The organism is Lentzea cavernae (genome assembly GCF_014653695.1).
Classification (GTDB): Bacteria; Actinomycetota; Actinomycetes; order Mycobacteriales; family Pseudonocardiaceae; genus Lentzea; species Lentzea cavernae.
This window is the reverse complement of record NZ_BNAR01000006.1, coordinates 343,713-455,657: the sequence shown is the minus strand read 5'-3', so window position 1 is coordinate 455,657 and position 111,945 is coordinate 343,713. Positions and strand designations below refer to the sequence as shown.

Below are 111,945 nucleotides of genomic sequence, written 5' to 3'. Positions count from 1 at the left end.
TCGTTCCGCGTGACCGTGTCTCCCAACGAGTTGAACGAGAACGACATGCTGATGGAAGAACTGCCACCGGAGGCCGCGCTCGACGGGCCTCCGCCGGACATGGACCACCTGCTCCAGCGCACGCTGGGCACGGTCCGTGAAGAGAGACATCAGGCCGTGCGCCGCCGAGGCCGCATCACGGCCCTGTCGTCGACCCTCGTCGTCGCCGGAGTGCTCGCTGGGGGCGTCTGGCTGGGCCAGGGAATGGGGGTCGGTGGCACGGAGAACGCCGACGCGCTCCTGCAGGGGACCTCGCCGGCGGGTGCGCGCATGGCCGTGCAGGTCACCGAGACCGAGGGCGGCCTGAAGCTGGTCGCGACGGTCGACGGGATGCAGGACGGGGAAGCCTGCTGGCTCGTCGTGCACACGAAGGACGGACGGACGTTCACCGCCGGCTCGTGGAGGGCGCACGGAGGTGAGGTGACCTTGGCCGGGTCCGCGATGGTGCGGGCGGGGGACGTGGCCGGGGTGAGTGTCGTGAACCACGATCGCCAGCCGCTGGTGACCGCGCAGTAGAGCTGTGAGCAGGACCGATCTGGGGCTCGCCGGGGAGCGCCGCCGCCGTGGCGGCGTTCGCCGGTGCCAATTGAGACAGAACGCTTTGGTTTGCCCGAGCGGACCGGCAGGCTGTGGTGGTGGCCCGGAACAAACCGGTGACCTTCGCGGTCGCGGTGGTCGCGCTCCTCGTCATCGCGGGCTCCGCGGTCCTGCTGCGCGGCACGTCCAACGGTGCGCCGTCCGCTGACCAGTACGTCAGCGAGCTCGACCAGGTGATCACGGACCCGGAGACGCCGAACGTCATCATCCGGTGCGGCGCGAACGAGGACCGACACCTGAACGCGGACAACCCCGTCGTCTCGCCGGGCATCCCGTTCGGCGCCCACCACACGCACGAGTACGTCGGCAACAAGTCGGCCGACGCCAGGTCGACCGACGACTCCCTCGCGGCCGCGCCCACCACGTGCGAGAAGGACGACCGCTCGACCTACTACTGGCCCGTGCTGCGCCTGACCGACGGCACGGGCCACGACGCCCACGCGGACGGCGGCGGCCTGCACGGCAACACCGGCGAGGTGCTCAGGCCGAAGAACGTGGAGATCCGGTACGACGCCAGCCCCGTCAGCGCCGTGCTGCCGATGCCGAGGTTCCTGCGGCTGATCACCGGCGACCCGGCGGCGTTCACCAACGGCCACGGCCCGAACACGCGGGCCCGGTGGGGCTGCTCGGACCAGCCGCGCCGCTACACGACGAAGTACCCGCTGTGCGGGAGCGCGACCACCTTGCGCAGTTACGACTTCGGCAGCTGCTGGGACGGCAACAACACCGACAGCGCCTCGCACCGCTCGCACGTGGTGTTCCCGCTGACCGGTGGCACGTGCCCGGCCAAGACCTTCCCCATCCCGCGGTTGACCGTCACCGTGGAGTACGACGTTCCTCCAGGTCATCCGTTCGCGATCGACAGCTTCAAGGAGGAGCTGCGCGATCCGGCGACCGACCACGCCATGTTCATCAACGTGCTGCCGGAGGCGTTGATGGCGGAGGTGGTCGGGCACCTCAACCGGTCCCGCTAACATCCGGCGACCTTTTCAACGCAAAACCCGTTGAACCGAAGCTCTCCGCCACTCGTGTGTCGGCTGAGGTCTTGAACAGGACGCCCGCAGGTGGTGTTCGCGGGCGGGGAGGAGTAGGTGGATGGCGGCTTTGTTCTCCCGCAAACGGGAGACCGCGGCCGACGAGGCACTGATCCGATCGCTCTACGAGGAGCACGGTCGGGCGCTGCTGGCGTACGCGACGCGGTTGACCGGCGATCGGGCCGCTGCCGAGGACGTGGTCCAGGAGACCCTGGTCCGAGCCTGGCGCCATCCCGACGCCCTCGTGAACGGCAAGGGATCGGTGCGCGGCTGGTTGTTGACCGTGGCGCGGAACATCGTCACGGACCGGGTGCGTGCGAAGGCGGCACGCCCACAGGAGGTGGCCGAGTCCCCGGCCACGCCGCCCATCGAGCGCGACCACGCGGACCAGGTGGTTGACTCGGTGGTGGTGCTCGAAGCGCTCGACAGGCTGTCCTCGGATCACCGCGACGTGCTGATGGAGATCTACTTCCGCGGCCGGAGCGTGACGGAGGCGGCGGAAGCTCTGGGAGTGCCACCGGGAACGGTGAAATCGAGATCGTATTACGCGTTGCGAGCCTTGAGGGAGACCTTCGGAGGTCAGAAGGTCGCACTGAAGGGGGTGGCTGGATGACCACGCGGCACGACCCGCAACTGCTCGGTGCTTACGTTCTGGGAGCACTGGACGAGCAGGAGGTGCGTGAGATGGACGAGCACCTGGCGTCCTGCCCTGACTGCGCGCGTGAACTCGACGAGCTCCGCGACATGGAGGCCTTCCTCGGCGAGGTGCCGCCGGAGGCCATGCTGGACGGGCCGCCCGAGGGCGGCGATCTGTTGTTGCAGCGCACCTTGCGCCAGGTGCGTTCCGAACGAGGCGGCGTCGCACGACGTCGTCAGTTCGCGATCGGTGCGGCGGCGGCCGTGGTGGCCGCGGTCGTTCTGGGCGCCGGTGTCTTCGTCGGTAAGGCCACGTCACCCGATGTGACGGCCTCTCCCACCCCGACGGTGGCCCCGGACCCGGCGGGCACCAGGCTCGCCACGTTCACGGACCCGGTGACGAAGGCGTCGATGACGGTCAAGGTCGTCCCCGCCGCCGGATGGGTCCGCACGAACATGGCGATCAACGGCATCCCCGAAGGCGAGAAGTGCCGGATCTTCGTCGTGGCGAAGGACGGCAGCCGCCAGGAGGCAGGCTCCTGGGTGGTGTCCAAGAAGGGCGCCGCCGAGGGCACGAACCTGGACGGTTCCGCGCTGGTCGACCCCAAGGACGTGAAGTCCGTGGTGGTCGAGAACTTCGCGGGCGACAAGTTCGTCGAGGTGCCGGTCCAGGCGTGACCGAAGGGACGAGGGGCCGCTTCCGCAGTCGGGAGGCGGCCCCTCTTCTCACGGCTTGAGCACCACTTTCCCTGCCGTGGCACGGGATTCCAGCGCTTCGTGCGCCTTCGGGGCGTCCGCCAGCGCGAACGGCGGGTGGACCAGCGGCGCGAACCGTCCGCTCGCCAGCCCGGCCATCGACTCCTCCTCGAGGGTGCGCAGCCCCCGCCGCATCAGCCCCGGTCCCAGCGCCACCGTGGCGGTGAGGCTGTTGGCGAACAACGCCTCCGTGCTGATCGGGGTCGTGGTCCCGGACGCCCACCCGTAGATGATCTGCCGCCCGCCCGGCCCGAGCGTCTTCAACGCGAGGGCGCCCGCCTCGCCGCCGACGCCGTCCAGCACCACGGTCATGTTCTTGAGCCCGTCGGACCAGCCGGGGCGCGTGTAGTCGATGGCGGCGTCCGCGCCGTTGTCCATGACGAGGTCGAGCTTCCCGGCGCTCGCGAGCCCGACGACCTGCGCGCCGACGTTGCGCGCCTCCTGCACGAACAACGCGCCCATGCCCCCGGCGGCCGACGTCACCAGCACCACGTCGTCCTTCGTGAGCTTCGCTGAGTCGAGCACCCCGACCACCGTGCGGCCGGTGCCGATCATCGCGACGGCCGCCTCGAACGACACGTCGTCGGGCAGCGCGTGCAGGGCGGCGACACCGGCCACCGCGAGTTCGGCGTAGCCGCCGTTGGCCTGCCCCAGGTGCGCGACGACCCGTCGGCCCAGCCAGTCGCCGGGCACGTCCTCGCCGAGCGCCGTGACGACGCCCGCGACCTCACGCCCCGGCGTCATCGGAAAGGCGACGGGCCCGAAGCCGCCCTTGCGGATGGTGGTGTCGACGAGGTGGACGCCGGCCGCCGCCACGGTGACGCGGACCTGCCCCGCGGCGGGCTCCGGGTCGGGAACCTCCTCGAAGCGCAGGTTCTCCGCCGGGCCGAACTCGTGCTGCCGAATCGCGAACATGCCGCCCACGCTAGGAACTCCACCTAACTGGAGGTCAAGAGGTCGCTAGGCTCGGGCGGTGTCCACCTACGTGTTCTTGAACAGACCGGACGAGGACCCGGCCTGGACGTTCAGCTGGAACGCCTCCACGGCGATGGTCGACTGGGTGGTCGAGGTGCTCGCGCGCCTCGTCCCGAGTCCGGCGCTCGCCACGCGGCTCACCGAGCACCGCGACCACGGCCCGGACCACCTCGCGTTCAACGTGTTCGGCGACGACGAGGTGCGCGAGATGGTCAGGGTGATCGGGCAACGGCTGGAGATCGAGGCCAGGAAGAGCTTCGAGGGCCAGGACGACGTGCGGGGCCACGTGGAGGAACTCGTCGAACTGGTGCTGAGCTGGGCCGGCGGCCGCGGCTTCTGGGGAGGCTGGCGCGACCCGTTCCCCCTGTGGGTGCCGCGGGACTTCTCCGAGCTGTGGCGCAACGCGGAGCGGCGAGCGATCTGCTTCCACTCGGAGCGGGGGCCGTCCGAGCCCACGGAGGTCTTCCTGATCTTCGAGGGCGTCCGGGAGATGGAGGTCCCGCCGGTGCTGAGCCGCGTCGCGGTCGGCCTGGTCGACGGTGGCTACTCGCTGACCACACCGGACTCCCCGGACGGGTACGTGCTCGCCGAGACGTTCGAGTACCACGAGAACGACGTCGCGGACTGGGACGCGTACGACGCCTTGCACTACGAGAAGTACGTGATGAAGATGTTGACCCACCCGCTCGACTGATCGGTGGTGGGTGAGAACACAGGCCCTAGCTCGATCGGGTAGTGATCATCATCAAGCGTCCCGGAGCGGGTAATGATCATGATGTGACGCTGGGACCGGAATCGGTGACGTGGCGGCTCGGCTGGTACACCCGGTTCGAGCTGGTGGTGCTCGGGCGCGCGGTGCTGATGCAGGTCGCGCACCCGGTCATCGCCGCCGCCGTGCGCGACAGCTACCAGGCCGACCCGTTCGCGCGGCTGACGAGGACGATCACCTCGTCGCAGCTGCGGTTGTTCGGCGGTGAGCTGGCCGAGCGCGAGGCGGAACGGCTGCTGCGGGCCCACGCCAGGATTCCCGGCGCGGACGAGGAGCTGTTCCGCTGGGTGCACGCCACGAGCTTCGACTCGCTGCTCACCGCGTACCGGTTGCTGCGGCCCAGGATGCCCGCGATCCACGAGGAGCGGCTGTACCGGGAGTGGCGGCACACGGGGGAGGTGCTCGGCATCAGGACGATGCCGGGTGATCTCACCGAGTTGCGCGAGTACCTCGACGAGGTGGTCGCCACGCAGCTCAAACCCACCGACGGCGTGGACGACCTGCTGGAGGCGTTCGAGCTGCGGACGGGCAAGGCGCCGGGCTCCGAGCACCTGCCGAGCGCCCTGTGGCCGCTGGTGCGGCCCGTGGCGGCGCGGGTGCTGCCGGACTTCGCCGTCGGCACGCTGCCGGAGGCGTTGCGGGACAAGCTCGGTCTGGAGTGGACGGACCGCGACGAACGCAGGCTGCGCCGGTGGATCCGCGTGATCCGGCTCGTGTCCGCGTTCGTCCCGGCCAGCCTGCTGCACTACCCGATGCCGTACCGGGCGATGCTCAGTGCGCGATCATCACGTGCTTGACGCGCGTGTAGTCCTCCAGGCCGTGCATCGACAGGTCCTTGCCGTAACCCGAAGCGCCGAAACCGCCGTGGGGCATCTCGGCGGCGACGAGGCCGTGCGTGTTGACCCAGACGATGCCGAAGTCGAGCCGTGCCGTCAGTGACGCGACCCGGCCGGCGTCCCGGGTCCAGATCGAGGACGCGAGGCCCTGCGGAACGCCGTTGGCCAACGCGATCGCCTCGTCGTCGTCGGCGAACGACTGCACGGTGATCAGCGGGGCGAACGCCTCCTCCTGCACCAGCTCGTCGTCCTGACCCGGTCCGGAGACGACGGTCGGTTCCAGGAAGAAGCCCTCGGAACCGTGCCGCTTTCCTCCACAGTGGACGGTGGCGGACGACCGGGACAGCAGGCCGAGCACGCGGTCGAGCTGGGCCTGGCTGTTCAACGGCCCGAAGTCGGTGCCGGGCACCTGGGCTGACGCCGCCTTGACCAGTGCGGCGACGAACTCGTCGTGCACGGCCCGATGCACCAGCACGCGAGAAGCCGCTGTGCAGTCCTGGCCCGCGTTGTAGAAGGCGGCGCCGACGACGCCTTCCGCCGCCGCGGTCACGTCCACGTCGTCGAACACGAGAACCGGTGCGTTGCCACCGAGTTCGAGGTGCGTGCGCTTCACGGTCGCGGCGGCGGCGCGGGCCACCTCGACGCCGGCGCGGGTGGAGCCGGTCAGCGACACCATGGCGGGCACGGGGTGCTCGACCAGCAGCCGGCCGGTGTCGCGGTCGCCCAGCACGACGTTGAACACGCCCGCCGGCAGCACCTCGGAGGCGAGCCGGGCCAGCAGCACCGCGGACGACGGCGTGGTGTCGGCGGGCTTGAGCACCACGGTGTTGCCGGCCGCGAGTGCGGGCGCGATCTTCCACACCGCCATCATCAGCGGGTAGTTCCACGGCGTGATCTGTGCGATCACGCCGACGGCCTCGCGGCGCTGGTACGAGGTGTGGCCGGCGATGTACTCCCCCGCCGCGGCCGTGCCCAGGGCGCGGGCGGCACCGGCGAAGAACCGGATCTGGTCCACGCACTGGGGAATCTCCTCGTCCAGCAGCACCGACCGGATCTTGCCGGTCTCGCGGACCTCCGCGTCGGCGACGGCCCCGGCATCGGCCTCGAGCAGGTCGGCGAGCTTCAGCAACGCGAGCTGGCGTTCGCCGGGAGTGGTGCGAGACCAGGCCGGGAAGGCGCGTGCGGCGGCCTGGACGGCGGCGTCGACCTCGGCGGCACGCGAGACGGCCGCGCGGCCGAACTCCTCGCCGGTGGCGGGATCGACGAGCGGGGAGGTCTCCCCGGCACCGGTGAAGGTGCCGTTGACGAAGTTCGCGACGATCACGGGTGCTCCAGGTGCGTGGGGGCGAACATGCGCAGCACAGCGGGAAGGACCACCACGTGCGGGCCGTCCCCGGCGAACGCCTTGGCGAGGTCCTCGCGCAACGACTCGGGTGTGCTGCGGGTGGCGGGCACCCCGAACGCCCCGGCGAGCGCCACGAAGTCGGGGCGGGCGAGCTCGGTGCCGGTGGCCTGCCCGAACGCGTCGGTCATGTACTCGCGCAGGATCCCGTAACCGCCGTCGTCGACGATCAGCCACACGACCCGCGACCCGTGCTGGGCGGCCGTCGCGAGCTCCGAGATCCCGTACATCGCGCCGCCGTCACCGGACACGGCGAGCACCGGCCCGTCGACCGCCGCCGCGACGCCGAGCGCCGCGGGGAAGCCGTAGCCGAGCCCGCCGGAGCCCTGCGCCGAGAACTGCGCGCCACCGCGCGGATCCCACGCCGACCAGGACCAGTAGGCGAGGATCGTCATGTCCCAACACGTCGGCGTGCCGTCCGGAACGGCCGCGCGCACCGCGTCGAGCACCTGCCACTCCAGGCCGAGGTCCTGCGCGGTCAGCCGTTCCCGGACGCTCGCCAGCAGCCCGAGCACCCGTTCCTCGGCGGCACCGTCCACGGCTCGGGCCGTCACACCGGAAGCCAGGGCGCGCACCGCGTGCCGGGCGTCGGCGTGGATGCCGAGCGCGGGGTAGTTCGACTCCAGCTTGCCGAGGTCCGCCTCGATCTGGACCACCGCGCCGCGCGGCCGGAAGGCCCGGTAGTTGCTGGACAGCTCACCGAGCCCCGACCCCACGACGAGCAGCACGTCCGCGCCCGCCAGGAACTCCGTGGTGTGCCAGTCCTCCAGCCACGACTGCGCGGACAGCGGGTGCTCCCACGGGAAGTTGCCCTTGCCCCCGAACGTCGTGACGACCGGCGCCCGCAGCTTCTCGGCCAGCTCCAGCAGTTCACCGGAGGCCCTGAGCGCACCGCCGCCCGCGAGGATCACCGGCCGTTGCGCGCCGTCCAGCAACCGCACGGCCTCCGCGACCAGCTCGGCTCGCGGGTGCAGCTCGCGCGGCGACCAGGACACCGACGTCACCGGCGGCACGGAGGCGGGCGCGAGCAGCACGTCCTGCGGGATCTCCAGCCACACCGGGCCGAACGGCGCCGTCAGCGCGATCTCCCACGCCTCGGCCAGGGCGGACGGGATCTGCGAGACGTGCCGGACGACCCGCGCGTGCTTCACGACGTCGCGGAAGGAGGCCAGCTGGTCGGTCAGCTCGTGCAGGTACCCGCCGCGCCCGCCGCCCAGCCCTGCGGACGGGATCTGCGACGAGATGCCCAGCACCGGCGCCGATCCCGCCGCGGACTCCTGCAGCCCGGCCAGGGTCTGCAGCGCGCCGGGCCCGGTCGACACCAGCAGCGGCGTCACCGAGCCGGTGATCCGCGCGTGGCCGTCGGCGGCGAACGCGGCGTTGACCTCGGTCCGCGACCCGACGTACCGCAGCTCGGAGCGCCGCAGCGCGTCGAAGAGCGCGAGGGCGTGCTGTCCGGGGATGCCGAAGACGGTGTGCGCGCCCAAGGCCTCCAGGGTCTCGACGACAACGTCGCCGCCATTGCGCGTCACGCGCCCTCCTTCAACGCCGGCAGGCTCACCAGGTCCTGCACCGCAACAGCGTCCGGCACCGGATCTCCCACGTCGAGCGGCTCCTTGGTCGTGATCTTGGAACGGCCGGCGCGCGGACCTCCCCGTGGCTCGCGCCGACGTGGCTCGATTAATTCCTTTGCGGCATGCGCGCGCTCTCGGTCATCATTGTTCCATGATCCGAGCAGACGAATGGGCCGGAGCGCCCTCGAAGCGTTGACCTGCTAGTTCAATTTCTTCTATTTCTGCGAGCATTTTGTTTTCAATGCTCGTCCTTGGCGTGTTCGTCTAGTGGTCAGGACGCTGGACTCTCAATCCGGAAACACGGGTTCGATCCCCGTACGCGCTGCGTGGCCCGGTCTCAGTGGGGTGGACCGGGCCCTCCCGCACAGGGGTCCATGTCAGACGGACCCAAAGAATCTTCGAAAACTTCGCCCGAATGGTCTAGGCGCCAGTTACGCTCTGCGAATGGCTGCGGTCCCCGCCTTCGCCCGATACGAGGTCGACGTTCGTCGGCCGAACGCCGCGCGCATCCATGACTTCTACCTCGGTGGCGCGCACAACTACGCCGCCGACCGCGCGTTCGCCAAGCAGGCGGTCCGGATCGACCCCGAACTGCCGCTCGTGACCCGCGCCCAGCGGACGTTCCTGCGCCAGGCCGTCCGCCACTGCTGGGCGGCGGGTGTGCGCCAGTTCCTCGACCTCGGCTCGGGCATCCCGACGTGCGGTGCCACGCACCAGACGCTGCCCGACGCGCGTGTGGTCTACGTGGACTCCGACGCGGTGACGGTCGCGTTCTCGCGTGGACTGTTGCGCGGCGAACCGCGGGCGTGCGCGATCGAGGCCGACCTGCGCCGCCCCGACCAGGTGCTGCGGCATCCGGGCGTGCTGTCCCACCTCGACCTGCGCGAGCCGTACGCCGTGCTGATGGTCGACGTGCTGAGGTACGTCGACGACGCCACCGGTCCCGGCCGGGTCGTGCGCCGCTACCGGCACGCGCTGCCCGCGGGCGGGTTCCTCGTGGTGTCGCACCCGACGCCGGTCGAGCAGCTCATGGAGGGCCTGTCGATCGATACGCCGGTCGTCGTGCCGGGCGCGTACGCGGGGATCGGCCGCAAGGGCAGTGTCTGAGGGCCGCCCGACCTGAAGGCCACCCGGATGACCGAACCCGACGATCCTGTTGCCGTGCAACGGGAGGCGCTCGGCGTGCCGGCGGGCGGTTTGGCGGGTGTGAAGGTGGGGTAAACCGCCGAGCACAAGAACGGAGCCTGGAGGGGCGACATGACCCACCGCATCAAGGTCGCCGGTCTGCAGCCGGTGCAGGTGCTGGCCGGACTGGCCGGTATCGCGTTCATCGTGTTCGGCGTCGTGGGCTTCACCCGCACCGGGGTCGGCGATTGGGCCGCCAGTTCGTTCGTGCTCGGGTTCTCGGTGAACCCGTTGCACAACACGGTGCTCGTGGCCGTCGGCGTTCTCGGCCTGCTGATGGCTCTCGGTTCGGGCCTCGCCCGGTTGTACGGCTGGCTGCTGTTCGCCGGCTTCGCCGCGCTCTTCGTGTGGGATCTGATGATCACGGGGATCCTCGCGCAGAACCCGGCCGAGCAGTACGGCAACCCGCTGGCCGTCAACTCGAACGACAACTGGTTGCACCTCGGCATCTCGCTGTTCGGCCTGCTGCTCGCGGTCATGCCCGCGCGCCGCAAGCTGATCGAGGACCACGACGGCGACCTCGTCGAGGACCGCGTCGACGACCACGGCGACGAGCACGTGCTGCCGCAGCCGCGTTCGGAGGCGTACCGCGACGAGCGGGACGCTTCGCAGCGGACCGAGCAGACCGACCCGCACGTGAGCACGAGGCAGAACGCGATCACCGAACCCCTGCCCACGCCGGGTCACCGGGAGCCGATCACCCAGGAGCAGGCGGTGGTCGACCCGAAGACCGAGCGGGTGAGCAAGGACAGGATCAAGCACTGACCGCCTGACGGCACCTCTGGACAGTTCCCCTGTCCTGGAACCGGACGTTCCCCTGTCCGGCACAGATGCGTCGTGATGGGCCTCCGGGCCCGCCACGGCGCATCTGTTCGTTCCCGGGCCCCCACACCGGGCTGACAGCGCGTCTGTTTCCATGGCGCGATGCCTTCCGAGTTGCTGACCCACGAAGTGCTGATCACGTGGGGGACCGCGCTGGCCGCGTTCCTGGCCGTCGCGCTGCACGGCATCTGGCGGGTCACCCGCAACGTCATCACCATCGCGCACGAGGGCGGGCACGCGCTGCTCGCCGTGCTGACCGGGCGGCGGCTGAGCGGGATCAAGCTGCACTCGGACACGTCCGGTCTGACGGTGTCCCGCGGGAAGCCCCGCGGGCCGGGGATGGTGCTGACGGCGCTGGCCGGGTACGTCGCGCCCTCGCTGCTCGGGTTCGGGGCGGCCGTGCTGATCACCAACGAGCAGATCCAGTTGATGCTGTGGATCAGCATCGGGTTCCTGGCGGCGATGCTGATCATGATCCGGAACGTGTTCGGCGTCCTGTCGATCATCGTCACCGGTGGGGTGTTCCTCTTCGTGTCCTTCTACGCCTCCGCTGAGGTGCGGGATGCGGCTGCCTACGTGTTCGCCTGGTTCCTGTTGCTGGGCGGGGTCCGGCCGGTGTGGGAGTTGCAGGTCAAGCGGTGGCGCAGGCAGGCGCCCCGGTCCGACGCCGATCAGCTGGCCTGGTTGACCGGCGTGCCGGCGCTCGGATGGGTCCTGGTCTTCGGACTGGTCAGTGCGGCCGCCCTGGTCGGCGGCGGGGCCTTGTTGCTCGGGCGGTGGTGACGGGAGGACGGCTCACCCGCGGCGTCGCGCCTGTCTGCGCGGGCGCGGTGGTATCCGGTTCGGCCCGGGTGAAATACTCGGCTGAACAAGCCAGTGGTCGAGAGGTGGGTTCAGTGCTGCGTGGGGATGTCGGGCTTGAACTGGGCCAGCGGGTCGCGCGGGCGTTGCGCGTCGCCCTGGACGTGGACATCACCGCCGAGGAAGCGCTGATCCGACCGTCCAACCGCGACGGTGCCGACTATCAGTGCAACGTCGCGATGAGTCTGGCCAAGAAGGTCGGGAAGAACCCGCGTGAGGTAGCCGCGTTGATCGTGGAGCACCTCGACGCGGCGGACGCGGTCGAGGCGGCGGAGATCGCCGGGCCCGGGTTCATCAACCTGAAGCTGCGCCGGGAGTGGTTGCAGGAGCAGGCCGCGCTGCTGCTCGCCGACGAGCGGCTCGGTGTGCCGACGACGGAGTCGCCCCGGCGGATCGCGATCGACTACAGCAGCCCCAACGTGGCCAAGGAGATGCACGTCGGGCACCTGCGGTCGACGATCATCGGGGACGCGTTCTGCCGGTTGCTGGCGTTCGCCGGGCACGAGGTGATCCCGCACAACCACCTCGGGGACTGGGGGACGCCGTTCGGGATGCTCATCGAGCACCTGACGGACGAGGGACGCGGGGCCGAGCACGAGATCAGCGACCTCAACGCGTTCTACCAGCAGGCCCGGCAGAAGTTCGACAGCGATCCGTCGTTCGCGGACCGGGCGCGGCGGCGGGTGGTGCTGCTGCAGGGCGGCGACGAGGCCACGCTCAAGCTGTGGCACGAGCTGGTGGGGGAGTCGCAGCGGCACTTCAACCAGGTCTACGAGATGCTCGAGATCGGGTTGTCGGCCGGGGACAACTACGGCGAGAGCTTCTACAACCCCTACCTCGCCGACACGATCACCGAGCTGCAGTCGAAGGGTCTCATCGAGACCAGTGACGGCGCGCTGTGCGTGTTCCCGCCCGGCTTCACGAACCGCGAGGGCGACCGGCTGCCGTTGATCGTGCGCAAGAGCGACGGCGGGTACGGGTACGCGACCACCGACTTCGCGACCGTGCGGTACTGGGTGCGGGAGCGGAAGGTCGACGAGCTCATCTACGTCGTCGGGACGCCGCAGTCGCAGCACTTCCAGATGATCTTCGCCACGTCGAAGCAGGCCGGGTGGCTGGACGACGCGCACACCGCCGTGCACACCGGGTTCGGCACGATCCTCGGGTCCGACGGCAAGACGATCCGGACGCGGGCCGGCGGGACGATCAAGTTGATCGACCTGCTCACCGAGGCGGTCGAGAACTCGTACAAGGTGATGCCGGAGTCGTCCGAAGTGGAGGGTGAGGCCAAGGAGGCGCTCGCCCGCACCATCGGGCTGGGCGCGGTCAAGTACGCGGACCTCTCCAACGACCGGGAGAAGGACTACGTCTTCACCTGGGAGAAGATGCTCGCGACCACCGGGGACACCTCGGTGTACATCCAGTACGCGAACGCCCGGATCCTGTCGATCGTGCGCAAGGTCGGGCGTGAGGCCCCGCTGAGCGCTCCGCTGGTGCTGCAGGAGCCCGCTGAGCGGGAGCTGGCGCTGAAGCTGCTGCAGCTGCCCACGGCCGTCCAGGCGGCCATCGACGAGCTCGCGCCGCACAAGCTCACGACCTACCTCTTCGAGACGGCCACGGCGTTCTCGACGTTCTACAACAACTGCCCGGTCGCCACGGCGGAGTCGCAGGAGTTGCAGGACTCGCGGCTGCACCTGCTCACGCTCACCTCACGCGTGCTGACGCTGGGGCTGTCCTTGCTGGGAATTGGCGCACCCGAAAGGTTGTAACTGGTTTATCCCTGGTCAGACCGAGGTACGCAGTGATCGCAACTCATTCCCCCCAGCCCCAGGGAGTCGCGATGACCTGCACCACCCGCCTGCCGAAGCCGGTCACCGACGTGTGGGACTGGCAGATGGACGGTCTGTGCCGAGGCGAGAACAGCGCGATCTTCTTCCACCCCGACAACGAACGCGGCTACGCGCGGGCGGCCAGGGAGGACAAGGCGAAGGCGATCTGCGGGCACTGCCCGGTGCTCGCGCAATGCCGCGCCCACGCGCTCGAGGCTCAGGAGCCGTACGGCGTGTGGGGCGGCATGGGGGAGGACGAACGGCGCCAGATCGTGAACGCGGCCCGGCGCCGTGTCCGTGCCTACTCCTCGAGCACGTCCCTGAGCTGACGCAACGTCTTCGCGAGCAACCGCGAGACGTGCATCTGGGAGATGCCGACCTTCTGCGCGATCTGCGTCTGGGTCATGTTGCCGAAGAAGCGCATGATCACGATCTTGCGTTCGCGCTCCGGCAGCTTCTCCAGCAACGGGTGCAGTGCCTCGCGTTGCTCGATCATGGCGATCTCGGGGTCTTCCTCGCCGATCGTGCTGCCGAGCGAGATCGAGGAGTCCTCCGACATCAGCATGTCGTCCAGGGACGCGCTCTGGTAGGCGTTGCCCGCCGCGAGTCCCTCGTGGATCTCCTCGCGGGACATGCCCAGGTGCTCGGCGAGCTCGGACGGCGTGGGCGCGCGGCCCAGCGACTGCGACAGGCGCGAGGTGCCCGCGTTGATCGCCAGGTGCAGCTCCTTGAGCCGCCTCGGCATCCGCACCGACCAGCTGGAGTCGCGGAAGTACTTCCGGACCTCACCCATGATCGTCGGCACCGCGAACGACAGGAAGTCGCTGCCGCGTTCCGGGTCGAACCGGTCGACCGCGTTGATCAGACCGACCGTCGCGACCTGCACCAAGTCCTCGTGCGGTTCGCCGCGGTGGCCGAACCGGCGTGCGATGTGCTGGGCCACCGGGAGGTGTTCGGTGACCAGCCTGTCCCGCAACGTGTCGCGCTTGCGGCCCGCGGGAGTGCCCGCGAGCTCGGCGAACAGCGGAGCCAGGTGGTCGTAGTCACCGGAGCGGGAGGACTTGGCCTCTGCCTCCGGCTTGGACTCCTCGGTCTTGATGGCCTCTTCCGCCCCGGTCACGCATCCACCGCCCCTGCCGTCGACTTCACGAGGCCGATGTGCACCACGAACCCTTCGGTCTCCTCGACCCTGGTCTGCACCGAGTCGACGAGCGCGGTCAGCACCCGCCAGCCGAAGCTGGCCTCGTCGGGTCCGGACGCGGACTTCGCGGAGATCTTCGCCGACACGTGCACGGCACCGCGGTCGTCCACCGCGAAGTGAGCGCTGAGCACGGCGTCCTGCGCTGCCAGCGTGATCAACGTCGAGCACGTCTCGTCCACGGCGAGCTTCAGGTCCTCGATCGAGTCGAGGTCGAAGTCCTGCCGCATCGCGATGTCCGCCGCGACCGCGCGCACGATGGACAGCTGCGTGGGGTCCGCCGCCATCCGAAGCTCGACGCCTGACAATTGAGTCACAGCCACCTCGTAGTCCGTTCTTCTGAAGGTCGGCAACTTCGTTGCCCTACCCGAATCGATCTCATTTCACACGTTCATTCGCACGTGTATTAACTCCGCGCCTCGGGAAATCACCTGGCAGAGCCAACCAACGGGAAGGAGCGCTGTGCTGGTGCACGAGGACGACCTGGCCCTCCGCTTCCCGGCAGATCCGCACGAGGTCGGGCCTGTGCGGCACCGGCTCCGGGACTGGCTGCGAGCCGGCGGATTCGACGAGGACGAGGCCGACGACCTCGTGCTCGCGGTCAGCGAAGCGATCAACAACTCCGTCGAGCACGCCTACCCCGGATCCGCGCGGGGCACCGTCGAGGTGAACGCCCGCGTCGAGCCGGACGGCACGACGCAGGTCGTCGTCATCGACCACGGCCAGTGGCGCGTGCCGCCACCGGCGCTGACGATGCGCGGACGAGGACTCCTGCTCATGCGGGAGAGCGTGGACGAAGTCGAGATCGTCCGCAGCACGAGCGGGACGACCGTAAGCCTCCGTCGAGCGCGCACGCCCGTACGACCCGTGACCCGAGGCACGTCCGAATGCGACGTTCAGGTCCACGAGACCTCCTCCGGCGTCGTAGCGGTCGTGCGTGGGAACGTGCCCGCCGAGGCGGGACCGTCGTTGCGTCGCACGCTGACCACAGCCGCCCGTGGAGGCACGGTCCCGTTGACCGTCGACCTCAGCGAGGTCGGCGCGGAGAAGAGCGGTGTGGAGCGAGCCCTTCAGGACGTCGCCGAAGCGCTCGGAGCGGCCGGCAACCGCCTCGTCGTGCGGACGCTCTAGCTCAGGGCGGAGTCGACCGACTGGTGGAGGTTGAAGACCTCACCAAGGCCGGTGGCTTCCAACGGGCGCGTAACGGCCCGTGCGGTCGCCACGACCTTGAGGGTGGCGTCCTGCTGCTGCGCCAGCTTCGCGGCCTCCACGAGCACCGCGAGCCCGGCGGAGCCGAGGAACGTCACGCCGGTCATGTCCACCACGAAGGTGCCGCCGTCGCCGAGGCCGTTGACGAGAGCGTCGCGCAACGTCGGAGCGGACACCATGTCGACCTCTCCGGACACGCCGAGGACGGTGACTCCGGGCGCCGGCTGCCGCACCTTCAGCTCGATCTGCTCCGCACGTGGGTCCTGCACAGTCACCGATGTACTCCCTTTCACATACAGGGAGCCGCCACGCAGCGGCCCCCGATGCGGCTGCTGGCTCAACCGCTGCGGACTCAACCGTACGGGAGAGCCCGCACAACAGGACAGGTCCTGCTGTCCGTACCCGGACAATGGTCGGTTCAAACCGGGATCTCAACTCCGCAGGGCGTCCCAGAGCCTGCGGGCGACCTCCTGTGCGGCGGACGGCGGAGCGGCGGCCTCGCCGGCACCGTCCTCGAGCGTCCCGCCCACGGTCAGCACCAGCGCCGCGGCCACGTCGCGCAGCTTCACGTTGGCGTGCTGGCTCGTGCGGACCAGCAGTTCGAAGGCCTCGCCGGGCTCGCACGACCGCGCGCCCACCACCAGCCCCTTCGCCTGCTCGATGTACCGGCGGTGCTGGACCATCCGCACCATCTGGTCGGCGCGCAGGACCTCGCCCGCGCAGAACTCGACCACCGCGGCCGCCGTCGCGACGAGCGGTTCTACCTCCTCGATCGCCTTGAGGTCCTCGGCCCGCGGCTCGTGCGACAGGTAGACGGTCAGCACGATCGGCCCGCCGTCACCCCAGCTGCCCGGCACCGCCACGACGTCGGTGCCGGCGAACTTCCCGGACACCTGCCGCTCGTCGCGGGAGGCCTCGACGAGCGGTCCCGAACCGCTCGACATCTGCTCGGTGTCCAGGTCGGCGGCGACGCCGAAGGCCCGCAGCGACGTGCCCTCGGGCCACACGCTGAGCCCCACGCCCTCGCAGCCGTCGATCTGCGAGCACAGGTGCTCCAACAATCGCGAAAGGAGCTCCCCGCCGAATTTCACCTGGTCCACGCGTGGAGGTTAGCCCCGGCCGATCCCCGGCGGGCGTTGTGCGGTCATCGGCGTACGACGAACGGTTGCACAGGCAAGGACCTGGAGATCCGTTCCGCTTCGGGCCCGAACAGCTCGGCGCGCCATTTGATCCAGTTAACGCTAAGGATCCAAACAGGACACGTGTTCTGAACCACAGTCCGCCAGAATTCGTTCTCAGGGATAACGCCGGAGCCCCGGTGCGCGACATCCCTGATGTCACGGAGGGACCGAAATGAGAACCGCCATGGAGACCCAGCCGCAGCAGGACGCGGAGTCCGGTTCAGCGCTGCCGACCACGCCGTGCAGCGTGGTGTGGAGCCGGGGCCACGCCTACGTGCTCGAGGGTTTCCGCGCCCGCTGGGTCGGTCGCGACGACCGGGGCCGCCCGCACGCCATCACCGGTGCCGAGATGCAGCGCCGCGGCTGGACGTTCACCCACTCGGTCTGAGCCGAACCCGGCAAACCGAACGAAGCACGCAGAACGACCGCCACACCCGCAACCAGTCGCACCGCGAGCCGTGACGCCATCCGGCAGCCCTTGCGCAGTCACTCGTTTAGAGTGCGGGTGTGCGTGATCCGGCTGATCGCCTGCTGACGATTCCGAACCTGCTCAGCGTGTTGCGGCTGGCCGGTGTTCCGCTCTTCCTGTACCTGCTCCTCGGACCCCGCGCGGACGGCTGGGCGCTGCTCGTCCTCGTCTTCGCGGGGCTGTCCGACTGGCTCGACGGCAAGCTCGCCCGCTGGCTCAACCAGATGAGCAACCTCGGCGCGCTGCTCGATCCCGCCGCCGACCGCCTCTACGTGTTCTGCACGCTGCTGGCGTTCGTGATCAGGGACATCGTCCCGCTGTGGATCGCCCTCGTGCTCGTGGGACGGGAGGTCGTCGTCGGCGTCTGCCTGCTGGTGCTGAGGCAGCGGGGCTGGGGCACCTTCGAGGTGACCTACCTGGGCAAGGCCGCGACGTTCAACCTGCTCTACGCCTTCCCCCTGCTGCTCCTCGCGCAGGGCGACTCGGCGTGGGCCCAGGTCGCGCTGCCGTTCGCCTACGCGTTCACTGCCTGGGGCGGGGCGCTCTACCTGTGGTCGGCGCTGCTGTACGTCTACCAGTTCTTCCTGGCCCTGCGGGTCACACCTCGCACGGTCGCGTGAAAAGATCACCCCATACAGGTTCAGCACGAGGAGCGCAGTCAGTTGATTCCCGAGGAGCTTCGCTACACCGAGGAGCACGAGTGGATCGCCAGCACAGGCGAGAACACCGTGCGCGTCGGCATCACCGACTACGCCCAGGAACAGCTCGGTGACGTCGTCTTCGTCCAGCTGCCCGAGGTCGGTCACACCGTGGCGGCGGGTGACACGTTCGGCGAGGTCGAGTCCACCAAGAGCGTCTCCGACCTCTACTCGCCGCTCGACGGCGAGGTCGTCGCCATCAACGACGCGTTGGTCCAGACGCCGGACTCGGTGAACACCGATCCGTACGGTGAGGGCTGGATGGTCGAGATCAGGCTGAACGACCCGGAAGCGCTGGAAGGCCTGCTGGACGCGGACGCGTACAAGGCGTTGGTGGAGAAGGAGTGACGTCGATCTTTCGCCGGATCTTCGGCCGGAAGGGGAGCCGCGCTGAAGGCGGTGACCCCAACGCGATAGGTTTTACCGGAAGTGACGGATCCAGCAGCAGGAGGAGAGCTCAGGTGAGCACGAACGACGGCCCAGGCGTTCCGCCGGAGCAGTCCCCGGAGCGGACCTCCGTCTTCCGGGCGGACTTCCTCCAGGAGATGGAAGGCGGCGCCGAGGCGCCCGCACAGGAGCCGGCCGTTGCCGGTGTTGACGCCCTTCCCGCCGGTTCCGCGCTGCTCGTGGTCAAGCGCGGTCCGAACGCCGGATCCCGGTTCCTGCTGGACCGAGACACGACGAGCGCCGGGCGCCACCCCGACAGCGACATCTTCCTGGACGACGTGACGGTCTCGCGCCGGCACGCCGAGTTCCGCAGGGAGAGCGGCGAGTTCGTCGTCATCGACGTCGGCAGCCTCAACGGCACCTACGTCAACCGCGAGCCGGTCGACCAGGCCGTGCTCGCGAACGGTGACGAGGTCCAGATCGGCAAGTTCCGCCTCGTCTTCCTGACGGGTCCTGGCTCCGCGGGAGCCTGACGCGTGACGGCCGGGCGGCCGGGGCGCGGGGGCTCGAGCATCGGGGCTGTGCTCGCGCAGCTCCGTTCCGAGTTCCCCGACGTCACCATCTCCAAGATCCGCTTCCTGGAAGCGGAGGGGCTGGTCCGCCCGGCACGCACCGCCTCCGGCTACCGCCAGTTCAGCGTGGCGGACGTCGAGAGGTTGCGGTTCGTGCTGTCCGCACAACGCGACAGGTACCTGCCGCTCAAGGTGATCCGCGAGCAGCTCGGCGCCGCCCCCGACGGCTCGGAGGCGTCCACCGCGGTCTCCCGGATCGACCTGCTGACCCAGGCCGGGATCAGCGCAGACCAGCTGTCCCAGCTGGAGCGCGACGGTCTGCTCCGCCCCGGCCCCGGTGGCCGGTTCACCACCGACGACATCACCGCGCTCCGCACGATCCGGACGATGACCGGGCTCGGCGTCGAGCGCGAGCACCTGCGCGCGGTCCGCGCTGCGGCGGACCACGAGGTGGTTCTGCTGAAATCTTTCTCAGATCCTGAGACGGTGCGGGAATTGGCCGACCTCTTCACCTCGTTGCACACGTTGTTGGTGAGAGCGGGACTGCGCCAATCATCTTGATCACGTTCTGCCCGCAACGATTGAGCACACGGCCCGCTTGGCGGGTAGCGTCGAACGCATACGCCGGGGGATGCTCGGGAGACGAACCGGGTACTCCCCAACGAGTAAGAGGGAGGCGAGACCCGATGAGCGAGATGCGCGTCGTGGGCGTCCGGGTGGAGCTGCCCCAGAACCAGCCGATCCTCCTGCTGCGGGAAACCGAGGGTGAGCGGTACCTGCCGATCTGGATCGGCTCCGTGGAGGCCACGGCCATCGCGCTCGAGCAGCAGGGCGTCCGTCCTGCCCGCCCCCTCACACATGATCTGCTCAAGGACGTCATCGGAGCACTCGGCCGCAACCTCGAGCAGGTGCGGATCACCGATCTGCAGGAGGGCACGTTCTTCGCCGAGCTCGTGTTCGACGGCGACGTGCGGGTGTCCGCACGGCCTTCGGACTCGGTGGCGCTGGCGTTGCGCGTGGGCGTCCCGATCCACGCCGAGGAGTCGGTGCTGGCCGAAGCGGGCCTCATCATCCCGGACGAGCAGGAGGACGAGGTGGAGAAGTTCCGCGAGTTCCTCGACTCCGTCTCCCCGGAGGACTTCCGCGGGGCGGACACCTGAGTCTTCAGGGAGTCGCGCTCTGTCTCGTATGGGATTTCGGCAGTTCGTTTGGACGTCGCTCGATCGGACTACTTTGCGTCGTTTTGATCGCTAAACGATCACTAAACGTCACCTGAACCTCCCGGTTCGGGTGACGGTGTGAGTCTCCACCTGAGGTTGAGGGTCGACACTCCCCGCGCGTCGCGTTGACCTGCCCTCGGACCGGTCCTACCGTCGAACTCGAGTGGACGTCGTTGCTCCGCGGAAGCGGACGCGACGGCTTGACGGTCATGAGTTTCGTGGCCGTTCCGAGGGGAGGCAGGCGTGGTCGAGGAAGCGCCCTTGAGGGCCGAATCCGGGCTGCAGGGTGAACTGTTCCCGGACTCCTCGCTGCCGGACGAGCTCGTCGGGTACCGAGGGCCCGCGGCGTGCCAGATCGCGGGTATCACGTACCGGCAGCTCGACTACTGGGCGCGGACCGGGCTGGTCGCGCCGACGATAAGGATGGCCCACGGCTCCGGCAGCCAGAGGCTGTACTCCTTCAAGGACATCCTGGTGCTCAAGGTCGTGAAGCGGCTGCTGGACACCGGTGTCTCGTTGCAGAACATCAGGGTCGCGGTCGACCACCTGCGCCGCCGCGGCGTGCAGGACCTGGCGCGGATCACGCTCTTCTCGGACGGCACCACCGTCTACGAGTGCACGTCGCCGGAAGAGGTCGTCGACCTGCTGCAGGGCGGTCAGGGCGTGTTCGGCATCGCGGTGAGCGGTGCGATGCGGGAGATCTCCGGCACGATCCACGAGTTCCCGGCCGAACGCGCGGACGGCGTCGAGATCGCCCCGATGACCGAGGACGAGCTGACCCGCCGGCGTCGCGAGCGCGCCACCGGCTGACCGGACCCGGCCGATCGCCACCGTGATCATGGCCGACCGGCCGTCGCGGATGGCCGGTCGGCAGCAGCGCGGAGGGCGCCTCGGTCCCTAGCGTTCTCCGCATGACGCACACCCCTTCCGCCGTCCCCTCCGTGCAGGTCGTGAAGGTGCTGGCCGCCGCGGTGAAGCGCGCGGCCCGGCTGGAGTTCGGCTTCCTCGGCACCGAGAACCTGCTGATCTCGCTGATCGACACGACCGGACCCGGCCGCAAGCTCGGCGTGAGGTCGCTGGCGGCGCAGGCGATGGCGCGCGGCCCCGAGCACTGGGCCGATGACGACGGCGGCGTCGCCGCCGAACCCGACCCGGCTGTCACGGCGCTGATCAACACCGCCGCCGACCGCGCCCTCGTGGACACCGCTCCGCCCGTCAGCGGCGCTCTGCAGGAGTGCCTGCGCGCCGCTGTCGCCCAGGCGGGCGACGGCGTGCTGACCACCACCCACCTCGCGCTCGCGTTGCTGGCGCAGCGGACCGGGCGCGCCGCCGACCTGTTCGTCCTGCGCGGGGTGGACGTCGAGGCGACGGCCGCCGCCGTGCGGGCCGACGCCGGGCGCACCCACGCGGAGGTCGAGGAAGCGCCCGCCGTGCGGTTGCTGCGCAAGGCGGGCGCGCTGGAGGGGGACTCCGGCGGCGGGTACGTGCGCTGGCTGGTCCGCTGGGTCGCCCGCGGGCAGGGCCTGGGCGGTCCGGTGCTGACCGTCGTGCGCAACGAGGCCGAGCGCCTCGCCAGGGCCGCGAAGCGGGACATCACGTCGCGCGACCTCGTGGAGGCGGTGCTGACGGTCGACCACCAGCTGGAGGTGGCGGGCCGCAGGCTCAAGCGCGAGTTCGAGTCGGACGCCGCGGCGGCGTTGCGCGAGGCCGGTGTGGACCCGGCCGCGCTGCCCGGTGGCGGTCCGGTCGAGCGCGCGGTGGAACGGGCGAAGCTCGTCGCGGCCAAGCGGGGAGACCAGGTCGTGGGCACCCGCCACCTGCTCGTGGCGCTGCGGGACGACCCCGCCGACCCGGTGTCGGCGGCTCTGGGCGGTCTTGGTGCTGAGATGTAGGTCGCGTCCCTGGGGACTACCGGGGCTGCCTGCGGGTATTCTTCTCGGGTAGTCGCTGAACTCAGGCGGGAGAGACCGGGACCACGAGCCCGGCGCCGAAGGAGCAAGTCCCTCCCCGGGAACCTCTCAGGCATCCAGGACCGCCGAGCGAGACGCCTCTGGAAAGTGGATCTTCCGAGATCCCGCCGACGGTGAAAGCCCAGCCTTCCTGGTGGGTGAACCTCTCAGGCGCCCTTCGGGGTACGGACAGAGCGGGGAGGGCACAGGACACGTGTGCCCTCAAGCCATCCGGAGGCGTTTGATGACGCAGGACCGCATTCCGCTCGCCGCTCTCGAGCACGGCACCCCGTTCGCCGACCGCCACGTCGGCCCGCGTCCCGCCGAACTCGCGCGCATCCTCGACGTCATCGGCGTCGGATCGCTCGAGGAGCTGGCGCAGCACGCGGTGCCTTCGTCCATCCACGAGCGCGACCTCGTGCTGGACCTGCCCGCCCCGGCCACCGAGACCGAGGCGCTCGCGGAGCTGCGCGAGCTCGCGTCGCAGAACCGCCCGATGACGCAGATGATCGGCCTGGGCTACTACGACACCGTGACGCCGGGCGTGATCCTGCGCAACGTGCTCGAGTCGCCCGCCTGGTACACCGCCTACACGCCGTACCAGCCGGAGATCTCGCAGGGCCGTCTCGAGGCGCTGCTGAACTTCCAGACCATGGTGGGCGACCTGACGGGCCTGCCGACGGCGAACGCGTCCATGCTGGACGAGTCGACCGCCGCCGCCGAGGCGATGACGCTGGTGCGCCGCGCGGGCAAGTCCAAGTCGAACAAGTTCGTCGTCGACGCCGACACGCTTCCGCAGACGCTCGCCGTCATCGAGACGCGCGCCGAGCCGCTGGGCATCGAGATCGTCGTCGCCGATCTGTCGCAGGGCATCGAGGGCCTGGGCCTGGGCGGCGACTTCTACGGCGTCCTGCTGTCCTACCCCGGCGCGTCCGGTGTGGTGCGTGACCAGGCCGGCCTGATCGAGGAGATCCACGCCGCCGGCGCTCAGGCCGTCGTCGTCGCCGACCTGCTGGCGCTGACGCTGCTGCGCGCGCCCGGTGAGATCGGCGCGGACGTCGTCGTCGGCACCACCCAGCGCTTCGGCGTGCCGATCGGCTTCGGCGGCCCGCACGCCGGGTACATGGCCGTCCGGTCCGGTCTGGAGCGCCAGCTGCCCGGCCGCCTCGTCGGTGTCTCCGTCGACGCCGACGGCTCGCTGGCCTACCGCCTCGCGCTGCAGACGCGCGAGCAGCACATCCGCCGCGAGAAGGCCACGTCGAACATCTGCACCGCGCAGGTGCTGCTGGCCGTGATCGCGTCCATGTACGCCGTCTACCACGGTCCCGAGGGCCTGCGTTCGATCGCGACCCGCGTGCACCGCCTCGCGACCGTGCTCGCCACGGGCCTGTGCGAGGCCGGTCTGGACGTCGTGCACGGCGAGTTCTTCGACACCGTCCAGGTCCGCGTCGAGGGTGGCGCGGCCGGGGTCGTCGAGAAGGCCCGCGAGGCCGGCATCAACCTGCGCCTCGTCGACGCCGACCACGTCGCAATCGCTTGCGACGAGAAGACCACGCGGGCGCACATCGTCGCGGTGTGGGAGGCCTTCGGCGTCACGGGGTCCGACGTGGACGCCATCGACGCCGACACCGCCGACGGCATCCCGGGCGACCTGCGCCGCACCTCGGACTACCTGACCCACCCGGTCTTCCACGCGCACCGCTCCGAGACCGCGCTGCTGCGCTACCTGCGCGCGTTGTCCGACAAGGACGTCGCCCTGGACCGCAGCATGATCCCGCTCGGCTCCTGCACGATGAAGCTGAACGCCACCGCGGAGATGGAGTCCATCACGTGGCCGGAGTTCTCGACGCTGCACCCGTTCGCGCCCGTCGAGGACGCCCGCGGTCTGCTGAAGATCGTGTCCGACCTGGAGGCGTGGCTCGCCGAGGTCACCGGCTACGACGCCGTCTCGCTGCAGCCCAACGCCGGTTCGCAGGGTGAGTTCGCCGGCCTGCTGGCGATCCGCGCGTACCACCGCGCGAACGGCAACGCCGACCGCGACGTCTGCCTGATCCCGTCGTCCGCCCACGGCACCAACGCCGCGTCCGCCGTCATGGCCGGCATGCGCGTCGTCGTCGTGAAGTGCGACGACAAGGGCAACATCGACATGGGCCACCTGCGCACCACGGTCGCGGAGCACGCGGACGACCTGGCCGCGATCATGATCACCTACCCGTCGACCCACGGCGTGTACGAGGACACCGTCCGCGAGGTCTGCGGCCTGGTCCACGACGCGGGCGGCCAGGTGTACGTCGACGGCGCGAACCTCAACGCGTTGATCGGCCTCGCCCGCTACGGCAAGTTCGGTTCGGACGTCTCGCACCTGAACCTGCACAAGACGTTCTGCATCCCGCACGGCGGCGGTGGCCCCGGCGTCGGCCCGATCGGCGTGAAGTCCCACCTCGCCCCGTTCCTGCCGAACCACCCGCTGCAGCCGACCGCCGGTCCGGCCACGGGTGTCGGCCCGATCTCGGGCGCCCCGTGGGGTTCCGCGTCGATCCTGCCGATCTCGTGGGCGTACGTGCGCATGATGGGCGGCGACGGCCTGCGCCGCGCGACCCTGACCGCCGTGGCCGCCGCGAACTACGTGGCCCGCCGCCTCGACGAGCACTACCCGGTCCTCTACACCGGCGAGGGCGGGTTCGTGGCCCACGAGTGCATCCTCGACCTGCGCCCGATCACCAAGGCCACCGGCGTGACGGTGGACGACGTGGCCAAGCGCCTCGCCGACTACGGCCTGCACGCCCCGACCATGTCGTTCCCGGTCGCCGGCACGCTGATGGTCGAGCCGACCGAGTCCGAGGACCTGGCCGAGATCGACAGGTTCATCGACGCCATGATCGCGATCAAGCGCGAGATCGACCGCGTCGGCGCCGGCGAGTGGCCCGTCGAGGACAACCCGCTGCGCAACGCCCCGCACACCGCGGCCTGCGTGACCACCGGCGAGTGGAACCACCCGTACACCCGCGAGGAGGCCGTCTTCCCCGCCGGGCAGAGCAGCACCCCGAAGATCTGGCCGCCGGTCCGCCGCATCGACGGCGCCAAGGGCGACCGCAACCTGGTCTGCTCCTGCCCGCCCCTCGAGGCGTACAGCAGCTGATCCGGCACGACGAAGGGGCGCACTCGGGGGTGCGCCCCTTTTTCACGCCCCGACGGGGCAGGCGTCGTCGCCGCAGTTCTCGTCGGCGCCGATGCCCGGCTTGGTCAGGTCGTGCTCGAACGCGAAGTGGAAGCAGTCGGGGTGCATCCGCTCGAAGAGCTCGAAGTCTTCCTTCTCGAGCTCCACCGTCTCGCCGCACCGCTGGCACGTCTGTTCATCTGACACGGTCCGATGGTCTCACCCGCGCCGTGCGAAGAGGATGGCGCCATCGGTGCCGAGCAGCCACTGCGCCTCGACGGTGAACCCGGCCGCCCGCAGCCAGTCCGCGACCCGTTCCGGCGGTCGCAAGTGAACGTGCACCCGCATCGGGTGCCCGCCGTAGCCCTGCGTCTTCAGGTTCGTGCGGTCACCGACGTGGAAACCGAGCTGCAGCAACCCGTCCGGCTGCAACGCGTCGTGGAAGTGCCCGAACACCACGGGCACCAGGTCGTCCGGCACGTGGATCAGCGACCACCAGGCGATGATCCCGCCGAGCGGACCGGGGAGCGGTTCGGTCATCGACCCCACCTCGAACCGCAGGCCGGGGTGCTCGCTCCGGGCCAGCGCGACCATCGCGGGGGAGAGGTCGATGCCGGACGCGTCCACGCCCATCCCGTGCAGCAGCGCCGTGATCTGACCGGGCCCGCAGCCGACGTCGGCGACCGGCCCGCTCACCTGCTCCGCGAACACCCGCAACGCCGCCCGCAGGTGGGGTAGGCCGTCCAGGAGGTCGCGCGTGTGGTCGGCGTAGCTGACCGCCACCGTGTCGTAGGAGTCGCGGGTGTCGGAGAGCCAGTCGGTCACGCGGGAAAGCTACTCCTCGAACGGCTCCGCGCGGTGCCGTCCGAACAACGCGAGCGACGAGATCCACACGTCCGGATCACCGTCCCAGTCCAGCGCCTTGATCTGGTCGGCCGACCGCCGCCCGCCGATGGCGCGCATCAGCTCGAACGACGTCGTCCGCAACGTCCCGGCGGGCTCGCCGTGGCCGAGCACGCGGTCGCCGTGCTCCAGCGCGATCCGCAACGCCGGCACGTCGTTCTCCCGCATCCGCTGGTCGAGCTGCTGCAACGGCCGCACCAGCGCCGCCCGCACCTCGACGCCGTCCCGGTCACCAGCAACCCCCAGCGCCGCGCGGAGGTCGTGCTCGTGCGCGATCACCTCGGACACCAGCACCGGCCCCATCGGCGTGTCGAACAACGGCCTGGCGAGCTCCAGGTTCGCGTCCCACTCGGCGAAGGCGTCGGACAGCGTGTTGCCGCGCCGGTCGCGGACCTGCCGCTCGCCCCACTCACCGGACTCGACGCCGTCGAACCGGCGGTCCACGAAGTCGCGCAGACCGCCGGCGAGGTGCGCCACCACGTCCTTGACCGACCAGCCGGGCGTCGCCGCCACGGGCGTGACGGGGTCACGGCCCTCGACCAGCGAGGTGATCCGGTGCTTGGCCGCGTCGTAGACGGGGGCGTTGGTCATCGTCAGACCTCGCACTCCAGGGTGTAGGTACCGCTGCCATCCTCCGCCCAGACGACCGTCACCGCACCTCGCGCGTTCAGGTACCTCCCGGTGCCGTCGACGACCTCCGTGGAGCCCTCCACAGAGGACCGGTAGGCGCCGACGTGCCGCAGCACCAGCGTGCCCTCGTCGGTCACGATCTCCTCCAGCGCGGTCGTCCACGCCACGTCGTCGCCGTAGTACATGAGGTACCGGCAGCTCCCGGCGCCGCTGACGTCGCCCGCGTACGAGAACTGGACGTGCGCCTCGGTGAGCTTGCGGCCCTCGACCTCCTTGTAGGGGCGGCCGTCCCAGGTCTTCTCGTCCCAGCTCTTCACTTCGATGGTTCCGGTTGCCTTCATGACCGTCACTGTGCTGGTAATTCCTGACAGATCGTGTCAGGTTCATCCCCATGAAATCCGGAAGGCTCATCCAGGTCCTCCTGCTCCTGCAGTCGAGGGGCCGGATGACGGCGGACGAGCTGGCCGAGGAGCTGGAGGTCTCGCCGCGCACGATCTACCGCGACGTCGAGGCCCTGTCGGCGTCCGGCATCCCGATCTACTCCGACCGCGGCCCGGCCGGCGGCTACCAGCTGGTGGACGGGTACCGCACCCGGCTGACCGGCCTGACGACCGGCGAGGCGCAGTCGTTGTTCCTCGCCGGCCTCCCGGGACCCGCGCAGGCGCTGGGGCTGGGGGAGTTCGCGGCCGCCGCCCAGCTCAAGCTCCTCGCCGCGCTGCCGACCGAGCTGCGCTCGCGCGCCGAGCAGATCCGCCAGCGCTTCCACCTCGACACCCCGTCGTGGTTCCGCGGCGACGAACCCGCCGAGCACCTCGCCACGATCGCCGACGCCGTCTGGGAGCAGCGCAGGGTCCGCATGACCTACCAGCGGTGGGGCGGCGACACGGTCGAGCGCGAGGTCGACCCGTACGGCCTCGTGCTCAAGGCGGGCACCTGGTACTTCGTCGGCAGCGGGCGCACCTACCGCGTCTCCCGCGTGCTGTCGTCGCAGGCCCTGCCCGAGACGTTCGACCGTCCCGGCGACTTCGACCTCGCACGCTTCTGGGCCGAGTGGTCGGAGCAGTTCGAGGCGCGCATGTACGGCGAACGCGTCGAGGTGCGCATGACGCGGTCCGGACTGGACAAGACCCAGTACCTGCTCAGCGGCTACCAGGCACGCGCGATCCGTGAGCTGGCACCGCGGCCGGGGCAGGAGTTCGGCTTTCCCACCGAGTCGAACCGGCACGCCGTCGCTGACCTGCTCAAATTCGGTGCGGACGTGGAAGTCCTGGCGCCGAACGAAGTGCGAACCGAAATCATCGACGCGGTGAAGGCGATGCAGGACGTCTACAACGGTGCGAAGCTACCCGCATGGTTCCGCTGATCTCGTTGAACAACGGAGTACGGATCCCCCAACTCGGCTTCGGCGTCTACCAGGTGCCGGAGGACCAGGTGGCCGGTGCGGTCACGACGGCGATCGAGGCCGGCTACCGCAGCATCGACACGGCCGCGGCCTACGGCAACGAGTCCGGTGTCGGCGACGCGATCGCCGGCGTCCCGGACCTCTTCATCACGACGAAGCTGTGGAACGCCGACCAGGGCTACGACTCGACGCTGCGCGCGTTCGACGAGAGCCTGCGCCGCCTGCGCCTCGACGTGCTCGACCTCTACCTCATCCACTGGCCCACGCCGAAGCGCGACCTCTTCGCCGAGAGCTGGCGCGCGCTGGAGCAGCTGTACTCGGACGGCCGGGTGCGCGCGATCGGCGTCTCGAACTTCCACACCCCGCACCTGCAGCGCCTGTTCGACGAGTTCCCGACCACCCCGGCGGTGAACCAGATCGAGCTGCACCCGTTGCTGCAGCAGGAGGAGATGCGCAAGGTGCACGTGACGCACCGCATCGCCACCGAGGCGTGGTCACCGCTGGGGCAGGGCGCGCTGCTGCGCGAACCCGACATCGCCGCCCTCGCCGAGAAGTACGGCAAGACACCGGCCCAGATCGTGCTGCGCTGGCACGTGCAGCTCGGCATCGTCGTGATCCCGAAGTCCGTCACGCCGTACCGGATCAAGGAGAACATCGACATCTTCGACTTCGAGCTGGCCAACGACGACATGCTGGTGATCACCGAGCTCGACAACGGCACCCGCACCGGCCCCGACCCGGACCGCTTCAACGCGGCCTGACGAGGACCGCCTCGGTCAGGCCTTCGTGGACAGCACCTGACCGAGCGCGGCCTCCACGCCGTTCTCGTTCTCCACCACCGACACCGAACCGCCGGTCGTCTGCGCGATGTCCGTCAGCGCGTCCCTGTCGACGTCACCGCCGATCGCGATGAAGCTGACCGGCAGGTCCGTCCCGTGCAACTGCGCCTTGAGCGCCGCCAGGTCGATGCCGCCGTCGGACTTGCCGTCGGTGATCACCACGACCCGGTTGACCCGCCCGGCCACGAACCCGTCGTGCGCGGTCTCGTAACAGGTCGCGAGCGCGCTGTAGAGCTGCGAACCCTCCGCGGTCTTGAGCGCGTCGATCGACCTGCGCAACGCCTCGCGCTTCTCGCTGACCGGCGCGGTCGCGACCAGTTGCTTGACCGGCTTGGAACCGTCGAGGTCGCGCGCGAACTCCCACAGCCCGAACGAGCCCGACACCGACCTGTCCACCTGGCCGCGCAGCGCGGCCTTCACCTTGTCCAGCCGGGGTTTCATCGACGTGGAGACGTCCGCGAGCACCGTGACCACCTGGCCGCCGCGGTCGGCGGACTGCCAGGCCGAGGAGATCTGCTGGGTCGTCGTGGCGTCGGCGGCGACGAGGTTCTCCGTGACGGGGGCCCACGAGACACCCGGCGACGGCGACGGACGGTCCTGAGTGGACTCCACCCGCAACCCGCCCTTGGCGAGGATCGCCTGCTGCGAGGGTTCGGTCATGAAGTCGCGGAACGCCTGCGCCGCACGCACTTCCGCCTCGCCCACCTCGGTGCCGCCCAGGGCGACGTACGGGAAGTCCGCCACCGGGGCCGGTCCGGCCGGCAGCACGCCGACCAACGGCTTCGACGGGGCTTCCTTGCCCGTGTTGTGCTTGAACAGGTCCACTTCGGACACCGGCGTGACCGAGAAGCCCGCCGCGTTGACCGTCGCGCTGTCACCCAGGCGCCGCAACGCGTCCCGCGTCGTGGGCGGCACCTCCGGCGGCACGGCGGCCGCGAGCTTGGACAGAGCCGACTTCGACGCGTCCGACCCGAGCGACTCCGCCGTGACGGGGCCCGTGCCGCCGGCCAGCGCCGACTGGATCGCGAGTGCGGACGCCGTGTTCGCCGCGGGGTCGGGCATCGCGACGCTGAACCGGCCCCAGGACGTGCCGTACTTCTCCCAGTCCGTCACCTCGGGCATGTCCGTCCAGCGGAAGTCCTTCAGCACCGGCGCGGCGGCCTCGGGGGCGGCGAGCAGCACCGGGGACGTGCCGACGGACTTCGGCGCCGAGCCGACCAGCTTCGCGTTGAGCGCGGTGAGCCTGTTCGCCCAGAGCGTCGAGTCGGGCAGCCACGCGTGGGGCCGCTTGCCGAGCTTCGTCTCGTCCCAGGTCGTCGTCAGGCCTTCGAGCACCGCGGAGGAGTCCGCGGAAGTCACTTCGATCGCGATGCAGTGGTCGTACACAACGGGCCGTGTCGCGCTGTACGCGCGTGCGACGTCCCTCACGGCCTCGGCGACGCTGGGCGTCACGGACACGCGCAGCACCGAGTCGCCCTCACTGCAGTTCTGGGCCAACGCCTGAGAACGCTTGTCGAGGATGTCGCCGGCCCACGACAGGGCGAGCCAGCTGAGGCCAAGCAGCACCACGAGCACGACGATGAGCACGGGCCACTTGGCGATTCCGCGCTTCACCTTCGCCCGCAGAGTGCGGTGTCGAGACATCGATCCCTCACAACTACTCAGCGGCCCCCGACGACCGCCAATCACGCTAACAGGTGAACTCAGTCAGCAGAGTGAAGTCACTGCAAGTATCGACTGGCATACGAAGATGAGCCGTTCTCGCAACGGTCGCGCCCGTTCGGCGAACTCCGCCTGCCGCCGGACGTACTCCGCGCGCCCCTCCGGCGTCTCGATCCGCACCGGTCCGTAACCGAGGCCTGCCAGGTCGTACGGCGAGGCCTGCATGTCGAGTTCGCGCACGTCAGCGGCCAGTTCGAAGCAGTCGGCGACCAACTCCGAAGGCGTCGCGGGCTCCATTTTGTACGCCCACTTGAACAGGTCCATGTTCGCGTGCAGGCACCCCGGCTGCTCGTTCGACAACTGGTCGTCACGAGTGGGCTGCAGAGCGTTGCGCGGCCGAGCGGGTGACGTGAAGAAGCGGAACGCGTCGAAGTGCCCGCACTGGATCCGGCTCTCCTCGACCACCTGGTCGGTGCCGTCGCTGCCCAGCCGCAACGGCCACGCGTTGTGCCGGACCTCCTCGGGCTGCTGCCGGTAGACCATCGCCCACTCGTGCAGCCCGAAGCAGCCGAGCCGGGCCGGGCGGCCCAGCGTCGCCGCGAGCAGCGCCCGCACGAACTCCAGCGTCTTGGCCCGCTGATCGAGGAAGCTGCCGACGTCGAGCGTGACGCCCTCGTCGACCTGCTTGTAGTGCGGGAACGCCAGGTACTCCGCCGCGTCCTCGAGGACGATGCCGGGACCCGGATGCCACCGTTCGAGCCGCACGGGCCGATGGCTGTAGTAGGTGAAGAGGAAGTCCATGACCGGGTGCTTCTCCTTGCGAAGCTTCCGTTCCTGGTGCGGACCCGTGAACCGGCGCACGCGCGTGACGTGCGAATCGCGCAATTGGTGCCATTCGGCTCGGGTCAGGACCTCCACGGGCGATTACCGTACGCGCATGGTGAAGAGCAACGCCTCCACGGTCGCCCAGTACCTCGCCGAACTGCCCGACGAGCAGCGCGCCGAGGTCGAGACCGTGCGCGACGTCATCCTGGCCAACCTCCCCGACGGGTACGTCGAGGCCCTGGACTGGGGCCTGATCACCTACGGGGTGCCGCTGGAGGTGAGCGGCCCGACCTACAACAAGAAGCCGCTGCTCTACGTCGCCCTCGGCGCCCAGAAGCGCTACTACTCCGTCTACCTGACCACGGTCATGGAGGAGTTCGAGGAGTCCTTCCGCGCCAGGTGGGCGGAGACCGGCAAGAAGCTCGACATGGGCAAGACCTGCGTGCGCTTCAAGCGGTCCTCCGACCTGGCCCTCGACGTCATCGGCGACGAGGTGGCGCGCCTGTCGGTGCCCGAGTTCCTCGATTGGCACGCCGAGAACAGGGCTAAAGCGGCGGCACGAGCCCGGTGAACGTCCGCGCGCCGTTGCAGTGCGGGCACTCGCGCCCGTTGTCGACGGTCCGCGGCGCACCACCGATGATCGCCAGCGTGGGCGCGGCGATGTAGCTCGCCCCTCCGCACAGGTGGCAGACCGTGCGCGGCTCGGGCGTGACGGCGAAGAGGTCGTCCGGGTCTTCCTCGTCCTCGAAGTCGTCGTCCTCGGCGAACTCGTCCTCGTCGTCCTCACTCATGCCGCCCAACTTAGTGGGTCGGCTCCCCGGCACGGCTGAGCGACTCGAGAGTCGCTTCCTCGCCGCAGTGCGCGCACACGACGCGCGGCTCCAGCACGTGACCGCACGAGTGCTGGTACACGAGCGGGAGGGGGCCCTGCGTCACGTAGTCGTCGCCCCACTCCTTGAGCATCAAGAACACGTTGTGCAGCGCTCGCCCCGTGTCGGTCAGCTGGTACTCGTGCCGCGGCGGGTGCTCGGAGTACTGGTGCTTCTCCAGCAGGCCGGTGGCGACCAGCTTCTTCAGCCGCACCGTCAGCACGTCACGCGACGCGCCCGTGTTCGCCACGATCTGGTCGAACCGCGTGTTGCCGAAGAAGACCTCGCGCAACGCCAGCAGTGACCAGCGCTCGCCGACGACGTCCAGGGCGTTCGCCACGGAGCAGGTTCGGGGTGCCATGTGACCATCCTATCAGTGAGTTGGCAAATCCAACCCACCTCGCTAACGTGAGTTGGGAAAGCCAACTCAGGAGGTAGTGATGGACTTCAACGGTGCAGCGGTGCTGGTGACCGGAGCCAACCGCGGGCTCGGCAGGGCGTTCGCGCAGGAGTTCGTGAAGCGCGGCGCGAAGGTCTACGGCGGCGCGCGGAACCCCGCGACGATCGTCGACGAGGGCGTCGTGCCCGTTCAGCTGGACGTGACCGACGACGCGCAGGTCGAGGCCGCCGCGAAGGAGCTCGGCGACGTCTCGATCGTCGTCAACAACGCCGGCGTGCTCGTCGCGGGCCCGGACGTCGACAGCCTCAAGGCGGAGTTCGAGGTCAACTTCTTCGGCATTGTCCGCACGACCGACGCGTTCGCACCGGTGCTCAAGGCCAACGGCGGCGGCGTGATCGTCAACGTGCTGAGCATCCTGTCGTTCATCGGCCGCCCGGCCTGGCGCGGCTACGCGGCCACCAAGGCGGCGGCGTGGTCGCTGACGAAGTCGACGCGGGAAGCGCTGCGCGACCAGGGGACGAAGGTCGTCGCGGTGCACTCCGGCTTCATCGACACCGACATGGCGGCGGGGCAGGACGGCCCGAAGATCACGACCGAGGACCTGGTCGCCCAGGTGCTGCGGGCGATCGAGAACGGCGACGAGGAAGTCCTCGCCGACGACCGCACCCGCGCGGTGAAGGCGTCGCTGGCCTCTTGAGGTCTAGCGGCGCAGCTCCCACACCACGTCCACCCCGACGCGGTTGCCGATCGCGGGTTCGCGCGGCGGTGTGCGGCGATCGACCTCGGTGAACCCGAGCCGCCGTGGCACACCGCTGCTCGCGACGTTGGCCTCGTCGTGCCAGATCTGGACCCCGCGCACGCCCTTCAGCGCGAACGCGAACTCGACCAGCTCCGCCGTCGCCGCCGTGACGTGACCCCGTCCGGTGTGCGCGGGATGCAGCCAGTAGCCGATCTCCACGATGTCGTCGCCGCGCTTCCGGTTCGCCGTCACCAGGCCGACGATCGCGTCGTCGACGGTGATGAGGTGCGGGAACAGCGTTCCGCGCTCCCAGCCGTTCGCGGCGTCCGCGAGGAACTCGGCGAGTTCCGGCGCGCCGTAGTCGCCTGCGGCCCACGGCATCCACGGTCGCAGGTGCGCGAGCGATTCCTGAACGGCCTGGAGCAACTCCGCCGCGTCCGCGTCAGTCACCCTCCGGAGCTTCATACCTCACTTTGTAGCGCAGGTGCGTGACCGACCTCGACTCGATTACCGAGACCGGCCCCTCCAACTCGTACCCCCTGCCGGGCGCGAAGAACGGCGTGCCTCCGCCGAGGATCACCGGCACGAGGTCGAGGAAGATCTCGTCCACCAGCCCCGCGTCGATCGCCTGCCGCGCGATCTCGCCGGAGTTCAGGCCGACGCCCTTCTCGCCCGCGTGCTCCTGAGCCACCGCAACGGCTTCCTCGATGCCGCCGTTGATGAACGTGAAGTGCTCGTTGTCCTCCAACGGCCGATGGGTGAGCACGACGGTGTGCACGCCCATCGGGTGCTGGCCGCCCCAGCCGTTCGTGAAGTCGTAGAGCCTGCGCCCCACCACCAACGCGCCGGTCGCCTGGATCAGCCCGCTGTAGTGGGCGGCGCTGGCCGGCGTGAGGTGGACGGTCATCGCCCCCGTCGGCACCGTGAACGCCACGTCGCCCGCCTCGTACCAGGCGAACAGCTTGTCGAAGCCGGAGAAGTCCGGGCCCGAGACGTACCCGTCGATCGAGGTGCTGGCGCCCGTGTAGACCTTGCCCATGTCGTGTGCCTCCCTGTGGTTGGTCCTCCACAGGGACGTCGAACGCGGCGGCCCCCGGATCGACACGGGTCCGGGAGACGCATACCGGCTCAGCCGATGGGGTCGGGCAGCCGCGTGACCTCGTAGTCGCAGTCGAGGACGTCACCGGTGGCCGGGTCGCGCAGCTCCACGCGCCACCGCGACGCGAACTGGTCCACGCCGTGGTGCATCGGGATCGTGCCGGACAGCAGCACCGTGCCGGGCGCGAGCAGGCCGAGCTCCTCGAGCCGGTCCACCCAGTACCGCGGGGTCAGCAGCTCGGCCAGGGTGCCGCGCTGGATCTCCACGCCGCCGGCCCACGCGGTGAGCTCGATCGAGTCGATCCGGTCCGCCACGTCCGCGAGGCGCCACGCCTTGCGGCCCAGCACGTCCGGCCCGGCGTTCTTGCTCCAGGCCACTCCGTGCACTTCCAGCGCGCGGTCCGTGTGGTCGCATGCGACCGTCAGCAGGACATCTGAATCAGTGACCACCAACGCCCACTCCGCCTCGCCCGACGTCTTGCCGTGCTGCGCGGGCACCGTCGACGTCTGCTGCGCGAGGTACGGCGAAACGGGGTAGAGGCTCGGCGTCACGGACGGCGCCGGCACACCCAGCTCGGCGAGTTCGCGCACGTGAGCGGCCACGTCCTCCTGGCTGCGACCCGCGTAGCCGCCGTTGAGCAAGGTCGTCACGGCGACCTCGGCGACGGAGCCGTCAGGCAGGTCGAAGGACAGCGTAGTGGCCTGTGTACGAACGGTAGACATGCGGTACTCCTTGCGCATACGAGTTGTATACAGGCAGTATTACGCCATGCCGCCTGATTCAGCAACGACAGCAACACCACAGCCGGGGACACCTCAGCCGGGGACACCACAGCCGGGGACACCACAGCCGGGGACACCACAGCCGGGGACACCACAGCCGGGGACACCGGACGTGCCCCGCAGCGCCCTCGTGCGCGCCTTCGTGGCCTCGCTCTCCGGTACCGCCCTGGAGTGGTACGACTTCGCGATCTACAACGTCGCCGCGGCCGTCGTGCTGGGCCCGTTGTTCTTCCCGAGCTCCGAACCGCTGACCGCGACGCTGCTCGCGTTCTCGACCTACGCCGTCGGCTACCTGTCACGGCCGCTGGGCGGGTTCCTGTTCGGCCGGCTCGGCGACAAGATCGGCCGCAAGCGCGTGCTCGTCACGACGTTGCTGATCACCGGTGTCGCGACGCTGCTCATCGGCCTGCTGCCGACGCACGCCGCGATCGGCCCGGCGGCCGGTGTGCTGCTCGTGCTGCTGCGGTTCGCGCAGGGCGTCGGCCTCGGCGGCGAGTGGGGCGGCGCCGTGCTGCTGTCGAGCGAGTACGGCGACCCGCGGCAACGCGGCTTCTGGGCGTCGGCCGCCCAGATCGGCCCGCCCGCCGGCAACCTGATGGCGAACGGCGTGCTCGCGGTCCTCGGCGTGGCGCTGTCGGACGCCGCGTTCATGTCGTGGGGCTGGCGCGTGGCGTTCCTGCTGTCCGCGGTGCTCGTCATCTTCGGGCTGTGGATCCGCGTGAAGCTGGAGGAGACCCCGGTCTTCAAGGCGATCCAGGCCCGCGGCGACCGCCCGTCCGCGCCGATCAGCGAGGTGTTCCGCACGCAGACCCGGCCGCTGGTCGCCGCCGTGCTGTGCCGCGTCGGCCCGGACGTGCTCTACGCGCTGCACACCGTGTTCGTGCTGACCTACCTCACGACCCAGCTGGGCCTGCCGCGCAACGTCGGCCTCGTCGCCGTGCTGATCGCCTCGGGCTTCCAGCTGTTCCTGATGCCGCTCGCCGGCTGGCTGTCCGACAAGGTCAACCGCCGCGGCCTCTACGCGGTGGCCGCGGTGCTCGGCGCGGTGTGGCCGTTCGTGCTGTTCCCGCTCATCGACACGAAGTCGTGGCCGCTGATCGTCGTCGGCGTCGTGGTGGGCCTGGGCTTCCACGCGTTCATGTACGGGCCGCAGGCCGCGTTCATCGCCGAGCAGTTCACCGAACGCCTGCGCTACACCGGGAGCTCGCTCGCCTACACGCTGGCCGGAGTGATCGGCGGCGCGATCGCCCCGTTGCTCTTCACCGCGCTGCTGGCCGGGTTCGGCACGTGGGTGGTCGTCGGCCTCTACGTCACCGTGGCGTGCGTGGTGACGCTCGTCGGCCTCTGGCTCGGCCGCGACCCGCAGCCGGAAGAAGAACTTCAGCCGTTGAGCAGCACCTTCAACGTGGTGTCCAGGTGAGCGGTGATCGCCGCGGTGGCCGCGCCGACGTCTCCGGACTCGAGCGCGGCCACGATCGCGTCGTGCTCGTCGATCACGGCCTGCTGCCTGCCGTGCGCCCGGTACAGCGCGACCACGCCCGCGCGCACCTGCCGTGCGCGCAACCCCTCGTACGTCTTCGTCAGCAGCTCGTTGCCCGTCGCCGCGACCAGCAACGCGTGGAACTGGCGGTCGACGTCGATGAACTGCCGCGCGTCCTCGACGAGGAACCGCTGCTGCTCGATGAGCTCCTGCATCTTCCGCAACGGCACGAGGCCCTCGGCCATCGTGCGCTCGGCGGCGTACCGCTCGACGACACCGCGCAGCTCCATCAGCTCGCTGATCTGCCGCGAGGACAAGGGCGCGACGTACGCGCCCTTCTTCGGCACGAGCTGCACGAGGTCTTCGGCCGCGAGCAGCAGCAGGGCCTCGCGGATCGGCGTGCGGGAGACGCCGATCTGGTTGGCGACGTCCTGCTCGCTGATGAACCGGCCCTGCATCTCGGGGTCGGCGAGAATGGTGTCCTTGAGGAACTCGTAAGCCTTTTCTCTGCCGGACAACGAGTCTGCAGCCTGCATACAACATGTATACCAGAGGAGGATCATGCGCTTCGCGCTTTGCCAGATCAGCTCCACCGCTGATCCGCAGGAGAACCTTGCCACCGTGCGCGCCCACGTGGCCAGTGCGGCAGAACGAGGTGCACGCGTCGTGCAGTTCCCGGAAGCCACTCAGTGCCGCTTCGGCGTGCCACTGGGCCCGGTCGCCGAACCCCTCGACGGCCCGTGGGCGACCGCGGTCCGCGAGATCGCCGACGAGCACGGCGTCGTCGTGGTCGCCGGCATGTTCACACCGGGGCAGGGGAGCAGGGTCGCCAACACCACGCTCGTCACGGGCGCGGGCCTGCACCTCGGCTACGACAAGATCCACCTGTTCGACGCGTTCGGCTTCCGCGAGTCCGACGGCGTCACCCCCGGCGGCAAGCCCGTGACCTTCGACGTCGACGGCACCACGATCGGCCTCGCCACCTGCTACGACGTCCGGTTCCCCGAACTCTTCCGCGCCCTCGCGACGACCGCGCCCGTCGTCCTGCTCGGCGCCTCCTGGGGAGCGGGCCCCGGCAAGGCCGACCAGTGGGACCTCCTGGTCCGCGCCCGAGCCCTGGACGCGACCTCGTGGGTCCTCGCCTGCGGCCAGGCCGACCCCGACCAGGACCACGGCTCCGCCCCCACGGGAATCGGCCGCAGCGCCGTGGTCGACCCGTTCGGCACCGTGCGCGACCGGCTCGAAGGCGCCCCCGGCACGATCCTGTCCGATGTGGACGCCAGCCTCGTCGACGAGGTGCGCGCGAAGCTGCCGGTGCTCGCGAACCGGAGGTTGTGATGCGCGAGGAGCACGAGTTCTTCCCGGTGGCCGCGCTCGACTGGCACCCGGCCGATCCGGGCGTCACCGAACGGGTCCTGAGCCGCGACCCGGACACCACGACCCTGACGAGGATCGCCCGCTGGGAACCGGGCCTGACCACGACGGGCGTGATCCGCCACGACTACCACGAGGAGGTCTACCTGCTGGAAGGCGACCTCACCGACCTCACCCTGGGCCGGACGTTCCGGGCCGGCGACTTCGCGAGCCGCCGCCCCGGAATGCCCCACGGTCCCTACCGGACGGACCACGGCTGCCTCATGCTCGAGATCCGCACCGCAAGTGACGATCCAGCGCCATGAATCCAGCGCCGTGATCCCAGCGCGCTAGACCCAGCGCACGTGGGTGCCGTCGCGCACGGTGCCCACGTACTCCTCCAGCAGGTCCTCCAACGCCACGACACCGATCACGGCACCGTCCGCGCCCACTGCCCGCGCGAGGTGCGACTGCGCCCGGCGCAACGCCGCCAGGGCCTCGTCCAGGTGGGCGTCCACGGGCACCTCGGGCAGCCCGCGCACACGATCGCGCGGCACCGAGGTGGCCACGCCCTCCAGGTCCAGCACGTCCTTGACATGCAGGTACCCGACCAGGCCGGCATCGGAGAGCACGGGGAAGCGGGAGAACCCGGTCGCGGCGACGGCGGCCTCGATGTCGCCGACGGTCGGGAACGCGGGCACCGTCGTGAGCTTCTCCAGCGGCACCAGGACGTCGGCCACCGTGCGCTCGGCCGACGACAACGTCTGCGCGAGCCGCCGGTGCTCCGAGTCCTCCAGCAGGCCTTCCGACCGCGACTGGCCGATCAGCAACGCCAGCTCGTCCGGCGTGTAGGCCGACTCCAGCTCGTCGACCGGCTCGACGTCGAACCGGCGCAGCACCCACCGGCCCACGGCGGTGAAGCCCGCCAGCACCGGCGCGATCATCCGCGAGAACCCGTAGTGCACCGGAACCAGCCACACGGCGGCCCGCTCGGGACCGGCGATCGCGAGGTTCTTCGGCACCATCTCGCCGAGGATCGTGTGCAGCGCGACAACGATGACCAACGCCACCGCGAACGCCACACCGTGCACCACGGCCACCGGCAGCCCCACGGCGCCGAGGGGCCCCTCCAGCGCGGAGGCCAGAGCGGGTTCGGCGATCGCACCCAGGCCCAGCGAGCACAGCGTGATGCCCAGTTGCGCGCCCGCGATCAGCAACGGCAGTTGCTGCGACGCCTTGATCGCGGTGCGGGCCCGTGAGGAACCCTTGTCCGCCAACGCCTCCAGCCGGTCCCGGCGCGCGGTGATCACCGCGAACTCGGCGCCGACGAAGAAGGCGTTGCCCGCCAGCAGCAGGACTATGACGAGGAAGTTCACGAGGACGACACCACCCGCAGCTCGGCCACGCGGTGCTTGTCCATCCTCATGACGGTCACCCTCCACCCGTCGACGCGGATCTCGTCGCCGACGTCCGGAATTCGCCCGAGCCGCGCCAGCACCAGGCCGGCCAGCGTCTCGTAGTCGCCCTCGGGCATCTGGAACCCGGTCGCGTCGGCCACCTCGTCGTCGCGCAGCAGCCCGGACACGATCCAGCTGTCCTTGCCCAGCGAGCGCACCGGCGCCGCCTCACCGCGGTCGTGCTCGTCGCGCACGTCGCCGACGATCTCCTCGACCACGTCCTCGAGCGTCACCATCCCGGCCGTGCCGCCGTACTCGTCCACGACGAGCGCGGTCTGCAGCCCGGACGCGCGCAGCCGGTCCAGCAGCGCGTCGCCCTCCAGGGTTTCCGGCACCGAGTACACGGGCCGCTCCACCGCCGACAGCGGCGTGGACGCGCGCAGAGCGGCAGGCACGGCGAACGCCTGCTTCACGTGCACGATGCCGCTGACCTCGTCCAACGACCCGTTGTGCACCGGGAATCGCGAGAAACCCGTCTCGCGCGCCTTCATCACGAGGTCCGCCACGGTCGCGTCCGCTCTGAGGGCCTCCACGCGCACACGCGGCGTCATCAGCTCGCCCGCCGTCCTGTCGCCGAAGCGCAGCGAGCGGTCCAGCAGCGCGGCGGTGCCCTCGTCCAGCGTGCCGTGCTCCGCCGAGGTGCGCACCAGCGCGCCCAGCTCCTCGGGCGACCGCGCGGACGCCAGCTCCTCGACCGGTTCGACGCCGAAGCGCCGGACCAGCCAGTTCGCCGAGTTGTTCATCGCGGTGATCAGCCAGCGGAAGACCGTCGAGAACCCCGCCTGGATGCCGACCACGCCCCGCGCGGTCTCCAGGGGCTTCGCGATCGCGAGGTTCTTGGGCACGAGCTCGCCGAACACCATGGACAACGCCGTGGCGATCGCCAGCGCGAGGGCCAGCGACAACCAGTCCGCCACGGGTTCGGACACGCCGACCGCGGTGAGACCGGGCTCGATCAGGTTCGCGATCGCGGGTTCCGCGATGTAACCGGTGATCAGCGTGGTCAGGGTGATGGCGAGCTGTGCGCCGGAGAGCTGGAACGAGAGAGTGCGATGCGCACGGTCGATGGTCCGCGCCTTCGCGTCACCGACTTCGGCGACGTGGCGTTCGACGGTGCTTCGTTCCAGCGCGGTCAGCGAGAACTCCGCCGCCACCGCTATGAAGGTGCCCGCGGTCAGCGCCACGACGGCGAGCAGACCGAGCAGGCTCAGAAGTGTTCCGGTCACCTGCGTGCCCCAGAGCAGCACGAACGGTCGACCGGGTTGGTATGCCAGTCAGGGCCAGACCCCATGGGGACGGCTCAACTCCTCATGACTAAGTACGTGAATAGCCAGACGAGTCTAATTGTGGGCAGTACTGGCCCGGAGCACCACCTCACCCGCCACCCGGACGGTGCGGGCCTCGTCACCTCCGGCGTCCAGCACGAGACCTGCGGCGATCTCGCCCATCTCCTCCAGCGGCAGCCGCACGGTCGACAGGGCGGGCACCGTGTCGCGCAACGTCGGGATGTCGTCGAACCCGGCGATCGACATGTCCTCGGGCACCCGCACACCGCGTTCGCGCAGAGCGGCCATCGCGCCCATCGCCATCACGTCGGTCACGGCGAACACGCAGGTCGCACGCGATTTCGAGCCCAGCAGCTCCATCGCGGCCGCATACCCGCCGTCGCGAGTGAAGGCGCCGTTCACGACCACGGGCGGCGCGATCCCGGCGTCGGCGAGCCCCGCCTTGAACCCGGCGAGCCGGTCGCGGGCCACCACGAGATCGGAGGGACCACCCAATACGGCGAACTTCTTGTGACCGAGCTCCGTCAGCGCACGGGCGAGCGCGCGCCCTCCGGCCCGGTTGCCGGGCACGACCGTGTCGGTGCCGAGCTTCGCCTGCGACACGCACGCGACACGCCCGCCCTGCTCGGTGAACGCGTCGATCTCCGCCGCGAGCCGTGACTGCGAGGCACGGTCCGTGGTGCGCGAACCGGCGAGCACCACCGCACGCGCCCGATGCGCGCGCAGGGTGGAGAGCAGCTCCGCCTCACGCTCGGGACGGCGCCCGGTCGTGCCGAGGACGACGACGAGCCCGGCCTCCTCGGCCACCCGCGTCACCCCCGCCGCGATGCACGAGAAGTACGGGTCGGTGATGTCGTGGACCACCAGGCCGACCAGCGAGCTCGAGTTGCGGGCCAGCGCCTGGGCCGAGGCGTTCGGCACGTAACCGAGCTCCTCGGCGGTGCGCAGGACGCGCTCGCTCAGGTCCTCGCTCACCTGCCGGGTGCTGCCGTTGAGCACGCGGGAAGCGGTCGCCAACGACACACCCGCCTGCTTCGCCACCTCGGCGAGCGTCACCTGTCGGGCGGACACGACCACCTCCGTCAACACGCATGTGAGCGCTGAGACTAGCTCGCGGGGAGGTTGACGTCCGCGAAGCACCGCGATTAGCGTGGCGGGAAAGCGCTTTCCAGCGCTGCTACCAGGGAGGTGTGATGGCGGTTCGGACCATCGGAGTGGCGGTCAACGGCGTCACCGGGCGGATGGGATATCGCCAGCACCTGGTCCGGTCCCTGCTGCCGTTGCGCGACGAGGGCGTGCGGTTGCAGGACGGGACCTTGCTGAAGGTGGAGCCGGTCCTCGTGGGCCGCAACGCGGACAAGCTCAAGGAGATCGCCGAGCGGCACGACCTCGCGCGGTGGACGACGGACCTCGACGGGGCGCTCGCCGACCCGTCCGTGGAGGTCTACTTCGACTCGCAGGTCACGTCGCGGCACGTCGAGTCGATCACCAAGGCGCTCGAGGCCGGCAAGCACGTCTACACCGAGAAGCCGGTGTCGGACACGGTCGAGGAGGCGTTGCAGCTCGCCCGCCTGGCCGACGCCAGGGGCGTGAAGCACGGTGTCGTCGCGGACAAGCTGTACCTGCCGGGCATCCGCAAGCTCAAGCGGCTGGTCGACGGCGGCTTCTTCGGCCGGATCCTCAGCGTGCGCGGCGAGTTCGGCTACTGGGTCTTCGAGGGCGACTGGCAGAGCGCGCAGCGCCCGAGCTGGAACTACCGGGCGGAGGACGGCGGCGGCATCGTCGCGGACATGTTCTGCCACTGGAGCTACCTGCTGCACGACCTGTTCGGCCGGGTCGAGGCGGTGACCGCGAAGGCCGTCACGCACATCCCGACCCGCTGGGACGAGCAGGACAACGCCTACACCGCGACCGCGGACGACGCCGCGTACGGGATCTTCGAGATCGAGAACGGCGTCATCGCCCAGATCAACTCGTCGTGGTGCGTGCGCGTGCGCCGCGACGAGCTCGTGGAGTTCCAAGTGGACGGCACCGAGGGGAGTGCGGTCGCGGGGCTGCGCGAGTGCTTCGTGCAGCCCCGCGCCGTCACGCCGAAGCCCGTCTGGAACCCGGACCTCCCGGTCACGCACCCGTTCCGCGACCAGTGGCAGCAGGTGCCGGACAACGAGGACTTCGACAACGGCTTCAAGGTGCAGTGGGCCGAGTTCCTGCGCCACGTCTACGACGGCGCGCCGTTCCCGCACGACTTCCGCGCGGGCGCACGGGGTGTGGCGCTGGCCGCCGCCGGTCTCCAGTCCTCTTCGGAGGGACGCCGCGTGGAGATCGCCGATGTCTAGCGGTGGTGAACGGATCGTGTTCGCCGCGGCACACGTCGTGGCGCAGGACGAGAGCACAGTGGACTGGGACGCGACTCTCGCGTTCCGGCACCACCTGTGGTCGCACGGCCTCGGTGTCGCGGAGGCCATGGACACCGCGCAACGCGGCATGGGCCTGGACTGGCCGACGGCCGCCGAGCTCGTCCGCCGCAGCGCCGCCGAGAAGGCGGGGCGGATCTGCGCGGGCGTCGCGACCGATCAGCTGACCGGGGAGGCGGACCTCGGCGCCGTGCTGGACGCCTACCTGGAGCAGCTCGACGTCGTCCAAGAGGCCGGCGCGCAGCCCGTGCTGATGTGCTCGCGCCAGCTGGCCTCGGCGGCGCGTGGCCCCGAGGACTACGAGAAGGTCTACGGCACGTTGCTCGACCGCGTCAGCGAACCGGTGGTGCTGCACTGGCTCGGCACCGCGTTCGACCCGAAGCTCGAGGGGTACTGGGGCGCCGCCGACGTCGCGCGGGCCACCCGGAACTTCCTGGAGATCATCCGCTCGCGGCCGGACAAGGTCGACGGCGTGAAGGTCTCGCTGCTCGACGCGGACCACGAGATCGGGCTGCGCCGCGCGTTGCCGGAGGGTGTTCGCTGCTACACCGGCGACGACTTCAACTACCCGGACCTGATCGCGGGCGACTCGCAGGGCCACAGCCACGCGCTGCTCGGCATCTTCGACCCGATCGCGCCGGTGGCCGCCCGTGCGCTGGCGAAGCTCGCGGAAGGCGACACCGACGAGTTCCACCGGATCCTGGCGCCGACGGTTCCGTTGTCCCGCCATCTGTTCAGCGCTCCGACCTACTACTACAAGACGGGTGTCGTGTTCCTGGCGTGGCTCGCCGGGCACCAGGAACGGTTCCAGCTCCTCGGTGGCCTGGAATCCGCGCGCGGCGTCGAACACCTGGCGGAGGCGAAACGCCTCGCGGAGATCGCCGGCGTGATCGAGCCGGAGTTCGCGGAACGGCGGTGGCGGCAATGGCTCGCCTCTCGCTGAACCAGGCCACGATCAAACGCGCGACGGTCGCCGAGGCCGTCGAAGGCTGTGCGCGGCACGGCGTCGAGTCCATCGGGCTGTGGCGCGAACCGGTCGCGGACCACGGCCTGGAACGCACCGCCAAGATCGTCCGGGACGCCGGGCTGCGGGTGTCGTCGTTGTGCCGCGGAGGGTTCCTCACCGCCGTCGACAACCGCGGCGCCCTGGACGACAACCGCCGCGCGATCGACGAGGCGGCGGCGTTGCGCACCGACACGCTGGTGATGGTCGTCGGGGGAGTGCAGGCCGACAAGGACCTCGTCGGCGCACGCCGGCGCGTCGCCGACGCCATCGCGGAACTGTCGGAGTACGCGGCGCAGGCGGGCGTGGTGCTGGCGCTCGAGCCGATGCACCCGGTGTTCTGCGCGGACCGCGGTGTCCTGTCGACGTTGTCCCAGGCGCTCGACCTCGCCGAACGGCACGAGTCGGTCGGTGTCGTCGTCGACGCGCTGCACGTGTGGTGGGACCCCGACCTGGACGCGCAGATCGTGCGCGCGGGGCCGCACATCGCGTCGTACCAGGTGTGCGACTGGCTCACGCCCGTGCCCGCCGACGTGTTGCTGGGCCGCGGTTATCCCGGCGACGGCGACATCGACCTGGACCGGCTGACCAGGCACGTCGCGGCGACCGGGTACGCGGGCGACGTCGAGGTCGAGATCTTCAACGCGGCCATCTGGGCGGCGGACTTCGACGAGGTGATCGAACAGGTGGCGCGCAGGTACCACGACATCGTGGAACCGGCGCTGTAGGTGCTGCGGGGACAACGCGGGAAGCCGGTCGTCGACGGCGGCGACGACCGACCCCGGCGTCGGTGCCTGTATATCCGAAACCCGTGCGGGATGGTCCGGAATTCAGAGAAATCTCAGGAACTCAGCCGCCGTTGAAGAACCGGTAGACCTTCGCGCGGTGCCTCGGACGCGTCGTCGTGATCTTGATGACGGCGTCGAACATCGACCGTCCGAGCTCCGCGCGGGCCGCGACGGCCGGGTGCGTGGTGCTGAAGTCCTCCGCGTTGACGGCCGCGTCCCCGGCGAACTCGCCGGACGCGAACATCGAGTAGATCAGGATCGCCCGGTCGTCCGCGCTGAACATGATCCCGGCCTCGTTGCGGCCGTCCTCGAACCACCCGGCCTTCGTGGCGACGCGCAGCCGCTCGTTCGTCGTGAGGTTGAGCCGCACGCCGTCGGTGAAGCTCGCCGTCGCGCGCAGGATGTTCAGCAGGTACGCCGTGGACGCGGCGGACAGCAGCTGCCCGTCGACCAGCTTCTGCAGCAACGTGTGCGTCTCGCGCGCCGTCGTGGTGCCGAGGAAGAACCGGTTCGGATTCGCGACCGGGACGACCTGGGTGTGCACGAAACCCTTGGAGCGCAGGATCTCGTTGAGCTCCAGCGCCGGCACGACCAGGCCGCACAGGCGGACCGCGGTGTTGTCCGAGACGGTCAGCAGGTTCGCCAGCGCGTGGCCGACGGTGACCTCGCTCGGGTACGCGCCGTCGAGCGCGAAGATGCCGTCGGTGTCCTGGATGACGATCGCGGACGACACCGTGACCGTCTGGTCGAGCCTGATCAGCCCGCGGTCCACCTTGTCCAGCACGGCGACGGCGACCGCCACCTTGTTGACGCTGTAGGCCTCGACGACCACGTCCGCGTTCTCGTCCACGGCGGACTTCGTGGCCCCGTCGAGGTCGGCGACCGTGATCAGCGACGACCAGCTGCCTCTGGCCTTGCGGACCTGCCGCCGGTAGACCTGTGCCACGCGCTTGCGCGACCGGTCGGCCGTCGCCGGGGAGCGTTCGATCTCCACCTCCGCGTCTTCCTGTGCTTGTGCTGCACCGTTGGAGCCGAGCACGGCCGTCGCGGCCGCGACGGTTCCCAGCCCGAACACGGACCTGCGGTTCAATGTCATGCGCGGTATCCAAACAGGCGGCACTGACGTTTCCCTGACTCGGGTCGACATCGCGATGCACCCGTCCGTGCGCGAATTCCTCCGGCACCGCGCCGACCGGCGCCACTAGGGTTCCGATCATGGAAAACGTCTTCGTGGTGACCGGCGCTTCCCGCGGTATCGGGGCGGCGACGGCCTCCCTGGCAGCTCAGGCGGGGTACCGGGTGGTCAGGGCCTCGCGCTCGGCGGAAGAATCTGTCGGTGATCGCGGCTGGGACGCCCGATGCGACGTTTCTTCCTGGGATTCCGTGCAAGATCTCATGTCCCGAGTGGAATCGCGTTGGGGACGAATCGATGTCGTGTTCGCGAACGCGGGCGTTTCGGTGGACACGTCGTTCGTCTCATCGGCGGGCGCCGAACCTTCCGAATGGACGGACATGGTCGTCACCAACGTGTGCGGCCCGGCCTTCACCGCCCGCGCCGCCATGCCCGCACTGATGCGCTCCGGCGGCCACCTGGTGCTGACGGGCTCCGCCGCCGGCCGCGGCGTGCGACCGGGCAACCTGTACTCGGCGACGAAGTGGGCGATCACCGGCCTGGCACAGGCGATCCGCGCGGAGGCGGTGGACACCGGTGTCAGGGTGACGGTGGTCCAACCGGGCCTGGTCGACACCGACGCCATCCCGCCGTCGCGTGTGGACGACCCGAAGCTGCGGCCGGACGACGTGGGCAGGGCGGTGCTCTACGCCGTGTCCCAACCGTCCACTGTGGACGTCAACGAGATCCTGCTGCGCCCCACTGGCCAGGCCGCGCACCGCTGACGGCGGTCATGTCCCGCCCAGGAACTCCACCAGCAGCCGGTTGACCTCGTCCGGCCGCTCCAGGTACCCGACGTGCCCCGCGTCCGAGACCTCCGCGTACCGGGCGCCGGGGATCGCGTCCGCGACCTCGCGCGACAACCGCGGCGGCAGCACGAGGTCGTCGGCGAACCCGATGACCAGCGACCGCACCGCGATGGCGCGGTAGGCCGCCAGGCGGGTGTCGTACTCGCCCAGCGCGAGCTGGATGCGTTCGCCCGCGCTGAGCGCGTTGCCGGCGAACTCGTACATCTGCAGCCAGTCGCGGGCGACCACCGGGTCGGCCAGCGTCGTCTGCGACAGGTTCCTGAGCACCGACGCGACCGAGTAGAACGCCAGCGGGATCTCGACGCCCTTGTCGTGCAGGTCGCACAGCGCCTGCGTCCACGCCTGCTGCACCGGCTCGGGGCGGCCGGAGGTCGCCATCATCACCGCCGAGCGCACCAGGGAGGGCTGGGTCAGCGCCAGCTCCTGGACGATGCGCCCGCCCAGCGACGTGCCGATCACGTGCGCGGGGCCGCCCAGGTGCCTGATCAGCGCGGCGGTGTCGGCGACCATGTCGTCGATGGTGAAACCGCCCGCGCACTCCGACGACGGCCTGATGCCGCGGTTGTCGAAGTACGCCACCCGGTAACCGGCCTTGACCAGCGCGGGCACCTGGTAGGTGCGCCAGACCCGGCCGGGACTGCCGGTGCCCATCACGAGCACGACGAGGTCGCCGGAACCCTCGGTCTGGACGTTCAGGTCGATGCCGTTGAGCTGGACGAGCGCCATTCCCAAGATCCTAGTGACGCTAGAACCGGCACAGAGGCCGAATGAGCGCAGCGTGTGCGGGATAACGCGCGCACAGGTCCTCGGCGTGCCCGAACTCCACGACGTCGTCGGTGTACGGAGGCACCACCACCGTGCCGACCAACGACCAGTCGCCGGCCGGAGTGCTGCCCTGCCACACACCCGCGGGCACCACGACCTGCGGGTTCGACGCGCTGAGGACCGGCGAGGTCACCGCGCCGTCCGGGTGCAGCAGCAGCATCCGCAACGGCGACCCGGCGTGGAAGTGGTAGATCTCCAGGTGCTCCAGCACGTGCATGCCGGAGAAGTCGGGGCTGCGCAACAGGTACGCGATCGCGGACGCCTCGTCGGAGCGGTGCGTCTGCGCGAAGTACCCGCCCTCGACGGGGAGCTCCTGCATGCCCAGCGACGAAATCAACTGCTCAGGGGTCACGTCATCTCCGGTAGCGGTGAACCGTGCACGACGACGGTGCCCTTGCCGAGCCGCTTCGCCGTGTACATCGCGGCGTCCGCGGCCCCCAGCACGTCGTCGGCGGTGATCGAGGGGTCGTACGAGAACCTTTGCGCCACACCGATGCTGGCGTGCACCCGGTGCACCCGGCCGAGCACCTCGTGCGGATGTCCGAGCGCGGTCAGCAGCCGTGCCCCGATCTCGTCCGCGTCGCCGCCGTCGACCAGCACGCCGAACTCGTCGCCGCCCAGCCGCGCCACGGTGTCCTCCGGCCGGACGTTGTTCTCCAGCCGTGCGGCGACGTTGCGCAGAACGGCGTCACCTTCGGCGTGACCGTTGTTGTCGTTGACGGCCTTGAAACCGTCCACGTCGATGAACAGCAGGATCAACGGCGTCGAGCGGTCGCGAACCGCGAGAGCGCGCTCCAGCCGTTCGCGGAACAGCGAGCGGTTCGCGACGCCGGTCAACGGGTCGTGCGTCGCCTCGTGCCGTAGCTGTTCGCGAGAGATGCGGAGCTGGTCCAGCAGCCGCACGTTGTCCATCATCGTGAGCAGCTGACGCACGATCACGAGGCACACGACCAGGATCCCGACGTAGATCTCGACCGGGTTCAGCCGGCCGCCCGTCGCGGTGTTCCAGCTGATGAACAGACCGGTGACCGCGAGCGGCAGGTACGGCACCGACAGGTGCAGGAGATCGGCCGTGCGCATGCGTCCGGGCGTGGGGTCGAGGTTGTGCATCGGGGCGAGCGCGCTCAGCAGGAAGAACGCCGGGCACAGCATGAAACCGATGTCCGTGGTCGCCGGGATCGCCGTGTTGCCCTGGGCGATGTGGAACGCGAACACCCAGCCCGACGACGACTGCGCGATGCCCGCCAGCGCGATGAAGAGCATCGGCCACTGACGCACGGCCTGATGCGTCCACGACATCACCACGATCGTCACGAGCAGCACGAGGTACGCGGCGGGATGGGCGATGACGGTGGCGAACCCCGGCCCCTCGGTGGCCCACGCGCGGGTCAGCGACTCGAGCGCCGACACCCACGTCAGCACGAACAGCGACCCGATCACGATCAGCCCGTCGAGGACGACCACGGTGCGGCTGCGGTAGTTCGGCAGCAGGTCGCCGGCACGGCGCTTCTGCGCCTTCACCACGACCGCGGCCAGGCACAGCACCGGCACCATCGTGAACCCGAGCGGCGCGATCGTGGACGTCGGCAGCTGCACGCCCATGATCTGCTGGCCCCAGATCCACGCCGACAACCCGACGGTCAGGCTGATCATCGCCGCTGTCATCCACCTGTCACGCCTGCGCGCGTAGGCGACCAACGCCGCGATGGCGAAGACGAGCTGCACGACCTTGTCGATTGCGATACCGATATCGCGGGGCGTGGCCAGAGCGGTGAGGATGGCGATCGCCATGAAGGTGCCGACGCACCCGGCGACGACCCAGAACCTCTTCACCGTTACTCCTGTGATCGAAACCCGACCACCGTAGTGACGGCGGCGCGGACTTGTCGAACCGTGTCGGTGCGAGTCGCCCATGGGCGCACCGGATATGGTTCGAACTGTTGTTCGTTCAGCGATCCGGGGAGCTGTTGTGCGGGTGTTCGGGGTCGACCCCGGTCTGACCAGGTGCGGCTTCGGCGTGGTCGACGGCGGGCCTGGCCGGGTCGTGCGCATGGTCGCCGTCGACGTCCTGCGCACGCCCGTGGACACTCCTCTGTCCGTGCGCCTGCACGAGCTGTACGACGGCCTCTGCGTGTGGCTGGACCGTTACGAACCACAGGTCGTGGCGATCGAACGCGTCTTCGCGCAGCACAACGTCCGCACCGCGATGGGGGTCGCGCAGGCGTCGGGCGTCGTCGCCCTGGCCGCCGCGCAGCGGAACCTGCCCGTCGAGTTCCACACGCCGTCCGAGGTCAAGGCCGCCGTCACCGGGTCGGGCCGCGCGGACAAGGCGCAGGTGACCGCCATGGTGACCAAGCTGCTCGGCCTGAAGGTCGCGCCGAAACCGGCCGACGCGGCGGACGCGCTGGCGATCGCGATCTGCCACCACTGGCGCGCGCCGATGCGGTCGCGCCTGGAGGAGGCGCAGGCCCGCGCGGCCGAGCTGGCCCGCGTGCACAAGGCGAAGCTGGCCGAGGCGGCGCGACGGAGCGGGTCATGACGGCTTCAGTGCGCGCCGAAACTGTCGGTGCCGGCTGGAAGAATGAAATCAAGGGGTCCCCTTCGCGAGGGGACGCCTGCGCGAGCGTGAAGTCCGGAGGAACCAGGTGATCTCGTCACTGCGCGGCCAGGTGCAGCACGTCGGCCTCGACCACGCCGTCGTCGAGGTGGGCGGTGTCGGGTTCGCCGTCCAGGCCACCCCGACCACCCTCGCGAGCCTGCGCCGCGGCGAGGAGACGACGCTCGCCACCACCCTGATCGTCCGCGAGGACAGCCTCACCCTGTTCGGCTTCGCCGACGCCGAGGCCCGCGAGCTGTTCGGCCTGCTGCAGACCGTGAGCGGCATCGGCCCGCGCATCGCGCTGGCCACCCTCGCCGTCCTCGAACCGGACAAGCTCCGCCACGCCCTCGCCGAGGGCAACATCACCGTGCTCACCCAGGTCCCGGGCATCGGCAAGAAGGGCGCGGAACGCCTCATCATCGAGCTGCGCGACAAGGTCGGTCAGCTCCCCACGCCCACGACGCCCGCGCACAGCCAGACGCGTGACCACGTCGTGGAGGCGCTCCTCGGCCTCGGCTTCCCGGCCAAGTCCGCCGAGGCCTCCGTCGACAAGGTCCTCTCCGACAACCCCGACCAGTCCACCTCCGCCGTCCTGCGCCGGGCGCTCGCGACCCTGGGGCGCAAGTGACCGAGGACGAGCTCAGCCCGTACGGCGTGCCCGCCGAGCGCGACGTCGAGACCAGCCTGCGCCCGGCCGACCTGCACGAGTTCGTCGGCCAGCAGCGCGTCCGCGAACAGCTCGAACTGGTCCTGCACGGCGCCATGCGCCGAGGAGCCGCCCCGGACCACGTGCTGCTCAGCGGCCCTCCCGGCCTGGGCAAGACCTCGCTCGCCATGATCATCGCCAAGGAGCTCGGCGCGGCCATCCGCATCACCAGCGGCCCGGCGCTCGAACGCGCGGGCGACCTGGCGTCGATGCTGTCCAACCTCGTCGAGGGCGACGTCCTGTTCATCGACGAGATCCACCGCATGGCCCGGCCGGCGGAGGAGATGCTCTACCTCGCGATGGAGGACTTCCGGGTCGACGTGATGGTCGGCAAGGGCCCCGGTGCCACCAGCATCCCGCTCGACATCGCACCGTTCACGCTGGTCGGGGCCACGACGAGGTCCGGCTCCCTGACCGGCCCGCTGCGCGACCGCTTCGGCTTCACCGGCCACATGGAGTTCTACAGCGCCGATGAGCTCGACCTCATCGTCAAGCGCAGCGCCAAGATCCTCGGCGTCGACGTCGCCGAGGACGCCGCGATCGAGATCGCCGGCCGCAGCCGCGGCACGCCCCGCATCGCGAACCGCCTGCTGCGCCGCGTCCGCGACTTCGCGGAGGTCAGGGCCGACGGCAGGGTGACGGAGGACATCGCGAAGCAGGCCCTGGTCGTCTACGACGTCGACCACCTCGGCCTCGACCGGCTCGACCGCGCGGTGCTGACGGCCCTGGTCAAGAGCTTCGGCGGCGGCCCGGTCGGCGTCTCCACCCTCGCGGTCGCGGTCGGTGAGGAACCGACCACGGTGGAAGAGGTGTGCGAGCCGTATTTGGTGCGGGCTGGCATGCTGGCCAGGACGCCCCGCGGCCGAGTGGCGACGCCCGCCGCGTGGCACCACCTGGGACTGGAACCGCCCGCCGGTGATCAACTGTGGTGACCTGGCACAATCGGTGAAAGCACCTGGACATTTCGGGCGTGCGTCGAGGCATGTCCACTTGATCGGAGAATGATGGACCTAGGCAGTTTGCTTTTCCCGTTGCTCCTGGTTCTGCTCGCGGTGCCGCTGTTCCTCAGCGCGCGCAAGCAGAAGCGCGCGATGGCCGAGCAGCAGTCGTTGCAGAACTCGCTCGCGCCCGGCGACAAGGTGATGACGACGTCCGGCCTGTACGGCACCGTCGCCGACGCCAGCCACGACACCACCATCGACATCGAGATCTCCGAAGGTGTCGTCACCCGCTGGCTGCGCGCCGCGATCCGCGAGAAGGTCGCGGACACCGACGAGGCCGTCGTCGCGGAGGACAAGGTGGACGAGGTCGACGAGGAGCCGACGACCGTCGCACAGGTCGCGGAGCCCCTGGACCACAACGCCAAGAAGTAACGAAGAAGCCCGTGACACCTGGAGTTGGCAACTGTGAACACCGCCAACTCCAGGTAGTGACGCGCAGCTCACCTGGCGCGCGTTACGCTGCGCGCTCGTAAACCATCGCTACTAGGAGACGGACGGATCGTGGCACCTCCGGCCGGGCAAATTCGCCCTGCGAAGTATTTGGCGAGTTTTGTCCTCATCGTGGTCGCGCTCTACGCCCTGGTCTTCTTGACCGGGAACGGTTCGGCCAAACCCAAGCTCGGAATCGACCTGCAGGGTGGCACGCTCGTCACGCTGACCGCGCGTCAGGAAGACGGAGCCCAACCCAGCGAGGAAGCGCTCAACCGCGCCCGCGACCTCATCGAGGTCCGCGTGAACGGTCTCGGCGTTTCCGGTGCCGAGGTCGTCCGGGACGGCAACAACCTGGTGATCACGGTCCCGGGTGCGGACAGCGAAGGCGCGAAGGGCCTCGGCCAGACCGCTCGCCTCGCGTTCCGCAAGGTGATCGGCCAGCCGGTCCCCGCCGGCGCCGTGCCGAACCCGACGCAGTCGAGCACGCCGCCGTCCGGCGACGCGAGCACGCCGCCGTCGACGCCGCCGAGCCAGAGCGTCGGCAGCCCGCCGCCCTCGAGCGGTGCCCCGCAGGGCCGCCCCGCGCCGAACCTGGCCGCGCAGCCCTCCAGCACGCCGCCGTCGAGCAGCACCGCGCCGTCCAGCACCGCGCCCAGCACGCCGCCCGCCCCCTCCAACGTCGACCCGAAGGTCGCGAAGGAGATCCAGGAGGCGAAGGCGCTGCGCCAGTCCACGGACCCGCAGGTCCTGCAGCAGGCCGCGCTCATGCTCGACTGCGCGAAGGCCGACCCGTTGCGCGGCAACGACGACCTCGACAAGCCGCTCGTCACCTGTGACGAGAAGGGCGAGTTCAAGTACACGCTGGCCCCGGTCAACCCTCCCAAGGAGGACACCGAGACCAAGGCGGACGACTACACGAACTACTCCCGCCTGACCGGTGAGGACATCAGCAACGCCGCCGCGAACGCCAACCCGAACGGCACCGGCTACGTCGTCAACCTGGACTTCAAGTCCGACGGCGGCACCAAGTGGGGCTCGTTCACCGCGGCCAACGTCCAGCAGGCCGTCGCGGTCGTGCTCGACGGCGAGGTCATGTCCGCGCCGACCATCCAGGCGGCCATCTCGGGTGGTTCCACCGAGATCAGCGGCAAGTTCACGCTGAAGGAAGCCACGAACCTCGCGAACACGCTGAAGTACGGCGCGCTGCCGCTGTCCTTCGACTCGTCCGAGGCGCAGACGATCTCCCCGACGCTCGGCCTGCAGTCGCTCAAGGCGGGTCTGATCGCCGGCGGCATCGGCCTGGCCCTGGTCTTCGTCTACTGCATGTTCTACTACCGCCTGCTCGGCATCCTGACGATCCTGTCGCTGGTGCTGTCCGCCGTGATCATCTACGCGTTCCTGGTGCTGCTGGGCCGCGTCATCGGCTTCACGCTCGACCTGGCCGGCATCGCGGGATTCATCGTCGCCATCGGTATCACCGCGGACTCGTTCATCGTCTTCTTCGAACGACTGAAAGACGAGGTGCGTGAAGGCCGTTCGTTCCGTTCGGCCGTGCCACGCGCATGGGTCCGTTCGCGCCGCACGATCCTCTCCGCCGACGCGGTCAGCTTCATCGCCGCCGCCGTGCTGTACGTGATCGCGGTCGGCCAGGTGAAGGGCTTCGCGTTCACCCTGGGCATGTCGACGGTCCTCGACCTCGTGGTCGTGTTCCTCGTGACGCACCCGCTGGTCGCGCTGGCGTCGAAGTCCAAGTTCCTGTCCAACTCGAACCTGTCCGGCCTGGGCGGTGCCGCCCGCGAGGGCGCCGCGCACCGCGCCACCACGACCGGTAAGACGACCGCCGTGAAGGAGGCCTGACATGAGCAGCGTGTTCTCGCGCCTCTACGTGGGCAACGGCGCCTTCGACATCGTCGGCAAGCGCACCCGCTGGTACATCGTGTCCGGCATCATCCTGCTGGTCTGCATCGGCTCGATGGTGTTCAAGGGCTTCAACCTGGGCATCGACTTCGAGGGCGGCACCAAGATCTCGCTGCCCTCGGTCTCGTCCAGCAGCCAGACCATCACGACGACCGCCGTCGAGGACACCTACGCGAAGGCACTGCCCGGCAAGAAGCCGAACGCCGTGCAGGCAGTCGGTTCCGGCGCCAGCGCGACGATCCAGCTCAAGTCGCCGGCGCTGAACGTCGCCGAGGTCGCCACCCTCAAGACGGCTCTCGCGCAGGACCTCCAGCCGCAGGGCGGTCAGACGTCGATCTCCGACAGCGCCGTCTCCGCGTCCTGGGGTGGTGAGATCAGCGGCAAGGCCCTGTGGGCCCTGTTCTGGTTCTTCATCGCGGTGACGATCTTCCTGGTGTTCTACTTCGAGTGGCAGATGGCCGTCGGCGCGCTCGTCGCCGTGTTCCACGACGTCATCATCACCGCGGGCGTGTACTCGCTCATCGGCTTCGAGGTGACGCCGGCGACGGTGATCGGTCTGCTCACGATCCTCGGCTTCTCGCTGTATGACACGGTCGTCGTGTTCGACAAGGTCAAGGAGAACACCCGAGGGCTGCTGGGCCTGACCCGCCGCACCTACGCCGAGGCGTCGAACCTGGCGCTCAACCAGACCCTGATGCGCTCGATCAACACCTCGCTGATCGCGCTCCTCCCGGTCGTCGGCCTGCTGGTCGTCGGCGTCGGCATCCTGGGCGTCGGCACCCTGCAGGACCTGGCGCTCGTGCAGCTCGTCGGCATGTTCATCGGCGCGCTGTCCTCGATCTTCATCGCCACCCCGGTGCTGGTGGACCTGAAGATGCGCGACCCGAAGTACATCGCGCAGGCCAAGCGCGTGGCCGCCCGCCGCTCCAAGGCCATCGGCCCGCAGGTCGCCGAGGGCATCGAGTCGGTCGACGACGACGCCCTCAACGCCGACCTGCGCAAGGAGGAGGCGTACGCCGCCGCCGCGTCGGTGCCCCACCGCACCGCCAAGGCAGGCGACGCCCGCCGCCGCCCGACCGGGAAGCGCCAGCGTTGAAACTGGATCGTGCACTGGGACTGATGCGTGAAGTCCGGGACTTCCCCCAGCCGGGGGTCGTGTTCCAGGACTTCACGCCGGTCCTCACCGACCCCGACGCCCTGCGCGCCGTGGTCGACGCCCTCCAGGACAAGATCGACGACAGCACCCAGGTGATCGCCGCCATCGAGTCGCGCGGCTTCCTCCTGGGCGCTGCCCTGGGCTACGGCTGGCGCTACGGCGTCGTGCCGCTGCGCAAGCCGGGCAAGCTCCCGGTCGTCGCCGACTCCCAGTCCTACGCGCTCGAGTACGGCACCGCGTCGCTGGAACTGCCCGCCGACGCCATCCAGCCGGGCCAGCGCGTGGTCGTGGTCGACGACGTGCTCGCCACCGGAGGCACCGCGGAGGCCGCCTGCGCGCTCGTGGAGCGTGCGGGAGGCATCGTGACGGGTGTGTCGGTGGTGCTGGAGATCTCGGTGCTGGAAGGCCGCTCACGGCTCGCGGGCCGTGACGTCCAGGCGCTGATGACCGTCTAGGAGGTTCGTGCTCGGGGCCGGCGACTCGTGTCGCCGGCCCTTTCGCATGTCAGCCCGTGACCGGCATGGCGATGAACCGGTAGACGACCACGACGGTGATGGCCCACAGGAAGTAGAAGATCGGCAGCCCCAGCAGGATCAGCCGCCACGCCTTCATGTCGCCGTGCCCGACCCGTGTCAGCGCGGCGGACGCGCCGAGCCACGGCACCACACCCAGTGCCAGTGTGCGCAGTGCCTCGTCGGGGCCGTTGGTGACCAGGTTGAGCAGGACGATCGCCGCGTACCAGATGCCCGCGAACGCCACGCAGTGCCACAGCGGCCTGTGCGAGTGCATTTCACGCCACCGGCGGCGGGGCCACGAAGGCGGCGCCGACGCTGACGAAGACCAGCGTCACCAGCGATGCGGGGGCCGTCACGACCGCGATCTCCCAGATCTTCGGGGCCTTTGCGCGGCGCAATACGAGCCAGCTCAGCGTCGTTGCGACCGCCCAGCCCACTGATGAGCCGACGATCGACCTCGTGTCGACGTGGCCCGGGTCGTCGAGGGCCAGGTACGCCATCGTGCCCAGCCACACGAACGTCATCGCGCCGCACCAGAGCAGAGTCCTCACGGGGGCGAGTCTGTCAGGTGGGCTCGGCTGCGCGTGCACGGCTTCGCCGAACCGGCACATGCCCTCCTTCGTCGGGCGTGTGCCGGAACGAATTTCTGCGCTCCCTTTTCGTGGACGGTTGCGGCGTGTGGACCGTGTGCGTGCATCGCGTTTATTTGCGTGCGTGGTTGCTAGTGGTTGCGTTGCATCTAGAGAGATGTGCACTAACGGCGCCTATAGCGTTTGTCCAGTCTGTTCACCCGAACGTGTGCCGCCTGACGTAGGTTTTCGTTGTGATATTGCGGTAGTGTCGAACGCATGAGCGAACGAGACTTCCGCCTTCTGGCCACCGACGAGCTGCTTGCCGCAGTCGTCGGAGACGTGGTGGAAATTCGCGTTCTCGAGAATGTGATGATGCAGAAGATCGCGGAACTTTCCCGTCGCGGAGCGGCATCCGAGTTGGGTTATCGGAATGTGGCTCAGTTGCTGCGCCATGCCGTGCGGTGGGACCTGAAGACCGCGAGGCAGTGGGTCGACCGAGCCGAGTCGCTGGCTCAGCAGCTCACGCCCACCGGTTCGGTGCTGGAACCCGAGCTGCCGATCACCGCCGCCGTGGTGGCGGAGGGCGCGCTCTCGGGCGAGCACATCTCGGCGGTGGCCGAGGTGATGAAGGACCTGCCGCCCGCGGCGGAGCAGCCGGTGGTCGAGTTCGCCCAGGCCCACGAGCCCAGTGCGGTGCGGGCGTTCGGCAAGGAGCTGGCGTACCGGCTCCACCAGCAGGACGCGGAGCCGAACGAGGCCGAGCCCAAGCCCTCGGCCAACCGGTTGCGCATGGAGTGGAAGGGCGACTGGCTGGAGGTGTCGGCCAAGCTGGACAAGATCGCCGGAGCGAAGTTCGAGGCGATGATCGACCCGCTGGCCAAGCCCCGCCCGACCACGCCGGAAGAAGGCCCCGACCCGCGCTCGCGTGCCGAGCGGGAAGGCGACGCGTTCGCCGACCTGGTCGACCTGATGCTGCGCGCCGACCGCCTGCCCGAGCACGGCGGTGAGCCGGTCACCCTCACCCTGACGATGCCGTACGAGGGCCTGGTCGCGCAGACGGGCTTCGGCACGCTCGACAACCACGTCCGCGTCCCGGCCACCCTGGTCCGCCGCCTCGCCTGCAACGCGGGCGTGATCCCGGTGGTGCTGGGCGGCCGGTCTGAGGCGATGGACATAGGCCGCAAGGCCAGAACCTTCCCCGCCGCCATCCGCCGCCTGCTGGTGGCCAGAGACCAGGGCTGCACCTTCCCGGGCTGCGACCGCCCGCCGAAGCACTGCGACGCCCACCACCTCAGATTCTGGTCGGAGGGCGGCGGGACGTCCGTGACCAACGCGGCCCTGCTGTGCCGCCACCACCACACCCTCATCCACCGAAGCGACTGGGAGGTGAAGCTCCACAATGGAGTCCCGACCTTCGTCCCACCCGCCTGGCTCGACCCCGCCCGCACCCCGAGAACCAACACGGCGCACCGCGCCGGCCGCCACGTCGCCGCCTAGCGGCGTGCCCGTTTTCATCCGAACGAGCTGGTTCGTGGAGGAGGGTCAATGCCTACCGTCGGACGAATGACTGCGATCACCTCCACCGCCTACAGCCGCGACCTGGGCGACGAGCTGCGCCGCCTCCGCGAGAAGTTCACCGGCCTCACCGGCCACGCCTTCGCGGAACAACTCGGCTGGGACCCGAGCAAGGTCTCCAACATCGAGAAGGGCAAGGCGCGTGCGAGCGAGATCGACCTCGTGCAGTACCTGCTGACCTGCGGCCGCGACACCACCCACTTCGAAGCCTTCCGCGACCGCTACCGCTACGCCTTCGACCCGTACGTGGTCACGGTGCCCGACAACCTGCGCACCCTGGCGTTGGCCGAGGCCCAGGCGAAGCGCATCACCAGCTTCGACGTGCACACCATGCCGGGCCTCATCCAGATTCCGGAGTACGCGCGAGCGCTGTTCGTCGAGGGCGGCCGCGTGGCCCCGGCGGACATCGACAAGGGTGTTCAACTGCGCACGGAACGCCAGGCGATCATGCGGCGCCAGAATCCTCCGGAATGTCTGTTCTACGTGCACGAGCTCGCCTTGCGGTTGAGGGTCGGCGACGACCAGGTCATGGAGGAGCAATACCTGCGCCTGCTCTTCCACACGCACATGCTCCGAATCGTGCCGATGTCGGCGGGCACGGCGCCGGTGAGGCAATCGGCGCGCATGTTGTTCAGTTTCGAGAAGCACACTCCGCTGGCGTACGGCGAAACCGGTCTGGGCCAGGTGTTCGCGCACGACGGCGGTGCCATCCGGGACAGTCGTGAGTTCTTCAAGTGGTTGGATGCCATCGCCTTGGATGAGGGACAATCGCGGAGCTTGCTGGCGAACTACGTCAGCGGACTCCGAAAGGACCTCGATGAGCCACCAGCGGAACTGGCGTAAGAGCTCCTACAGCAATGACACGATCGAGAGCGCCTGCGTCGAGGTGTCGCTCGCCGGAGACGCTCTCGTGCGTGACTCGAAAGCCACTCGGGGTGAGGTCCTGGCGTTCTCGTTCGACTCCTGGCGGGCGTTCGTGAAGGACGTCGCCTGATCGGCTCAACGTAAGTTTGCGCGGCGTTCACCGTGTGAGCTGTGCCGCTCAGCGCGCCATCGGAAGTTTCGTCAGCGTAAACGCGTTATCCTCGGTACTCGCGAGACCCGAGGAGCGTGGGGTTGAGTCAAGACACCGAACCCGCTGCGACGGCTGTTCAACCGTCGGCTACCCGGCGCGTGCGCGCCCGCCTTGCGCGGCGCATCACCGCCCAACGTGCGGCCCCGGTGAAGCAGGTCCTCGAACCTCTCGCCGCCGTGCACCGTGACCTCCATCCCAAGGCCGATCTGGCGCTTCTGCAGCACGCGTATGACGTTGCCGAGGAGAAGCACCGCCCGCAGCGCCGCAAGTCAGGCGATCCGTACATCACCCACCCGCTCGCCGTGGCGACCATCCTCGCCGAGCTGGGCATGGACACCACGACGCTGGTGGCAGCGCTGCTGCACGACACAGTGGAAGACACCGACTACTCGCTCAACCAGCTCAAGGAAGACTTCGGTGAGGAAGTCGCCCGGCTGGTCGACGGGGTGACAAAGCTCGACAAGGTCAAGCTGGGGGCGGCTGCCGAGGCGGAGACCATCCGCAAGATGGTCATCGCGATGGCGAAGGACCCGCGGGTCCTGGTCATCAAGCTCGCCGACCGGCTGCACAACATGCGCACCATGCGGTTCCTGCCGCCCGAGAAGCAGGCCCGCAAGGCCCGCGAGACCCTCGAGGTGCTGGCACCGCTCGCCCACCGGCTGGGCATGGCGACCGTCAAGTGGGAGCTGGAGGATCTGGCGTTCGCCATCCTGCAGCCGAAGAAGTACGACGAGATCGTCCGCCTGGTCGCCAAGCGCGCGCCGAGTCGCGACACGTACCTGAGGTCCGTCGTCAGCGAGCTGAACTCCCAGCTCGAGAGCGCGCGGATCGTCGCGAAGGTCGAGGGCCGGCCGAAGCACTACTACTCGATCAACCAGAAGATGATCGTCCGCGGCCGGGACTTCGACGACATCCACGACCTCGTGGGCGTCCGGATCCTGGTGGACGAGGTGCGGGACTGCTACGCCGCCATGGGTGTCGTCCACGCCGCCTGGCAGCCGATGCCGGGCCGGTTCAAGGACTACATCGCGCAACCGCGGTTCGGCGTGTACCAGTCGCTGCACACGACCGTGATCGGTCCCGACGGAAAGCCCCTCGAGGTGCAGATCCGCACCTCGGAGATGCACCAGAGGGCCGAGTACGGCATCGCGGCGCACTGGCGCTACAAGGAGACCAAGGGCACGCACAACGGCAAGTCCGTCGAGATCGACGAGATGGCGTGGATGCGCCAGCTCCTCGACTGGCAGCGGGAAGCCGCAGACCCCGGTGAGTTCCTGGAGGGCCTGCGCTGGGACCTCGCCTCGCGCGAGATCTTCGTTTTCACCCCCAAGGGTGACGTGGAGACGTTGCCGACGGGTTCCACGCCGGTCGACTTCGCCTACTCCGTGCACACCGAGGTGGGTCACCGCTGCATCGGTGCCCGCGTGAACGGCCGCCTGGTCGCCCTGGAGCGCAAGCTCGAGAACGGCGAGGTCGTCGAGATCTTCACCTCCAAGGCGGAGGGTGCGGGCCCGTCCCGCGACTGGCTGAGCTTCGTGGCGTCCCCGCGCGCCAAGGCGAAGATCAAGCAGTGGTTCGCCAAGGAGCGCAAGGAAGAGGCGATCGAGCAGGGCAAGGACGCGATCACCAAGGAGGTCCGGCGCGTCGGGCTTCCGATCCAGCGCCTGGTCTCTGTCGACTCGATGCAGGCCCTCGCGAAGGAACTGCACTACCCGGACATGAGCGCGCTGTACGCGGCGGTCGGCGAGGGTCACACCTCGGCCCGTCACGTCGTGCAACGGCTCGTGGCGCAGCTCGGCGGTGTCGACCACGCCGAGGAAGAACTGGCCGACCGCGCCACCCCGTCCACGGTCACCCGGCGCCGCCCCACCGGCGACGCGGGCGTGATCGTCAAGGACGCGGGCGACGTGTGGGTGAAGCTCGCCCGCTGCTGCACGCCGGTGCCGGGCGACGACATCCTCGGCTTCGTCACGCGTGGTGGTGGTGTGTCGGTGCACCGCACCGACTGCACGAACGCGGAGGAGCTGCTGAAGTCGCCGGAGCGCCTCCTCGACGTCGAGTGGGCGCCGTCGGCCTCCAGCGTGTTCCTGGTTGCCATCCAGGTGGAGGCGCTCGACCGGCACCGGCTGCTCTCGGACGTCACGAAGGTGCTGGCGGACGAGCGCGTGAACATCCTGTCGGCGTCGGTGACGACGTCGCGCGACAGGGTGGCCGTCAGCCGGTTCTCGTTCGAGATGGGCGACCCGAAGCACCTCGGCCACGTTCTGAAGGCCGTGCGCGGCATTGAGGGCGTCTACGACGTGTACCGGGTGACGTCGGCGTCGTAGCGAGTCACGGCAACTGGGGCAAGAGACGAGAAGAGCCCCCGTCCTGAGAAGGGCGGGGGCTCTGTCGTGTCCGGGCAGCTCTTAGTTGGCGACCAGCGCCGACTTGATGTCGACCGCGGTCTTCGGCTTGCCGTCGCCCTGGCCGGGCTGCTGCGAGACCGTGCCGGTCTTCGCGACCTCGTCGATCTTCTTCAGCGACTCCTCGTCGACCGTGCCGAAGATCGAGTACTTGGCCTGCAGGTTCGCGCCGTCGCCGTAGACGATGAAGAACTGCGAGCCGTTGGTGTCCGGGCCCGAGTTCGCCATGGCGAGCACGCCGCGGCCGTAGGTGAGCTCCGGGTAGACCTCGTCCTTGAACGAGTAGCCGGGGCCGCCCATGCCGTTGCCGCCGGGGTCGCCGCACTGCAGGACCTGGATGCCGGTCACCACGAGGCGGTGGCACGTCGTGTTGTCGAAGTACTTCTGCTTCGCGAGGTTCACGAAGTTGTTCACCGTGCACGGCGCGAGCGCGCGGTCCAGGTTGAACTTCAGGTCACCGATCGAGGTGCCGAGCGTGACGCCGACCGTGCCGGTGGCGGGCTGCTCGCCGTTCGCGGGCGGCGTGTTCTCCTTGGCCGCCGGCTCCTGGCCCTTCGTGTATTCACAGTTCACCTTGTCCGGCAGCGCCTGGGGGCGCTTCGGGATCTGGTGCAGCGCGGTGGGGATGTTCTCCGCCTTGTCCACCGACTCCTGGGTAGGAGTCTCCGACGCGGCGGCGTCACCGTTGCCGAAGACGTTGCTGGTCGCGAGGAACCACACACCACCTCCAACGAGCGCAACAACGACGACCGTCGAGACGACGGCGATGATGCGACGCTTCTTGGCCCGCTCCTGGCGGTACACCATCTGACGCTCAAGCTTGCGCTTGGCGTTCGCGCGTCGCTGCTCGTTGGTGGGCACGTGCTCCCTCCCCAGGGACTCATGCGAATAGGGCGGTCGGCTCGGCAGTCTAGGGCCTGGGCATATGAGCTTTGTGTGGTGGTTAGGCTGTCCTTGAACAGGGAGGTCATTTTCGTGCTCGTGATCGGGTTCCCCACCGGGGCGCTCCAGGCGAACTGCTTCGTCCTGGCGGCCGGTGAGGGCGAGCCCTGCGTGATCATCGACCCCGGTCAGGACGCGGTCGAGCCGATCGAGCAGGTCTTGCGCAAGCACCGTCTCACGCCTGTCGCCGTGCTGCTCACGCACGGGCACTTCGACCACACCTTCTCCGTCACCCCCGTCTGCGACGGCAACGACGTCCCCGCGTACATCCACCCCGATGACGTGGCGATGCTGTCCGACCCGCTCAAGGGCATCAGCGCCGAGTCGGCCGCGTTCTTCGGCGGCAACCTCGAGATGCGCGAGCCCTCGGAGGTCCGCGAGCTGACCGACGGCCTCGAGCTGGACCTCGCCGGGCTGCGGATCGCCGTCGACCACACGCCGGGCCATACCGGCGGGTCGGTGATGTTCCGCTCCGGCGCGCAGGAAGGGGGTCGCCTGGTCCTCTCGGGTGACACGCTCTTCGCCGGTTCCATCGGACGCACCGACCTGCCGGGTGGCGACCACTCCGCGATGCTGTCGTCCCTGCAGGGCAAGGTCATGACCTTGCCCGACGACACGGTGGTGCTGCCCGGCCACGGCCCGACGACGACCATAGGCCGCGAGCGTGCGACGAACCCCTACCTGCTCCAGTTGCAGGACGCTCCGGCCGCCCCTCACCGAGGACTTTGAGAGACGTGTTTTCCGCACCCAAGGGCGTTCCCGACTACATCCCGCCGACGTCTGCCGCTTTCGTGCACGTCCGGTCGACTCTGACGCGGGCCGCCGAGCTCGCGGGCTACGGCTACGTCGAGCTGCCGGTCTTCGAGGACACGGCGCTGTTCTCGCGCGGTGTCGGTGAGTCGACCGACGTCGTGACGAAGGAGATGTACACCTTCCAGGACCGCGGCGAGCGGTCCATCACGCTGCGCCCCGAGGGCACCGCGGGCGTGATGCGGGCGGTGATCGAGCACAGCCTCGACCGCGGCTCGCTGCCGGCGAAGCTCTACTACGCGGGCCAGTTCTTCCGCGCCGAGGCGCCGCAGGCCGGCCGGTACCGGCAGTTCCACCAGGTCGGCATCGAGGCGATCGGCATCGACGACCCGGCCCTGGACGCCGAGGTCATCGCCGTCGGCGACGCCGGGTTCCGCGCGATCGGCCTCACCGGCTACCGCCTGGAGCTCACCTCGCTGGGCGACGCGAACTGCCGTCCCGCCTACCGGGAGAAGCTGCAGGCGTTCCTCGCGACGCTGCCGCTCGACGAGGCGACCCGTCAGCGCGCCGAGCTGAACCCGCTGCGCGTGCTCGACGACAAGCGTCCCGAGGTGCGCGAGCTGGTCGCCGAGGCGCCGCTGATGGTCGACAACCTGTGCGACGCCTGCCGTGAGCACTACGAGCTCGTCAAGGGCTACCTGACCGAGCTGGGCGTGAAGTTCGTCGAGAACCCGCGCATGGTCCGCGGCCTCGACTACTACACGAAGACGACGTTCGAGTTCGTGCACGACGGTCTCGGCGCCCAGTCGGGCATCGGCGGCGGCGGTCGTTACGACGGCCTGATGGCGCAACTGGGCGGCCAGGAGCTGTCCGGCGTCGGCTTCGGTCTCGGCGTCGACCGCGCGCTGCTCGCGGCGCAGGCCGAGGGCGTGCTGCCGGAGTTCTCCCGCGTCGACGTGATCGGCGTGCCGCTGGGCGAGGCCGCACGGGCGCGCCTGGTGGCGATCGCCGGTGAGCTGCGCGCCGCGGGCGTGCGCACCGACCTGGTGTACGGCGGCCGCTCGATGAAGGCGGGCTTCAAGGCCGCCGACAAGTCGGGCGCGAAGCTGGCGCTGGTGCTGGGCGAACGCGACCTCGAAGCCGGCAACATCGGCGTGAAGACCCTCGCGACCGGCGACCAGGTCACGGTGGCGCTGGCGGACGTGGTGTCGGCGGTGCGCGACTCGCTGAAGACCGCGGCGTTCGTGGACGCGGTACCTGGTGGGGTCGAGGGCCTGGCGTCGGACGTGGCCGAGGCGGTGCGAGAGACGCCGTGAGCGACGACAAGCTCGTTCTCGACCTGCTCGACAAGGCGACGGTCCGCAAGCGTGCGCGCATGGTGGCGATCGGCGGCATCATGGTCGCCCTCGCCTTCGGCGCGATCGTGGGCCTGATCGGCGGCCGCTGGCCCGGTGTCATCGCCGGGGCGATCGTGGCGGTGCCGGTCATCCTGCTGGCGCTGTCCGAGGCGCGTCGCACGGTGTGGCTCGAGGGCACGACGGTCCACGTGCGGGCGTTCGGCACCCGCAAGGTCGACCTGGCCACCGCCGACGGCCTCGACCTGCTGGTCACCGACCTGCGCGGCGCCCGGACCGTGGGCCTGTTCGTGCGGGGGAACAAGAAGGCGATCAACGTCGCCCTGTCGATGTACGCGGGAACGGGCGGTCGCGAGCTGGGCGTCTACCAGCTGCGCCGCCTGGCCGACGCCGTCGCCGCACGCGGCGACACGCCCGGCCTGGTGTTCTCGGAGCTGCTCGTCGCCCAGCTGCGGGCCGAGGCCCGGGGGCTGGCGGCGGCGGAACGGCCGCTGTACCGGCTGGGCTCGCTGGCCCCGGCCGGGCGGATGGCGCAGAAGCTCCATCCGGACGCCGTGTCGAAGTTCGTGACCTCGCTGGACTGAGGTTCAGGTTCCCCAGAGGCCCGAGGGTGGCGCGGGGGACAGGGTGGCGGTCGCGTCGGTGGTGACCGGCGCGCCACCGATGAACTTCGTCAGCCCCGTCCCGTGCTCCACGCGGCCCTGGAACGGGTCGCTCGCCGTCGCGCGGGTCAGCTGCTGCATCGGCAGGCCGGTGTGCGAGGCCATGATCACGAAGTTGCCGAAGCGGCGGCCGCGGAACACGCCCGGTTCGGCCATCACGCAGACGTGTTCGAACACCGCGCGCACGGTGGCGCACTGGGAGCGGGCGAACTGCAGGCCGTTGCCGTCGCCGATGTTGGCCGCGTAGATGCCGTCGTCCGCGAGGGCCGCCGACGCCTGTCGCACGAACTCCACGGACGTCAGGTGCGCGGGTGTGCGGGCGCCGGCGAAGCAGTCGGACACGATGAGGTCGAACGAGCCGGGACGGGCTTTGACGAGCACGGCGCGGGCGTCGCCGGTGGTGATCCTCACCCTGGACGGCGGCGGCAGCTCGCGGCGGATGAACGCGATCAGGCCCGCGTCGATCTCGGCCACCTGCTGAGACGCGCGAGGGAGTAGATCGGCCACGTAGCGCGCTAGCGTGAGAGCGCCACCACCGAGGTGGAGCACACGCGAAGGCGCGGTGAGATCGACGATGTGACCCAGCCGGCGGACGTACTCGAACTCCAGGTAGGTCGGGTCGTCCAGGTCCACATGCGACTGTGGGGTTCCGTTGACCCGCAACGTCCAGGAGTTCCGTCCACCGAGGTCGGGGACCAGTTCGGCGACACCGGAGTCGATCGACTCGGTGATCGCCTCGGTGTCGGGCCGTTGTCTTCCCACTGCTCTATTGTCTCATCGCGTGTGTCAGCTCTGAGGAGGAACCCAAGTGCAGGTCATCGCCAACGTACTGCTCGCCCTCGTGGCGTTGATCCACATCTACATCGTGGTGCTGGAGATGTTCCTCTGGACGACCCCGCGCGGGCAGAAGGCGTTCGGCCTCACGCCCGAGTACGCGCAGTCGACCAAGGCGCTCGCCGCGAACCAGGGCCTGTACAACGGCTTCCTCGCCGCCGGTCTGATCTACGCGATCGTCCGGCAGGACTTCGGTGCGTCGGTGCTCTTCACGGTGTTCGTGATCGTCGCCGGCATCTACGGCACGTTCACGGCGAGCCGGAAGATCTTCTTCGTGCAGGTGGTGCCGGGCGTGCTGGCGCTGCTCTTCGTGCTCCTGGCCCGCTAGCCGGTCCGCTCGGCCGCTCCCACGGCCCCTTGTCGGGGTCGTAGCCGGTGAAGAGGTCGCCCTCGATGCGCGCGGGCCGTGGTTTCACGGGCTTCGCGGCGCGCTTCACGGTCTTCGGCTCGGGTTCCGGCTCCGGCTCGGGGTCGGGTTCCGGTGCGGCGATCGGGGCGACCTCCTGGCGCACCGCGACCAGCGCGGCCAGGGCGGTCGTCACCGGGATCGCCGCCACCAGGCCGATGCTGCCGACGAGGGTCCGCACGATCTCCTGCGCGATCTGCTGCGAGGTGAGGATCTCGCCCATCGACCGCCCGGCCAGCGAGATCGCCAGCAGCAACGGCAGTGCCGCGCCCGCGTAGGCCATCACGAGCGTGTTCACGACGGACGACATGTGGTCGCGCCCGATCCGTGAACCGGCCGCGAACAGCTCGCGCCACGTCAGCTTGTCGTTGGCCCGCCGCAGCTCCCACACCGCACTGGTCTGAGTGACCGTCACGTCGTCGAGCACGCCCAGCGCGCCGATCAGCGCGCCCGCGAGCAGCAGCCCGCGCGTGTCGATGTTCGTGCCGAGCAGCGTGACGAGGTTCGTCGTGTCCTCGTCGAGGCCGGTCAGCTTCGCCGCCGCCGAGAACAGCGCGCCCAGCACGCCGATCAGCGCGAGGCTGACCAGTGTTCCGAGCACCGCGGTCGATGTTCGTGCCGATATGCCGTGCGTCAGGTACAGCACCACGAACATGATCAGTCCGGCGCCGACCACCGCGACCATCAGCGGGCTCTTGCCCGCGAGGATCGACGGCATGATGAACAACACCAGCACCACGAAGCTCAGCAGCAACGCGCCGAGCGCCGCGAGCCCCTGCCACCGCCCGAGCAGCAGAACGGCGGCCGCGAACAGCAGCGCCAGCAGGGCCAGCGACCACCCGCGCTGGAAGTCGACGATCTGGTACGACTCGGCGGCCTGCGGCTGGCTGCCCGCGTAGGACAGCACCACCTCGTCGCCGAGCTGGAAGTTCGGCGCTCCGGGACCCTTCACGCTCGGGATCGTGATGCTCTGGCCGCTCACCGCGCCGTCGGTCATCCGCACGGTGATCGCGACGCACTTCTCGCCGCAGTTCTCGGCCACGCCGGTGACGACGGCCTCGACCGGCGTCTGGTGCAGCCCGATCTCCGCGCCGGTCTTCTGCTCGACCCCGAACGGGTAGAGCAGCGCCGCGCCGACGACCGTGGCCAGTGCGAACGGCACCAGCAGCCACAGCAGCAACGTGCGCACGCGCTGTGATGCCGGTTCCTCGTTCAGCGCATGGCTATGCCCGTGACCGTGACCCACGCGCGACATCCTGCCCCATGAGATGTTCGACGGCCGTGACGCCCGAGCGGAACCTGTCCTCGGTGAGCTTGAGCCACGGCACCCCGCGCTTGCGGAGTTCGCGTTCGAACAGGCCGGTCATCCACTCGCGGAGGTGTTCGCCGTCGCGCCAGCCGTCCTGTTCGAACGGAACGCCGACGTGGTCGGTCAGCAGGTAGAGGTCCGGTTCGGTGCCGGGGAAGATCTCCGGCCGGAAACCGAGGTAGCGCTCTCCCCAGACGGTCGCGGCGAACGCGTCGTTGTCCGCGATCACCAGGGGAGCGGTCTCGGCCCGGATGCGGCGTTCCTGTTCGTGCGCAACGTCTTCGAAGTCGCCCAGGGTCCACACCAGACCGTCCACGGTGGCCGACGGGTCGAACGCGCGCGCGGCGGTGAGCTTGTGCTCGGTGTGCTCGCGGCCGTACTCCGGGATCCAGGGCGCTCCGAAGTGGTCGGCGAGCTGGTGCGAAAGGGTTGTCGTGCCGGTGCTCTCGGCGCCGAGGACCACGACCTTGCGGCCCAGGCCGCGCTGGGTCGCGGGCGCCAGGTGGTGCCAGTGCGCGACGGGATCGGTGCGCACCGCCGTGCCGGAGACCGGGTGGGCGAGGCGGTCGAGGTCGACGAGGACGTGCCGGGCGCCGAGCCTGCGCGCCAGTTCGTCGCCGTACTTCTCGCTGGAGAACACGACGTCGACCGGGGCCGTCGAGGGGTCGCCGTCCGCGATCGCCCGCCTGGCCAGGACGGCGCGGGTCAGCGCGACGTGCAGGTCCCAGATCTCGTCGGAGTCGAAGTCCATCGGGTGGTCGTCGAGGTCGCCGACGATCCGGACGCTCGGATCCATGTGGGTCTCGGTCAGCCAGCGCACGCGGTGTTCGAGCGGGAGGGTCTCGGCCGACGACGCCAGCACCGTGACGGTCGTGCGCGCGCTGCGCGAGGCCGCCGTCTCGATGAGGTGGTGGTGGCCGTTGTGCGGTGGGTAGAACTTGCCGAGCACGAGGGCGTGGTCGAACTCCTTCACGCCGGCACCTCGTCGCTCTTGAGGTCCTTCGTCCAGTTCCGCAACCCCAGCACGCACAGCACCATGAACCCCACGTACAACACCGCTGTCAGGTAAAGCTCCTTGTACGCGTAGAGCGGCACGTAGATCACGTCCGCGGCGATCCACAGCCACCAGCACTCGACCTTCTTACGCGCCTGCCCCCAGGTGGCGAGCAGCGACAGGACGGTCGTGATCGCGTCCCAGAAGGGCACCGTGGACGCGGTGAACGACACCAGAACCCAGTGCAGCAGCCCGGTTCCGAGCACGCCGGCCATCGCGAGCCAGACCCACTGCGGCGTCGTGGTCCGGCTGACGTGCAGCGTGGAGTGCTGCTCGCCGCCGCGCACCCACGCCCACCAGCCGTAGACGGCGAGTGCCATGTAGACGATCTGGAGGCCGGAGTCGGCGTACAGGCCGCTGCCCCAGAACAGCACGAGGAACGCGATGTTGTTGGCGATGCCGATGGGCCAGTTCCAGGGGTTTTGCCGGGCGACCAGCCACACGCAGAGTGCGCCCGTGACGAAGCCCGCAACCTCAATGGGTGACAACTGCACTCCTTGACCGCTGTTCGAACATGTGTTCGAATCGAAGTGTGCGATGGGACGGACAGAAACTCGAGGCAGAGCCGCAGCAGGCACTACCGGGGCTACCGGGACTGGTGCGCAGCGTACGAACTCCTGAGTTCGCGGACGTGGTGTTCCACGAGGTCCGCGCCAAATCCGTGCTCAACGGTGTACCGGGTTCGTCGCTGCCGTTCTCGTGGACGGTGAACCCGTATCGCGGTTGTTCACACGCCTGCACCTACTGCCTGGCCGGGGACACGCCGATCCTCATGGGCAACGGTCGCACGAAACCGTTGTCGGAGCTGCGCGAAGGCGACGAGATCTACGGCACCGAGCTCGTCGGCAACTACCGGCGCTACAAGCTCACGACCGTTCTCGCGCACTGGGAGACGCGCAAGGAGGCGTACCGGCTGACGCTGGAGGACGGCACGTCCGTGGTCGCGTCCGGTGACCACCGGTTCCTGACCGACCGAGGCTGGAAGCACGTCACGGGCGAGACGGCGGGCACCGGCCGGCGTCCGCACCTCACGACCGGCAACAAACTCATGGGCACGGGGGCTTTCGTCGAGCAGCCCGCCGTGACCGACGACTACCGCCGCGGGTACCTGCGCGGCATGGTGGACGACGAGACCGAGTTCCACATCCCCCTGGCCGACATCGAGGCCATGGACCGCACTCAGGAGTACCTCGACTACTTCGGAGTGCGAGAAGGGAGGGGATTTCTGCACCAGGTGCGCGAACTAGCGCACTGGCAGATAGCCCCGAACCCCGACTGGCTCAAGGGATTCCTGGCCGGCGCGTTCGACTACCTCGGGACCTGCTCGCGCAGCATCCTGCGGCTCTCGACGCGCAACGCCACCGTTCTGGAAGCGATCTGCCTGGCGCTCAAGCACTTCGACTTCGACTTCGCGATCGAGGAACTGCGCCGCCGTCGTGGCGTGCGGGTCGTGCGGCTGCGCGGCGGGCTGCGGGAGAACCTGCGCTTCTTCCACACCGTCGACCCGGCGATCACCCGCAAGCGCGACATCGACGGCGTGGCCATCAAGTCGCAGCAACCGCTCGGCGTCGTGTCCGTGGAACCGCTGGGGGAGATGACCCTCTACGACATCTCGACCGGCACCGCGGACTTCATCGCGAACGGGGTGGTGTCGCACAACTGCTTCGCCCGCAAGACGCACTCCTACCTGGACCTCGACACCGGCAAGGACTTCGACAACCAGCTCATCGTCAAGGTCAACGCGGGGGAGGTGCTCTCGCGCCAGCTGCGGTCGAACCGCTGGAAGCAGGAGCACGTGGCGCTGGGCACGAACACCGATCCGTACCAGCGGGCGGAGGGGCGGTACGCCTTGATGCCAGGGATCATCGAGGCGTTGACCGCCTCCCGCACGCCCTTCTCGATCCTGACGAAGGGCACGCTGCTGGCACGGGACCTGCCGCTGCTGACCGCGGCCTCCGAGGTGGTGCCGGTCGGGATCGCCGTGTCGCTGGCGCTGATGGACCGGGACCTGCACAAGTCGCTGGAACCGGGCACGCCCACTCCCGCGGCGCGGCTCGACCTGGTCCGGAAGGTGCGCGAGGCGGGGTTGCCGTGCGGGGTGTTCGTGGCGCCGGTGTTACCGGAGCTGACGGATTCCGTGGAGCAGCTGGACTTCCTGCTGGAGCAGATCGCGGCCGCCGGGGCCACGGGTGTCACCGTGCTGCCGCTGCACCTGCGTCCGGGCGCGAAGGAGTGGTTCGCCACCTGGTTGCGGCGCGAGCACCCGGATCTCGTGGAGACCTACCGGTACCTGTACGGCAACCGGTCCTATGTGGACAAGCGGTATCGCGCCCGGCTCGCCGCGCGCGTGGTCCCGTTGATCGAGAAGCACGGCCTGGCACCGCGGGGGCGTTCCACCGACGCCGTCACCGGTGTGCCCGGTGACGACGAAGGCGTGTGGCCCGACGGCAGCCTGCCGGTGGGTGTGCCGGCGCCGCGCGTCGACCAGGAACAGCTCACCCTGCTGTGATCTCCCCGAGCTCCGGCTCGCTCAAGTGGAGGACTTCGTAGGCACCCTCTTCCCCGGGGTGTTCCTCCCACAGTTCGAAGCGCACGACTTCCCACGTGCGCGGATCGACGCCCACGGCCGCCGAGTGCAGGCCGGGCTTCTTCTCCACTCGTGCCTCCGCCACCGCGTCGATCGGGTTCGCCTCGGGTGCGAGCCTGGTGATCTGACGAGTCGCGTACCTCGCCGCCGCCGCGTCGCCCCTGACGAACGCCACGCCCGGCCAGTGCCGCACCACCGGTCTGCCGAAGTCGGCGAGGATCGCCTGGAAACCACCGCCGCGGTACAGGAAGTTCGCCATCCCCGCCGAGGTGTTCCAGACGTAGAACGGCGCGTAGGTCGTGTCGCGGACCAGGTACGCCTTGAACCCCAGGCCTTCGAACCGGTCGAGCGCGTGGCCGCGGGTGCGGACGCGTTCGCGGATGATCTCCATGTCGTAGTTGGACGGAAGCCTGATCTCGTACTGCATTGCGATCATGCTTCCGTTGTACCTAGGCCCAGCCGCCCTGGGCCATCGTCTGGAACTTCCACTCGCCGCCGACCCGCGTGAGCAGGTCGCCGTAGCGCACCGTGATCCCGTTGATCGTGCCGTCCGTGATCACGAAGACCAGGTCGTCGCTGATGAAGTGCGGCGTCCTGGTGGACTCCATCCGCACCTCACCGCCCACCTGGGCGCCCATCTGCTCGAGGAACGTCTCGCGGTCCCACGACGTGGCGGACCCGTCGGTGACCGCGTTGATCGGGAACAGCGCCATGTACGCCATTGCCTCGACGTCACCCGCGACCGCGAGCGCGTCCCACTTCTCGAACCACTGCATGACCTCGTCGTACGCCATACCGTACATTGTACGGAAGTCAGCGCGATCCGACCACCGCAGTCGTGTCCTCGCTGGTCACGAGCTTGGTGGTGAGGCCTGCGGCGGTGAAGGCGGCGAGTGCGGCCGGTGCCTGGCGCTCGCTGGTCTCGCTCAGCAGGTGCCCGCCGGGCCGCAGCCAGGTCACGGCCTGGGCCGCCACGCGGCGCAGCACCTCGAGGCCGTCCGCGCCGCCGTCGAGGGCCACCCGTGCTTCGTGGTCGCGGGCTTCGATGGGCATGAACGCGATGTCGTCGGTCGGCACGTACGGCACGTTGGCGACCACGACGTCGATGCGTCCCCGCAGGTCCGCCGGTAGGGCGTCGAACAGGTCGCCCTCGAACACGTTCGTGAGGTTCTGGCGGGCGCAGGCGACCGCCGCCGGGTCGATGTCGGCGGCGTAGACCGTGGCGGACGGCAGCCGGTGTCGCAGGACCGCGCCCACGGCGCCGGAACCGCAGCACAGATCAACCGCGATTTCAGGCTTCAGGTTGGTGGCGAGGTCCACCAGGAGTTCGGTGCGGTGGCGGGGGACGAAGACGCCCTTGGTGACCACGATCCGGTGTCCGCAGAACATCGCCCACCCGACGACGTGTTCCAGCGGGAGGCCGTCGATCCGTTGCCCGACCAGGTCCTCGAGGTGCTGGGGGCCGGTGGCCGTCTCCTGCAGCAGTGCGGCTTCTTCCTCGGCGAAAACGCAGCCGGCGGCCCGCAGTCTCTCCACGATGCTCATCGAGGCGCGACGGTACTCGGGGCATTTACAAGCAGGCTTGACTGTTTGTTTGTTCGGCGGAAGACTCGGCGGCGTGGAGACGAGGCAGCGCCAGGCCGACCGCAGTCGTGAGACGAAGCGGAAGCTGATGGAGGCGACCGTCGAGTGCCTGGTGGAACGCGGCTGGTCGGGCACCACGACGACCGAGGTGGCGGAGCGGGCCGGGGTGTCGCGCGGCGCGCAGCTGCACCACTTCCGCACGCGCGGTGAGCTGGTGGCGGCGGCCGTGGAGCACGTGGGCGCGGAGAGCGTCGAGGTGCTCAAGCGGCGCGCGGAGATCGCCGAGAAGAGCACGCACGCCGTGGTGGAGCTGATCGCCGACTTCCACGCCAGCGACCTGTTCACCGCGGCCCTGGAGCTGTGGGTGGCCGCGCGCACCGATCCGGAGCTGCGCGAGCAGGTGCTGGAGCTGCAGGCGCGGCTGGGGCGTGAGGTGTACGGGCTGGCGCTGGAGCTGCTCGACGTGGACGACACCCGGCCGGGTGTGAAGGACGCGGTGCAGGCAACCCTTGATCTTGTGCGCGGGCTGGCGCTCGCCAACCAGCTCGCCGATGACACCAAGCGCCGGGCGCACGTCGTGCGTTATTGGGCGCGGATGCTGGAGGAGCAGCTGTGATCACGGAACTGCTGGCCGACCTCGACGCCGAGTCGCGTTCGCTGGACGAGATCGTCGACGGCGCGGACTGGACTGTGCCCACGCCCGCCGAGGGCTGGACGGTCGGGCACCAGATCGGCCATCTCATGTGGACGGACAAGGCGGCGATCCTCGCCATCACCGACCCCGAGGCGTTCCAGGCCCAACCGCTGACCGGCGACATCGTGGACAGGACCGCGGCGGAGGCGGCGGCGCTGCCGGACCTGCTGGAACTGTGGCGCGACAGCCGCAAGGTGTTGCAGGAGCACCTCGCGCGGGCGTCGGGCAAGATCGTCTGGTTCGGGCCGCCGATGAGCCCGGCGTCCATGGCCACCGCGCGGATCATGGAGACCTGGGCGCACGGCCAGGACGTGGCGGACGCGCTCGGCGTGGTGCGGGAGCCGACCGCGCGCATCAAGCACGTCTGCCACATCGGGGTGCGGACGATCGGGTTCGCGTTCCTGCTCAACGGGCTGGCGGCGCCCGAGGCCGAGGTGCGTGTCGAGCTGACCGGGCCGCAGGGCGAGGTGTGGACGTGGGGGCCGCAGGACGCGGAGAACCGCGTTTCGGGGCCGGCGCTGGACTTCGCGTGGCTCGTGACGCAGCGGCGCAACCGCAAGGAGCTCGCGGTCGAGGCGACCGGGCCGGTCGCGGAGGAGTGGCTGCCGATCGCGCAGGCGTTCGCGGGGCCGCCCGGAGGTGGCCGATGATCAGGATCGGCAACGCGTCCGGCTTCTACGGCGACCGGCTGTCCGCCATGCGCGAGCAGTTGGAGGGCGGTCACCTCGACGTCCTGACCGGGGACTACCTCGCCGAGCTGACCATGCTGATCCTCGGCCGCGACCGCATGAAGGACTCCTCGCTGGGGTACGCGAAGACGTTCCTGCGGCAGATGGAGGACTGCCTCGCGCTGGCGCTCGACCAGGGCGTCAAGATCGTGGTCAACGCGGGCGGGCTGAACCCCGAGGGCCTCGCGCGCAAGCTCGGCGCCAAGGTCGGGTACGTCACCGGTGACGACCTCAAGGCGAGGTTCCCAGAAGCCTTGACCGCCAACGCCTACCTCGGCGCGTGGGAGATCGCGGACTGCCTGAACCAAGGTGTGCAGGTCGTCGTGACCGGGCGCGTCACGGACGCGAGCCTCGTGGTCGGGCCCGCCGCGGCGCACTTCGGGTGGGCGCGCGACGACTGGGACCGGCTCGCCGGGGCGACGGTCGCCGGGCACGTGCTGGAGTGCGGGACGCAGGCCACGGGCGGGAACTACTCGTTCTTCACCGAGATCGACGTGACCCGGCCCGGGTTCCCGATCGCGGAGGTCGACGAGGACGGGTCGTGCCTGATCACCAAGCACGACGGCACGGGCGGCGCGGTCACGGTCGACACCGTGACGGCGCAGCTGTTGTACGAGATCGGGGCGCCGGAGTACCTGGGGCCGGACGTGACGACGCACTTCGACACGATCAGGCTCGACGCGCACGAGCGCGGGGTCAGGATCAGCGGGGTGAAGGGTTCGCCGCCGCCGGACACGCTCAAGGTGTGCCTGAACACGTTGGGCGGCTTCAGGAACTCCACCACGTTCGTCCTCACCGGACTCGACGTCGAGGCCAAGGCGGATCTGGTGAGGCGGCAGCTGCACGGCGCCATCGGTGAGGAAGGGCTGACGTGGACGCTGGCTCGCACGGATCGTGCTGACGCCGGCACCGAGGAGCAGGCCAGCGCGTTGCTGCACGTGACGATCAAGACCGCGGATCCGAAGCGGGCCAAGGGGTTCAGCCGGGCGGCGATCGAGCTGGCGCTCGCGAGCTATCCCGGGTTCCACGTGACGGCGCCGCCCGGCGACGGGACGCCGTTCGGCGTCTACAGGGCGGCGTACGTGAACCGTGACGAGGTCAGCGCGAAGGCGGTGTTGCTGTGAAGCGGCCGTTGGGGACCATCGCCGGTGCGCGCAGCGGTGACAAGGGCGGGGACGCGAACCTCGGTGTGTGGGTTCGTTCGGACGAGGCCTACGAGTGGCTCAACGGCTTTCTCACGGTGGAGAAGCTCAAGGAGCTGCTGCCGGAGGCCCAGGACGTCAGCCGGTACGAGCTGCCGAACCTCAGGGCGCTCAACTTCGTGCTGCACGGCCTGCTCGGCGACGGGGTGGCGAGCAGCACGCGGTTCGACCCGCAGGCCAAGGCGCTCGGCGAGTGGTTGCGCGGAAGGGTTGTCGAGATCCCCGAGGAGCTCCTGTGATCACGAAGGACCTGTACGAGCGCAAGGAGCTCAGGGAGCTCGTCCGCGACTTCACGCGCAAGGAGATCGCGCCGCACATCGACCAGTGGGAACGCGACGGCGAGGTCCCGCGCGAGCTGCACGAGAAGGCCGCGGAGCTCGACCTGCTCGGCATCGGGTTCGAGCACGGCGACCTGCTCGACACGGTCGCGCTGACCGAGGAGATCATCCAGAACGGCGGGTCCTCGGGCCTGATGGCGGCGTTGTTCACGCTCGGCATCGCGATCCCGCACATCTGGCAGTCGGGGAACGAGGATCTGATCGAGCGGTTCGCGAAGCCCGCCATTCGAGGCGAGAAGATCGGCAGCCTCGCCGTCACCGAACCCGGTGCCGGCTCCGACGTGGCGGCGATCAGGACCACGGCGGTCAGGGACGGCGACCACTACGTCGTCAACGGTGAGAAGACGTTCATCACCTCGGGCTGCCGCGCCGACTTCGTGACGACCGCCGTGCGGACCGGGGACAAGGGCTACCAGGGCATCTCGCTGCTGGTGGTCGAGGACGGGTTCACCCGGCGCAAGCTCGACAAGATGGGCTGGCACTGCAGCGACACCGCCGAGCTGCACTTCGACGACGTGCGCGTGCCCGCGAAGAACCTGGTGGGCGAGGAGAACCAGGGCTTCGTGCTGATCATGCAGCAGTTCCAGGTCGAGCGGATCACCATGGCGGTCGAGGCCTACGCCACGGCGCAACGGGCGCTGGACCTGACCGTCGAGTGGGTGCGGGGCCGGGAGACCTTCGGCAAGCCACTGATCAAGCGCCAGGTGGTCAGCCACAAGCTCGCCGCGATGGCGCAGAAGATCGACCTGGCGCGGACCTACACGCGGGAGGTCGCCGCGCGGATCCAGCGCGGCGAGGACTGCGTCACCGAGGTCTGCTTCGCCAAGAACGCGGCGGTGCAGGCGTGCGACGAGGTGGTCGACGCGGCCGTGCAGCTGCACGGGGGCATGGGGTACATGCGCGAGTCCGAAGTGGAGCGCCACTACCGGGACGCCCGCATCCTCGGCATCGGGGGCGGGGCGAGTGAAGTGATGACCGAGCTCGCGGCACGACGATTGGGGTTCGCCTGATGGGCAACAGGGAGGCGCTGCTCGCGAAGATCGCGGGCCTGGACGCCGAGCACGCCAAGGCGCTGGCGGGTGGTGGGCCGAAGTACGTCGAGCGGCACCACAAGCGCGGCAAGCTCCTCGCGCGGGAACGGGTCGAGCTGCTGATCGACGAGGACAGCCCGTTCCTCGAGCTGTCGCCTCTGGCCGCCTGGGGCACCGACTTCCCGGTCGGCGCGTCGTGCGTCACGGGCATCGGGCGGGTCGAGGGCGTCGAGTGCGTGATCGTCGCGAACGACCCGACGGTGCGCGGTGGTTCGTCGAACCCGTACACGCTGCGCAAGTCGTTGCGGGCCAACGACATCGCGTTGCAGAACCGGCTGCCGCTGATCAGCCTGGTCGAGTCGGGCGGCGCGGACCTGCCGACGCAGAGCGAGATCTTCATCCCCGGCGGCCGGGCGTTCCGCGATCTGACCCGGCTGTCGGCAGCGGGCATTCCCACGGTCACGGCGGTGTTCGGCAACGCGACGGCCGGTGGCGCGTACGTGCCGGGCATGTCCGACTACGTGATCATGGTCAAGGACCGCTCCAAGGTGTTCCTGGGCGGGCCGCCGCTGGTCAAGATGGCGACCGGTGAGGACGCCGACGACGAGTCGCTGGGCGGCGCGACGATGCACGGCGCCACGTCCGGGCTCGCGGACTTCGTGGCCGAGGACGAGACCGACGCGATCAGGCTGGCCCGCCGGGTCGTCGCGCGGCTGAACTGGCGCAAGCTCGGGCCGGAGCCGGCCGCCGTCGAGGAACCGCTGTTCGACGCCGAGAGCATCCTCGACGTCGTCTCCGAGGACCAGCGCGTGCCGTTCGACCCGCGCGACGTCATCGCGCGACTCGTCGACGGGTCGCACTTCGACGAGTTCAAGCCGTTGTACGGCAACAGCCTCGTCACCGGCTGGGCGCGCGTCCACGGCTACCCGGTGGGCATCCTCGCCAACGCGCGAGGCGTGCTGTTCAGCGAGGAGTCGCAGAAGGCCACGCAGTTCATCCAGCTCGCGAACCAGAGCGACACGCCCCTGGTGTTCCTGCAGAACACCACCGGGTACATGGTCGGCGCGCAGTACGAGCAGGGCGGCATCGTCAAGCACGGCTCGATGATGATCAACGCCGTGTCGAACAGCCGCGTGCCGCACCTGACGATCACCATGGGCGCGTCGTACGGCGCCGGCAACTACGGCATGTGCGGCAGGGCCTACGACCCACGCTTCCTCTTCACCTGGCCCAACGCCAAGTCGGCCGTGATGGGTCCGGCGCAGCTCGCCGGCGTGCTCTCGATCGTCGGGCGGCAGGCCGCGATGGCCAAGGGTCAGGAGTACAACGAGGAGCACGACGCCGCCATGCGCAAGATGGTGGAGGCGCAGATCGAGGAGCAGTCGCTCGCGCCGTTCCTGTCCGGGAAGCTCTACGACGACGGCGTGATCGACCCGCGCGACACCAGGACCGTGCTCGCCCTCTGCCTCTCCGCTGTCCACAGCGGACCGATCAAGGGCGCCGACGGCTTCGGCGTCTTCCGGATGTGAGCGCCATGATCAGGACGTTGTTGATCGCCAACCGCGGGGAGATCGCCCGCCGGATCATCCGCACCTGCCAGGCCGTCGGGATCCGCACGGTCGCGGTGTTCTCCGACCCGGACGCCGATTCGCCGCACGTCCGCGAGGCCGACTTCGCGGTCCGGCTGCCGGGCGCGTCGCCGTCCGAGACCTACCTGCGGGCCGACCTGCTCGTCGAGGCGGCGGTCAAGGCGGGCGCGGACGCCGTCCACCCCGGTTACGGGTTCCTCAGCGAGAACGCCGATTTCGCGCGGAAGGTGCAGGCCGCCGGGCTGACCTGGGTCGGCCCCGAGCCCGACTCGATCGAGGCGATGGGCTCCAAGGTCGCCGCGAAGAAGCGGATGGCCGCGGCGGGTGTGCCGACGTTGCCCGAGCTCGACCCGGAGACCGTCACCGACTTCCCGGTGCTGATCAAGGCCTCGGCCGGTGGTGGTGGCCGGGGCATGCGCATCGTGCGCGAGAAGGCCGGGTTCGCCGACGCGCTGGCCAGTGCGCGGCGGGAGGCCGAGTCGGCGTTCGGTGATCCCACGGTGTTCTGCGAGCCGTTGCTGGAGCAGGCGCGGCACGTCGAGGTGCAGATCCTCGCCGACGCGCACGGCACGGTGTGGGCGCTCGGCGAACGCGAGTGCTCGATCCAGCGGCGGCACCAGAAGATCGTGGAGGAGTCGCCCAGCCCGGCGGTGGGCGACGACGTGCGTCAGCGCCTGTTCGCCGCGGCGACGGCGGCGGCCGAGTCGATCGGGTACGTCGGCGCGGGCACCGTCGAGTTCATGCTGAAGGGCGAGGACTTCCACTTCCTGGAGGTCAACACGCGCCTGCAGGTCGAGCACCCGGTCACGGAACTCGTCCACGGCGTCGACCTCGTCGAGTGGCAGCTGCGGATTGCGGAGGGCGCCCGGCTTCCGGTCGAGGTGCCGCAGCCGCGGGGGCACGCGATCGAGGTGCGGCTGTACGCCGAGGATCCGGCGCACGACTGGCGGCCGGCGAGCGGCACGCTGCACCGGTTCCAGGTGCACGGCGACGTCCGGCTCGACAGCGGTGTCGAGGACGGTTCGGTGGTCTCGGTGCACTACGACCCGATGCTGGCCAAGGTGATCGCGTACGCGCCGACCCGTCGTGCGGCCGCCCGCAAGCTCGCGACGGCGTTGGAGAGCGCCCAGATCCACGGTCTGGTCACGAACCGCGCGTTGCTCGTGGACGTGCTCGGCAACGAGGCGTTCCTCAACGGCGACACGCACACCGGGTTCCTCACCGAGCACGACCTCACCCGGACCGTTGACCCGCAACCGTTTGCGCGCGCGGCGGCGCTGGCTCAGGCCGCGACTCGCAGGATCGGGACGCTGCCGCTCGGCTGGCGCAACGTGCGGTCGCAGCGGCCGAGGGCGAAGTTCCTGTTCGGTGAGGAGCTGATCGAGGTCGAGTACGACCCGGCACAGGCCACCGCGGACACCGTGGTGCTCGACCTGGACGGCGTGCGCGTTCCGTTCCACGTCGCCCGGTACGGGGACCGGGTCGAGGTCGACTCGCCCCGCGGGTCGGTCAGCCTCACCGTCGTGCCGCGCTTCCCCGAGCCGGAGACGAAGCTGGCGCCGGGCGCGACCACCGCCCCGATGCCCGGCACGGTCGTCCGGGTCTCCGTGCGGCAGGGCGACGTGGTCGAGGCCGGTGCCGAACTGCTGGTGCTGGAGGCGATGAAGATGGAACACAGGGTGCTCGCGACGAACGCGGGCGCCGTCACCGAACTTCTCGTGGAACTGACCCAGCAGGTCAATGCCGGAGATGTCCTGGCCGTGGTGGCCGAAACGAATGGAGATCGATCGTGAGCTTCGTCGAGTCCGAAGAGCGGATCGCGCTGCGCAAGGCCGTCTCCGAGTTCGGTGCGAAGTACGGGCAGGACTACTTCCTCGCCAAGGCGAGGGCGGGGGAGAAGACCACCGAGCTGTGGGAGGAGGCCGGCAAGCTCGGTTACCTCGGCGTGGCCGTGCCGGAGGAGTACGGCGGCGGTGGTGGCGGCATCGGCGACCTCGCGGCGGTGTGCGAGGAGCTGGCGGCGGCGGGATGTCCGTTGCTGCTCATGGTGGTGTCGCCCGCGATCTGCGCCACGGTGATCGCCCGGTTCGGCACGGACGAGCAGAAGTCCAAGTGGCTGCCCGGTTTCGCGGACGGCACGCTGAAGATGGCGTTCGCGATCACCGAGCCGGACGCGGGGTCGAACTCGCACAAGCTCAGGACGAGCGTGCGCCGTGACGGTGACGACTGGATCCTCAAGGGCGGCAAGACCTACATCTCCGGCGTGGACGAGGTCGACGCCGTGCTCGTGGTCGCGATCCAGAAGACCGGGCCGGTGCTCGTGGTCCTCCCGACGAACGCCGAGGGCTTCACCTGGCAGGAGATCGAGATGGACCTCTCCCTGCCGGAGAAGCAGTTCACACTGTTCTTCGACGACGTCCGGCTGCCGTCCGACGCCGTCGTGGGCTCGCCGGACCAGGGACTGCAGCAGGTCTTCGCCGGGCTCAACCCCGAACGGATCATGGGCGCCAGCATGGGCACCGGGTCGGCGCGCCTGGCCATCGCCAAGGCCGTCGCGTACGCGCAGCAGCGCACGGTCTGGGACACCCCGATCGGCGCGCACCAGGGGCTCGCGCACCCGTTGGCGAAGATCCACGTCGAGGTCGAGCTCGCCCGGCTGATGACGCAGAAGGCGGCCGCGCTCTACGACTCCGGCCGCGACAAGGAGGCGGGGGAGGCCGCGAACATGGCCAAGTACGCGGCGGGGGAGGCCATCGCGGCGGCCGTCGACCAGGCGATCCAGATCCACGGCGGCAACGGCCTGAGCCGCGAGTACGGCCTCGCGTCGATGCTCGCGTCGTCCCGTCTCTCCCGCATCGCGCCCGTGTCGCGCGAGATGGTGCTCAACTTCGTCGCGCAAAACTCGCTGAAGTTGCCCCGCTCCTACTGACACACTGCGCGGCATGGGGACTTTCCAGAACGCTGACGGCGTCGGCCTCGCCTACCACGGCGAGGCCGGCGATCCGTTGATCTGCCTGCCCGGCGGGCCGATGCAGGCCTCGTCGTACCTGGGCAGACTGCCGCTGAACGACGTCGTCCGGCTCGACCTGCGGGGCACCGGCGAGTCGGAGGAGACCGGCCACTACCGCGTCGACCGCCAGGTCCACGACGTGGAGGCGCTGCGGCGCCACCTCGGGCTCGACCGGATCAGGCTGCTCGGCCACTCCGCCGGCGGCACGCTCGCCGTCCTCTACGCCGCGCGTTTTCCCGAGCGCGTCAAGGAACTCGTGCTCGTCGCACCGAGTCCGCGGGTGGTCGGCATCGACGTCACCGACGACGACCGCCGCGAGGTCGCGCTGGGGCGCGCCGGTGAGCCCTGGTACGCCGAGGCGATCAAGGGGTTCGAGGAGATCTGGGCGGGCAGGGTGACGCCCGAGGCGTTCGCGAAGATCAGCCCGTTCTTCCACGGCCGGTGGGACGACGCGGCGCGGGCGCTCGACGACCACCCGCGCAACCCGCGGGCGGCCAGGGAGTTCTACGCCGACGGTGCGTTCGACCCGGCGCGAGTGCGCGAGAAGCTCCAGAACCTCGACGTGCCAACGCTTCTGGTCGCGGGCGAGCACGACGTCTCGCTACCGCCTTCTCGCGCGCAGGAGTTCGCGGAGCTGTTCCCGCGCGCGACCCTGGTCGTGCAGCCCGGTGCCGGTCACTTCCCCTGGGTGGACGACCCCGGGGCGTTCGCGGCGACGGTCCAGCGCATGCCGTAGACGCCGGGACCGAAGTCGAGCGCGGCGGCGTGCGCGTAACCCCCGTCGTCCACGGGGGCGGGGCGGGCGCCGCCGGACGTTTCCGCTCCGGCGGGACCGGACTCGAACTGCTCACAGGAAGCGGGTGAGGACCCGGCGGGGAATTTGACCTCGAGCACGTAGTCGTGGACGCGGTCGCCGAACCGCCGGAAATGCGTGTGCTCCGCAGTCGGATGTGGATAGATCAATTCGTACTCGATCGCGATCGACTCCCCGGCGGAGATCGGTTCGTCGAACAACATCTCCGCGACGAGCACGCCGTTCGTGCGTTCCCTGGCGATCCGGCCGACCCGGCAGGAACGGACGGCCGTGACCGCGGGCTGCGTGGAACCCGTTTCCTGGCAGAGGATCCAGCGGTCCACGTCGGCGGAGCTCGCCTGCAGGACCTGCCGCGACCGGACACCGCGCACACCGCCGCAGGGCGCGACGTCGACCCTGTCGTGCTGGGCGGTCACCACGAGGCCCGAACCGTCCCACGGCGACCGTGCCGACTGCTCCCGTCTGCGGGAACGACCGCGCGGCCTGGGCGGGCCCAGCAGGCGGCTCAGGGCGGTCTCCGGCAGTCCGAGCACGTTCTCCAGCTGCGCGAGCGCCATCAGCGACTCGGGGCGTTCGGGTCTGCGCCGTCCCGACTGCCAGTAGCTCAACGCCGTCACGCTGATCGGCGCGCCCCGCACCTTCAGCCGGTGCTGCAGCCGTTCCAGGCTCAGTCCCCGCACCTGGATCGCGACCCGCAACGCGTCCGCGAACGGGCCCGTCACGAGAAGGTCGGCGAGCTCCTCACGCGGTGGGTAAATCGTGAGCATCACTCCTCCGTTTCACGGAGTCAAGATCGGAAGGCTATCGGCAGCAAAGGGAACGCGGTACAGCCGATCGGCGGTTTTGTCCGGGTTGCAAACTCGGCAGGTTCAGATCTCGGGACTATTACGCCGCCAATAGTCCGAGTGGGTTCCCGCAGCATCCCTGCTACGAACAGGACTGCACAATGCGCAAGACAGCGACTCTGCTGGGCTCCGCGATCATGATCGCCGCCTTCGCGGCGCCCGCCACGGCGGCAGTGGGCGAGATCCGCGTTTCACCGGGTGAGAACATCTCCGGCAGCTTCATCGTGAAGCTCAAGGACAACGCGGTCACCGCGAGCGCGCAGACCCTCGGTTCCCGGTTCGGCGGCCAGGTCGGCCACGTCTACAGCTCCGTGTTCCAGGGCTTCTCGGTGAAGATGAGCGACGCGCAGGCGCGCAGACTCGCCGCCGACCCCTCGGTCGAGTACGTGGAACGCGACCAGGTCGTCAGCATCCAGGCCACCCAGGTCAACCCGCCGTCGTGGGGCCTCGACCGGATCGACCAGCGCAACCTGCCGCTCGACCAGCGCTACACCTACAACAGCACCGGTTCCGGAGTGAACGCCTACATCATCGACACCGGTGTCCGGATCTCGCACCGCGACTTCGGCGGCCGTGCGAGCAACGGTCGTGACCTCGTCGACAACGACGCCGTCGCGCAGGACGGCAACGGCCACGGCACGCACGTCGCCGGCACCGTCGCGGGAACGCTGCACGGTGTCGCGAAGCAGGCCAACATCATCGCCGTCCGCGTGCTGAACAACTCCGGCTCCGGCACCATCGCCGGTGTCGTCGCGGGCGTGGACTGGGTGGCGAACAACCACGTCAAGCCCGCTGTCGCCAACATGTCCCTGGGCGGTGGCGCCAACACCTCGCTCGACAACGCCGTGCAGGGCGCCATCACGCGCGGCGTGACGTTCGCCGTCGCGGCGGGCAACTCCAACGCCAACGCCTCGGGCTTCTCACCGGCGCGCGTGGCGGCGGCGCTGACCGTCGGCTCGACCGAGCGCACCGACGCGCGGTCGTCGTTCTCCAACTACGGCGCCGGAGTCGACGTGTTCGCGCCCGGTGGTGGCATCACGTCCACGTGGAACACCAGCGACACGGCCACGAACACCATCTCCGGCACCTCGATGGCGTCGCCGCACGTCGCCGGCGTGGTGGCCCGCTACCTGCAGGGCAACCGGAACGTGACGCCCGCCCAGGTGGCGACCGCGATCACCTCCAACGCCACCAACGGCAAGGTGACCAACCCCGGTCCGAGCACGACCACGAGGCTCCTCTACTGGGCGCCGACCAGCTGATCCCCGCTCCGAGATGTGCGGCCCCGGCTCTGCTCCGCGAGCCGGGGCCGTTTTCCCTGCAAAGCGAAAGGAAATCTGCCTGTGAGAGCCCTGCTGGCAGTCGCCGCACTGGGTGCGGCGGTCGTGGTCGCCCCGGCGTCCGCGGCCACGTCGTCCTACATCGTGGTGATGCGTGACGGAACCGTGTCGTCGTTCAGCGGCACGGTCGAGCACACGTATTCCAGTGTCTTCAACGGTTTCAGCGCCCGCCTGACCGCGAAGCAGGTCCGTGCGCTGAAGGCCGACCCGAACGTGTCCTCAGTGGAGCGTGACGGGATCGTGCACGCCAACGGCGTCCAGCTCAACCCGCCGTGGGGACTGGACCGCATCGACCAGCGCGCGTTGCCGCTGGACCAGCGCTACGAGTACGCGACCACGGGACGCGGCGTGAACATCTACGTGATCGACACCGGTCTTCGCGTGACGCACGCGGACTTCGGCGGCCGTGCGCGCAACGGGTGGGACACCGTCGACAACGACGCGATCGCCCAGGACGACAACGGTCACGGCACGCACGTCGCCGGGATCGCGGCGGGCACCAAGTACGGCGTCGCCAAGCACGCCACCGTGTGGGGCGTGCGGGTGCTGAACGGTTCGGGTTCCGGCACGATCTCCGGTGTCATCGCGGGCGTCGACTGGGTGACGCGCAACGCCGTGAAGCCCGCGGTGGCCAACATGTCGTTGGGCGGCGGCGCTTCCGCGGCTCTGGACACGGCCGTGAAGAAGTCGATCGACTCCGGTGTCTCGTACGCGGTCGCGGCGGGAGGCAGCAACACCGATCCCGGGAACTCGTCGCCACAACGGGTTTCGCAGGCGATCTGCGTGGGAGCGTTGACGCAGAACGACACCAAGGCGTCGTCGTCGAACTACGGGCCGCTGGTGGACATCTGGGCCGCCGGCGTGAGCATTCCCTCTGCCTGGAACACGTCCGACACGGCGACCAACACGCTGAGCGGTTCGTCGATGGCCGCACCGCACGCGGCCGGTGTCGCGGCACGGTTCCTGGAGCGCAACCGCACCGCCACGCCCGCGCAGGTCGAGAGCGCGCTGGCTACCACGGGCACTCCGGGCACGCCACCCGTCACTCGTATCCTCCACTGGCCGCCATCTCTGTGAAAGGTGAATTGTCCGGCAATGCAAGGGCGTCTTATTCCGTGGACGCCCTTGGCAGGAACCGGATCTCTCCATAACGTCGAAAGCGCTTCGTTCCCCTGCAAAGAACGGAAAGCGACATCATGACGCGAAAGATCCGGTTCCTGGCCGGTGCCGGCGCGGCGACTCTCGCCATGTCGGTTCTGATGGTTCCCAACGCCTCCGCCGCCGAAGGAGAGGTCCTCTCCCTCGGTTCTCCCGAGAAGATCTCCGGCAGCTTCATCGTGAAGCTCAAGGAGGGCAAGACGAACGGGCACGCCCTCGCTTCCCGTTTCGGCGGCACCGTCGAGCGCGAGTACAAGACCTTCGGCGGCTTCAACGTGAAGCTGTCGGAGAAGCAGGCCAAGCGCCTCGCCGCCGACCCGTCGGTCGAGTTCGTGGAGGCCGACCAGGTCGTCCGCACGCAGGCCACGCAGACGAACCCGCCGTCGTGGGGGCTCGACCGCATCGACCAGCGCAACCTGCCGCTCAACAGCTCCTACAGCTACACCTCCACCGGTTCCGGTGTGACGGCGTACGTCATCGACACCGGCGTCCGCATCAGCCACTCGACGTTCGGGGGCCGCGCCTCGAACGGCCGTGACTTCGTGGACAACGACAACGTCGCGCAGGACGGCAACGGCCACGGCACGCACGTCGCCGGCACCATCGCGGGCTCGCAGTACGGCGTCGCGAAGGCCGCTCGCATCGTCGCCGTCCGCGTGCTCGACAACAACGGCTCCGGCACCCTCGCGGGCGTCGCGGCGGGCATCGACTGGGTGGGCGCCAACGCCGCCAAGCCGGCCGTCGCGAACCTCTCGCTCGGTGGTGGCGCCAACGCCACCCTCGACACCGCCGTCCGCAACGCCGTCGCCAAGGGCGTGACCTTCGCGGTCGCGGCCGGCAACTCGAACGCCAACGCGTCCGGCTTCTCGCCGGCCCGCGTGACCGAGGCGATCACCGTCGGCTCCACCGACCGCAACGACGCCCGTTCCTCGTTCTCGAACTACGGCGCCGTGCTCGACATCTTCGCCCCGGGCCGCGACATCACGTCGTCCTGGAGCACCTCCGACACCGCCACCAGCACCATCTCCGGCACGTCGATGGCCACCCCGCACGTCGCGGGCGCCGCGGCTCGCTACCTCTCGACGAACACCGGCGCGACGCCGGCCCAGGTCGCCTCGTACCTGATCGGCCAGTCCACGCCGTCCAAGGTGACGAACCCGGGCTCCGGCTCGCCGAACCGCCTGCTGTACCTCGCGCCGACCGCGTGAGCTAGCACTCCCCGAGAAGGCCGCGACCCGTGAGGTCGCGGCCTTTTCCTATTGTTGGATCCATGGTGGACGGCCTGAAGAAGATCGACTGGTACCGGTTGCGCGGTCACGACGGGTACGCCGACGAGATTCCCGGGCTGCTCAGGCAGGCGCGGACGTCCGTCGAGCCGCACGAGGGGCTGGTGCGGCACCTGACCGGTGACGAGACCGAGGTCAGCGAGGCGACCGCGGCGGCGTGGCCGTTCCTGCTGGACCTGGTCGCCCACGACAACACCCCCAGCCGCGAGTGGCTGCTCGAGAACCTGTGCGGCGCGATCGCGGTCGCCGGGGGCAGCGGCTCCGACGGTGTGCACCCGAGCTGGCCGCCCGCCTGGGAGGCCTCGAAACCGGCGTTGCTCGCCCTGCTCGGCCACGGCTCAGCGGCGGTGCGGCGGGGCGTGTTGTTCGTGCTGGGGAAGGGGCTCGGGGACAGTGCGCCCGTGCTGCCCGCCCTGTCCGCGCGGTGGGAGGAGGAGATCGACCCGGCCACGCGGTTGTGCGTCGTGATCGTCGCCACGGAGTTCGCCGGGCGGGGTGACGAGGCGGCGGCCTCGTGGTTGCGGGAGCTGGCGGTCCCCGACGACGAACCGCTCGCGCGGATGCTCGTGTCGGCGGCGACGCGGCCCGACGCCGACGTGATCCTGCGCGCGCTGACCGGGGACCTGGAGCTGTTCCTGGCCACCGGGTCGTTCGAGATGGGCTACGACGAGGTGCTGGAGCACGTGCTCTGGCTGGTGGGGCCCAAGGACTTCGACGGCATGGACCTGGTGCTGGCACTGGTGGACGTGCTGCCGTGGCGGACGGAGGCGCTCGACTACCTGCGCCGTCTCTTCGAGCGCGACACCACCGACGTGGGCCTGGTCGTGCCGTTCGTGCCGGTGTGGGTGGCGGACCCGGACGTGCGGCTGCGGGCGTTCGCGGTGTGGCTGGTGGGGGCCGCGCGAGCACGGGAGTACCGGGACCTCGTCGCCGAGAGGGTGCACGACCACGCCGTGACGTCGCTGGGGCAGAAGATCTCGACCCTGGCCACCTCCGTGCTGCTGGACCTGGGATGAGCTTGGAAGGCTTGGACGACATCGCGTGGCACGCGGTCGACCACGCCTACGGCCCCGCGCTGGACACGCCCGGTCACGTGCGGGCGCTGTTGTCCGACGACCCCGAGGTGGTCGCGCGGGCCATCACCGACCTGGACCGCACGGTGCACGAGGAGGGCGGGTTCGTGTGCGGGGCCGCCACGGCGGTGCTGCCGTTCCTCGTCGAGGTGCTGCCGTCGCTCGCGCCTCAGCCGAGGGAGCGGTTGCTGGAGTTGCTCCACCGGATCGCGCGGTGGGGCGATGCCGAACAGGTCGACCCCGGTTGGCACGACGCCTGGGCGAAGGCGAAACCGGTGCTGGGGAGATCATCTCCGCGGCCGGAAAGCCCTGCTTGAAATTCTGTCGGTGGGTCCGGCTAGCCTTGACGGCAAAGCTGACTTCGTCTACAAGGAGCCACCACCGTGTTGCGCACGCACGAGGCCGGATCACTCCGGGCCGAGCACGCCGGGCAGTCCGTCACCCTCACCGGGTGGGTCGCCCGCCGGCGGGATCACGGCGGTGTCATCTTCATCGACCTCCGCGACGCCTCGGGCGTTGCCCAGGTGGTGTTCCGCGAGGGCGAGATGGCCGAGCGCGCGCACCGGCTGCGCAGCGAGTACGTCGTCAAGGTCACCGGTGAGGTGAGCAAGCGCCCCGAGGGCAGCGAGAACCCCGAGCTGCCCACCGGCGCCATCGAGGTCTACGTGAGCGACCTCGAGGTCCTCAACGAGGCCGCGCCGCTGCCGTTCCAGGTCGAGAGCGAGGTCGAGCCGGGCGAGGAGGCGCGTCTCAAGCACCGCTACCTCGACCTGCGCCGCTCCGCCCCGGCCAAGGCCATCCGGCTGCGCTCCGAGGTCAGCCGCATCGCCCGCGAGGTGCTGCACTCGGAGAAGTTCGTCGAGATCGAGACGCCCACGCTGACCCGGTCGACTCCCGAGGGCGCGCGCGACTTCCTGGTGCCGGCGCGACTGCGCCCGGGCTCCTGGTACGCGCTGCCGCAGTCGCCGCAGCTGTTCAAGCAGCTGCTCATGGTCGGCGGCATGGAGCGGTACTACCAGATCGCGCGCTGCTACCGCGACGAGGACTTCCGCGCCGACCGCCAGCCGGAGTTCACCCAGCTCGACGTCGAGATGAGCTTCGTCGAGCAGGACGACGTCATCGCGCTGACCGAGAAGCTGCTGGCCGCGATCTGGAAGGAGACCAAGGGCGTCGAGCTGCCGCTGCCGTTCCGCCGGATCTCCTACGCCGACGCGATGGCCAAGTACGGCTCGGACAAGCCGGACCTGCGCTTCGAGATCGAGCTCACCGAGCTGACCGAGTACTTCAAGGACACGACGTTCCGCGTGTTCCAGGCGCCGTACGTCGGCGCCGTGGTCATGCCGGGCGGTGCCTCGCAGCCGCGCCGCACGCTCGACGCGTGGCAGGAGTTCGCCAAGCAGCGCGGCCACAAGGGTCTCGCGTACGTGCTCGTCGGCGAGGACGGCACGCTGGGCGGCCCGGTCGCGAAGAACCTCACCGACACCGAGCGCGACGGTCTCGCGAAGGCCGTCGGCGCCAACCCCGGCGACTGCATCTTCTTCGGCGCGGGCGACCCGCGTGACGCGCGCGCCCTGCTGGGTGCCGCCCGTGTCGAGATCGCGCACCGCGTCGGCCTGGTCGACGCGAACGCCTGGGCGTTCGCCTGGGTCGTCGACTTCCCGATGTTCGAGTCGGTCGACAAGCTCGAGGCCGGTGACGTCGCGGTCGGCGGCGGCAACTGGACGGCGCTGCACCACGCGTTCACCTCGCCGACCCCGGAGTGGATCGACAACTTCGAGTCCGACCCCGGCAACGCGCTGGCCTACGCCTACGACGTGATCCTCAACGGCAACGAGCTCGGCGGCGGCTCCATTCGTATCCACCGCGCCGACGTGCAGCAGCGCGCGTTCAACGTCATGGGCATCGGTGCCGAGGAGGCGCAGGAGAAGTTCGGCTTCCTGCTCGACGCGTTCAAGTTCGGCGCCCCGCCCCACGGCGGCATCGCGCTGGGCTGGGACCGCCTCTGCATGCTGCTCGCGGGCGCCGACTCGATCCGCGAGGTCATCGCCTTCCCGAAGTCGGGCGGCGGCTACGACCCGCTGACCGCGGCTCCGGCGCCCATCACGGCGCTGCAGCGCAAGGAGGCGGGCGTCGACGCCAAGCCCCAGGAGAAGGGTCAGGACAAGGCCGCCGACAAGGCGTCCGAGAAGGCCTGACGATCTTTCTGCCGCGCGGAGGCAACCCACCTGGTGCCTCCGCGCGTCCCAGAACATGAGACCGGTTCGCCCGATCGAGCACCTACTTGATCGGTATTGAGGTGTGCGTGGCGATCCATCACCTTGATCGCCACGAAGTGGGCAACGGATGGTGTTTCCACACGTCCACACCTCGGAGGGGTGTCCGGGAACGGTGCGAGCCGTTACCAACGAGTGGTGGTGGCCGCGGCCTGGCCCGATTAGCGTCGGTCCGGCTCACGGACTTCGGGAGTAGGGTCGGAGGGGATGAGCGTGGAGATCACCGCGGGCCCTCCCGACACGACTTCACCTGAGATCGCGGACGCTGTCGGGGCGGCTGAGCAGGTACTGACGAGAAGACTGGGCGCCCAGGTGCGTCTCGCGGACCCCGAGGCACTCGGGGGTACCGGTCGTTCCGTCGTCATTCGCGTACGAGTCGCTTCCTCACCGTTCTCCATGCCGCGCACGCTGGTCGTGAAGCGCTATCCGGCAGGCAGCGGCGACCGCGACCCGTGGGCGCACGAGGCGGTCAGCCACCAGCTGCTGACGGCGTTGCCCGCCGAGGAGCGCGCCACCCCCGAACTCTTCGCCCACGACGCGGCGATGCGCCTGGTCGTGCTCGAAGACCTCGGACGTGCGCCGAGGCTGTCGGAGAAGCTGCACGCCAAGGACGCGCGCGCCGCCGAACGAGGGTTGCTGTCGTGGGCCCACGCCATGGGCCGCCTGCACGCCACCACGGCGGGCCGTGACGCCGACTTCGACGCGTTGATGCGCCGTGCCGGCGCGCAGTGCTGCCAGGACCCGATCGCGGTCGACGTGCACGCGGCGATCGCCGGCTTACCGGGGTTGATGGAGTCGACCCTGGGGGTCGGGACGTCGACGCAGGCCGTCGAGTTCGCCGCCGGGGCCGCGCGGGCGTTCAGCACCTCGCGCAGGCGGGCGTTCAGCCCGTCGTCGTCGTGCCCGGACAACCACCTGGTCACCTCGCGCGGTGTGCGGTTCGTCGACTTCGAGGGCGGCTGCGTCCGCGACATCGTGTTCGACGCCGCCGCGCTGCGCGTGCCGTTCCCGTCCTGCTGGTGCGGGTGGGGCCTGCCGCCGGGGATGTCCGAGGCCATGGTCGCCGCCTGGCGCGCCGAGGTCGGGTCGGTGTGGCCCGAGATGGACGACGACGCGGTGCTCTTACCGCGGCTGCTGGAGGCCCAGCTGCTGTGGGTGTGGCTCGCGACCTGGCGGGCCCTGTCGAAGCCCATGCCGACCGCGGACAACGCTCCGCCGCGTAGCGTCGTGCTGACGGGGCGGTGGGTGCGGTTGCGGTCCGACGCGCTGATCCTCGGGGAGAAGACGGTCGCGTCGCACGCCGACGCGGTGATCGGGGCGCTGGCCGACCGCTACGGCCCTGAGGTGCTCGAACTCCCGCTTTACCCAGCATTTCGCTGAACGGTTCCCGCACGGTCATTCTCGGATCACCGGGCACGCTGATCCTGAACCGCGTGCTGGTGTTACTCGGTGACTCGACAGCGGTCGGGATCGGTGACCTCGTGCCCGGCGGCTGGCGCGGCTTCGGGCCCATCCTCTCGTCCGCCTACGCGGACAACGGCTACCGCAACCACGCCGTGTCCGGCGCGCGGCTGGCGGACGTCCGGCGGGTGCAGCTGCCGCAGGCGTTGCGCGACCGGCCCACCGCCGCCGTCGTCATCGCGGGCGTCAACGACACGCTGCGGTCCGACTTCTCCGCGCGGCGGATGCACGAGGACCTCGACCACGTCTGCCGCGAGCTGACCGCGGCCGGCGCCTCGGTCGTCACCGTGCGGTTCCACGACCAGGGCCGCGTGTTCAAGCTGCCCGGCAAGCTGCGGCGGGTCCTGAAGAACCGCATCGACGAGTACAACCGCGTGGTCGACGTGGTGGTGGCGCGGCACGGCGTGCGGTGCGTCGACCTGCACACGATGCCCGGCGCCTACGAGCTGGAGACGTGGGCGGTCGACCGGCTGCACCCGTCCGAACGAGGTCACCGCATGCTGGCGCGGGCGTTCGCGGCCGAGCTGGGCACGACCGGGCTGCGGTTCGGCGAGGTCAGCCTGGAGTGTTCGGGCGGGCGCGAGCTGACGGTGTGGCACCACGCGGCGTGGTTGGTGCTCAAGGGGATTCCGTGGCTGTGGCGGCGGGGAGCCGACCTGCTGCCGTTGCTGTGGAGCGACGAGCAGGCCGGCTCCGGGGCCTCAGCTCCCGGCGCTCAGGTCGTAGAGCGTCTGACCGCCCGCGGTGACGGCCTGGAAGTGCGCCGCGACCCATTCGCCGATGTCGCCGCCGCCGCCACGGCCGCCCTCGACGTAGTAGCGCACCTGGCCTTGGGCGACGAGCGCCTGGAACTGTTCGAGAGTGGGCGCGGGATCGCTGCCGTTCCAGCCACCGATCGCGATCACGGACCGGCCGGACGCCAGCTGCAGTGACGCCGCGCTCTGGGCGCCGACGGTCGCCGCCGCCCACTGGGTGTCAGTGGCCTTGAGCAGCTGCACGACCTCGCTGGACGAAGTGCCCTCCCGCATGCCACCGCCCTGCTGGGAACGCGGTCCGGACAACGGGATCGAGCCGCTGTGGGTGGTGGCCGCGGTCGCCAGCGCGTACCCGGAGGTGCCGAGCAACGCGGCCGCCACCAGCACGCCCACGAGCCACTTGCGGTTCACCCCGAACACCAGTGCCAGCACGGTGATCGCGGTGACGGCGAGCAGGACCCAGCGCAGCCACGGCGTCCAGTCCGGGGTGCGGTCGAGCAGGATGAAGCCCCACACACCGGTCGCCGCGACCATCGCCGTCAGCGCCATCCGCACCGGGAAGTGCCGGCGGCCGCGCCACAACTCGCTCCCGGCGATGCCCGCGACCGCGGCGATCGCGGGCGCGAGGGCCACCGTGTAGTACGGGTGCGTGATGCCGTTCATGAAGCTGAACACCGCGCCGCTCACGAGCACCCAGCCACCCCACACCACCAGCGCCGCACGGGTGCGGTCGGTGCGGGGCGCGCGGCGCAGGAACCACAGCCCGGCGGCCAGTCCGATCAGCGCGGCGGGCAGCAGCCAGGAGATCTCCGGGCCCATGCTGGCGCCGAACAGCCGCCCGACGCCCGTCTCGCCGCCGAAGCCGATGTTGCCGTTGCCGCCCATCCCGCCGCCGCCAGGGCCGCCGCTCGAACCGAAGATGCGGCCGAGGCCGTTGTAGCCGATCGCCAGTTCCCACAACGAGTTGTTCGTCGAGCCGCCGATGTACGGGCGGCTGTCCGCGGGCCACAGCTCGACCAGCGCGATGAACCAGCCCGCCGAGACGACCACGGCGAGTCCTGCGCCGAGCAGGTGCAGCAGCCGCTTGAGCGGTGAGGTGGGGGCCGCGATCAGGTAGGCCAGCGCGAGCGCGGGCAGCACCAGGAACGCCTGCAGCATCTTGGTGAGGAACGCGAACCCGATCGCCGAGCCCGCGAGCGCCAGCCACAGCGGGCTCGCCTTCTCCAGCGCCCGCACCGTGCAGTAGGCGGCGGCGACCATGAGCAGCACCAGCAGCGCGTCCGGCAGGTTGAAGCGGAACATCAGCGTGGCCACGGGCGTGAGGGCGAAGGCGGCGCCGGCGAACAGGGCCGCCGTCGGGCCGGAGGTGCGTTTCACCGTCGCGTACAGCAGTCCCACCGCCGCAACGCCTTCCAGCGCCTGCGGGGCGAGCACGGTCCAGCTGGAGAAGCCGAACACCTTCGCGAGCACCCCGCTCACCCACAGGAACGCGGGCGGCTTGTCGACGGTGATCGTGTTACCGGGGTCGAGCGAGCCGAACAGCAACGCCTTCCAGCTCTGCGAGGCCGCCTGCGTCGCCGCCGCGTAGAACTCGTTGCCGTAGCCGGAAGCGGTGAGGTTCCACAGGTACAGCACGGCGGCGGCGGCGAGCAGGCCGAGGAGGCGAAACGGTGCAACGCCTTGTCGTTGCGGGTTTTTCGCGGTGCCGGTGCCGCGACGGGCGCGGGGGCGAGCGTGGCGGTCATGACGCGTCCAGTTCGTAGAGGGTGGTACCGGCGACGGTGGTCGCGGTGAAGTTCTCGGCGACCCACTCGCCGATCCGGTGTGCGGCGTCGCTGCCGGTCTCGCCCTGCATCATGCGACCGGCGGCGGCGTAGTAGTGGATCTGTCCACTTCGGACCATCTCCTGGAACTGCTCCAGGGTCGGTGCGGGATCGGTGCCGTTGAAGCCGCCCAGCGCCATGACCGGTAGTCCGCTCGCGAGCTGCAGGCCGGCGGCGTTGTTCGAGCCGATGGTCGCGGCGGCCCACCGATAGCTGCTCGCGTCGGCCCGCAAGAGGGTCACGACCTCGGCGTCGGGAGTGGTGGCGTCGAGGAGACCGCTCATGCCGCCCATCCGCCCGCTGGACGGTCCCGCGACGGGAAGGGCGCCGGTGTGCGGGGTGGTGACGGTGGCGAAGGAGTACGTGGTCGGGCCGAGCAACGCGGCGATGAGCGCGACCGGGATGGCCCAGCGCAGCGACAGCACCAGCCCGACCGCCGCGATCAGCCCCGCCACCAGCACGAGGAGTGCGACCGGCGTGGAGAACTCGTTGATCAGCACGTAGCACTGCAGTGCGGACAACGCGACCGAGCCCGAGAGCACTGCTGCCGCAACGGGTTCACCACGGCGTTCCCACAGCTCGGTGGCGGCGATGCCGACGACGGCGGCGATCGCGGGGGCCAGCGCGACGGTGTAGTAGGAGTGGATGATCCCGTTCATGAAGCTGAACACCCCGGCGGTGACGACGAGCCAGCCGCCCCACAGCACCAGTGCGGTGCGGGCGCGGCCCCTCGTCAGCCACAGCCCGGCGACCAGCAGCACCACCGCGGCCGGCAGCAGCCACGCGATCTGACTGCCCATCTCCGCGCTCAGCAGGCGGCTCCACCCGGCCGAGCCCCAGCCGCGACCGCCGCCGACGCTGCCGACCTCGTCCCCGGTGAGGCGGCCGAACCCGTTGTAGCCCAACGTCAGTTCGAGCACGCTGTTCGTCTGCGAGCCGCCGATGTAGGGCCGGTCCGGCGTCAGTTCGACGGCCAGGATCCACCAGCCGCCCGCGACGACCATCGCGCCGAGAGCGCCGGTCAGGTGCAGGAGCTTCTTCGGGACCGAAGCCGGTGCGGCGATCAGGTACACCAGCGCGAACGCGGGCAGCACCAGGAACGCCTGCAGCATCTTGGTGAGGAAGCCGAAGCCGACCGCCACCCCCGCCAGCGCGAGCCAGAACGGACTGGCGTTCTCGACCGCTCGGGTCACGCAGTACGCGCCCGCGACCAGCAGCAGGACCAGCAGCGCGTCGGGGTTGTTGAAGCGGAACATCAGCACCGCCACCGGGGTCAGCGCGAGCACGGCGCCCGAGATCAGCGCGGCGGCGGGGGAGAACCAGCGGCGCACGGTCGCGTGCAGCAGCCAGACGCTGCCCACGCCCATCAACGCCTGCGGCACCAGGATGCTCCAGGCGTTGACGCCGAACAGCCGTGCGGACAGGCCCATCACCCACAGCGAGGCGGGCGTCTTGTCGACGGTGATCGCGTTCGAGGCGTCGGACGAGCCGAAGAACCACGCCTTCCAGCTCGTCGCACCGGCCTGCGCGGCGGCGGAGTAGTAGGCGTTGGCCCAGCCCGAGTCCCCCAGCCGCCACAGGTACAGCGCGCCGGTCGCGGTCAGCAGGACCGCCAGCGCCAGGCGTTCTCGTCTCATGGCGACGAGACTCGCGGCCTAGCCTGGGTCGGTCGTGTGCCCCTGCTGTGAACGACCTGTGCGCAGCGAGACGGTGAACGCGGTGCGGCCCGGCCTGCTCTCGACGGACACCTCGCCGTCGTGCGCGCCGACCACGGCGGCGACGATCGACAGGCCCAGCCCGGTGCTGCCCGCGGCCCGCGAGCGCGAGGAGTCACCGCGCGCGAACCGTTCGAAGACCTGCAGGCCTTCGGGAACGCCGGGGCCGTCGTCGGTGACGGTCAGGTCGACCCGTCCGTTGTGGACGGACAGGCCCGTCGTGACGGTGGTGCCCGGCGGGGTGTGCGCGCGGGCGTTGGACAGCAGGTTGCCGAGGACCTGGTGCAGCCGTTGCACGTCACCGGGAACCGTGACGGGGTCCTCCGGCAGCGCGAGCCTCCAGCTGTGGTCCGGTCCGGCGATCCTGGCGTCGCCGACGACGTCGAGCACGAGCCGGGAGAGGTCGACGTCCTCGCTCTCCAACGGCCGGCCGGCGTCGAGGCGCGCCAGCAGCAGCAGGTCCTCGACCAGCGACGTCATCCGCACCGCCTCGGACTCCACGCGGCCCATCGCGTGGGTGACCTCGGGCGGCAGGTCGGCGCCGGTCCTGCGGGTCAGTTCGGCGTACCCCCGGATCGCGGCCAGAGGGGTCCTGAGCTCGTGCGAGGCGTCGGCGACGAACTGCCGGACCCTGGTCTCGCTGTCGTGCCTGGCTTTCAGCGCCTGGTCGACGTGGCCGAGCATCCTGTTCAGCGCCAGGCCGACCTTGCCGACCTCCGTGGCGGGATCGGTGTCCTCCTCCGGCACGCGTTCGGCCAGCGCGACCTCGCCCTCGTGCAACGTCAGTTCGGAGACGCGCGTGGCGGTCTCGGCGACCCGGTCCAGCGGCACCAGGGCGCGGCGCACGACCACCCTGCCCGCCAGCGCGACCGCGGCCGCTCCCACGACGATGAGCCCGCCGAGGATCCACACCATCTGCCACACGATGTCCGTGACCGGCCGCAGCGACAGCCCCTTCACCTCCCGCTGGCTCGTGACCACGCGGAACTCGCCGGGCTCGCCCAGGTCGATGGTGTGCAGGCCCGACGGCGTGGCCGCCAGAACGGCGATCTCGTCGTCGGTCAGCAGGCGCGGCTGCTGGGAACCGGGCAGCTCGATCGTGCCGCGGATGGTGCCGTCGAGCTGGATCCTCGCGTTGATGCCGGGCGGGCCGTACGGCGAACCCGGTGGCGCGGGCCGCAGCGTGGTGACCTCGCGGTCGAGGTTGTTCATCAGGAACGCGTGCAGCGCGAGCACCGAGACCCCGCCGATCACCAGGCACAGCGCCGTGAGCAGGACGATCTGACCGGAGACGAGCTGGGCTCGCAGCGTTCTAGGCCGCAGGCTTGAGGACATAGCCGGCGCCTCGCATCGTGTGGATCATCGGGGTGCGCCCGGCGTCGATCTTCTTGCGCAGGTAGGAGATGTAGAGCTCGACGATGTTGGCCTGGCCGCCGAAGTCGTAGCTCCACACGCGGTCCAGGATCTGGGCCTTGCTCAGCACGCGCTTCGGGTTGCGCATCAGGTAGCGCAGCAGCTCGAACTCCGTCGCGGTCAGGTCGATCGACGTGCCGCCGCGTTCGACCTCGCGCGTCTCCTCGTTCAGCGACAGGTCGCCGACGATCAGCCGGGTGCCCGCGTCCGCGTCGGTCACGCCGGTGCGCCGCAGCAGTGCGCGCAGCCGCAACACGACCTCCTCCAACGAGAACGGCTTCGTCACGTAGTCGTCGCCGCCCGCGGTGAGCCCGGCGATGCGGTCCTCGACCGCGTCCTTCGCCGTCAGGAACAGCACGGGCAGGATCGGCGCCTCCGCGCGCATCCTGCGCAGCACCTCGAAACCGTCGAAGTCGGGCAGCATCACGTCGAGCACGACCACGTCCGGGCGGAACTCGCGCGCGGTCCGCACCGCCGCCGCGCCGTCGAGCGCCGTGCGCACGTCCCACTTCTCCATGCGCAGCGCCATCGACATCAGCTCGGCCAGAGTGGACTCGTCGTCCACGACGAGCACACGCACCGGCTGCCCGTCCGGCCTGCGGAGTTCGGTCTTCATCGCGCGCATGGCTCCCATCGTGAACGCGGATCCTGTGTACCAGCTGTGAGCGCTTCCCACAGCTCAGGCCTACGGCGCGCACAGGTCCGGCACAGCCGGCGCCGCCACGGTGGATCACATGACCGAACAACAGCCCCCGGAGTGGGGCGCACCCCAGCCGACCGAACCCGCGGCGCGCCCGGCGTGGACCGCGAAGAAGACGGTGGCGGCCGTGGCCATCGCCGTCGCGATCGCCGGTGCCGGTGGCGTCGCGATCTACGCCGCGAGCGGCACGAACCAGCAGGCCGGTGCCATGGGTCCGGGTGGCATGGGCGGCGCGCCGCCGGACGGCGGTGGTGGCATGCGCGGAGGCTTCAGTCTCGGCACCGAGACGCACGGCGAGTTCCAGACCGGTGAGGTCACGGCGATCAGCGACTCGTCCGTGGAGGTGAAGTCCACCGACGGGTACACGAAGACGTACGTGATCGACGCCGACACTGTGGCCGAAGGTGTCGAGAAGGGGGACACGGTGACCGTGATCGCCACCACAGAGGACGGCAAATCCGTCGCCTCCACCGTGGTCGAGCCCGGTCAGCGCGGACAACGCAGTGGTCAAGCCCCTCCTACTAGGTGATTTGGGGTCAAGTGTGAGCGGTTATGGTCGGGTGATCAGCCCGACCACAACCGGAGGTGAGCGCCGTGCGCACGTTCACACTCACGGTGATGGGGTCCACGGACCTGCACGGCAACCTGTTCAACTGGGACTACTACCTCAACCGCGAGTTCGACGACTACGCGCACAACGACGTCGGGCTCGCGAAGATCTCGACGCTGGTCTCCCAGGTGCGTGCCGGCGTGGGGCGCCATCGGACGTTGCTGCTCGACGCCGGTGACACCATCCAGGGCACACCGCTCGCGTACTACTACGCGAAGGTCGAGCCGATCACGCGTGGCGCGCACGTGCACCCGATGGCCGCCGCGATGAACGCCATCGGCTATTCCGCCGCCGCACTGGGCAACCACGAGTTCAACTACGGGTTGCCCGTGCTGCGGACGTTCGAGCGGCAGCTCGAGTTCCCGTTGCTGGCGGCGAACGCGGTGGACGTGGAGACCGGGCTGCCCGCCTTCCAGCCGTACGTGGTGAAGACGCTGTGGCGCACCGGCGGCCCGCCGCTGCGGGTCGGGATCCTCGGGCTGACGAACCCCGGCATCGCCGTCTGGGACCGCGCGCACGTCGACGGGGTGCTGACGTTCCCCGGTCTGGTGGAGCAGGCGCTGCACTGGGTGCCGGAGATCCGCCGCCAGTCCGATCTGGTGATCGTGGTGGCGCACTCCGGGGCGGACCTGTCGTCGTCGCTGGGCGACCAGGTGCCGTTCCCGGAGAACTGCGCCGAGCTCGTGGCGGAGACCGTGCCGGGGATCGACGCGATCCTGGTGGGGCACGCGCACGTGGAGATCCCGTCGAGGTTCGTGACGAACAAGGTGACCGGGCGGCCGGTGCTGCTGACCGAGCCGCTGTACTGGGGCAAGCGGTTGTCGGTGATGGAGTTCGACCTGCGCCACGACGAGCGCTGGGAACTCGCGGCGTCGCGGTCCTCGGTGCTGTCGTCGGCGTCCGTTCAGGAGGACCCGCGGATCGTGCGGCTGCTGCGCCACGACCACGACCGCGTCGTCTCCTACGTCAACGCGCGGGTCGGGACCTGCGCCGCCGCCATGTCGGCCGCCCGCTCGCGCTTCGAGGACACGCCCGCGTTGCGGTTCATCAACCACGTGCAGGCGCTGGAGGTCGCGAAGTCCACGTCGCTGCCGGTGCTGTCGTTGTGCGCGCCCTTCAACCGGGCGGCGGCGATCCCGGCGGGCGAGGTGTCCATCCGCGACGTCGCCGGGCTCTACATCTTCGACAACACGCTGGTCGGCGTGCGGATGACCGGCGGGCAGCTGCGGGACTTCCTGGAGGAGTCGGCGCGGTACTTCCGGCAGGTCTCCGGTCCCGGCCCGTTCTCGGCCGCCGAGGTGTCGGACGACGTGCCGGACTACAACTTCGACATCGCGCACGGGCTGTCCGCGCCGCTGACCTACGACGTCGACATCGCGCGGCCGGTCGGGTCGCGGATCGTCGGCCTGTCCTACGACGGCCGGCCGGTCGCCGACTCGGCCGAGTTCGCCGTGGCCGTGAACAACTACCGGCAGGCGGGCGGCGGCGACTTCCCGCACATCGCGTCGGCGCCCGTGCTGCACAACCAGCAGCAGGAGATCCGGCAGCTGCTGATCGACTGGGTGAAGGCCGCGGGCGTGCTGGACCCCGCGTCGTTCGCCGGCTCGGACTGGCGTCTGGTGGCTGGTGGCGAGCCCGTCGTGGTGTCCACGAACGAGTGAAATCGGGTGCGGTGTCCTGGGCGTTCCCGCTCAGGCGGTGGCAGCCGATCGGCCCAATGAGATAGTCCAAGCGCGTGCAGTTGACCCAACGCGTTGTCGTCGGTGCTCTCGTCGTGCCGGCGTTGCTCGCGTCCCTGGGAGTCGCGGCGCACCCCGCTCCGGACGTGGCGCCAGGCCATCTCGTGCTCGTGGTGCGGTCGTCGGAGATCGTGCTGGCGGGCACGGCGGTGTCCGCTCAGGAGCGCCAGGAGGTCGTGGACGCCGTGCGCGCGCTGACCGGGCACAGGATCACGGACGTCATCACCCCGGACGCCGGGGAGCGCCTGCCCGTGTCCGCGGCCGTGGTCGCGTCGCTGCTCGGCGCGGTGCTGGCCCACGACGTCACCGAGTTCACCGGCGTCGTCCACGAAGGACACCTGACCGCGTCCGCGCACGTCGCGGACCCCGGTCGCGCGGGCTCGCTCAGCGACGCCCTGCGCTCGGCCGCACCCGGCCTGCGCGTCGACGAGGACTTCACGACCACGAGCTAGGAGCTGTGCGGTGTTCGGGTTCTTCTTCCAGATGTTCCTGCTGTGCGCGGGAGCCTTCCTCGCGGGCGTCCTGCTGACCTGGCTCACCATGCGCTCGCGCGAGTCCTCGGCCGTCGAGGCCCAGCCCCTGTCGATCATGGAGGAGCCCACGGCCGCCGCCCCCGCGATCAAGGCGAACTCGCGCACGATGATGTTCCACACCCCCGACTCGCCCTACTACAAGCGGATGAAGGGCGACGCGTTCTTCCACTCCCCGGAGGACGCGCGCCGCGCGGGCTACACGATGTGGACGCCCCGCCCGCGCGTGCCGGCGGGCGCCTGAGCGGTAGGGCTCGCGGCCACGGGAGACCGGTCACCGCACCACCGTAGGCTTGGCCGCGTGATTGGCGACGTGATCAAGCCCGGCCTCGACGTCCTGTTCTGCGGCATCAACCCCGGCCTCGTGTCGGAGGCGACCGGGCACCACTTCGCGCGGCCCGGAAACCGGTTCTGGCCCGCTCTTCATTTGTCCGGTTTCACGCCGTCGCAGTTCGCGCCGGCCGAGCAGGAGAAGCTCCTCGAACTGGGATTGGGCATCACGAACGTCGTCGCGCGTCCCAGTGCCCGTGCCGACGAATTAACAATTGACGAAATGCGCCGAGGTGCGATCGAGCTCTCGGAAAAGGTCGAGCGGTATTCACCCGAAGTTCTCGCGATACTCGGCGTGACCGTGTACCGGGCGGCCTTCGGTCGCAAGAAGGCGCAGGTCGGGGCGCAGCAGGACACCGTGGGCGGGGCTCGGTTGTGGATCCTGCCGAATCCGAGCGGGCTGAACGCGCACTGGCAGTTGCCGGCTCTCGCCGAGGAGTTCGGGCGGCTGAAAGCCAGCCTGTAGAACGAGAACAAAAGTTCACATTCATGCCCACTGAAAGTGGGCTGGACGTAGTGGCCCCTGGTCTGGTTGCATCCAGATCTGCGTCCGTTCGAGTGCATTCACCCAGAAGTGGAACCCCTGCAGGTCCGGCTGCGTCAAAATCTGACAATGCCGTGCAGAAATTGGTGAATCTTCAACACTGGTGGGGGCGCAGTGGAGGTCAGGATTCTCGGGCCGGTCGAGCCGACGGTGCCGCCGAAGCCAGCGCAGATCCTGGCTGTCCTCGCGGTCGAGTGCGGGAAGGTCGTGCCGGTCGAACGGCTCATCGACCTCATCTGGGGTGAGGAGCCGCCGCCGCAGGCGCGCAAGTCGCTGCAGGTGCACATCTCCAGCCTGCGCCGGGCCGGGCTGCCGGTCGAGCACCGGGCGGCGGGGTACGTGCTCAACGCCGAACCCGACGAGGTCGACCTGCACGCGTTCCGCAAGCTCGTGGCCAGTGCGGGCGAGGAGGCCGACCTCAAGGTCAGGGCCGAGGTCCTGGGCGACGCCCTCGAACTCTGGCGCGGCACCCCCGTGGTGTTCGCGCAGACGCTCGACGTGCAACGGCTCGCGGCCGCCGAGGCGTGGGTCGACGCCGAGCTGGCGCTGGGGCGGCACGCCGAGCTCATCGACCGGCTCGGGGCGTTCGTCGCCGAGTACCCCCTGGCCGAACGGCTGCGCGGGCAGCTCATGACGGCGCTCGCGCGGGCCGGGCGCCGGGCGGACGCCATGCGGGTGTTCCGCGAGACGCGCAAGGTGCTCGTCGACGAGCTGGGGGTCGAGCCCGGCGAGCAGCTGCAGCAGCTCTACCGCGACGTGCTGGAGGGCTCGCGGGACAGCCGGCGCAACTACCTGCCGCGCGACGCCGGCGACTTCACCGGACGGGACAGGGAGCTGAGCAGGCTCCTCGACAGCGACGGCGGCGTCTGGTGGATCGAAGGACCCGCGGGGGTCGGCAAGTCGGCGCTCGCGGTGCACGCCGCGCACCGGCTCGCCGACCGGTACCCGGACGGGCAGCTGTTCGTCGACCTGCACTCGCCGTCCGGGGCGCTGGACGCGTTGCTGCGCGCGATGGACGTGCCGAGCGAACGGATCCCCGAGTCCGCGGAGGAACGCGCGGCGCTGTGGCGGGCCACGGTCGGCGGGCGGCGCGTGGTGATGGTGCTCGACGGCGTCACGAGCGTCTCGCAGGTCAGGCCGCTGCTGCCGGGCAGTCCGGGGTGCCTGACGCTGATCACCAGCCGCAGCAGGCTGTGCGGGCTCGAAGGCGTGCGCCGCATCCCGCTGGACGTGCTGAGCAGCGACGAGGCCGTCACGCTCCTGCAACGCATTCTCGGTGACGACCGGGTCGCCGCGGAACCCGACCAGGCCGACGAGGTCGCGCGACTGTGCGGGTACCTGCCGCTCGCGGTGCGCATCACCGGCGCGCGGCTGGCCGGACGGGCGCACTGGCCGGTCTCGAAGCTCGTCCGGCGGCTCGCGGACGAGCGGTCCCGGCTCGACGAGCTCGTCGCGGACGACCTCGCGGTGCGGGCCGGACTGGAGCTGACCTACCGGGCGCTCGACGAGAACGCCCGCCGCGCGTACCGGATCTTCGGGTTCCTCGGGCTGCCCGAGGTGCCGAGCTTCCTGTGGGCGCACCTGCTGGACGAGGACGTGCTCGACCAGCTCGTGGACGCCCGGCTGCTCGACGTCATCGGCAGCGCGCGGTACCGCATGCACGAGCTGGTGCGGCTGCACGCCCGCGAGCGCGCCGAGGCGGAGGACGGCAAGCAGGAGCGCGAGGACGTCGTGCGGAGGGCCGTGGTCGCCGCGTTGTCCACAGTGGACGGCCTGACCGAACAGCTCTTCCTGGCCGTGCCGCGCATGCAGGACTCGCTGGGCGTCGTCTCCTCGGCGGCGCGCCCGACCGACAAGGACGCGTGGTTCGCGCGCGAGGAGTCGTTGCTGACGAGGCTCGTGGAACGCGCCGCGGAACTCGGTCTCGCGGAGATGGCGTGCCAGCTGGCCGAGGTGCTGGTGTTCGCGTGGTTCGGGCTCAGAAACCGTTACGAGGCCTGGGAACGAACACACACGGCGGCGCTGGAGGCCGTGTGGAGGACCGGAGATCTGAGGCTCGAGGCGGTGCTGCGGTGCAGCCTCGGTCAGATGCACTACAAGCGCGACAACCTGGTCCAGTCGCGGTCGTGGTTCGAGACCGCGCAGACGTTGTTCGTGAACCTGGGAGACGTCCGCGGCGAGGCCGTCGCGATGAACGGCATCGGCATGGTGTGCCGCGACCTCGGCCAGTACCCGTGCGCGCTGGAGGCGCTTGAGAGAGCCCGGGACCTTTCCCAGGGCACGGACCCCGAAGGCGAGGCGCACGCGCTGTACGGGCTCGGCTCCATCAGACGTGAGCTCGGCGATGACGAAGGGGCGTTCGACACCCTCCGCCTCGCCGAGACGATCTACCGCCAGGCGCGCAGCCGCCGGGGTGAGGCGCTCGCGGCCCGCGGGATAGGACTCGTGCACCGCGCCCGCGGTGAGCTCGACCTCGCCGAGGAGCACATCCGGCGCGCCCACGAGATGGTCGAGGGCACCGGTGACGAGCTGCTCGGCTGCTACACCGCCCAGGCGTGGGCGAAGGTGTTGCTGCGCAAGGGCTTCCTCGACCCGGCGGAGGGGCTGATCCAGCAGGCGCTGGACGGCTGCCGCGACGTGGGCGACCGGTTCGGTGAGGCTCTCATGCGCCGCACGCTGGGGGAGTGGCGGCTCGCTGCGGGCGACCACGCCGGCGCCCAGGAGGTGCTGACCGACCTGATGCCGGTGTGGAACGATCTCAGCCTGCCGTTGTGGCGCGCGAGGACACTGCGCGACCTGGGAGCGGTCCACGCCCGTCTGGGGGACGTCGCAAGCGCGGACCGCTCCTGGGACGAGGCCGCCGTCCTGTTCGCACGACTGGGCACCAGAGAACAGGGAGAGGTGCGTCAGTGGCGGTCGCAGTGGGGCCTCGCGATCAGCCGTGTCAGCCGGTGATCTTCTTGTACTTCCACGGGGCGTAGCCGCCGCTCTTGAGCGACGAGACGGACACGGTCTCGTGGTCCATGTCCGTCGCGGTGCTGCCCTCTTCGTAGATCCACGCGGACGTCTTCGCGGAGTTGGCCCACTTCTCGAACAACTTCACGTGGCCGTTGCGCAGGATCATGTCGCCCGGCTTGAGGTTCGCCCACGAGATCTTCGTGGCGACCTCGTCGAGGTTGCGCGTGTTGCGGCTCGTCGTGAGCTTCCACGTCATGGACACGAAGCCCGAGCAGTCCGTGCGGTACTTCTTGCCCTTGTTGATGTCCCAGGCGGAAGCGGACTGGCTGTACGGGACCTTGCGGTCCCACCAGTCCTTGGCGCGCTTGATGACCTCGGTGCGGCTGATGGAACCGCCGTACCCGGCCGCCGCCGCGGCCTGCGAGATGGAGGTCTCCTGCTCGGCAGGACCCTCCGGCGCGGCCTGGGCGATGCCGCTCAGGCCACCCAGCAGCCCGAGCGAGATCGCGGTCGCCGCTACGGCGTGGCGAATGCGCATTGTTGTGCTCCGATCGACTTGCTGTCGGTGATGACCGGAACTGTCCACTCCGGCGCCAAAGATCGGCCTAAGGCCGTTTTAGGCCTTCCTTTACCGCCTCTCCCTAACTTCCGCCGCACCTCGGGCATAAGGAGAGAGAGCACATGTTCGTTCGCACGATCGCAGCCGTGGTCGCGATGTTCGCCGCTCTGATCATGGGCGCGTCCGTCGCGTCGGCGGCCCCGGCGAAGTACACCCACTCGCAGGCGACCGCGCAGCTGCGCGCGGCCGGCATCGCCTGGGCGTCGAGCGGTGGTTGCAGTGACCGCAACAAGCCGAACTGCACCTCGTTCGAGCAGATCAACCAGACGACCATCGCGGGAGCCAAGACGTTCAAGAGCGCGTCGGGCTGCGCGCTGACCATCACCGGCGGCACGGAGACCGGCCACGCGTCGGGCACGTACTCGCACTGGAACGGGTACAAGGTGGACTACCGGCTGTCCAGCTGCGTCACGAACTACATCAAGGGCAGCTTCTCGTCCATCGGTGGCAACAAGTGGAAGTCGAACGCGGGCAACATCTACTACCTCGAGTCGAACCACTGGGACGTCACCTACCACAACTGCGGTTGCTGAGGTCTGTTGCCGAACTGGGGGTGGGGCCGGTAGTAGTGGACGGGTGACCACACTCGGCGCCGTCTACCGGCCCCAGCTCCCGCCCGAGAACCTGCGCTCCGTCGTCCTCGCCGCGGAGGAGTCCGGTGTGGACTCGTTGTGGCTGTGGGAGGACTGCTTCCTCGAGAGCGGCATCGCCTGCGCCTCCGCCGCTCTCGCCTGGACCTCCCGGCTCAAGGTCGGCGTCGGCCTGCTGCCGGTGCCGCTGCGCAACGTCGCGATCACCGCGATGGAGGCCGCGACGCTCGACAGGCTGTTCCCCGGCCGCGTCACGATCGGTGTCGGGCACGGCGTGCAGGACTGGATGGGCCAGGTCGGCGCGCGGGTCGCCTCCCCGCTGACGTTGCTGCGCGAGTACACCGACGCGTTGAAGGCGCTGCTCGCCGGTGAACGCGTCACGGTCGAGGGCCGGTACGTGAAGCTGAGCGGCGTCGCGCTCGACTGGCCGCCGTCCGCGCCCATGCCGATCTACGTGGGCGGGCTGGGCGGCAAGACCCTGGACCTCGCCGGGGAGGTCGGCGACGGCACGATCCTCGACGCGTCGGCCGACCTCGACAGGGTCAGGGCCATGAGGGCGACTCGCGAGCACCCGCTCGTCGTCTACGTGGAGACGGACTCGCGCGACAAGGCGTTCGTCTCGGACCTGGTCTCCCAGGTCGCCGCGGCGGGCGCCACCAGCGTGATCTTGCAGCAGTCCGCCACGAGCGAGGACCCCGAAGGGTTCGTCCGTTTCGTGGGATCACTCGATGGAGTGAGTGCATAACGTCGGGGATAACGGCGGATTCCTCCGTGCGATGGAACGGTCATGGGCCTTTCGTCGCGGATCGGGGAGGTAGGCGTGCTCCGTCGCAAAGATCGCCGGATCGCTGAGCTGGAGCGGGCCGTGGAAGGCCTGCAGGACCTCCTCACCCGGATCGGTGACGCCCGGTCGACGCGGACCGACGTGCTGGACCAGGTCGACCGAGCCGGTGCCGAACTCGTAGCGCTGCGGCACCGGATCGACACGGCTCGCGCCGAGCTCCAGCCGTTGAGGGACGAGCTGACCATGCAACGGGCAGGGGTGTTCCGCGCCGACGCCGCCGCGGACCACCAGGCGCAGCTCGACCTCATCCACGACGAGATGAAGACCCTGATCAAAACCGGTGCGGCGGTCGAAGGTGGCGGGCAGGTCACCTACAACGGATCGGACGCGACCGGGCGCAGGCTCGTCGAGGACTGGTCCGCGCTCATGCTGCGCTCGTACAACTGCGAGGCCGAGAACTGCCTGCGCATGCTGCGAGCCGGCGGCCTGGACGCGGCGAGGAGGCGGCTCGATCGCGCGGCGTCGGCGATCGAACGCCTCAGCGGGACCTTCGGGCTCCGCCTCTCGCCGCGTTACCAGGCGTTGCGCGCGTACGAGCTGGAACTCACCGCGGACCACCTGCAGCGCAGGTCCGAGAGCCGCCGCACCCGCCGAATCGCGTCGTGATGGTCCTTTCGGGTGGGTTTGCCCGAGTGGTCTAACGGCCGCGGCGCGCCTCGCGATGACGCCGGTACGTGTCGTCGCGCCAAGGGAGCCACCGATGTTCGGCAGCAAGCAGAAGAAGATCGTTTCGCTTGAACAGGCCGCGGGTGGGCTCCAGGACCAGGTCAACCAGCTGAACGGGTACCTGCAGCAGATCGGTGGACTCGACCACCTGCAGGTGCGGCAGGAGATCGAACGCATGCGCGCCGAACTCGCCGGTCTGCGGCAGGCGCACGCCGGCGAGAGACAGGCGCACCAGCAGGCCCTCGCGGCCGAGCGCAGGGCGCAGGACGAGGCACTGGCCGGTGAGCGCCGAGCGCAGGACGAGGCGCTGGCGTTGCAGAAGCAGGGCTTCGAGCAGGGGCTCGCCCAGCTGCGCGCGGAACTGGCGGCCGCGCAGACGACGTTGGTGCCGTTCACCGACGAGCTGATGTTCCAGGACGCCGGCGTGTTCCGCTACCACCACCCGCTGGACAACTCCGAGGCGTACAAGCGCGAGCTCGACCGGGTGCAGGACGCGATGAAGCAGATGATCCGGGACAAGACCGCGGTCACCGGCAGCGGCAACTTCACCTTCAACGGGTCGAGCCGGGAGGGCACCAAGATGGTCGCCGACTGGTGCAAGCTCATGCTGCGCTCGTACAACGCCGAGGCGGAGAACAGCCTGCGGGTGATGAAGGCCGGTTCCGTGGACGCGGCCAAGAAGCGGCTGGTCCGCGCCGCCGAGGCGATCGAGAAGCTCGGCAAGATGCTCAGCATCCAGATCAACGACCGCTACGAGAGGTTGCGGATGCGCGAGCTCGAGCTCACGGCGGACTACCTGCAGAAGAAGCAGGAGGAGAAGGAGGCCGAACGCGCCGAGCGCGAGCGGTTGCGCGAGGAGGCCAAGGCCCAGGCCGAGTTCCGCCGCGAGCTGGAGAAGCTCGAGAAGGAGCGCAAGCACCTGGAGAACGTCCGCAGGGCGTTGCTGGCCAAGGGAGACGTCGCCGCGGCCGACGAGCTCCAGTCCGAACTGGACAAGGTGGTCTCGGGGATCGAGGGCGTGCACCAGCGAGAAGCCAACATCCGCGCCGGGTACGTGTACGTGATCAGCAACCTGGGCGCGTTCGGGCCGAAGATGGTCAAGATCGGCATGACCCGACGGCTGCACCCCGAGGAGCGCGTGCTCGAACTCGGTGACGCGTCGGTGCCGTTCCGCTACGACACCCACATCCTGCACTACTCGGCCGACGCGGTCTCGCTGGAGACGAAGCTGCACCAGGCGCTGTCCGACCGGCGGGTCAACCGGGTCAACATGCGCCGCGAGTTCTTCTACGCCACGCCGGAGGACGTGCGGGAGCTGCTGAAGAAGCACTCCGGCCAGATGCTCGAGTACGTCCTCGAGCCCGAGGCGGCCGAGTACCGGCAAAGCGTGACCTCTTGATCCGCGGGGTACTTCCCCTGCATGGCTGAGGTCTCTCTGAACGTCGAAGCGCCCCTCGAAGCCGTGTGGGCGGTGCTCGCCGACGGCTGGTCCTACGCGGGCTGGGTGGTCGGGGCGTCGCACATCCGCGACGTGGACAAGGGCTGGCCGGAGCCGGGTACGCGCATCCACCACAGCGTGGGGCCGTGGCCGCTCGTCATCAGCGACACCACCGAGGTGGTCCGCTGCGAGCCGTCGCGGCTGCTCGAGCTCGACGCGCGGCTGTGGCCCGCCGGGGCCGCGCGGATCACGTTCACGCTGCTGGCGCGCTCCGAGTCGGTCACCGAGGTGCGGATGACGGAGCGGGTGGTGCGGGGGCCGTCGACCCTGATGCCGGACGTCGTGCAGGACTTCCTGCTGACCCCGCGCAACAAGGAGACCCTGCAGCGCCTCGACGACCTGGCCAAGGGCCGGGCAGCACCCTTTCACTAGGTAACTAGTGAAAGGGTGCTACGGTTGCTCCCATGAGTCAGAGGGAGCAACCGGTCCTCGCCGAGCGGCTGGGGAAGAAGTACTCGCGGGGCTGGGCGTTGCGCGACTGCACGCTCGAGATCCCGGCGGGGCGGATCGTCGCGCTCGTCGGGCCGAACGGGGCCGGCAAGAGCACGCTGATGGGCATGACCACCGGGCTGCTGCGCCCGACGGAGGGCCGGATCTCGGTGTTCGGCGACGCGCCGACCGGGCGGGGGATGCACCCGGCGGTGGCGTTCCTGACGCAGGCCAAGCCGCTGTACCCGCAGTTCACGGTCACCGAGACGCTCAGGTACGGCCGCAACGCCAATCCCGGCTGGGACCAGGCGTACGCCGAGGAGCTGGTCGAGAAGGCGCGGGTGCCGTTCGCGGCCAAGGTCGGGACGCTGTCCGGCGGGCAGCGGACGCGGGTCGCGCTCGCGCTGGCGCTGGGCAAGCGGCCGCGGTTGCTGGTGCTGGACGAGCCGCTCGCGGACCTCGACCCGCTGGCGCGCGAGACCGTGCTGACGACGCTGGTGCGGGAGTGCCGGGCGCAGGGCATCACGGTGCTGCTGTCGTCGCACGTGCTGGCGGAGCTGGAGGACGTGTGCGACCACCTCGTGCTGCTGGCCGGCGGACGGGTGCGGCTCGCGGGTGACGTCAGCGACCTGCTGCGCGCCCACGCCGATCACCGGACGCTCAGCGGGCTCGCCCTCGCCCACATGCGCGTGGAGGTGGCGGCGTGACGTGGATCGTGTGGCGGCAGCAGCGGCCCGTCTTCATCACGCTGGTCGCCGGGCTGGTCGTCAGCGTCGCCGCCGTTCTGCTGCTGCGGGCGGGAATGGTCGCCGACCTGCAGGCGGGCGACCTCGCGGGGTGCCTCCCGTTCGGTTCCGAGTGCGGCATCCGGGCCGCCGACGGCTTCCAGGACACCTGGTTCGACAGGTTGCGGCTCGCACAGGGCACGGTGCTCGCGGCGCCCGTGCTGATCGGTGTCTTCATCGGCGCGCCGCTGTTCGCGCGGGAGTTCGAGCAGGGCACGCACGCGCTGGCGTTCACCCAGTCGGTCGGCCGGACGCGCTGGACGGTGACCAAGTTCCTCGTCGCGGGCCTGCCCGCGCTGGTCGTGGTGGGCGTCTACCAGCTCGTCGTGCACAGCTGGCTGGAAGCGGCCGGTGAGCTCGGGCCGCTCTCGGCGAGCACGTTCTACTTCACGAGCTTCGACGCGCAGGGCGTGTCACCGCTCGCCTACACGCTCTTCGCCTACACGCTCGGCATGGCCGCGGGCGCGCTGTTCAAGCGGACGCTCGTGGCGATGACGGTGACGCTGGGGCTGTTCATCGCGGCACGGGTCCTGATCGGTGACGTGCGCGAGTCCCTCGTCACGCCGACCCGCCTGATCACGAACGACCTGGACGTCAACGCCGTCGTCCCCGGCCGCCCACTGGTGGTGGACGCGGGTTTCCTGGACTCGGGAGGCGCGGTGGTCGCCGATCCGACGCCGATGATGAACTGCACGGACAGGGCCGACGCGCAGGGCGGCGTGGACTGGTCGGCCTGCTTCCGGGAGAACGGCCTCGCGCAGCGGTACGCGGACATCGTCCCCGCCGGCCAGGCGACCACGCTGCACCTGCTGGAAGGCTCGATCTTCGCCGGACTGGCCGTGCTGTTCGTGCTGGGCTCGACGTGGGCAGTGCGAAGGCAGGTGTGACCGGAGGTGGACGGGTGGACACCTATGCTGGGCGGCGTGATCGAGTTCCGCATCGATCGGCACTCCGGGGTGTCCACCTATCTCCAGATCGCCGCGCAGGTCAAGCAGGCCATGAGGATGGGCCTGCTCGGACCCGGCGAC

The 111,945-nt window shown here is 69.8% G+C and carries 118 protein-coding genes, 1 tRNA gene, 3 pseudogenes and 2 riboswitches (1 of these 124 cut by a window edge); of the genes and pseudogenes, 80 read left to right on the top strand and 42 right to left on the bottom strand.

The genetic code is table 11. From position 1 onward, the window contains the following. Window positions 1-45 precede the first annotated feature (45 nt). The 4 genes from IE307_RS22515 (at window position 46) to IE307_RS22500 (ending at window position 2,984) form a co-directional block, all read left to right on the top strand. On the top strand, window positions 46-555 hold the full coding sequence (locus IE307_RS22515; RefSeq protein ID WP_191300663.1) for an anti-sigma factor: 510 nt from the start codon (window positions 46-48) through the stop codon (window positions 553-555). Window positions 556-674: 119 nt separating this feature from the next. Then, the gene (locus IE307_RS22510; protein WP_229904966.1) at window positions 675-1,610 is read left to right on the top strand and encodes a DUF1996 domain-containing protein; all 936 of its coding nucleotides are present in this window, start codon (window positions 675-677) and stop codon (window positions 1,608-1,610) included. A 121-nt stretch (window positions 1,611-1,731) separates the two neighbouring features. Beyond that, a complete protein-coding gene (locus IE307_RS22505) occupies window positions 1,732-2,283 on the top strand; it encodes a sigma-70 family RNA polymerase sigma factor (protein ID WP_089953784.1) in 552 nt (183 codons plus the stop codon). Then, a complete protein-coding gene (locus IE307_RS22500; RefSeq protein WP_191300661.1) occupies window positions 2,280-2,984 on the top strand; it encodes an anti-sigma factor family protein in 705 nt (234 codons plus the stop codon). The genes IE307_RS22505 and IE307_RS22500 overlap by 4 nt, the downstream gene beginning before the upstream one ends. Before the next feature lie 48 nt (window positions 2,985-3,032). Here IE307_RS22500 and IE307_RS22495 read toward each other — a convergent pair whose 3' ends face one another. Next, window positions 3,033-3,977 (bottom strand): zinc-binding dehydrogenase, encoded by a 945-nt coding sequence (locus IE307_RS22495; RefSeq protein ID WP_191300659.1) that lies wholly within the window; start codon window positions 3,975-3,977, stop codon window positions 3,033-3,035. Window positions 3,978-4,035: 58 nt separating this feature from the next. On the opposite strand from IE307_RS22495, the gene IE307_RS22490 reads away from it, so the two are divergent. Then, window positions 4,036-4,731, top strand: coding sequence for a helix-turn-helix domain-containing protein (locus IE307_RS22490; protein ID WP_191300657.1), 696 nt, complete (start codon window positions 4,036-4,038; stop codon window positions 4,729-4,731). A 41-nt stretch (window positions 4,732-4,772) separates the two neighbouring features. Next, entirely contained in the window at window positions 4,773-5,603 is an 831-nt protein-coding gene (locus IE307_RS22485; RefSeq protein ID WP_191300655.1) for an oxygenase MpaB family protein, read from the top strand. On the opposite strand, the gene IE307_RS22480 is transcribed toward IE307_RS22485, so the two are convergent. Continuing rightward, window positions 5,578-6,966, bottom strand: coding sequence for an aminobutyraldehyde dehydrogenase (locus IE307_RS22480; protein ID WP_191300652.1), 1,389 nt, complete (start codon window positions 6,964-6,966; stop codon window positions 5,578-5,580). The genes IE307_RS22485 and IE307_RS22480 overlap by 26 nt on opposite strands. Further along, complete coding sequence (locus IE307_RS22475) at window positions 6,963-8,576, bottom strand: thiamine pyrophosphate-binding protein (protein ID WP_191300650.1); 1,614 nt, start codon at window positions 8,574-8,576, stop codon at window positions 6,963-6,965. The genes IE307_RS22480 and IE307_RS22475 overlap by 4 nt, the downstream gene beginning before the upstream one ends. 35 nt (window positions 8,577-8,611) lie before the next feature. Between IE307_RS22475 and IE307_RS47665 the strand changes: the two genes are divergently transcribed. From IE307_RS47665 to IE307_RS22440, 7 genes are all read left to right on the top strand, one after another. Next, entirely contained in the window at window positions 8,612-8,728 is a 117-nt protein-coding gene (locus IE307_RS47665) for a helix-turn-helix domain-containing protein (RefSeq protein WP_191300884.1), read from the top strand. A gap of 143 nt (window positions 8,729-8,871) precedes the next feature. Continuing rightward, window positions 8,872-8,943 (top strand) — tRNA-Glu (locus IE307_RS22465). Between the two features lie 119 nt (window positions 8,944-9,062). Then, window positions 9,063-9,725, top strand: a complete 663-nt coding sequence (locus IE307_RS22460) for an SAM-dependent methyltransferase (protein WP_191300648.1) — start codon at window positions 9,063-9,065, stop codon at window positions 9,723-9,725. A 150-nt stretch (window positions 9,726-9,875) separates the two neighbouring features. Then, window positions 9,876-10,568, top strand: a complete 693-nt coding sequence (locus IE307_RS22455) for a DUF4383 domain-containing protein (protein ID WP_191300646.1) — start codon at window positions 9,876-9,878, stop codon at window positions 10,566-10,568. Window positions 10,569-10,727: 159 nt separating this feature from the next. Further along, complete coding sequence (locus IE307_RS22450; protein WP_191300644.1) at window positions 10,728-11,408, top strand: M50 family metallopeptidase; 681 nt, start codon at window positions 10,728-10,730, stop codon at window positions 11,406-11,408. 113 nt (window positions 11,409-11,521) lie between these two features. Further along, window positions 11,522-13,255: an arginine--tRNA ligase gene (argS, locus tag IE307_RS22445; RefSeq protein ID WP_191300642.1), complete on the top strand. Its 1,734-nt coding sequence runs from the start codon at window positions 11,522-11,524 to the stop codon at window positions 13,253-13,255. Between the two features lie 71 nt (window positions 13,256-13,326). After that, on the top strand, window positions 13,327-13,644 hold the full coding sequence (locus tag IE307_RS22440) for a WhiB family transcriptional regulator (RefSeq protein ID WP_191300640.1): 318 nt from the start codon (window positions 13,327-13,329) through the stop codon (window positions 13,642-13,644). Here the strand turns inward: IE307_RS22440 and IE307_RS22435 are convergent. Further along, a complete protein-coding gene (locus IE307_RS22435) occupies window positions 13,617-14,414 on the bottom strand; it encodes a SigB/SigF/SigG family RNA polymerase sigma factor (protein WP_191300882.1) in 798 nt (265 codons plus the stop codon). The genes IE307_RS22440 and IE307_RS22435 overlap by 28 nt on opposite strands. Window positions 14,415-14,431: 17 nt before the next feature. Beyond that, a complete protein-coding gene (locus IE307_RS22430; RefSeq protein WP_229904965.1) occupies window positions 14,432-14,800 on the bottom strand; it encodes an ATP-binding protein in 369 nt (122 codons plus the stop codon). A gap of 175 nt (window positions 14,801-14,975) precedes the next feature. On the opposite strand from IE307_RS22430, the gene IE307_RS22425 reads away from it, so the two are divergent. Continuing rightward, a complete protein-coding gene (locus IE307_RS22425) occupies window positions 14,976-15,644 on the top strand; it encodes an ATP-binding protein (RefSeq protein ID WP_191300636.1) in 669 nt (222 codons plus the stop codon). Here the strand turns inward: IE307_RS22425 and IE307_RS22420 are convergent. Then, window positions 15,641-15,997, bottom strand: a complete 357-nt coding sequence (locus tag IE307_RS22420) for an STAS domain-containing protein (RefSeq protein ID WP_191300635.1) — start codon at window positions 15,995-15,997, stop codon at window positions 15,641-15,643. The two genes, IE307_RS22425 and IE307_RS22420, sit on opposite strands and share 4 nt — an antisense overlap. Before the next feature lie 156 nt (window positions 15,998-16,153). Beyond that, complete coding sequence (locus tag IE307_RS22415) at window positions 16,154-16,822, bottom strand: ANTAR domain-containing protein (protein ID WP_191300633.1); 669 nt, start codon at window positions 16,820-16,822, stop codon at window positions 16,154-16,156. 253 nt (window positions 16,823-17,075) lie between these two features. On the opposite strand from IE307_RS22415, the gene IE307_RS22410 reads away from it, so the two are divergent. From IE307_RS22410 to gcvP, 9 genes are all read left to right on the top strand, one after another. Further along, a complete protein-coding gene (locus IE307_RS22410) occupies window positions 17,076-17,291 on the top strand; it encodes a hypothetical protein (protein WP_191300630.1) in 216 nt (71 codons plus the stop codon). 119 nt (window positions 17,292-17,410) lie between these two features. Beyond that, complete coding sequence (clsA, locus tag IE307_RS22405; RefSeq protein ID WP_191300628.1) at window positions 17,411-17,992, top strand: cardiolipin synthase ClsA; 582 nt, start codon at window positions 17,411-17,413, stop codon at window positions 17,990-17,992. Window positions 17,993-18,034: 42 nt separating this feature from the next. Continuing rightward, complete coding sequence (gcvH, locus tag IE307_RS22400; RefSeq protein ID WP_191300626.1) at window positions 18,035-18,418, top strand: glycine cleavage system protein GcvH; 384 nt, start codon at window positions 18,035-18,037, stop codon at window positions 18,416-18,418. A gap of 113 nt (window positions 18,419-18,531) precedes the next feature. Then, window positions 18,532-18,990, top strand: coding sequence for a glycogen accumulation regulator GarA (gene garA / locus IE307_RS22395; protein ID WP_030476302.1), 459 nt, complete (start codon window positions 18,532-18,534; stop codon window positions 18,988-18,990). Between the two features lie 48 nt (window positions 18,991-19,038). Next, the gene (locus IE307_RS22390; protein ID WP_229904964.1) at window positions 19,039-19,590 is read left to right on the top strand and encodes a MerR family transcriptional regulator; all 552 of its coding nucleotides are present in this window, start codon (window positions 19,039-19,041) and stop codon (window positions 19,588-19,590) included. 125 nt (window positions 19,591-19,715) lie between these two features. Further along, on the top strand, window positions 19,716-20,189 hold the full coding sequence (locus IE307_RS22385) for a bifunctional nuclease family protein (protein ID WP_030468959.1): 474 nt from the start codon (window positions 19,716-19,718) through the stop codon (window positions 20,187-20,189). Window positions 20,190-20,492: 303 nt separating this feature from the next. Next, complete coding sequence (locus tag IE307_RS22380) at window positions 20,493-21,059, top strand: MerR family transcriptional regulator (protein WP_030476305.1); 567 nt, start codon at window positions 20,493-20,495, stop codon at window positions 21,057-21,059. 101 nt (window positions 21,060-21,160) lie between these two features. Beyond that, window positions 21,161-22,141 carry a Clp protease N-terminal domain-containing protein gene (locus IE307_RS22375; RefSeq protein ID WP_191300622.1) on the top strand — a complete coding sequence of 327 codons (981 nt, stop codon included), beginning with the start codon at window positions 21,161-21,163 and terminating at the stop codon, window positions 22,139-22,141. A 56-nt stretch (window positions 22,142-22,197) separates the two neighbouring features. Then, window positions 22,198-22,294: riboswitch (glycine riboswitch) on the top strand. A 3-nt stretch (window positions 22,295-22,297) separates the two neighbouring features. Next, window positions 22,298-22,393, top strand: a riboswitch (glycine riboswitch). Between the two features lie 49 nt (window positions 22,394-22,442). Beyond that, window positions 22,443-25,337: an aminomethyl-transferring glycine dehydrogenase gene (gene gcvP / locus IE307_RS22370; RefSeq protein ID WP_191300619.1), complete on the top strand. Its 2,895-nt coding sequence runs from the start codon at window positions 22,443-22,445 to the stop codon at window positions 25,335-25,337. A gap of 42 nt (window positions 25,338-25,379) precedes the next feature. Here gcvP and IE307_RS22365 read toward each other — a convergent pair whose 3' ends face one another. The 4 genes from IE307_RS22365 to IE307_RS22350 are packed head-to-tail and all read right to left on the bottom strand — an operon-like array spanning window position 25,380 to window position 27,229. Beyond that, window positions 25,380-25,562 carry a hypothetical protein gene (locus IE307_RS22365; protein ID WP_191300616.1) on the bottom strand — a complete coding sequence of 61 codons (183 nt, stop codon included), beginning with the start codon at window positions 25,560-25,562 and terminating at the stop codon, window positions 25,380-25,382. Window positions 25,563-25,574: 12 nt separating this feature from the next. Continuing rightward, window positions 25,575-26,180, bottom strand: coding sequence for a class I SAM-dependent DNA methyltransferase (locus IE307_RS22360; RefSeq protein ID WP_191300614.1), 606 nt, complete (start codon window positions 26,178-26,180; stop codon window positions 25,575-25,577). 9 nt (window positions 26,181-26,189) lie between these two features. Continuing rightward, window positions 26,190-26,849 (bottom strand): maleylpyruvate isomerase mycothiol-dependent enzyme family protein, encoded by a 660-nt coding sequence (locus tag IE307_RS22355; protein ID WP_191300612.1) that lies wholly within the window; start codon window positions 26,847-26,849, stop codon window positions 26,190-26,192. Between the two features lie 2 nt (window positions 26,850-26,851). Further along, the gene (locus IE307_RS22350; protein ID WP_191300610.1) at window positions 26,852-27,229 is read right to left on the bottom strand and encodes a DUF3224 domain-containing protein; all 378 of its coding nucleotides are present in this window, start codon (window positions 27,227-27,229) and stop codon (window positions 26,852-26,854) included. A 50-nt stretch (window positions 27,230-27,279) separates the two neighbouring features. Here IE307_RS22350 and IE307_RS22345 point away from each other — a divergent pair, with 50 nt between their 5' ends. Then, the gene (locus IE307_RS22345; protein ID WP_191300608.1) at window positions 27,280-28,251 is read left to right on the top strand and encodes a helix-turn-helix transcriptional regulator; all 972 of its coding nucleotides are present in this window, start codon (window positions 27,280-27,282) and stop codon (window positions 28,249-28,251) included. Beyond that, window positions 28,239-29,051, top strand: coding sequence for an aldo/keto reductase (locus IE307_RS22340; RefSeq protein ID WP_191300606.1), 813 nt, complete (start codon window positions 28,239-28,241; stop codon window positions 29,049-29,051). Before IE307_RS22345 ends, IE307_RS22340 begins: the two co-directional genes overlap by 13 nt. Before the next feature lie 15 nt (window positions 29,052-29,066). Here IE307_RS22340 and IE307_RS22335 read toward each other — a convergent pair whose 3' ends face one another. Together IE307_RS22335 and IE307_RS22330 are read right to left on the bottom strand one after the other, a co-directional pair. Beyond that, on the bottom strand, window positions 29,067-30,773 hold the full coding sequence (locus tag IE307_RS22335; protein WP_191300604.1) for a substrate-binding domain-containing protein: 1,707 nt from the start codon (window positions 30,771-30,773) through the stop codon (window positions 29,067-29,069). A gap of 63 nt (window positions 30,774-30,836) precedes the next feature. Further along, window positions 30,837-31,709: a 3-methyladenine DNA glycosylase gene (locus IE307_RS22330; RefSeq protein ID WP_191300602.1), complete on the bottom strand. Its 873-nt coding sequence runs from the start codon at window positions 31,707-31,709 to the stop codon at window positions 30,837-30,839. 19 nt (window positions 31,710-31,728) lie between these two features. Between IE307_RS22330 and IE307_RS22325 the strand changes: the two genes are divergently transcribed. Further along, complete coding sequence (locus IE307_RS22325) at window positions 31,729-32,187, top strand: DUF1801 domain-containing protein (protein ID WP_191300600.1); 459 nt, start codon at window positions 31,729-31,731, stop codon at window positions 32,185-32,187. Here IE307_RS22325 and IE307_RS22320 read toward each other — a convergent pair. Together IE307_RS22320 and IE307_RS22315 are read right to left on the bottom strand one after the other, a co-directional pair. Continuing rightward, the gene (locus tag IE307_RS22320) at window positions 32,162-32,407 is read right to left on the bottom strand and encodes a hypothetical protein (protein ID WP_084401880.1); all 246 of its coding nucleotides are present in this window, start codon (window positions 32,405-32,407) and stop codon (window positions 32,162-32,164) included. The two genes, IE307_RS22325 and IE307_RS22320, sit on opposite strands and share 26 nt — an antisense overlap. A gap of 10 nt (window positions 32,408-32,417) precedes the next feature. Next, window positions 32,418-32,846 (bottom strand): winged helix-turn-helix transcriptional regulator, encoded by a 429-nt coding sequence (locus IE307_RS22315; RefSeq protein WP_191300597.1) that lies wholly within the window; start codon window positions 32,844-32,846, stop codon window positions 32,418-32,420. Between the two features lie 79 nt (window positions 32,847-32,925). On the opposite strand from IE307_RS22315, the gene IE307_RS22310 reads away from it, so the two are divergent. Next, entirely contained in the window at window positions 32,926-33,582 is a 657-nt protein-coding gene (locus IE307_RS22310) for an SDR family oxidoreductase (protein WP_191300595.1), read from the top strand. 3 nt (window positions 33,583-33,585) lie between these two features. On the opposite strand, the gene IE307_RS22305 is transcribed toward IE307_RS22310, so the two are convergent. From IE307_RS22305 to IE307_RS22295, 3 genes are all read right to left on the bottom strand, one after another. Then, window positions 33,586-34,074, bottom strand: a complete 489-nt coding sequence (locus IE307_RS22305) for a GNAT family N-acetyltransferase (RefSeq protein ID WP_229904963.1) — start codon at window positions 34,072-34,074, stop codon at window positions 33,586-33,588. Beyond that, a complete protein-coding gene (locus tag IE307_RS22300) occupies window positions 34,067-34,663 on the bottom strand; it encodes a dihydrofolate reductase family protein (protein ID WP_191300591.1) in 597 nt (198 codons plus the stop codon). Before IE307_RS22300 ends, IE307_RS22305 begins: the two co-directional genes overlap by 8 nt. An 89-nt stretch (window positions 34,664-34,752) precedes the next feature. After that, window positions 34,753-35,445 carry a DUF2848 domain-containing protein gene (locus tag IE307_RS22295; protein ID WP_191300589.1) on the bottom strand — a complete coding sequence of 231 codons (693 nt, stop codon included), beginning with the start codon at window positions 35,443-35,445 and terminating at the stop codon, window positions 34,753-34,755. Between the two features lie 172 nt (window positions 35,446-35,617). On the opposite strand from IE307_RS22295, the gene IE307_RS22290 reads away from it, so the two are divergent. Next, window positions 35,618-36,925 carry an MFS transporter gene (locus tag IE307_RS22290; protein WP_229904962.1) on the top strand — a complete coding sequence of 436 codons (1,308 nt, stop codon included), beginning with the start codon at window positions 35,618-35,620 and terminating at the stop codon, window positions 36,923-36,925. Here the strand turns inward: IE307_RS22290 and IE307_RS22285 are convergent. Next, window positions 36,886-37,521 carry a GntR family transcriptional regulator gene (locus IE307_RS22285; RefSeq protein WP_191300584.1) on the bottom strand — a complete coding sequence of 212 codons (636 nt, stop codon included), beginning with the start codon at window positions 37,519-37,521 and terminating at the stop codon, window positions 36,886-36,888. The two genes, IE307_RS22290 and IE307_RS22285, sit on opposite strands and share 40 nt — an antisense overlap. A gap of 25 nt (window positions 37,522-37,546) precedes the next feature. On the opposite strand from IE307_RS22285, the gene IE307_RS22280 reads away from it, so the two are divergent. Together IE307_RS22280 and IE307_RS22275 are read left to right on the top strand one after the other, a co-directional pair. Beyond that, on the top strand, window positions 37,547-38,323 hold the full coding sequence (locus IE307_RS22280) for a carbon-nitrogen hydrolase family protein (protein WP_191300582.1): 777 nt from the start codon (window positions 37,547-37,549) through the stop codon (window positions 38,321-38,323). Beyond that, complete coding sequence (locus IE307_RS22275; RefSeq protein WP_229904961.1) at window positions 38,323-38,664, top strand: cupin domain-containing protein; 342 nt, start codon at window positions 38,323-38,325, stop codon at window positions 38,662-38,664. Before IE307_RS22280 ends, IE307_RS22275 begins: the two co-directional genes overlap by 1 nt. Before the next feature lie 24 nt (window positions 38,665-38,688). Here IE307_RS22275 and IE307_RS22270 read toward each other — a convergent pair whose 3' ends face one another. From IE307_RS22270 to IE307_RS22260, 3 genes are all read right to left on the bottom strand, one after another. After that, a complete protein-coding gene (locus IE307_RS22270; protein WP_191300578.1) occupies window positions 38,689-39,714 on the bottom strand; it encodes a hemolysin family protein in 1,026 nt (341 codons plus the stop codon). Beyond that, window positions 39,711-41,021, bottom strand: a complete 1,311-nt coding sequence (locus tag IE307_RS22265; RefSeq protein WP_191300576.1) for a hemolysin family protein — start codon at window positions 41,019-41,021, stop codon at window positions 39,711-39,713. Before IE307_RS22265 ends, IE307_RS22270 begins: the two co-directional genes overlap by 4 nt. A 114-nt stretch (window positions 41,022-41,135) precedes the next feature. Further along, the gene (locus IE307_RS22260; RefSeq protein ID WP_191300574.1) at window positions 41,136-42,152 is read right to left on the bottom strand and encodes a LacI family DNA-binding transcriptional regulator; all 1,017 of its coding nucleotides are present in this window, start codon (window positions 42,150-42,152) and stop codon (window positions 41,136-41,138) included. Between the two features lie 122 nt (window positions 42,153-42,274). Here IE307_RS22260 and IE307_RS22255 point away from each other — a divergent pair, with 122 nt between their 5' ends. From IE307_RS22255 to IE307_RS22245, 3 genes are read left to right on the top strand one after another with little or no spacing between them, the layout of a single operon-like run. Further along, window positions 42,275-43,417, top strand: a complete 1,143-nt coding sequence (locus tag IE307_RS22255; protein ID WP_191300572.1) for a Gfo/Idh/MocA family protein — start codon at window positions 42,275-42,277, stop codon at window positions 43,415-43,417. After that, window positions 43,410-44,438 (top strand): dihydrodipicolinate synthase family protein, encoded by a 1,029-nt coding sequence (locus IE307_RS22250; RefSeq protein ID WP_191300570.1) that lies wholly within the window; start codon window positions 43,410-43,412, stop codon window positions 44,436-44,438. The genes IE307_RS22255 and IE307_RS22250 overlap by 8 nt, the downstream gene beginning before the upstream one ends. Beyond that, window positions 44,420-45,226 carry a sugar phosphate isomerase/epimerase family protein gene (locus IE307_RS22245; RefSeq protein WP_191300567.1) on the top strand — a complete coding sequence of 269 codons (807 nt, stop codon included), beginning with the start codon at window positions 44,420-44,422 and terminating at the stop codon, window positions 45,224-45,226. The genes IE307_RS22250 and IE307_RS22245 overlap by 19 nt, the downstream gene beginning before the upstream one ends. 121 nt (window positions 45,227-45,347) lie before the next feature. On the opposite strand, the gene IE307_RS22240 is transcribed toward IE307_RS22245, so the two are convergent. Continuing rightward, the gene (locus IE307_RS22240; RefSeq protein WP_191300565.1) at window positions 45,348-46,382 is read right to left on the bottom strand and encodes a serine hydrolase; all 1,035 of its coding nucleotides are present in this window, start codon (window positions 46,380-46,382) and stop codon (window positions 45,348-45,350) included. Between the two features lie 119 nt (window positions 46,383-46,501). Between IE307_RS22240 and IE307_RS22235 the strand changes: the two genes are divergently transcribed. Further along, the gene (locus IE307_RS22235) at window positions 46,502-47,182 is read left to right on the top strand and encodes an SDR family oxidoreductase (RefSeq protein WP_373306026.1); all 681 of its coding nucleotides are present in this window, start codon (window positions 46,502-46,504) and stop codon (window positions 47,180-47,182) included. A 6-nt stretch (window positions 47,183-47,188) separates the two neighbouring features. Here the strand turns inward: IE307_RS22235 and IE307_RS22230 are convergent, their stop codons facing one another. From IE307_RS22230 to IE307_RS22220, 3 genes are read right to left on the bottom strand one after another with little or no spacing between them, the layout of a single operon-like run. Continuing rightward, complete coding sequence (locus IE307_RS22230; protein ID WP_191300563.1) at window positions 47,189-47,992, bottom strand: alpha/beta fold hydrolase; 804 nt, start codon at window positions 47,990-47,992, stop codon at window positions 47,189-47,191. 19 nt (window positions 47,993-48,011) lie between these two features. Further along, window positions 48,012-48,443 (bottom strand): cupin domain-containing protein, encoded by a 432-nt coding sequence (locus tag IE307_RS22225; protein WP_191300561.1) that lies wholly within the window; start codon window positions 48,441-48,443, stop codon window positions 48,012-48,014. Then, window positions 48,440-49,924, bottom strand: coding sequence for a GGDEF domain-containing protein (locus IE307_RS22220; RefSeq protein ID WP_229904960.1), 1,485 nt, complete (start codon window positions 49,922-49,924; stop codon window positions 48,440-48,442). The genes IE307_RS22225 and IE307_RS22220 overlap by 4 nt, the downstream gene beginning before the upstream one ends. A gap of 136 nt (window positions 49,925-50,060) precedes the next feature. Between IE307_RS22220 and ruvC the strand changes: the two genes are divergently transcribed. The 7 genes from ruvC to IE307_RS22185 all read left to right on the top strand — a co-directional run bounded on the left by ruvC (window position 50,061) and on the right by IE307_RS22185 (window position 56,357). Continuing rightward, window positions 50,061-50,630 carry a crossover junction endodeoxyribonuclease RuvC gene (gene ruvC, locus IE307_RS22215; RefSeq protein WP_191300559.1) on the top strand — a complete coding sequence of 190 codons (570 nt, stop codon included), beginning with the start codon at window positions 50,061-50,063 and terminating at the stop codon, window positions 50,628-50,630. A 106-nt stretch (window positions 50,631-50,736) separates the two neighbouring features. Continuing rightward, the gene (gene ruvA / locus IE307_RS22210) at window positions 50,737-51,318 is read left to right on the top strand and encodes a Holliday junction branch migration protein RuvA (protein WP_191300557.1); all 582 of its coding nucleotides are present in this window, start codon (window positions 50,737-50,739) and stop codon (window positions 51,316-51,318) included. Further along, window positions 51,315-52,328: a Holliday junction branch migration DNA helicase RuvB gene (gene ruvB / locus IE307_RS22205; RefSeq protein WP_191300556.1), complete on the top strand. Its 1,014-nt coding sequence runs from the start codon at window positions 51,315-51,317 to the stop codon at window positions 52,326-52,328. The genes ruvA and ruvB overlap by 4 nt, the downstream gene beginning before the upstream one ends. Window positions 52,329-52,400: 72 nt before the next feature. Next, on the top strand, window positions 52,401-52,769 hold the full coding sequence (yajC, locus tag IE307_RS22200; RefSeq protein ID WP_191300554.1) for a preprotein translocase subunit YajC: 369 nt from the start codon (window positions 52,401-52,403) through the stop codon (window positions 52,767-52,769). A gap of 129 nt (window positions 52,770-52,898) precedes the next feature. Beyond that, window positions 52,899-54,686, top strand: coding sequence for a protein translocase subunit SecD (gene secD / locus IE307_RS22195; RefSeq protein ID WP_191300552.1), 1,788 nt, complete (start codon window positions 52,899-52,901; stop codon window positions 54,684-54,686). Between the two features lies 1 nt (window position 54,687). Further along, complete coding sequence (gene secF / locus IE307_RS22190; protein WP_191300549.1) at window positions 54,688-55,842, top strand: protein translocase subunit SecF; 1,155 nt, start codon at window positions 54,688-54,690, stop codon at window positions 55,840-55,842. Window positions 55,843-55,865: 23 nt separating this feature from the next. Further along, a complete protein-coding gene (locus tag IE307_RS22185; protein ID WP_191300548.1) occupies window positions 55,866-56,357 on the top strand; it encodes an adenine phosphoribosyltransferase in 492 nt (163 codons plus the stop codon). 49 nt (window positions 56,358-56,406) lie between these two features. Here IE307_RS22185 and IE307_RS22180 read toward each other — a convergent pair whose 3' ends face one another. Both IE307_RS22180 and IE307_RS22175 read right to left on the bottom strand, forming a co-directional pair. Further along, entirely contained in the window at window positions 56,407-56,691 is a 285-nt protein-coding gene (locus IE307_RS22180; RefSeq protein WP_191300546.1) for a hypothetical protein, read from the bottom strand. Between the two features lies 1 nt (window position 56,692). Then, on the bottom strand, window positions 56,693-56,968 hold the full coding sequence (locus IE307_RS22175; protein ID WP_191300544.1) for a hypothetical protein: 276 nt from the start codon (window positions 56,966-56,968) through the stop codon (window positions 56,693-56,695). 297 nt (window positions 56,969-57,265) lie between these two features. On the opposite strand from IE307_RS22175, the gene IE307_RS22170 reads away from it, so the two are divergent. The 4 genes from IE307_RS22170 (at window position 57,266) to IE307_RS22155 (ending at window position 61,966) form a co-directional block, all read left to right on the top strand. Continuing rightward, window positions 57,266-58,486: an HNH endonuclease signature motif containing protein gene (locus tag IE307_RS22170; RefSeq protein WP_191300542.1), complete on the top strand. Its 1,221-nt coding sequence runs from the start codon at window positions 57,266-57,268 to the stop codon at window positions 58,484-58,486. Between the two features lie 66 nt (window positions 58,487-58,552). After that, a complete protein-coding gene (locus IE307_RS22165) occupies window positions 58,553-59,407 on the top strand; it encodes a helix-turn-helix domain-containing protein (protein ID WP_191300540.1) in 855 nt (284 codons plus the stop codon). Beyond that, entirely contained in the window at window positions 59,382-59,558 is a 177-nt protein-coding gene (locus IE307_RS22160) for a DUF397 domain-containing protein (RefSeq protein WP_191300538.1), read from the top strand. Before IE307_RS22165 ends, IE307_RS22160 begins: the two co-directional genes overlap by 26 nt. A gap of 122 nt (window positions 59,559-59,680) precedes the next feature. After that, window positions 59,681-61,966 carry a RelA/SpoT family protein gene (locus IE307_RS22155; protein ID WP_191300536.1) on the top strand — a complete coding sequence of 762 codons (2,286 nt, stop codon included), beginning with the start codon at window positions 59,681-59,683 and terminating at the stop codon, window positions 61,964-61,966. Window positions 61,967-62,047: 81 nt separating this feature from the next. Here IE307_RS22155 and IE307_RS22150 read toward each other — a convergent pair whose 3' ends face one another. Further along, window positions 62,048-62,905, bottom strand: a complete 858-nt coding sequence (locus IE307_RS22150; RefSeq protein WP_191300534.1) for a peptidylprolyl isomerase — start codon at window positions 62,903-62,905, stop codon at window positions 62,048-62,050. A 114-nt stretch (window positions 62,906-63,019) separates the two neighbouring features. Between IE307_RS22150 and IE307_RS22145 the strand changes: the two genes are divergently transcribed. The 3 genes and pseudogenes from IE307_RS22145 (at window position 63,020) to IE307_RS22135 (ending at window position 65,675) form a co-directional block, all read left to right on the top strand. After that, window positions 63,020-63,715: an MBL fold metallo-hydrolase gene (locus IE307_RS22145; RefSeq protein ID WP_191300532.1), complete on the top strand. Its 696-nt coding sequence runs from the start codon at window positions 63,020-63,022 to the stop codon at window positions 63,713-63,715. 5 nt (window positions 63,716-63,720) lie between these two features. Next, window positions 63,721-64,968, top strand: a pseudogene (gene hisS, locus IE307_RS22140) (histidine--tRNA ligase); the annotation flags it as partial. Between the two features lie 80 nt (window positions 64,969-65,048). Continuing rightward, on the top strand, window positions 65,049-65,675 hold the full coding sequence (locus IE307_RS22135) for a hypothetical protein (protein ID WP_191300528.1): 627 nt from the start codon (window positions 65,049-65,051) through the stop codon (window positions 65,673-65,675). A 3-nt stretch (window positions 65,676-65,678) separates the two neighbouring features. Here the strand turns inward: IE307_RS22135 and IE307_RS22130 are convergent, their stop codons facing one another. Next, a complete protein-coding gene (locus tag IE307_RS22130) occupies window positions 65,679-66,515 on the bottom strand; it encodes a spermidine synthase (protein ID WP_191300526.1) in 837 nt (278 codons plus the stop codon). Between the two features lie 46 nt (window positions 66,516-66,561). On the opposite strand from IE307_RS22130, the gene IE307_RS22125 reads away from it, so the two are divergent. Next, window positions 66,562-66,915: a DUF1304 domain-containing protein gene (locus IE307_RS22125; protein ID WP_191300524.1), complete on the top strand. Its 354-nt coding sequence runs from the start codon at window positions 66,562-66,564 to the stop codon at window positions 66,913-66,915. Here the strand turns inward: IE307_RS22125 and IE307_RS22120 are convergent. From IE307_RS22120 to pnuC, 3 genes are read right to left on the bottom strand one after another with little or no spacing between them, the layout of a single operon-like run. Further along, window positions 66,836-68,182, bottom strand: a complete 1,347-nt coding sequence (locus IE307_RS22120) for a YibE/F family protein (RefSeq protein ID WP_308436388.1) — start codon at window positions 68,180-68,182, stop codon at window positions 66,836-66,838. The genes IE307_RS22125 and IE307_RS22120 overlap by 80 nt on opposite strands. Window positions 68,183-68,216: 34 nt before the next feature. Continuing rightward, window positions 68,217-69,275 carry an AAA family ATPase gene (locus tag IE307_RS22115; RefSeq protein ID WP_191300520.1) on the bottom strand — a complete coding sequence of 353 codons (1,059 nt, stop codon included), beginning with the start codon at window positions 69,273-69,275 and terminating at the stop codon, window positions 68,217-68,219. Next, window positions 69,272-69,850 (bottom strand): nicotinamide riboside transporter PnuC, encoded by a 579-nt coding sequence (gene pnuC / locus IE307_RS22110; RefSeq protein ID WP_373306025.1) that lies wholly within the window; start codon window positions 69,848-69,850, stop codon window positions 69,272-69,274. The genes IE307_RS22115 and pnuC overlap by 4 nt, the downstream gene beginning before the upstream one ends. 20 nt (window positions 69,851-69,870) lie before the next feature. Here pnuC and IE307_RS22105 point away from each other — a divergent pair, with 20 nt between their 5' ends. Further along, window positions 69,871-71,865 carry an intein-containing Rv2578c family radical SAM protein gene (locus IE307_RS22105; protein ID WP_229904958.1) on the top strand — a complete coding sequence of 665 codons (1,995 nt, stop codon included), beginning with the start codon at window positions 69,871-69,873 and terminating at the stop codon, window positions 71,863-71,865. Here the strand turns inward: IE307_RS22105 and IE307_RS22100 are convergent. Genes IE307_RS22100 through IE307_RS22090 form a run of 3 tightly spaced genes read right to left on the bottom strand, consistent with a single transcriptional unit; the run spans window position 71,852 to window position 73,488 of the window. Further along, a complete protein-coding gene (locus IE307_RS22100; protein WP_191300517.1) occupies window positions 71,852-72,379 on the bottom strand; it encodes a DUF4865 family protein in 528 nt (175 codons plus the stop codon). The genes IE307_RS22105 and IE307_RS22100 overlap by 14 nt on opposite strands. A 13-nt stretch (window positions 72,380-72,392) precedes the next feature. Continuing rightward, window positions 72,393-72,737, bottom strand: a complete 345-nt coding sequence (locus IE307_RS22095; protein WP_229904957.1) for a nuclear transport factor 2 family protein — start codon at window positions 72,735-72,737, stop codon at window positions 72,393-72,395. A 19-nt stretch (window positions 72,738-72,756) separates the two neighbouring features. Further along, window positions 72,757-73,488 carry a putative protein N(5)-glutamine methyltransferase gene (locus IE307_RS22090; protein WP_191300513.1) on the bottom strand — a complete coding sequence of 244 codons (732 nt, stop codon included), beginning with the start codon at window positions 73,486-73,488 and terminating at the stop codon, window positions 72,757-72,759. A gap of 127 nt (window positions 73,489-73,615) precedes the next feature. On the opposite strand from IE307_RS22090, the gene IE307_RS22085 reads away from it, so the two are divergent. The 8 genes and pseudogenes from IE307_RS22085 (at window position 73,616) to IE307_RS22050 (ending at window position 82,855) form a co-directional block, all read left to right on the top strand. Continuing rightward, window positions 73,616-74,143 (top strand): TetR/AcrR family transcriptional regulator, encoded by a 528-nt coding sequence (locus IE307_RS22085; protein WP_229904988.1) that lies wholly within the window; start codon window positions 73,616-73,618, stop codon window positions 74,141-74,143. Next, window positions 74,140-74,871: a TIGR03084 family metal-binding protein gene (locus IE307_RS22080; RefSeq protein WP_191300509.1), complete on the top strand. Its 732-nt coding sequence runs from the start codon at window positions 74,140-74,142 to the stop codon at window positions 74,869-74,871. The genes IE307_RS22085 and IE307_RS22080 overlap by 4 nt, the downstream gene beginning before the upstream one ends. Continuing rightward, window positions 74,868-76,390, top strand: a pseudogene (locus tag IE307_RS22075) (acyclic terpene utilization AtuA family protein). Before IE307_RS22080 ends, IE307_RS22075 begins: the two are co-directional and overlap by 4 nt. Continuing rightward, entirely contained in the window at window positions 76,387-77,499 is a 1,113-nt protein-coding gene (locus IE307_RS22070; protein WP_191300507.1) for an acyl-CoA dehydrogenase family protein, read from the top strand. The pseudogene IE307_RS22075 and the gene IE307_RS22070 overlap by 4 nt, the downstream one beginning before the upstream one ends. Beyond that, the gene (locus IE307_RS22065; protein ID WP_191300505.1) at window positions 77,499-79,049 is read left to right on the top strand and encodes an acyl-CoA carboxylase subunit beta; all 1,551 of its coding nucleotides are present in this window, start codon (window positions 77,499-77,501) and stop codon (window positions 79,047-79,049) included. The genes IE307_RS22070 and IE307_RS22065 overlap by 1 nt, the downstream gene beginning before the upstream one ends. Window positions 79,050-79,054: 5 nt before the next feature. Further along, window positions 79,055-80,902 (top strand): ATP-binding protein, encoded by a 1,848-nt coding sequence (locus IE307_RS22060; RefSeq protein ID WP_191300503.1) that lies wholly within the window; start codon window positions 79,055-79,057, stop codon window positions 80,900-80,902. After that, on the top strand, window positions 80,899-82,038 hold the full coding sequence (locus IE307_RS22055; protein WP_191300501.1) for an acyl-CoA dehydrogenase family protein: 1,140 nt from the start codon (window positions 80,899-80,901) through the stop codon (window positions 82,036-82,038). Before IE307_RS22060 ends, IE307_RS22055 begins: the two co-directional genes overlap by 4 nt. 13 nt (window positions 82,039-82,051) lie before the next feature. Further along, window positions 82,052-82,855 (top strand): alpha/beta fold hydrolase, encoded by an 804-nt coding sequence (locus IE307_RS22050; protein WP_191300498.1) that lies wholly within the window; start codon window positions 82,052-82,054, stop codon window positions 82,853-82,855. Here the strand turns inward: IE307_RS22050 and IE307_RS22045 are convergent. Beyond that, the gene (locus IE307_RS22045) at window positions 82,795-83,700 is read right to left on the bottom strand and encodes a helix-turn-helix domain-containing protein (RefSeq protein WP_191300496.1); all 906 of its coding nucleotides are present in this window, start codon (window positions 83,698-83,700) and stop codon (window positions 82,795-82,797) included. The two genes, IE307_RS22050 and IE307_RS22045, sit on opposite strands and share 61 nt — an antisense overlap. Window positions 83,701-83,879: 179 nt before the next feature. Here IE307_RS22045 and IE307_RS22040 point away from each other — a divergent pair, with 179 nt between their 5' ends. The 8 genes and pseudogenes from IE307_RS22040 to IE307_RS46885 all read left to right on the top strand — a co-directional run. Continuing rightward, on the top strand, window positions 83,880-85,040 hold the full coding sequence (locus IE307_RS22040; protein ID WP_191300494.1) for a S8 family peptidase: 1,161 nt from the start codon (window positions 83,880-83,882) through the stop codon (window positions 85,038-85,040). Window positions 85,041-85,121: 81 nt separating this feature from the next. Continuing rightward, window positions 85,122-86,195, top strand: a complete 1,074-nt coding sequence (locus tag IE307_RS22035) for a S8 family peptidase (protein WP_308436386.1) — start codon at window positions 85,122-85,124, stop codon at window positions 86,193-86,195. A gap of 119 nt (window positions 86,196-86,314) precedes the next feature. After that, complete coding sequence (locus tag IE307_RS22030; RefSeq protein WP_191300492.1) at window positions 86,315-87,484, top strand: S8 family peptidase; 1,170 nt, start codon at window positions 86,315-86,317, stop codon at window positions 87,482-87,484. Between the two features lie 62 nt (window positions 87,485-87,546). Beyond that, a complete protein-coding gene (locus tag IE307_RS22025) occupies window positions 87,547-88,578 on the top strand; it encodes a hypothetical protein (RefSeq protein WP_191300490.1) in 1,032 nt (343 codons plus the stop codon). Further along, window positions 88,575-88,952, top strand: a complete 378-nt coding sequence (locus IE307_RS22020; RefSeq protein ID WP_191300488.1) for a hypothetical protein — start codon at window positions 88,575-88,577, stop codon at window positions 88,950-88,952. Before IE307_RS22025 ends, IE307_RS22020 begins: the two co-directional genes overlap by 4 nt. Before the next feature lie 66 nt (window positions 88,953-89,018). Further along, window positions 89,019-90,830 (top strand): aspartate--tRNA ligase, encoded by a 1,812-nt coding sequence (aspS, locus tag IE307_RS22015; protein WP_191300486.1) that lies wholly within the window; start codon window positions 89,019-89,021, stop codon window positions 90,828-90,830. 285 nt (window positions 90,831-91,115) lie between these two features. After that, window positions 91,116-92,288 (top strand): hypothetical protein, encoded by a 1,173-nt coding sequence (locus tag IE307_RS22010; protein ID WP_191300485.1) that lies wholly within the window; start codon window positions 91,116-91,118, stop codon window positions 92,286-92,288. Window positions 92,289-92,341: 53 nt separating this feature from the next. Beyond that, a pseudogene (locus IE307_RS46885) lies at window positions 92,342-92,869 on the top strand (SGNH/GDSL hydrolase family protein); the annotation flags it as partial. Window positions 92,870-93,070: 201 nt separating this feature from the next. Here the strand turns inward: IE307_RS46885 and IE307_RS22000 are convergent. The 4 genes from IE307_RS22000 to IE307_RS21985 all read right to left on the bottom strand — a co-directional run bounded on the left by IE307_RS22000 (window position 93,071) and on the right by IE307_RS21985 (window position 98,700). Then, window positions 93,071-94,759, bottom strand: a complete 1,689-nt coding sequence (locus IE307_RS22000) for a glycosyltransferase family 39 protein (protein WP_229904956.1) — start codon at window positions 94,757-94,759, stop codon at window positions 93,071-93,073. Between the two features lie 106 nt (window positions 94,760-94,865). Beyond that, entirely contained in the window at window positions 94,866-96,584 is a 1,719-nt protein-coding gene (locus IE307_RS21995) for a glycosyltransferase family 39 protein (protein WP_191300483.1), read from the bottom strand. A gap of 18 nt (window positions 96,585-96,602) precedes the next feature. Beyond that, complete coding sequence (locus tag IE307_RS21990) at window positions 96,603-97,997, bottom strand: sensor histidine kinase (RefSeq protein ID WP_191300481.1); 1,395 nt, start codon at window positions 97,995-97,997, stop codon at window positions 96,603-96,605. Beyond that, window positions 97,975-98,700, bottom strand: a complete 726-nt coding sequence (locus IE307_RS21985; RefSeq protein ID WP_308436385.1) for a response regulator transcription factor — start codon at window positions 98,698-98,700, stop codon at window positions 97,975-97,977. Before IE307_RS21985 ends, IE307_RS21990 begins: the two co-directional genes overlap by 23 nt. Before the next feature lie 109 nt (window positions 98,701-98,809). On the opposite strand from IE307_RS21985, the gene IE307_RS21980 reads away from it, so the two are divergent. The 6 genes from IE307_RS21980 to IE307_RS21955 all read left to right on the top strand — a co-directional run bounded on the left by IE307_RS21980 (window position 98,810) and on the right by IE307_RS21955 (window position 105,483). After that, entirely contained in the window at window positions 98,810-99,304 is a 495-nt protein-coding gene (locus IE307_RS21980; protein ID WP_191300479.1) for a hypothetical protein, read from the top strand. A 65-nt stretch (window positions 99,305-99,369) separates the two neighbouring features. Further along, on the top strand, window positions 99,370-101,046 hold the full coding sequence (locus IE307_RS21975; protein ID WP_229904955.1) for a bifunctional metallophosphatase/5'-nucleotidase: 1,677 nt from the start codon (window positions 99,370-99,372) through the stop codon (window positions 101,044-101,046). A 74-nt stretch (window positions 101,047-101,120) separates the two neighbouring features. Continuing rightward, complete coding sequence (locus IE307_RS21970) at window positions 101,121-101,576, top strand: hypothetical protein (RefSeq protein ID WP_191300477.1); 456 nt, start codon at window positions 101,121-101,123, stop codon at window positions 101,574-101,576. A 10-nt stretch (window positions 101,577-101,586) separates the two neighbouring features. Then, window positions 101,587-101,898 carry a sunset domain-containing protein gene (locus IE307_RS21965; RefSeq protein WP_191300475.1) on the top strand — a complete coding sequence of 104 codons (312 nt, stop codon included), beginning with the start codon at window positions 101,587-101,589 and terminating at the stop codon, window positions 101,896-101,898. Window positions 101,899-101,955: 57 nt separating this feature from the next. Continuing rightward, window positions 101,956-102,450: a G/U mismatch-specific DNA glycosylase gene (gene mug / locus IE307_RS21960; protein ID WP_229904954.1), complete on the top strand. Its 495-nt coding sequence runs from the start codon at window positions 101,956-101,958 to the stop codon at window positions 102,448-102,450. Window positions 102,451-102,642: 192 nt separating this feature from the next. Next, complete coding sequence (locus IE307_RS21955; RefSeq protein WP_191300473.1) at window positions 102,643-105,483, top strand: AfsR/SARP family transcriptional regulator; 2,841 nt, start codon at window positions 102,643-102,645, stop codon at window positions 105,481-105,483. Here the strand turns inward: IE307_RS21955 and IE307_RS21950 are convergent. Continuing rightward, window positions 105,473-106,024 carry an NlpC/P60 family protein gene (locus IE307_RS21950; RefSeq protein ID WP_191300471.1) on the bottom strand — a complete coding sequence of 184 codons (552 nt, stop codon included), beginning with the start codon at window positions 106,022-106,024 and terminating at the stop codon, window positions 105,473-105,475. The genes IE307_RS21955 and IE307_RS21950 overlap by 11 nt on opposite strands. A 143-nt stretch (window positions 106,025-106,167) precedes the next feature. Here IE307_RS21950 and IE307_RS21945 point away from each other — a divergent pair, with 143 nt between their 5' ends. The 8 genes from IE307_RS21945 to IE307_RS21910 form a co-directional block, all read left to right on the top strand. Continuing rightward, complete coding sequence (locus tag IE307_RS21945; RefSeq protein WP_191300469.1) at window positions 106,168-106,638, top strand: hypothetical protein; 471 nt, start codon at window positions 106,168-106,170, stop codon at window positions 106,636-106,638. Between the two features lie 43 nt (window positions 106,639-106,681). Next, window positions 106,682-107,440 carry an LLM class flavin-dependent oxidoreductase gene (locus tag IE307_RS21940; protein ID WP_191300467.1) on the top strand — a complete coding sequence of 253 codons (759 nt, stop codon included), beginning with the start codon at window positions 106,682-106,684 and terminating at the stop codon, window positions 107,438-107,440. 75 nt (window positions 107,441-107,515) lie between these two features. Then, window positions 107,516-108,145, top strand: a complete 630-nt coding sequence (locus IE307_RS21935; RefSeq protein ID WP_191300465.1) for an SNIPE associated domain-containing protein — start codon at window positions 107,516-107,518, stop codon at window positions 108,143-108,145. A gap of 94 nt (window positions 108,146-108,239) precedes the next feature. Next, window positions 108,240-109,604, top strand: a complete 1,365-nt coding sequence (locus tag IE307_RS21930) for an SNIPE associated domain-containing protein (RefSeq protein ID WP_191300463.1) — start codon at window positions 108,240-108,242, stop codon at window positions 109,602-109,604. A gap of 21 nt (window positions 109,605-109,625) precedes the next feature. Next, window positions 109,626-110,075 carry an SRPBCC family protein gene (locus IE307_RS21925; RefSeq protein WP_191300461.1) on the top strand — a complete coding sequence of 150 codons (450 nt, stop codon included), beginning with the start codon at window positions 109,626-109,628 and terminating at the stop codon, window positions 110,073-110,075. Between the two features lie 32 nt (window positions 110,076-110,107). After that, on the top strand, window positions 110,108-110,839 hold the full coding sequence (locus tag IE307_RS21920; RefSeq protein ID WP_191300458.1) for an ABC transporter ATP-binding protein: 732 nt from the start codon (window positions 110,108-110,110) through the stop codon (window positions 110,837-110,839). Beyond that, window positions 110,836-111,804: an ABC-2 membrane transporter-related protein gene (locus IE307_RS21915; RefSeq protein WP_191300456.1), complete on the top strand. Its 969-nt coding sequence runs from the start codon at window positions 110,836-110,838 to the stop codon at window positions 111,802-111,804. The genes IE307_RS21920 and IE307_RS21915 overlap by 4 nt, the downstream gene beginning before the upstream one ends. A 36-nt stretch (window positions 111,805-111,840) precedes the next feature. Beyond that, window positions 111,841-111,945, top strand: the beginning of a protein-coding gene (locus IE307_RS21910) for a GntR family transcriptional regulator (protein ID WP_229904953.1). Its footprint extends 273 nt past the window's final position; only the first 105 of its 378 coding nucleotides appear in the window; its start codon is at window positions 111,841-111,843; the stop codon falls past the right edge of the window.

What these genes read in the sequence shown, in the direction of transcription:
- IE307_RS22515 (WP_191300663.1), top strand. Translation starts at nt 46, where the DNA reads ATGCTGATGGAAGAACTGCCACCGGAGGCCGCGCTCGACGGGCCTCCG.
- IE307_RS22505 (WP_089953784.1), top strand. Translation starts at nt 1,732, where the DNA reads ATGGCGGCTTTGTTCTCCCGCAAACGGGAGACCGCGGCCGACGAGGCA.
- IE307_RS22500 (WP_191300661.1), top strand. Translation starts at nt 2,280, where the DNA reads ATGACCACGCGGCACGACCCGCAACTGCTCGGTGCTTACGTTCTGGGA.
- IE307_RS22495 (WP_191300659.1), bottom strand. Translation starts at nt 3,977, where the DNA reads ATGTTCGCGATTCGGCAGCACGAGTTCGGCCCGGCGGAGAACCTGCGC.
- IE307_RS22460 (WP_191300648.1), top strand. Translation starts at nt 9,063, where the DNA reads ATGGCTGCGGTCCCCGCCTTCGCCCGATACGAGGTCGACGTTCGTCGG.
- IE307_RS22455 (WP_191300646.1), top strand. Translation starts at nt 9,876, where the DNA reads ATGACCCACCGCATCAAGGTCGCCGGTCTGCAGCCGGTGCAGGTGCTG.
- IE307_RS22450 (WP_191300644.1), top strand. Translation starts at nt 10,728, where the DNA reads ATGCCTTCCGAGTTGCTGACCCACGAAGTGCTGATCACGTGGGGGACC.
- IE307_RS22440 (WP_191300640.1), top strand. Translation starts at nt 13,327, where the DNA reads ATGACCTGCACCACCCGCCTGCCGAAGCCGGTCACCGACGTGTGGGAC.
- IE307_RS22430 (WP_229904965.1), bottom strand. Translation starts at nt 14,800, where the DNA reads ATGGCGGCGGACCCCACGCAGCTGTCCATCGTGCGCGCGGTCGCGGCG.
- IE307_RS22410 (WP_191300630.1), top strand. Translation starts at nt 17,076, where the DNA reads ATGAGAACCGCCATGGAGACCCAGCCGCAGCAGGACGCGGAGTCCGGT.
- IE307_RS22385 (WP_030468959.1), top strand. Translation starts at nt 19,716, where the DNA reads ATGAGCGAGATGCGCGTCGTGGGCGTCCGGGTGGAGCTGCCCCAGAAC.
- IE307_RS22375 (WP_191300622.1), top strand. Translation starts at nt 21,161, where the DNA reads ATGACGCACACCCCTTCCGCCGTCCCCTCCGTGCAGGTCGTGAAGGTG.
- gcvP (WP_191300619.1), top strand. Translation starts at nt 22,443, where the DNA reads ATGACGCAGGACCGCATTCCGCTCGCCGCTCTCGAGCACGGCACCCCG.
- IE307_RS22355 (WP_191300612.1), bottom strand. Translation starts at nt 26,849, where the DNA reads ATGACCAACGCCCCCGTCTACGACGCGGCCAAGCACCGGATCACCTCG.
- IE307_RS22350 (WP_191300610.1), bottom strand. Translation starts at nt 27,229, where the DNA reads ATGAAGGCAACCGGAACCATCGAAGTGAAGAGCTGGGACGAGAAGACC.
- IE307_RS22345 (WP_191300608.1), top strand. Translation starts at nt 27,280, where the DNA reads ATGAAATCCGGAAGGCTCATCCAGGTCCTCCTGCTCCTGCAGTCGAGG.
- IE307_RS22340 (WP_191300606.1), top strand. Translation starts at nt 28,239, where the DNA reads ATGGTTCCGCTGATCTCGTTGAACAACGGAGTACGGATCCCCCAACTC.
- IE307_RS22335 (WP_191300604.1), bottom strand. Translation starts at nt 30,773, where the DNA reads ATGTCTCGACACCGCACTCTGCGGGCGAAGGTGAAGCGCGGAATCGCC.
- IE307_RS22325 (WP_191300600.1), top strand. Translation starts at nt 31,729, where the DNA reads ATGGTGAAGAGCAACGCCTCCACGGTCGCCCAGTACCTCGCCGAACTG.
- IE307_RS22320 (WP_084401880.1), bottom strand. Translation starts at nt 32,407, where the DNA reads ATGAGTGAGGACGACGAGGACGAGTTCGCCGAGGACGACGACTTCGAG.
- IE307_RS22315 (WP_191300597.1), bottom strand. Translation starts at nt 32,846, where the DNA reads ATGGCACCCCGAACCTGCTCCGTGGCGAACGCCCTGGACGTCGTCGGC.
- IE307_RS22310 (WP_191300595.1), top strand. Translation starts at nt 32,926, where the DNA reads ATGGACTTCAACGGTGCAGCGGTGCTGGTGACCGGAGCCAACCGCGGG.
- IE307_RS22300 (WP_191300591.1), bottom strand. Translation starts at nt 34,663, where the DNA reads ATGGGCAAGGTCTACACGGGCGCCAGCACCTCGATCGACGGGTACGTC.
- IE307_RS22295 (WP_191300589.1), bottom strand. Translation starts at nt 35,445, where the DNA reads ATGTCTACCGTTCGTACACAGGCCACTACGCTGTCCTTCGACCTGCCT.
- IE307_RS22285 (WP_191300584.1), bottom strand. Translation starts at nt 37,521, where the DNA reads ATGCAGGCTGCAGACTCGTTGTCCGGCAGAGAAAAGGCTTACGAGTTC.
- IE307_RS22280 (WP_191300582.1), top strand. Translation starts at nt 37,547, where the DNA reads ATGCGCTTCGCGCTTTGCCAGATCAGCTCCACCGCTGATCCGCAGGAG.
- IE307_RS22275 (WP_229904961.1), top strand. Translation starts at nt 38,323, where the DNA reads ATGCGCGAGGAGCACGAGTTCTTCCCGGTGGCCGCGCTCGACTGGCAC.
- IE307_RS22255 (WP_191300572.1), top strand. Translation starts at nt 42,275, where the DNA reads ATGGCGGTTCGGACCATCGGAGTGGCGGTCAACGGCGTCACCGGGCGG.
- IE307_RS22250 (WP_191300570.1), top strand. Translation starts at nt 43,410, where the DNA reads ATGTCTAGCGGTGGTGAACGGATCGTGTTCGCCGCGGCACACGTCGTG.
- IE307_RS22245 (WP_191300567.1), top strand. Translation starts at nt 44,420, where the DNA reads ATGGCTCGCCTCTCGCTGAACCAGGCCACGATCAAACGCGCGACGGTC.
- IE307_RS22240 (WP_191300565.1), bottom strand. Translation starts at nt 46,382, where the DNA reads ATGACATTGAACCGCAGGTCCGTGTTCGGGCTGGGAACCGTCGCGGCC.
- IE307_RS22235 (WP_373306026.1), top strand. Translation starts at nt 46,502, where the DNA reads ATGGAAAACGTCTTCGTGGTGACCGGCGCTTCCCGCGGTATCGGGGCG.
- IE307_RS22230 (WP_191300563.1), bottom strand. Translation starts at nt 47,992, where the DNA reads ATGGCGCTCGTCCAGCTCAACGGCATCGACCTGAACGTCCAGACCGAG.
- yajC (WP_191300554.1), top strand. Translation starts at nt 52,401, where the DNA reads ATGGACCTAGGCAGTTTGCTTTTCCCGTTGCTCCTGGTTCTGCTCGCG.
- secF (WP_191300549.1), top strand. Translation starts at nt 54,688, where the DNA reads ATGAGCAGCGTGTTCTCGCGCCTCTACGTGGGCAACGGCGCCTTCGAC.
- IE307_RS22185 (WP_191300548.1), top strand. Translation starts at nt 55,866, where the DNA reads ATGCGTGAAGTCCGGGACTTCCCCCAGCCGGGGGTCGTGTTCCAGGAC.
- IE307_RS22180 (WP_191300546.1), bottom strand. Translation starts at nt 56,691, where the DNA reads ATGCACTCGCACAGGCCGCTGTGGCACTGCGTGGCGTTCGCGGGCATC.
- IE307_RS22170 (WP_191300542.1), top strand. Translation starts at nt 57,266, where the DNA reads ATGAGCGAACGAGACTTCCGCCTTCTGGCCACCGACGAGCTGCTTGCC.
- IE307_RS22165 (WP_191300540.1), top strand. Translation starts at nt 58,553, where the DNA reads ATGACTGCGATCACCTCCACCGCCTACAGCCGCGACCTGGGCGACGAG.
- IE307_RS22160 (WP_191300538.1), top strand. Translation starts at nt 59,382, where the DNA reads ATGAGCCACCAGCGGAACTGGCGTAAGAGCTCCTACAGCAATGACACG.
- IE307_RS22105 (WP_229904958.1), top strand. Translation starts at nt 69,871, where the DNA reads ATGTGTTCGAATCGAAGTGTGCGATGGGACGGACAGAAACTCGAGGCA.
- IE307_RS22100 (WP_191300517.1), bottom strand. Translation starts at nt 72,379, where the DNA reads ATGATCGCAATGCAGTACGAGATCAGGCTTCCGTCCAACTACGACATG.
- IE307_RS22095 (WP_229904957.1), bottom strand. Translation starts at nt 72,737, where the DNA reads ATGGCGTACGACGAGGTCATGCAGTGGTTCGAGAAGTGGGACGCGCTC.
- IE307_RS22090 (WP_191300513.1), bottom strand. Translation starts at nt 73,488, where the DNA reads ATGAGCATCGTGGAGAGACTGCGGGCCGCCGGCTGCGTTTTCGCCGAG.
- IE307_RS22085 (WP_229904988.1), top strand. Translation starts at nt 73,616, where the DNA reads ATGGAGGCGACCGTCGAGTGCCTGGTGGAACGCGGCTGGTCGGGCACC.
- IE307_RS22065 (WP_191300505.1), top strand. Translation starts at nt 77,499, where the DNA reads ATGGGCAACAGGGAGGCGCTGCTCGCGAAGATCGCGGGCCTGGACGCC.
- IE307_RS22060 (WP_191300503.1), top strand. Translation starts at nt 79,055, where the DNA reads ATGATCAGGACGTTGTTGATCGCCAACCGCGGGGAGATCGCCCGCCGG.
- IE307_RS22050 (WP_191300498.1), top strand. Translation starts at nt 82,052, where the DNA reads ATGGGGACTTTCCAGAACGCTGACGGCGTCGGCCTCGCCTACCACGGC.
- IE307_RS22045 (WP_191300496.1), bottom strand. Translation starts at nt 83,700, where the DNA reads ATGCTCACGATTTACCCACCGCGTGAGGAGCTCGCCGACCTTCTCGTG.
- IE307_RS22040 (WP_191300494.1), top strand. Translation starts at nt 83,880, where the DNA reads ATGCGCAAGACAGCGACTCTGCTGGGCTCCGCGATCATGATCGCCGCC.
- IE307_RS22030 (WP_191300492.1), top strand. Translation starts at nt 86,315, where the DNA reads ATGACGCGAAAGATCCGGTTCCTGGCCGGTGCCGGCGCGGCGACTCTC.
- IE307_RS22025 (WP_191300490.1), top strand. Translation starts at nt 87,547, where the DNA reads ATGGTGGACGGCCTGAAGAAGATCGACTGGTACCGGTTGCGCGGTCAC.
- IE307_RS22020 (WP_191300488.1), top strand. Translation starts at nt 88,575, where the DNA reads ATGAGCTTGGAAGGCTTGGACGACATCGCGTGGCACGCGGTCGACCAC.
- IE307_RS22010 (WP_191300485.1), top strand. Translation starts at nt 91,116, where the DNA reads ATGAGCGTGGAGATCACCGCGGGCCCTCCCGACACGACTTCACCTGAG.
- IE307_RS21995 (WP_191300483.1), bottom strand. Translation starts at nt 96,584, where the DNA reads ATGAGACGAGAACGCCTGGCGCTGGCGGTCCTGCTGACCGCGACCGGC.
- IE307_RS21990 (WP_191300481.1), bottom strand. Translation starts at nt 97,997, where the DNA reads ATGTCCTCAAGCCTGCGGCCTAGAACGCTGCGAGCCCAGCTCGTCTCC.
- IE307_RS21985 (WP_308436385.1), bottom strand. Translation starts at nt 98,700, where the DNA reads ATGCGCGCGATGAAGACCGAACTCCGCAGGCCGGACGGGCAGCCGGTG.
- IE307_RS21980 (WP_191300479.1), top strand. Translation starts at nt 98,810, where the DNA reads ATGACCGAACAACAGCCCCCGGAGTGGGGCGCACCCCAGCCGACCGAA.
- IE307_RS21950 (WP_191300471.1), bottom strand. Translation starts at nt 106,024, where the DNA reads ATGCGCATTCGCCACGCCGTAGCGGCGACCGCGATCTCGCTCGGGCTG.
- IE307_RS21945 (WP_191300469.1), top strand. Translation starts at nt 106,168, where the DNA reads ATGTTCGTTCGCACGATCGCAGCCGTGGTCGCGATGTTCGCCGCTCTG.
- IE307_RS21930 (WP_191300463.1), top strand. Translation starts at nt 108,240, where the DNA reads ATGTTCGGCAGCAAGCAGAAGAAGATCGTTTCGCTTGAACAGGCCGCG.
- IE307_RS21925 (WP_191300461.1), top strand. Translation starts at nt 109,626, where the DNA reads ATGGCTGAGGTCTCTCTGAACGTCGAAGCGCCCCTCGAAGCCGTGTGG.
- IE307_RS21920 (WP_191300458.1), top strand. Translation starts at nt 110,108, where the DNA reads ATGAGTCAGAGGGAGCAACCGGTCCTCGCCGAGCGGCTGGGGAAGAAG.